The following is a 100,011-nucleotide window of genomic DNA, read 5'->3' as shown; positions in this document are numbered from 1 at the left end:
CCGCAAACGCCACGGCTACCGCACCCCCGCCCAAGTCCTCGACCAGCTACTGTCGAACCCCGACAACCCTGTTGCATCGACCCCTTGAACCTGCCCGAGTGAACGCGCCACTATGTCCCGTTGATCATGGGCTCGGCACTGGTGCCGGGGTGACTTGCTGCGGGCGGCCTATTCGACGTTGCGCGCACCACCGTCGGGGTCGGCCGGGTCGAGGTGCCAGCTGCGGATGCGGCGGGGGTGGATGCGGATGATGTCGTTGGAGAACCATTCCGGTGCGACCGGCGGGACGTCCACCGTCAGGGTCTCCACTACGCCGCGGATCTCGACACCGCGTCCCCAGCCCGGCTTGACGGCGCCGGGCTCGTCAGGCGTCATGTCGTCGATCAGCAGGCTGACCAGCGGGTTGGCCAGGATGTTGCGGTAGCGCTGTGACGCAGCGTGATTCGGTCCACCGATATCGATGGTGTCGTCGTCGTTGAGCCGGAAGCCGAGCGGGACGAGCTGCGGGGCCCCCTCGGGTGAGACGGTAGCGAGGCGGGCCAATCTCTGGCCGGCGAGGTAGGCGCGTTCCACGTCGGTAAAACTCATAGCCCGACCTTAGAACCTCAACCGCAGTTCAGATCAACTCCTGCGCGCCCGCAAATCGAAGCCACCTGATCCGGGCGATCTAGACTCTTACCGATGAGTAAGTTCTTCGGCTCCGTCGACGAGGTGACCAGGCGGCTCACCGATGCCGGGTATCTCCCGTCCATCGACATCGCCACCGCCGTCTTCCTCGCCGACCACCTCGGCAAGCCCCTCCTGATCGAGGGGCCCGCGGGCGTGGGCAAAACGGAGTTGGCCAAGGCCGTCGCCGCCGCGTCGACCGCCGACCTCATCCGCCTGCAGTGCTACGAGGGCATCGACGAAGCCCGCGCCCTCTACGAGTGGAACCACGCCAAGCAGTTACTCCGCATCACCTCGGAGCGCGAGGCCTGGGACAGCACCCGCGACCACGTCTTCACCGAAGAATTCCTACTCGCCCGCCCGCTACTCGCCGCCATCCGCAACCCGAGCTCCACCGTCCTGCTCATCGATGAACTCGACAAGGCCGACGTCGAACTCGAAGGCCTGCTGCTCGAGGTACTCGGCGACTACCAGGTGAGCATCCCCGAACTCGGCACCATCACCGCCGTCCGCAAGCCCTTCGTCATTGTCACCTCCAATGCCAACCGCGACCTCTCCGAAGCCCTGAAACGCCGCTGTCTCTACCTCCACATCGACTACCCCACAGCCGAATTGGAACGAGCCATCGTCCGCATGAAGGTCCCCGAACTGGACGAGGCCCTTGGTGAGCCGGTGGCCCGCGTCGTCGGCGCGTTACGCGAACTCTCCCTACGCAAACCGCCCTCCATCGCCGAAACCATCGACTGGGCAAGAACTCTCGTAACCCTCGGCACCCGCTCCCTGACCGGCGGAGTCGTCCGCTCCACACTCGGCGTGTTGCTGAAATACCAAGCAGACCACCGCATTGCGTCCGAACGCCTGTCGCTGGACTCAGATGAGGAGACGGAGCGGTGAGTGGTCACTCAGTAGTCGCAGAGCTTGATTCTTGCGAAATTGACACTCGAGGCAGGACGGTGGGCGTTGCATCGAATGCGGGCGCTTCACCTGACGCTGAGCCCGTACTTCGCCCATTTAGTCGATACTCCACACATCTGGCAGTCGTCCGAAGCGCGTGTGGGGGATCAGGAACCTTTGTGAAGCCGGCCGTGAATCCCCACGGAGACAGCATGACTGCGCCGCGACGCTGTGGCAGTGGGGAGGCCCCGCGTGGCCGAGCGGGAGGCAGCATGACTGCGCCCCGACGCTGTGGCAGTGCGGAGGACGTCGGTCACCGCGTGGCCGAGCGGTTGACGTCGTCCACGCCACCCTTCGTGGTCCGAGCGGAGTCAGCGGCATGACGTCAGCACGCCGCGAGCCAACTGCTCCACAAGAGCCCACCGACACGATCACCGATCGCCTCGTCGAATTCGTCGGACTACTCCGCGACTACGGAATCACCGCGGGCCCCAGCGAAACCATCGACGCCGCAGAAGCAATGCTCGCCCTCGGACTGTCGGACCGAAACCGACTCCGCTCGGGTATGGCGGCCTGCCTGCTCCGCCGCAACGGCCAACGCGCCGTCTTCGACCAACTCTTCGATCTCTATTTCCTGACCGCAGAGCAGCCGCAGGCGACCGCCCCCGCAACACCGGAATCCATTGATTCACTGCGAGATCGACTAGCAGCCGCGCTAATCGAGGACGACCCGTCCGCCGCCACCGACCTCGCTCGCCAAGCACTTACCCAACTCGGCGCCTACGGGGGAGCAGGCACCGGCCAGTCCGACACTCCCGTCACCACCGCCTCCGGCGCAGGCTGGTCCTCCTACCTGACCATGCGAGCCCTGAACCCAGAAGACCTCATCGCCCGCATAGTCACAAACACAAGCGGCGCAACCGAACTCGACGCCGCCGTCCGCACCATCGAAGCCAACCGCCGCCTCACCCAATTCCGCACCGCCGTCCAAACCGAGGCCCGCCTACGCTCCGCCCAACTCCGCGGCACCGAATACATCGCCCGCCGCGGCGTCGATTCCACCCCCGACCAAATCGATTTCCTAGGCGCCCGCGAACAAGACCTAGCCGAAATGCGCCGCCTAGTAACCCCTTTGGCCCGCAAACTAGCCACCCGCCTAGCCGCCCGCCGCCGCAAATCCACTCACGGCCACATCGACATGCGCCGCACCCTCCGCCGCTCCATGTCCACCGGCGGCGTCCCCATCGACCTCGTCCTCCGCTCCCGCAAACACGCCCGCCCCGACCTAGTAGTCCTAGCCGACCTCTCCGGCTCAGTAACCGGCTTCGCCGAATTCACCCTCCACTTGATCCAAGCCCTCCAAGACCAGTTCACCAAGGTCCGTAGCTTCGGCTTCATAGACACCTGCGACGAAATAACCGCCCACTTCACCCCCGGCGAACCCCCCACCCCCGGCACCGCCGCCCGAATAGTCCGCGACTCCAACGTAGCCCGCTACGGCAGCAGCAACTACGGCGAAGCCCTCCAAGGCTTCGTCGACAACTACCTAGACGCCCTCGGCCCCCGAACCTCCCTACTAATCCTCGGCGACGCCCGAACCAACCGCACCGACCCCAACCTCCCCGCCCTCCAAACCATGTGCGACAGAGCCAAACACACCTACTGGCTAAACCCAGAACCCTCCCGCTCCTGGTCCACCGGCGACTCCGCCGCCCACCTCTACACCACCCACATCACCATGCACGAATGCCGCAACGTCAAACAGCTCGCCGAAGTGGTCGGCCGCCTCCTGCCGACACGATGAGGGTCCGAATGTCGCCGCTCATCGCATCTCACGATCCCATCAGATGAGAGTCAATCCATCGGATCAGCAGCGCTGTGCTGCCGCATCCTCTATAGGCCATAGATCGAACTGGCCTTGGGGCGAGTTCTCAGGAATAGGCGCGCTTTTCACCTGACGCTTCTGGCGCGTGGGTCCCGAAGATTTTCTATTGCGGCGGTGCTCTTGGATGTCGACCGGTTCGCTAATGCTCTGGTCACGTTCTCGCGCTGCTTTCAGAACGTTGATAATTGACTTTCCCACCGCCTTGGCCACAGGTGGCGGGAACGCATTTCCTACCTGGCGATACTGTGCTGTCTTTCCGCCTGAGAAGTCCCATTCGAGCGGGAAACCTTGAATGATGGCGGCCTGCCGAACCGTGAGCATCGGGCCATCAGAGCCGAAAAGGTCTCGGTTCTCGGTCTGTTTCTCTGCGCAGGTTTTGATGTCGTTGGCAACACCCATGCCTGAGATGCCCAACTGCTTCCAAGCGCTTTTCGCTCGACTTGGTCCGAGATCAGCACCACCGTGCTTCTTCGACCCGCCAACGAGCGTGGGGGCGACAGCTCCACCTTTTCCTTTGAGCTCAGCGTCACGGGCCTTCGCCTTGTCGTACCACCGCGCGAAAGCCTCGTGAGCTTCCTCTGAACGATCGCCGTCGAAGTAGGGTTCAAAGCGTTCACGCATCGATGGCTCAAGGCTTTTCAGGACACTGACTGGTTCTTTGTGCGTTCCTGTAGGCAATTCGTACTTGAGATCGATCAGGATGTCTTTGCGAAACGCGACCAGGATGGCGCGAGGTCGAAGTTGTGGTACGCCAAAGTTAGCGGCTTCAAGTACGCCCCATGCGGGTTCGCTATAGCCGAGGCTTTTCAGCTTGCGCTTGATCCGGTCGCGATACTCTTCGAATTTCGGATCCATGAGCCCGCGGACATTCTCGATCATTACTGCTCGCGGTTTAAGAATCTTGACCAGTTCTAGCATTCGGGGAAAAAGGTCTCGCTCGTCGTGTTCGCCCAATTGCTTTCCTGCGTGCGAGAACGGCGGGCACGGTACCCCACCGGCGAGAAGATCTAGCCCGCGCTGCTTGAGCAGATCAAAGCTCTTTTTCATGACCTTGGGATTATAGGGATCGAACTCGTTGACATCGGTTCCGAGGATGTCGCAGTTCTCCCTCTCCCAAGCCCACAACCGGTGGTCCTCGATGTTCAGTTCGAGGGTCTTGGCCGCATACTGATCTATCTCGACGAGCGCTAAATGGCCGAAGCCTGCCTGGTGCAGGCCGACAGCCTGCCCGCCCGCGCCGGCGCAGATTTCGATCGAGGTGAACTCAGGCACCTTTGATGCCACGGTGTTGCGCTTCGATACATCTCGAGTCATGTCCTGGTCCCGTCACCGCAAGTCAACACGCTCGCCACGCGAACCACGATCATTCCGCCCCCGGAGCGATGTTTGCTGGCGCAACTGTCTGCAACGCGAAGAACGGTCACGCTGATACCTTTCGATGTGGGGCCGGGGGCGGGTAGCGGTCTGTGCGGGAGTATCTTTCCGTACTACATTCGGGTGCCTCGAACTGGGACAGATGTGGCTGAAGGACGATCGGAAAGTGCCAGGAGGAAGGCCCACGAACGTGGCCTGTACCCGGCTCCGCTCAACGAGGGCCGTTCCCGCAACATGCGAGCCAACCGCCGAACCGGCACGAAACCGGAGATTGCGCTGCGCAGTGCACTGCATCGGCTGGGGTATCGGTACCGTAAGGACTTCAGGCTCGACCTCGGATCGATGAAGGTCCGACCTGACATCGTCTTCACGGCTCGCAAGGTCGCCGTCTTCGTCGACGGCTGCTTCTGGCATGTCTGTCCGGAGCACGGCCGACAGCCGACGACGAACGAATGGTATTGGGCGCCAAAGCTTCGCCGGAACATCGAGCGCGACCGCGCCGCAGATGCTGCCCTGGCAGAGGCAGGTTGGCAGGTGGTTCGTCTGTGGGAGCACGAGACTCTGGAGAACAGTGTGACAGCAGTCACCAGCGTCTTGGATGGCGGCCCCGAACATGTGAGCGATCATATGGGATCACTGGGAAGTTGATCGACGGACGCTCCGGACAGGCTAGATTTGCCAGCTGTCAGCGCCTCGTTCAGGACAGAGTTGCTGGGCTGGAAGCCGAGCAAGAAGTACAAGCTCGACCGGGTGTGGGTTCCCAACTCTGCTGACGTCGACAACTCGACGAGCTTGCGGCTCGCGGCGCATATCCTCGAGCAGCTTGGCGATCCGAACCCGAACTTGCGAGACGGCACCGGATGTGCCGCCGGCGAATCCAGGACAAAGCATCCATGGCTGCACGCCGCGATCGCGTGTAAGTGGACGACTCGGTCCGACCGAGTTCAGAACATCCGCCACGAGAACAGCAACATGATCGGGCACAGACGCGGACGTTGCCACACTTGGTGACTATGACAGCCGAACCGTAGCCGGTACGGCTTGCCTCGATCGCACGGGAAGAGCGAGGTCGATGCGACGTCCCACATCGCCTACGACGAGCAGGCCGATGCCGTTGCTGCATACGGCAGTTCGGAACAGCAGGCAGCGTGGGATGAGGTAACCAAGCAGGGCGATTGCTCGACTGCCGGCCAAGTCATCGGTGGACTGGTAATCGCTCCTTGTTGTCACGCCGCCGCTGGAGGTGTCTAGTAAGCCGTTAGCTGGCGCGGGGAAGGGGGTCGTTCATTCTCGTGCGGACGAGCACTCGGTCAAGCAAAGCGTCGGCATCAGCATGCCTGCCCTGTTGTTTGAGCGAGTGCAGGATGTGCAGTACATCGAGTTCAGACCGGGTTTCCGCATAGCTTGAGATGCCTTCAGCCGCGTCGTGCAGCCCCAGAATTCGACAGGAGGCGATCGCACTCGCCGTCTCTGCAGGCGCGGCTTCGGTGCCTACATGGCGGATGAGGCTGTTGGCACGCTCGAGTTTGCCGGTAGAGATGTAGACACCCAGGTCTTTGGCAGGCAGCCATGCCACATCCACGGTCAGGTTGTTGCGCCGGTCCCCTTCCGTACTGGGGACCGGCCCAACAACCGCAGCGACGGCGGTAGTGGTTTCAGCCGGCTTAGCCCCCGCGTTCTTCCGGAGCCGTTCGAGTTCTTCCCAGATAATGACCTGCTCGTCGGGGCCAGCGTTGGCCAGTGCGAGGCAGTGCAGCTCTCTGAGCGGTGCCTTCTTCGGTGAGCGCTTTCGATTGCCGTTGGCCAGGTCAGCTAGAACGGACTTGGACAGGTACCCCTTCTTGAGCTCGGCCCAGTCCTGCCGTCCTTCATCCCGCGCATCGGCCAGCTTCTTCTTGATGGCATCCTCGATTGCCTTGCACGAGAGGCCGGTCTGACGGATCAGGACACGTATCGCCTCGGCGAGCTCCGGCCACCCACGGGACAGCCTGTCTCTGTTGAGGTCCTCGAACTTCCAAAGTTGTGGCAATGACTCGCCTCCATCGCAGTTGTCTGTACGAGCCTTGACATTGTCCTTCCTGGAACGTTCCCGGCAAATAGGTTTCACATGCTTTCGCTGTCCTGGTTTCCGGACAGCAGAACTTGGGACAGGGCCGGTACGGCCATCGGTCGTTATTTGCCTCGGCTGTCCTGCTTTCGTTCTGGGACACCGTCACACTCCCGATTCAGGGGCTGATGCTGTTCAGTAGTTGGGGGACGCCGACATCGGTGAGCAGGGCCTAGCTGGCGACGCTTGCACGGAGTCCGGCCCGTCATCGACTTGAAAGGTGGTTTCACATGTCTGTGCCGTCGTGGGAAGATTCCCAGCTCGGCGCCATGAAGCGTGTGGCGCTGTGGCTGGTGCAGAACATCGGTGTCGGCGAGATGTTCACGAAGTCACAGCTTCGCGAGGCATTCCCCGGGACATCACAGATCGATCGTCGTATGCGTGACCTGCGTGACTTTGGCTGGCGAATCGACACCAACCGCGAAGACCCAGCTTTGGGCTCACACGAGCAACGGTTCGTCAAACAGGGGGATCCCGTGTGGGAGCCGGGCAAGGCGACGAGGAAGGTCGGCGTCACAGTCACTGCTGCTGAACGCCACGCCCTGATGATGCGTGACGGCCACAAGTGTCGTTCCTGTGGAATCGGCCCTGGCGAGCAGTACGCCGGCACGTATGTCGCATCGCAGCTCGATGTTGCTCGCCGTCGGGTCCGAATGGCCACCGGTGAGGTCAGTGTGCAGCTGGTTATCGAGTGCAACCGCTGCCGAGTTGGGGGGCGGGATTTGACTGCGGACTTGGGCGACGTGCTAGCACGCATCGACCAATTGCCTGTCTATGAGCAGAAGATGCTCACAGGTTGGGTTGAGCAAGATGCCCGCAGCTTCAGCGATGCGGAAGCCCTGTGGGCGGACTACCGGACGTTGCCGGCGGACTCCAGAGAGAAGGTTCGAGAGGTGTTAGGGCGCACAAGGAGTAGTTCTGTGTAGGAACGATCATCGCCGCCGCGCCGGTCCGCTACGGGTTCCTGCACCTCCAACCTTAGTTTCTACATTTGAGGAGAATCGAGATATGTTCACGGACTTCGGAGTTCCGCCGAGCGCCGCCACTACCCGCTCGCTGGTCGAGCAGAGGCTGAAGGAACAGCGTGAGAACGTCGGGGTCGCCGAGACTCTGACGGTTGAGTGGCGTGGTCGGCCTCGACACGTAGCGGTCATCGACATTCCGCTGGATTCTCTGTCCTACAACCCCAGCACGCATCGCATCCGTGCACAGCGCAGTCTTGACCCAGATCGCGATGCTGTCCTGGCAACGGATCCTTGGCGTCCGGAGAGTCAGGACTATTTGCAGCATCTGCTGACGGTCCGCCCCTCGGAGCCCGATCACCGCGATCCAGCCTTCGATGATCTGAAGAAAAGCCTCGAGGAACACAAACAGAACGAACCCGGGTTGATCACGCGTGACGGGATTCTCGTCAATGGCAATACTCGCTGCGCGGCGCTCCGGGAACTCAAGACCACCACTAGCATGCGTGTAGGCGTTCTGCCGGAGTCCTGCACATGGGAGGACATCAATGATGTCGAGCTGTCTTTGCAGTTGCGCCCCGACAAGCGACGCGAATACTCCTACATCAACCGGCTGCTTGCCATCGACGAGCAGAGAGTCCAGCTCAATCGCGACCTGTCGCTGATCGCTAAAGCGTTCCACACCACCACGAAGTCCTGCGACCGCGATCTCTGGGTCCTGGCACAGCTGCGGGATGTAATCCAGCGCAGCATCACAACGGGTGGGGCATCGCTACGGCTCATGGACCTCGAAGGGGCACAGGGAAAACTCGAAGAGCTCCACCGTGCGTACATCGAGGAACACAAAAGAAGCAAGGAAAGGGCCGACCTGCTAAAGGAAGCGCGATTGGCAGCGATTGTGCTCGAACTCGCCAAGACCGACGTCCGATATATCGAGGCAGATTTTCATAGCCGCTACCTGGAGAAAACACTGCCCGACGAGTTCAAGGTAGCTGAGTCTGTTGTGCCCGCAGCCGTGACAATTCCCGGGCTGAACCGGACAGTCAAAACGGGGGGAGCGAATGTTGCCGCCGCGCGGGCGGTCACCGACACCCTGCTCCAGGCAAAGGCGGTCGAGGCGGCTGGCAACGCAGCAACACCCGCCGATCGGTCTGCTGCTGTGGCGATCATTGAGTCATACAAGGATGCGTTTAACGATGCCATCGACACTGCGGGTCGGGATGCCCGGCTGCGGAAGAAGCGTCTCGCCGCCCCGGACAGGATCAACGATGCTTGCAAAGACTTGGAACAGTCCATTACGGACCTGGTGCTGTCCCGGGGTAATGCCAGCCTCGACGAGGGAGCGTTCGATGACGCGCTCGATCAGCTCCGCATTGTCATGAGCAAGCTTGGGATTGAGGCGCAGCGCAGCATAGATCTGCCAGGGAATGGCTTGGCGTGGCTGATCGAGGCGGTGTCCGTGAAGCAGCCGCAGCCGTGAGCAGTCAGGAAGGAACGCCCTCGTTGCGGTTGGGCTTCGACGTAACACGCACGCGTGTAGAACTGCGTAGCCTGCCCGCTTTCCAGGCTGACTTCGCTCGGCTGACCGCGCGGATTACCACAAGCGGTCACCGCGGGCTTTTGTCTGCAGAGGTCGACCTCGATGATTTCTTGGTCAACCTCAGCGAGCTGTCCACCTGGACCCATCCCGGTGTCGACTGGGATACGGATCTCATGGCGCTCATCAATGGTGTGCTCGATGATTCTGAAACGGTGGAGCGCAGCCTTGATGGTGGGCTTGCGCAAGGCGCTACTGACGCCATACAGCCGGATGATGTCGCCGGGTTGCTGGGCGCGGAATGGACCGCCAACCTCACTGCGTTCCAACAACGGGACATCGCCCGGCTGCTCTCGTTGCGTCACGGTGCCAACTTCAGTGTCCCTGGCGCTGGTAAGACCCGGGTGGCCCTCGCGATCTACGCCGCGATGCGCGAGCGCGGAGAAGCGCAGCGGCTATTGGTTGTTGGACCGAAGTCGGCTTATGAGTCGTGGGAGTTCGAGAGCTCGGCCTGCTTCAAAGATGCGTTGCGAACCGCGGTGACGGGGCATTCGGATGACCCACTCGCCGAACTACGCATCGTGAACTACGAGCGGCTGGATCGCTCGTTGAGCAGTCTCGCCGCCTGGCTGCGCGCGGTGCCCTCGATGGTCGTGCTGGACGAGGCTCATCGAATGAAGCTCGGGGCCAGCGGCACTTACGGTGCAGCGTGCCTGGCACTTGGCCCGCTGGCGGCCAGGCGATTGATACTCACCGGCACGCCGGCCCCCAACGGAGCGAAGGACCTGGAGAACCTTCTGTCGTTTGTATGGCCGGGCCACGGTAAACGTGTGGTGACCGAGGCAGTAGGTGGCGGCGACCTCGCATATGCGAGCTCGGTGCTACGTCCGTTGTTCGCTCGTACGACCAAGGATGAGCTCGGTCTGCCACCGTTCGAACCGAAGGTCCGTTACCTCGATATGCCAACGGTTCATGCCGAGGTCTATGAGGCTCTCAAGGGCAATTTCTCGGCTCGCGCAGAAGGTTCGCGCGGCAGCATCGAGGCGCTGGGCCGGGCGATGCTGCGGCTGCTGATGGCGGCGATCAGTCCTGCGTTGCTTCTGGAGGGGGCGAGCCAATACGAACCGCTGGAATACCAGCTCCCTCCATTGGATCCACACCCTGGCGATTCTCTCTTTGAGCTTCTGCAGAAGCTCCCGCGCCTCGAGTTCTCACCGAAGTACCAGGAGACTCTGAAGATCGTCGCGGACAACACTGCGGCCGGTCGCAAGACCCTAGTCTGGACAACGTTCGTACGAAGCCTTACCACCCTCGAGAAACTGCTGGAGGGGTACAACCCGGCTGTCGTCTACGGTGGCACGATCGACCGTGCTGAGCAACTACGCCGTTTCCGCGAGGAGCCCGACTGCCATGTTCTGATCTCCAACCCTGCCACTCTCGGTGAGGGCATCAGCCTCCATCAGGTGTGCCACGACGCCGTCTACGTCGACCGTGACTTCATGGCCGGGCGGTTCCTGCAGAGCCTGGACCGCATCCATCGTCTTGGCCTTGCCCCCGGCACCGAGACGAGGGTGACTATCCTCGCGACCCGCGGCACGGTCGATGAGGTGGTGAAGCTGCGGTTGGACGAGAAGCTGGAGTTCATGGGCCGCATCCTCGACGATCCTGGTGTCCAGCAGCTCGCCGACCTGCAAGAGGAGCCGGCGGCTGGTGTCGGAATGGACGCAGCGGATGTGCGTGCGCTCCTGAGGCATCTCGACGCGGCAGCCGGTCGGGCGTCCACTACTGCGAGCCCCTGAACGGTTCTCATCGAAATCGCGCGACGATCGCGACCTAAAGGATTCGGCGGTGCCCACCGCCAACAACATTCGAGCATCACGGTCTTGTTGCCTGGCTCAGTAGCGGTCACAACGAATGGTGCTGCTCCCACCCGGGCTAGGGGTGGGAGCAGCTGTGGAAACCCCGGCCTACCTCCATAGACGAACTAGAACGGAGCTCACATGAACAGCGTAACCATCTCGGTTGGTGAGGCGCGCGCCGCGCAGCCGACGAGCGCAACCGAGGCCAAAGTAGCGGACGACGGACCTGTTCTGGTGCTGTCCCTCTGCCTCGTTTTCGCCGTGGCTATCGTCGTCGGATTGGTGACGGGGATTCTGAGCCGGATTGACGCCGCCACACTTGCCAAGGCTGTGATGTGCGGTGGCGCCGCCTTCGGTACGACGCTATTGATCGGAATTGCGCTGATCGCAGTTCTTTAGCACCGCAGCCTCGGGTAGCGACGACACCCTCCTGGGGTCTGCTACGGGGGCTATGCTTCGACTACACATCCGGATGTCTGGGGAGTCATACGATGTCAAGCAGTCAGCTACCGCTCGGGTTCACAGACGAAGAGCATGATGAGGAGCTCGACGCAGTTCAGTTCGAGCTGTATCGACTTGATCCGACCGGTGCGCGGGTCGCCAGGGTTCTTCGTGACACGCTGGATCAGCTGTACGACGGGCAGCGAACGGGGCGATGGAACTTCTCGCAGCTGTTCAAGACCGAGAAGACTCACATGGGAACCCTCGTCGAGATCAACCTGCAGCGTGAATTCGAATTCGAAGATGGCGACGCAACGGATTATAGAATTGCTGGAATTGAAGTAGACTGCAAATACTCCATGCGGTACGGCGGTTGGACCTTGCCGCCAGAAGTGGTTGGTCACATCGCGTTACTCGTCACTGCGGATGACGATCATGCTACGTGGAACGCCGGATTGATCAGGGTTAAAGAATCTTATCTCAATCTAGGGCGTAATAGAGATGCGAAGACGACGCTGTCTTTGAACGGTCGAGCAAGAGTGCGTGAGTTGTGGCCGGACGTCAGATTTCTCGCACCCAATATATACATCCAGCTAGATAAGGTCACTCGAGACCGCATATTCTCGGCAAAGTCGCGAGTAGGCAACAGGCACGGTCAAGCGCGGACCAATGAGCTATTTCGATCAGTTCACGGGAGGATAATCAGGAGGGCAGAGGTTGCGACGGTGGCGCAGCAGGATGACTTCATGAAACGTGTCCGAACGAATGGTGGATCGCGGACGGTTTTGCAACGAGATGGAATCATCATACTCGGGCATCAGGAACGGGAAGTGGCTGCCCAGCTCGGTTTGCCGGTGCCGAACAAGGGCGAGTTCGTTGCGGCTCGTGTAGTACCGGCCCGTATCGATAGAAACGATCCTGTAGCTGAGATTGCTGGTTCGATGTGGTCGGTCGCTCGGCCTGGTGATCCCGAAGTGGTCGCGCCCGTTATCTAGCCCTGTCTAACTTATTTAGTGATTCTCGGCTAGAGACAACGACTCGGGCTTGTCGGTGCCGTGCCGTAGCTTGGACGCTACAAACGGATGATCTGAGCGGGCCAAGAGCTCGAGGTGGTTGACATGACAGTGGAAGTTAGCGGCAATGACGTCGTGCGAGTCTTCGGTTCGACAGGAAAGGCTCGCAGCAGACTCCGGTGGTGGAAAACAATCCCGGGCTGCGAGTATGTCGCTGAGGAGGTTCTCGGGCATATCAGCTCCGCCATCTTCGACATCGAACCGGAAACGATCCAGCAGCTCGAAACCGAGCATCCGCTCGGTCAATTGCGTGAAGACTTCGACAGCACAGTGCACCTCATCAGAGACTGGCGCCCAGACTTCGCATTCGCTCACCTGTTTCACTTCTGCCTGGAAGACCTGGGAAGAGTCTTCAGCTGGCAAGAGTTCCGCGACGACTGGAGCGCAAGGCCCGCCAAGCGCCCGTGGCTGTGGGATCCCGCCAAGGCGATGCAACGTCGGGCAGCCGATCACCTCATGGAACGAAATGATTTTACCGAGGGCCGGGCGCTGGCTGCCGCGCACGACGCGTTGCAGTGGCGAGTCGGCACCTACTACTACTCATTCCTGCGTGAGGCCTACGCATTGAGCTGGCTCCGCAGGCAGGGCCTGCCCGCGCTCTCCCATCCGCTGGCCGATGCGCTCTTTCGCGCCGACCTGTGGTGTGGCAGTGCCGTTGTCGGTATCTACATTGAGAACTCCAATTATCGAAGCGGCACTGAAGGGCGCAAACACCCGGCGCAGTACTATCTCGACGATCAGCGTCACTTCAGCTTCGTTGACCTGAGAATGGCCAAACCTGCGGAGTTCGGTACGGTCGCGTTGCCTACCGACGAAGAGATGCAGATCTGCGCGCACGCCCTGCGGTCGATGCTTCCTTCTTAGCAGAGAAACCGCTGAGCCATGTGTAGCGCCGACAATCGGTCATGGGGATGTTCGTGGCCGGTTGTCGAAGCACTGGGATCAGCGGCGGACTTCAGCGATCTGGACTGGACGTCCTTCTCGGCGGGAGAGTTCGCAGGCTTCGGCGACGTAGAAGGCCTCGAGGGCATCTGTTGGGGGGCAGGGGTTTTCGATGTTGCCGTTGATTACGGAGACGAAGGCTATTAGTTCGTCGGTGTAGGCGTTGCGGAAGCGGTCCATGAAGCCGGGGTAGGCGGGGTAGGGGGAGGCGGGGTAGTCGGGTTCGACTGAGGTTAGGGGGGAGCGGTCGTCTAGGCCGACTATGGCGTTGCCTTTGGAGCCGAGGGCTTCGAGGCGGACGTCGTAGCCTGCTCCGTTGTAGCGGGTCAGGGAGATGGTGGCGAGGGTGTTGTTGGCTAGGTGTAACAGGACTGCGGCGGTGTCTACGTCGCCTGATTCGGTGAAGATGGGGTCGCCCTGGTTGGTGCCGGTGGCGTAGACCTCGACTATTTCTTGGCCGGTTAGCCAGCGGATTATGTCGAAGTCGTGGACGCCGCAGTCGCGGAAGATGCCGCCGGAGTGGGGGATGTAGTCGGCGGGGGGTGGGGTGGGGTCGAGGGTGGTGGCGCGGAGGGTGTGGAGCCAGCCGAGGGAGCCGGAGTGGATGGCTTTGCGGGCGGCTCGGTAGCCGGCGTCGAAGCGGCGTTGGAAGCCGATTTGTACTGGGACTGTGGTGTTTTGGAGGTGGTCGAGGACGGCCAGGGTGCCTTCGATGTTGGCGGCTACTGGCTTTTCGCAGAAGACGGGGATGCCTGTGTCTACCGCTCTGGTGATCAGCTCGGGGTGGGAGGCGGTGGCGGTGGTGATGATCATGCCGTCGAGGTCGGCGGCGAAGAGAGCGTCGAGGTCGGGGGCGAACTCCAGGCCGAGTTTGGTGGCGGTGGTGCGGGCTCGGTCGGGGTCGGCGTCGGCGACGATGACGTTGGCTACGTTGGGGAGGTTTTTGAGGGTTTCGGCGTGGGAGGTGCCGATGCGGCCGGTGCCTGCGAGGCCGAGGGTGACGGCTTTGTGGGATGTCATCGACTATTTCCTCCTGGTGAAATCTCGACGTGCGGTGGGGAAACTGCCTGGGGCAGGGAGAGTTTCAGTTGATGGGGGTGCTGGTCGTCGCGCGGACGACGAGGGAAGGCTGGAGGCGGCGACGGACCGGGTCGGTGCGGCCGGCGCGTAGGCGTTCGACGAGGGCTTCGACGGCGAGGCGGCCCATTTGGACGCGCGGCTGGTCGATGGTGGTCAGGGAGACGTGGCGCAGGGCGGCCAGGGAGGTGTTGTCGTAGCCGACGATGGAGACGTCGTCGGGGACGCGTAGACCGGCCTCTTCCAGCGCGGACATGGCGCCGACGGCGTTGAAGTCGTTGCCGCAGACCAAGGCGGTGGGGAAGTTGTCGCGGGAGAAGAGGTTCAGCAGCTTCTGGACGGCGGCTATGCCTGCGGAGTCGGTGTGTTCGCTCGGGATGACCATCGGCTCGAGGCCGTGGCGTTCCATTGCGGTGCGGTAACCCTTGCGTCGGGGAGCCGCGGTGAACGCGGTGCCGCCGTCGAGGTGCACGATGCGCCGATGGCCAAGGGAGGCAAGGTGATCCACGGCCAAACCGGCACCGACCTCGCCGTCGTCGTTGACGGTGTCGACGTCGGCGATGGTGGAGCTGCGGGACACCAGGACCAGCGGAGCCTGTTGTGCCGCATCGCGAATGGCGGCGGCGGGCAGGATGGGGGAGAGCAGGATGATGCCGCCGGGTCGGAAGGCGAGCAGGCTCTCCAGGGCGGTGTGTTCGCGAGCGGCACTGCGGCGGCCGGTGTTGAGGATGAGCTCGAGGCCGGATTCCTGTGCGGCGCTGTCCATTCCCTCGACTACGTCGGCGAAGAAGGCGTTGCGCAGGTCGGAGACCATGACTCCGACGATGTTCGAGGTTCGGCTGGCCAGCGAGCGGGCCATGATGTGCGGCTGGTAGCCGAGGTCTTTGGCGGCCTCGAGTACGGCTCGGCGGCGATGATCGCTCACCTTCGGTGAGTTGCGCATGACGAGCGAGACGAGGGCGCGGGAGACGCCGGCGCGTTCGGCGACGTCTTCCATGGTCGGTCGCGCCATGCCGCCTCCGTTCCGCGTTCGATGATCCGTGCAGTGTCGGACGTTACAAGGTTGTCGCGCGCTAATCAATAGAGCGCTCTAATCCGACTTTCTTCTCATCGGAGTTCCCGGCGTTTCCGCTGGAAATCCAGATATTACCTGGTAGTAGCGATATTCTGGCCAACGGTGCGCCTCTTGACACACTATGACCCACGTTACATAGTTGGAGCGCTCCAACCGTGTGGAGCGCTCCAACTCGACATCGAAGGTCGGAGAAGTCCTGATGACCGAACCGCTCTACCCGCTGCGCATCGCGGCCGCCCCCATCTCCTGGGGAGTGTGCGAAGTGCCCGGCTGGGGTCACGTGCTCGACGCGCACACCGTGCTCTCGGAAATGGCCGCGCTCGGCCTGTCCGCGACCGAACTCGGCCCGCCCGGCTATCTCCCGCGTGACCCGGACGAATTGCGCTCGCTGCTCGCGACATTCGGCATCCGCGCGGTCGGTGGGTTCCTGGCGCTGGTGCTGCACGAGGAGCCGGAGAGCGCGCTCGCGGAAGCGAAGGAGAACGCCGCGCTGTTCGCCGCGACGGGCGCCGACGTGCTCGTGCTCGCCGCCGCGACCGGGCTCGGCGGATACGACGCCCGCCCGCAGCTCAGCGCGGACGAATGGCGCACGCTCATCGGCACTTCCGCCGCCATCCGCGACCTCGCGGCCGAGCAGGGCCTGCGCACGGTGCTGCATCCGCACGTCGGCACACACGTGGAGACCGAACTCGAAGTCGAACGCTTCCTGGCCGATTCGGACCTCGACATCTGTCTCGACACCGGCCACCTGCTGATCGGCGGCACCGACCCGGTGCTGCTGGCACAGCGACACGCCGGCCGAATCGGGCACATTCACCTGAAGGACGTCCGCAGCGCGATCGCCGACGAAGTACGCGGCGGCGCACTGGAATACAGCGAGGCCGTGCGCCGCGGGCTGTATGCCCCGCTGGGCGACGGTGACGTCGACGTCACCGCTCTGGTACACAGCATGCAGGCCGCCGGATACGACGGCTGGTACGTGATGGAGCAGGACACGGCCCTGCGGCCCACCGACTCGGCGGAGCTGCCGAGCCGAGACACCGAACGCAGCCTGCGCCACCTGGCGGCGCTCGCGACTTCCGCCGCACGAATCTAGTTGGGAAGTGATGACAACGATGTCTCTTCGAGTACGCCGCGGGTGGCAGCGATCGCGCCGCCTGGTGCCGTGGCTGGCCGCCGCCGCGGTGCTCGCCGCGTGTAGCGGGCCGGGCGCCGACGTGCCCGCGCCGACCAATTCCCCTGTCGCAGCGGGCAAATTGCACTCCGTCGCGGTGGTCACACACGGCAGCCCCGGCGACGCGTTCTGGAACGTCGTCAAGAACGGCGCGGAGGCGGCGGGCAAAGACCTCGGCGTCCGGGTCGAATACAACTCGGCGGGTGATCCGGGCCAGCAGGCGAAGCTCATCGACAACGCGGTCGCGCAGGGTGTCGACGGGCTCGTCGTCTCGATGGCCAACCCCGATGCGCTGCGGCCCTCGATCGAAAAGGCCAGGGCTGCGGGCATTCCGGTGGTGACGATCAACTCGGGTGAGAGCGAGAGCGCCAAATACGGCGCCATCGGCCATGTGGGACAAAGCGAGTCGCTGGCGGGACAGGCGGCGGGCAAGCGCCTCGCCGACGCGAAGAAGACCACGCTGCTCTGCGTGATCCACGAGGCGGGCAATATCGGCGCCAACCAGCGTTGCGAGGGCGCGACCAAGGCCTTCGGCAACGGCACGACGCTGCAGGTGGATATCAACAACCCGACCGACGCGCAGTCCCGCATCAAGGGCGCGCTGGAGGCGGACAAGTCCATCGACGCTGTGCTGACGCTGAATTCGCAGGTCGCCGCCCGCGCAGTGGACGGGGTGAAGGAGGCGCAGTCCGGCGCGACGGTCGCGACGTTCGACCTCAATCCCGATGTGGTCGAGGCCATCCGGGCGGGCAAGCTGCTGTTCGCCGTCGACCAGCAGCAGTACGAGCAGGGCTATCTGCCCGTGGTGCTGTTGCAGGCCTACCGGACGAACCTGAACACGGTCGGTGGTGGCACACCGGTACAGACGGGTCCGGCCTTCGTCGACAAGAACAATGTCGATGCCGTCGCCGCGCTCGTGGCACAGGGTACGCGCTGAGGAGTATGAAATGACTGTTGCCACAAAGACATCCGAAGCCAGTCCGGCCGCCGAACCGAAGGGCCCGACGCTGACGCAGCGGCTGGTCGTCCGGCCGGAGATCGGTGCCGCCCTCGGCGCGCTACTCGTGTTCGTGTTCTTCTCGATCATCACCGATCGTTTCCTGAGTCCGCTCGGCGTCGCGACCTGGCTGGACGACTCGTCCACGCTCGGCATCATGGCGGTTGCGGTGGCGCTGTTGATGATCGGCGGCGAGTTCGACCTGTCGGCCGGTGTGATGACGGCGTCGACCGCGCTGGTCACCGCACTGCTCGCGGTGCACGCGGGCTGGAACGTCTGGTTCGCGCTGCTGGCCTCGCTGGTGCTCGCACTGCTCGTCGGCGCGTTCAACGGATGGCTGGTGATGCGTACGGGATTGCCGAGTTTCATCGTCACGCTGGGCACTTTTCTTGCACTGCAGGGCCTGAACCTCGGCGTGACCCGAATGGTCACCGGAACCGTTCAGGTGTCGGGGATTCGGAGCGCGGACGGCTACAACTCGGCGGGCTGGGTGTTCGCCTCGACGCTCAACATCGGTGACGCCCGCATCCAAGCGTCGGTCATCTGGTGGATCGTGCTGACCGTGCTCGCCTCGATCGTGTTGGTGCGCACTAGGTTCGGCAACTGGATCTTCGCGGTCGGCGGCGCGCTGCAGAATGCGCGAGCTGTCGGCGTTCCGGCGAATCGGACGAAGATCGTGCTCTTCATGACCACGGCGTTCGCCGGTTGGGTCGTCGGCTCCTGCAGCATCCTGCGCTTCGCCAGTGTGCAGGCGAATCAGGGTGTGGGGCTGGAACTGCACTACATCATCGCCGCGGTCGTCGGCGGCTGCCTGTTGACCGGTGGTTTCGGCTCGGCGATCGGTGCCGCGATCGGCGCCCTCATCTTCGGCATGGCCCGTCAGGGAATTGTGTTCGCGCGCTGGGACAGTGACTGGTTCATGCTGTTCCTCGGCGCGCTGCTGCTGGCGGCGGTGCTGGTCAACAACAGATTCCAGAAGCGAGCCGAGAGGGTACGCCGATGAGCACAGCATCGCCAAGCGAGGGCCGGGAGCCGGGTGGGTCGATTCCGCTGATCGAGGCTGTCGGTATCGGTAAGAGTTACGGCGGCGTCGTCGCGCTGGAGGACGTGTCCACCGTGGTGAACGCGGGGCAGGTCACCTGCATCCTCGGCGACAACGGCGCGGGCAAGTCGACGCTCATCAAGATCCTGGCGGGCGTGCACCAGCACGACCGCGGCGAGTTGCGGATCGACGGGCAGCCGGTTCGATTGTCTTCGCCGCGTGCGGCTTTGGATCACGGTATCGCGACCGTCTATCAGGATCTGGCGGTGGTGCCGCTGATGAGCGTCTGGCGCAACTTCGTGCTCGGCTCGGAGCCGACCACCGGCCCGTTCCGACTGCTCGACCGCCGCAAGGGGCGCGAGATCGCCCGACAAGGGTTGGCGGACATGGGCATCGAGATCCGCGATATGGAGCAGCCGGTGGGCACCCTGTCCGGCGGTCAGCGGCAATGTGTCGCCATCGCGCGGGCCGTGCACTACGGCGCCAAGGTGCTGATCCTGGACGAGCCGACCGCCGCGCTCGGCGTGAAGCAGGCCGGGGTGGTGCTGAAATACGTTGTCCAGGCGCGTGATCGCGGGCTCGGCGTCATCCTCATCACGCACAACCCGCACCATGCGTTCCCGGTCGGCGACCGGTTCCTGTTGCTCAAACGCGGCACGGTGCTCGGCTCGTACGAGAAGGACGAGATCGATCTGCCGGAGCTCACGCGGCAGATGGCGGGCGGCGCCGAGCTCGACGCGCTGCAGCACGAATTACAGCGGGTCGTGTCGTGAGTCGCGGGCCGCAGCGGAAGGTGTCGTCGTGACCGGTCTGGAAGCGTTGACGATCGGACGCGTCGGCGTCGATCTCTACCCGCAGCAGAGCGGTGTCGGCCTCGCCGAGGTCGAGTCCTTCGCGAAGTTCTTGGGCGGCACCGCGACCAACGTCGCGGTCGCCGCCGCGCGACTCGGTCGTCGCAGTGCGGTGCTCACGAAGGTGGGGCCGGATGGCTTCGGTGACTATGTGCGAACGGCGTTGGCGGACTTCGGCGTGTCGGCCGACTACGTCGGTACCGCGCCGGATCTCCTGACGCCGGTGGTCTTTTGCGAACTGAAGCCGCCCGCGGATCCGCCGCTGCTGTTCTACCGCGCGCCCCTCGCGCCGGATCTCACCATCGCCGAGGACGAGGTGCCGTGGGACGTGGTGGATTCGATTCCGCTGCTGTGGGTTACCGGCACCGGGGTCAGCGCCGAGCCCGGTCGCAGCACGCAGCGCCGGATCCTGGAACGGCGCGACCGGCGCGGGCACACCGTGCTCGACCTCGACTACCGGCCGATGTTCTGGCCGGATATCGACACCGCCCGCGCCGAGATCGGCTGGATGGTCGACCACGTCAACGTCGTCGTCGGCAACCGCACCGAGGTCCAAGTCGCCGTGGGGACAGCGGATCCCGACGAGGCCGCCGACCGGCTGCTGGCGCGCGGCGTCCGGCTCGCGGTGATCAAGCGCGGGGCCGAGGGCGTGCTGGTCGCCACCGAATACGAACGCTGGACGGTGCCGCCGTGCCGCGTCGAGGTGGTCTGCGGGCTCGGCGCGGGCGATGGCTTCGGCGGCGCGCTGATCCACGGCCTGCTCTCGGACTGGGACCCACATCGCATCGCGACCTACGCGAATGCCGCTGGGGCCCTTGTCGCGTCGCGGTTGGCGTGCGCGGATGCCATGCCGACGAACTCGGAGATCGAGGAACTGCTGTGCCGCTGACGTGGCCGGCCATCACTGAACTGGAGGAACTACGGTGCATTTGACCGACGAACGCTGGCGTGAGCTGCTGCGCGTCCGCGCGACGGACCCGGCGGCGGTCGAGCGGGCATATGCGAAGCGGGTCCGGCGGCCGAACCTGTTGGCGGACAAGGACACCCTGTTCCTGATCGCCGCGGACCACCCGGCTCGCGGCGCCCTCGGCGTCGGCTCGGACCTGACCGCCATGGCGGACCGGCGCACGCTGCTGGAACGGCTGCTGATCGCGCTGGCCCACCCGGACGTCGACGGCGTGCTCGGCTCCCCGGACGTGGTCGAGGAACTGCTGCTGTTGGACGCCCTGGACGACAAGGTCGTCATCGGCTCCATGAACCGCGGCGGACTGGCCGGCGCGGAGTGGGAGATCGATGATCGCTTCACCGGATACGACGCCGACTCGCTCGCCAGATTCCGCCTCGACGGCGGCAAAATGCTGCTCCGCCTTGTCGATTCGGACGCAGGCACGGTGCCGACGCTGCAGGCTTGCGCGCAGGCCGTCTCCGAACTCGCGGCCAACGGCCTCATGGCGATGGTCGAGCCCCTGCCATACCATCGCAACGAATCCGGCGCCCTGGTCATGAGCAAGGACGCGGCAGCACTGGCCCGCGCCATCACGGTAGCCTCCGGCCTCGGCGTCACCTCCGCCTACACCTGGCTGAAGATCCCTGCCCCGGAAGATATCTCGGTCCTTGATGCCACCACCCTGCCGGTCGTCGTCCTCGGCGGTGCCCCCTCCGGCGACCAGGTCGCCGACATCGCCTACTGGGACGGCGCCCTCGGCCACGACGTAGTCCGTGGCTTGGTCGTCGGCCGAACCCTCCTCTACCCACCCGACGGCGACGTCGGCACCGCAGTCGATGCCGCCGCCAAGATGCTGAGGGAGGCCCGATGAATCGCGTCCACCTCCCACCCCCTGTCCCCGGGCGCGACTACACGTCGTTCCTGCTGACCGCCGCGCACAGATCATCGTCGCGCGCACGAAGTCGCCAGCGATTCCATGCGCGGCGCACGATGATGTGCGCGCCGAGTACCCCCGTCGGCGTGCGGCACGTCGAGCGCCGAGGCCGACCAACTGTCGCCGCGCGGCGTGGACGACGGCTGCGTGCGAATCATCTTGGCGCGCCAGGAATTGCTGGCGGTTTCGTGCGCACGGCGCGATTTCGTGGGCTGCGGTCGGCCGCTACGGGCGCGGTGGCCGCCAAGGCGCTGACGGAGGTCCGATGAGTCGCAGCCAGCTAGTGCACGTCGGTGGTGGCCGCCCGCGCACGAATCGTCAAAGCGCGCATGGAATTGCTGGCAGTTGTGTGCGCGTGGTGCGAATTCGTGCGCTGCAGCTGGCCGGCGCAGGTGTGGTGGCCAAGATTCGGAAAGAGCCCCGGTGAGTTACATCCGCCTGTCAATAGTCGACTGCGCGCTGTTCCTCGCCAGCGATGCGCTCGGATTGTCGTCGCGCGCATGTCGTCGCCAGCTAATCCGTGCGCGGCGCAACATCATGCGCGCGCCACGTCCCCGCGGCGAACGGCCACGCGCACCGCGGGTGAGCCGACCCGTCACCGTGCGGCGTGGTGGGCGACTGCTGCGCGCGAATCATCTTGGCGCGCACGGAATTGTTAGCAATTGTGTACGCGAGGTGCGAATTCGTGCGCTGCGGCGGGTCGGTGCGCGATCGGTGCTCAGCATGCGGACGGTTGCCACCACTGGAGACTGGGGATTGCGATGAAACTGCATCGGCCGGCTGGCTTGCTGAGTGAGGGGCGCGATTCGATCTACCTGACTCCGGAGGATGCTGGGTGGACCTATACGGGCTTGCGGGTGCTGAACCTGCGCGCAGGTGAAGCCCGGCAGCTCGAGACCGGTGAGTTCGAGGCGTTCGTTCTTCCCCTGGCTGGGGCCTGCACTGTGCGCGTCGATGGCATGACGTTCGAATTGTCCGGTCGGGACTCGGTTTTCACCCGGGTGACGGACTTCGCCTACGTTCCGCGTGACGCTCAGGTCGAGGTGCTAGCCGAAGGTGATCTCGAGCTCGCGCTGCCGATGGCGCGTTGCATGAACCGCCTGGAACCGAAATATGGCCCGGCCGAACAGGTTCCGGTCGATATTCGCGGCGCGGGACAGGCCACCCGTCAGGTCACCAACTTCGGTGTCCCCGGCATCTGGGACCACGCCGACAAGCTCAACGCCTGCGAGCTGATCACGCCGGACGGCAACTGGTCCTCCTACCCACCGCACAAGCATGATGAAGCGACCGACTGCGAGGTCGTCAACGAGGAGATCTACTACTTCCGCATCGCAGGTCGGGACGGGATTACTCCGTCACGTGACGGATTCGGAATGCATCGGACCTACACCGCGGACGGCACCCTCGACGAAAACGTCGCCGTGCGGGACGGCGATGTTTTCCTGGTCCCGCACGGCTATCACGGACCGTGCATCGCCGCACCGGGCTACCCGATGTACTACCTCAATGTGCTCGCGGGTCCCGCCCCGCAGCGCTCGATGGCCTTCTGCGATGACCCGGCACACACCTGGGTGCGCGGCAGTTGGGATGACGAACCTGTCGATCCGCGCTGCCCGGTCACCAACCACAAAGGACGGCTCGGATGAAACTGACTGCGGCACAGGCGCTGGTGGCGTGGCTGGTCGCCCAGCGCTCGGAGACCCTCGACGGCCGCGAAGTGCCCTTGTTCCCCGCCGTTTTCGGCATCTTCGGACACGGCAACGTGCTCGGCCTGGGCACCGCCCTGCAGGAGCGGCGGGACGAGATCCCGGTCTGGCGCGGGCACACCGAGCAAGGCATGGCCCTGGCCGCCGTCGGCTACGCCAAGGCGACCCATCGACGGCAGATCGGCGTGGCGACCTCATCGATCGGCCCCGGTGCGCTGAACATGGTGACCGCCACGGGCGTCGCGCACGCGAATCGTCTTCCGCTGCTGCTGCTTCCGGGCGACACCTTCACCACCCGCGCACCCGATCCGGTGCTGCAACAGGTCGAGCACTTCGGCGACGCGACCGCCACCGTCAACGACGCCTTCCGCGCGGTGAGCCGCTACTTCGATCGAATCACCCGCCCCGAGCAGCTGATTTCCACGCTGCCCCAGGCGGTCCGGGTGCTCACGGACCCCGCCGAGGCCGGCCCGGTCACCCTCGCCCTGCCGCAAGACGTCCAGGCCGAGACCTACGACTTCCCCGACGCCCTGTTCGCCCCGGTCGTCCATCGCATCCTGCGCCCCCGCGCCGACGAGCGTTCGCTGACCGACGCCGCCGCGGCACTGCGCAACTCGGCGCGCCCGCTGCTGGTGCTCGGCGGCGGTGTCCGCTACTCGGGCGCGGCCGCCACCGTCCTCGAATTCGCTGAGCGCCATGGCATTCCGATCGTCGAGACGACAGCGGGCCGCACCCTCGTGCCCCACGACCATCCGCTCTACGCCGGTCCGCTCGGCGTCACCGGGTCGACCTCGGCCAACGTCCTGGCCGGCGAAGCCGACCTGGTTCTCGCGGTCGGTACCCGGCTGCAGGACTTCACCACCGCCTCGTGGACCGTCTTCGCGCCGGCTGTCCGCTTCGTCACCATCAACGCCGCACGGTTCGACGCCGTCAAACACGGTGCCCTCGCAATAGTCGGCGACGCCGACGCATCGGTCCGTGACCTGGCAGAACGCACCCAGGAATATCACGTCGACCCCGAATGGACCGCACGCGCCGCCGCCCAGCGCGGCACTTGGGACGCCCATATCGACAAGCTGCGCGCCCACACCCCGGGCATCCCCAGTTACGCCCAAGTGGTCGGCATCGTCAACGAACTCAGCGAACCGAACGACTACGTCATGACCGCCTCGGGCGGCATGCCCGGCGAACTCGTCGGCGGTTGGCGCGCGTCCGGCGGCGCACCGACGATGGACGTCGAATACGGATTCTCTTGCATGGGTTACGAACTCGCCGGAGCCTGGGGCGCGGCGATGGCGCACACCGACGGCGTGGTCACCACCATGCTCGGCGACGGCTCCTACCTGATGCTGAACTCCGAACTGTTCTCCGCGGCCTTCGCGGGCCACCCGTTCGTCGCGGTCGTCTGCGACAACGACGGCTACGCGGTGATCGCCCGTCTTCAGGAGGGCCAAGGCGGCGCACCGTTCAACAACTTCTACGCCGACTGTCGCAGCGAACACGACGATCCGCCGCGAGTGGACTTCGCCGCACACGCCCGCGCGCTGGGCTGCGCCGCCTTCACCGCCGCTGACCTCGACGAATTCCGCGCCGCCTACGCCGAAGCGCGAGAATCCGCAGTTCGGGAGTCCCGCCCGGCCGTGCTGGTGATCCGCACCCAGCCATCGTCCTGGACCGAGGCCGGTGCCTGGTGGGAGGTCGGTGTCCCCGAGCATCTGCCCGGCCGCGCCGCCCACAACGCCGCGAAGCCACGCCAGGTGCGTTACCTGCGGCCGTAACCAGAAGACTCGATGTGGGGGCTGCACGACGCGACAGAAAGTCGTAGGATGACTTAGCGGCGCCTTAGTGCGCTGGTAGCGATGGCCTTTGCGGCACAAGATAACTGGGACGTGGCCGAGCATCGGCACCACTGGCGTCGAGAAGGGGAAGGCCTGTGCGGACCGAGGCGAGCAGAGCGGGCCGGTGACTCTCAACCGGGTCGACCATACGGAGCTCGCGCTGTGGGCGGCGGCGTGTGCCGAGCACGTGCTGCCGCTTTTCGAGCGCGCGCACCCCGATGATCCGCGACCGGCGGCGGCGATCGAGGCCGCCCGGGCGTGGGTGCGCGGCGACCTGACGATGCCCGAGGCGCGCAAGGCCGCGTTCGCCGCGCACGACGCCGCCCGCGAGACCGACGGCGCTGCCGGTTTCGTCGCGCGGTCGGCCGGGCACGCGGCGGCCACCGCTCATGTGGCGGGCCACGCGGTGCACGCGGCGAACTATGCGGTGCAGGCGGTACAGGCGGATTCGTCGGAGGGGGACGACGAACGAGCCTGGCAACAAGCTCAGGTACCTGAACGTCTCTTTCGGGTGGTTTTCCCGGATCGGGGCCTGTCAGAGCATGGGAGGTGACGGCAACAATCCCTCGTCAGCGTTGTTTTGCTCACAGTTGACCGAGGAAGATGTGGAGAAATTCGTCGGATCATGGCATCGTTGATCACGAGACCAGGCCATTCCATTTGGCAGAATCTGGCTCGTCTACAGAAAGTATGAAATGGCTCAGGGCATTGTGAAGTGGTTCAACAGCGAGAAGGGCTTCGGCTTCATCGCGCAAGACGGCGGAGGCCCCGACGTCTTCGTGCATTACTCGGCCGTTAGCGGCGCGGGTTTCCGGTCCCTCGATGAGGGGCAGCGCGTGGAGTTCGAGATCGGCCAGGGCCAGAAGGGCCCGCAGGCGCAGGACGTTCGCGTCCTCTGATCTGATCGCTCCTAAGCTTTTGAAAGGCCCCACACCGGCATGGTGCGGGGCCTTTCCCCGTTTCGGGGGAGTGCTTACGCCCTGGTGAACGTCACATGGGTGACCGCGGGCGAGCGGACCACCGAGCTGACCGCGTAACCGGGCAGTGCGCCGAGGTCGTCGTAGAGGCGTTCGCCGGCGCCGAGCAGGATCGGCACGACGGCCAGGTGCAGCTCGTCGACCAAACCGGCCTGCAGGAACTGGCGCACCACCGATGAGCCGCCACCCAAACGCACATCCTTGCCGTCCGCGGCCTTGAACGCCCGCCGCAGCACCTCGTCCGGGGTCTCGTCGACGAAGTGGAATGTGGTCCCGCCCGCCATTGGCAGCGACGGCCGCGGGTGATGCGTCAGCACGAACGTGTCGTGGTGGTACGGCGGGTTGTCACCCCACCAGCCCTTCCATTCCTCGTCCTGCCACGCGCCGCGAATCGGGCCGAACATGTTGCGGCCCATGATGGTTGCGCCGACGCCGACATCACCCGCCTTGACGAAGTCATCGTCGATACCGGTTTCGCCGCCCGCGCTGCCGGACCAGTCGTTCCCGGTTCGAGTGGCGAAGACCCACTCGTGCAGGCGCATGCCGCCTTCGCCGATCGGATTGTCGGGGCCTTGGTTCGGTCCGGCGACGTAGCCGTCCAACGAGATGGCCAGATTGCGTACCAGGAGCTTCGCCATTGTGCTGTCTTTCTCTCTACTGCTTGCAGTTTGCAATCGCTTTCGTAGAGGTTAAGACATTCTGGTTGTATATTGCAAGCAGAAGTTCGGATCGGTTTCGCGGCGAAGGAGCGGTGGATGCGCGAAGAGGGACGCTCGGGCTGCCCGATCAACGCGGCGATCGAGGTGATCGGCGATCGGTGGACCATGCTGGTGCTGCGCGACGTGATGTTCGGCAACCGGCGCTATTTCCGCGAGCTGCTCGCCCGATCGGACGAGGGCATCGCCTCGAACATCCTGTCCGATCGGCTGAAGCGGCTGGTCGCGGCGGGCCTGCTGAGTCGCGAGGACAGCAGGCCCGGTCAGAAGGCGGAGTACCGGCTGACCGAGCCCGCCATCGAGTTGGTGCCGGTGATGGCGCAGCTCGGTGCGTGGGGGCTGCGGCACCGGCCGACCACCAAGCAGTTGCGCGTGCGGGCCGAGCTGCTGGAGGAGGGCGGACCCGAACTGTGGGCGGAGTTCATGGACGAGCTGCGCGAGTCCCACCTCGGGATCCCTCGTCCGGACCCGGACCGGCCGACCGCGACACGTCGGCTGGAGCAGGCGTACCTGGCGGCCGTCGCCGAAGCGTAAGGGACACGCGCGGTTACGACCCCGCAGTGGCCTCGGCGCGGAAGAACTCCGCGGTGAGGGTTCGGGCCCGGTCGAGGTCCGGATCCACAGTTTTCGGGAAAGCCGCTGCGGCCAAGTCGAATTCGGACTCGATGAACGCGACGATCGGCACCGGTACTGTCCCGGTGCCCATTTCGCGGGTCCGCGACTTGAGCTCGGTCAACTCCGCCACTGCCGCAACAAGATCGGCGGGCAGGTCGCACTCGGCCAGCAGCGTCGGCAGGTGCATCGGCGCGACCGCCGCGCCGGGGTGCTCGCGCAGCCAGCGCAACGCCATGGCCGGGCGCAACGAATAGAACACCTTCTTCAGTGATCGGTTGCGGTCGAACAACTCCCACTGCTTGGCGCCGAGATGCAGGTAGTGCCTGGCCACCCGGTTGCGGTCGGCGACCTCGGCGGCCAAGGCGCGCAGGTCGTCGCGGAACCGGCTGTCGCCCCGGTACACGATCGGCGACATCAGCCATTCGATCAGCACGGCGTTGCCCGCGACCAGCAGTCGCAGCGCCTTGGCCAGGTCCCAGCCGTTCACGTCGAGCAGGCCGGACAGCGGCGTTTCGAGCACGTCGCGGGTGGGCCAGGGCGACAGGTAGGTATCCAGGTTCGCGACATAGACGAACCGGCAGTCGTAATCGGAATCCGGCGACGGGAAACCCCAGGCCCGGCTGCCGCTTTCGATGGCGAGCCGGATCGAGACGCGGTGCTCGCGCTCGACCCGTGCCAGCTCGACGTCGATGGACCCGACCACCGTCGGGTCCATCGAAGCGGGGATCGCGCGTAGGGCCATGCCGTTGATGCTAGGAGCCCGATGATCATCACCGCATCTCGTTTTCCGCTATCTCCGCAGCTCGGGGGCTTCCGGTGCGCGGCTTGCCGCGGCGATCGTCAGTGCGACGAGCACGAGCGCACCGCCGAGCCACATCGCTGAGCTGATGCCGAACGCGTCCGCGGCCCGCCCGCCGAGCAGTGCGCCGAGGGCGATGGCGGCGTTGAAGACGCCCGCGTTCAACGAGGACGCGGCCTCACGCGCGTCGGGTGCCGCGGCGAAGGCCCAGTTCTGTGTGGTGACCGACACGCCGCCGTAGGACAGCCCCCAGGCCACCATCAGCACCACCGCGAGCCACAGCGAACCACCGAGCGCCGGTATCAACAGCACGGTGACGGCCAGCGGGACGCTGATGGTGATCAGCGTGCGGCGCGGGCCGCGAACGCCGACCGTGCCCATGCTGAAATTGCCGATGACACCGGCGATTCCGTACACCAGCAGCACGGTGCCGATGGTGCTCGCGCCGATGCCGGTGACCTTCTCCAACAGCGGACGGATGTAGGTGTAGGCGGCGAAGTGGCCGGTCACCAGAAACGCGACAACCATTAGGGCGGTGCGCAATTGGGGCCTGCGGGTCATCCGCAGCACCTCGCGGAGCGGAACTACCTGCGCGACAGTCAGTCTCGGCAACAGCACGGCGATGGCAACGAGGACGACCAGCGCGAGACCGGCACTGACGAGGAAGGCCGCGCGCCACCCGGCGAGCGCGCCGAGGTAAGTCCCTGCGGGTACGCCGATCACCGAGGCCACCGCGACGCCGCTGTAAACCAGCGAGGTGGCCGGGCCGATCGACTGCTCCGGTACCAGCCGCGCCGCCATGCTCGCCGCGATGGCCCACACGCCGCCGATGCCGAGCCCGATCAGCACCCTGGCCCCGATCATGACGGCGAAGTTCGGCGACCAGGCCGCGCCGAGATTGCCGAGGGTCAGCACCGCGAGCAGCGCGCAGAGCACGAGCCTGCGGTCGGTGCGGCCGAGCGCGGCGGTGATCAGCGGCGCGGACAGCGCGGCGACCACGCCGGTGGCGGTCAGCGAGAGTCCCGCCGCGCCCTCGGTGATCCGCAAGGTGTCGCTGATGGGGGTGAGCAGGCCGACCGGGAGCATCTCCGAGGTGACGGCCGTGAAGGTGGCGCCGGTCACGGCGCCGACGCCGAGCCAGCCGCGCAGCGCCGAACCGCGTGCTGCCGGAGCCGGATTCGCGATTCCGCGAGTTTGTGTCATGCCTCCAGCCAACTGATCATCCCGGGCGGAAACAATGGCGAAGGTCTCATCGTTCTATGAGCAGAACTAATCGATGCTGGAGAGGACGCCAATGGCCGGCCTGGAGGTACGTGAGCTGGAGGCCTTCCTGGTGCTCGCCGAGGAGCTGCACTTCGGGCGCGCGGGGGAGCGGTTGTACGTCTCGCAGAGCCGGGTGAGTCAACTGCTGCGCGCATTGGAACAGCGGGTGGGCGCGCGACTGATCGAGCGCACCAGCCGCAAGGTCACACTCACGCCGCTCGGCGCGGACTTCCTGGCCGATCTGGAGCCCGCCTACGCGGCGCTGCGGGCGACGGTGGACAACGTCCGTGCGACGGCCCGGGGGACCGAAGGTGTACTGCGCATCGGCATCCAGGGTTCGGGTAGCGAAAACCTCACGGCGGCACTCGAACTGTTCCAGCACCGGTTTCCCGCCTGCGTCACCGAGGTGGTCGAGATTCCGCTGGCCGATCCGTTCGGTCCGGTGCAGCGCAGCGAGGTCGATATCGCGGTCGTGCTGCTGCCGATGGGGGAGAGCGACCTCGTTCTCGGACAGGTCTTTTCGGAGCAGCCGCAGATGTTGGCCGTGCCCAAGGGGCACCCGCTCGCGACGAGGGCCAGCTTGTCGCCGGAGGATCTCGCCGAGTTCTCGTTGATCGGCGTGCGTGGGCCCGCGCCGCAGTACTGGCGACGAGCGCAGTCGGTGGATGTGACCCCGGGCGGCCTGCCCGTTCCGGCCGGGCCCGGCGTCGGCACGTTGCGGGAGGGGATCGAGGTGGTGGCGGCGGGTGCGGGCGCGATGTTGCTGTGCCATCCGACCGCGGTGTTCCATGACCGGCCGGAGGTCAGCTTTGTGCCGGTGACCGGGTTGGCGCACTCGCGGCTGGGACTGGTCTGGCATCGCAATCGCGAAACCACGCGGGTGCGGGCCTTTTCCCGGGCCGTCGCCGCGGTGAGCTGAACGTCGATTGCGGGTCGGCGAAAGATAGTGCGCGGCACGTTTATCCGGTGCGGATATAGCTGATCTGAAGGTGCGCCGAATGTGTCGTCCGGTGATGCGCACACGACTGCTTCTACGAGGTGCAATCGGCGAATTCGTGCGCTTGTTACAGAGTTTCGGTTCGGTGTCGGAAATGTCCGGGTCTGTCGAGTGTGTATAGCCCTCTTATCGGGGTGCTATCGATTTCTTAGAGGATCTTTATGTTTACCGCCTGTTGGCCCGAGGCGGTGGACGGCTGGGCGCATACATCGTGGTCAAGCCCATGGTTCTCAGGGCGTGCACCCCTAATGGTCATCCGACCAGGTGTTCTTCGTGATCTGGCTGTAACCTGCATCACTAAATGCCCTAATTTCGTAACCGTCCTTGTTCGGGCACCGATGAGCCTTGTGTCAGCCAGTACGACTGGATTGTCTTTCAATGAAGAGGTATTTAAATGATCCCCGTTATCATCGACACCGGTAGCGCTGCCCTCGGCGGTTTCCTGGACACCTTCGGTGCCGCTTTCCACGGAATCCTCAACACCCTGTGGACGGGCTCCTTCGGCGGCCGCTGATTTGACGTAATGGTCGATTGATCGACCGGGTCTCGCGCCCACTGAGCGCGATTCCGGAGAGGGCCCCGCACCCGAGTGGTGCGGGGCCCTCCGCGTTTCGTCAGCGGGCGTGCACCGTCTGGGCGCCGACCCGGGCGATCTCGGCCGCGACCTGTGCGGGGTGGGTCAGCTGCGGGTAGTGCCCGGTGCCCTCGATGACGGCCAGTTCCTGCGGCACGGTCATCGTGAGCGGGTCCTGCGTGCCCGCCACGATCCGTACCGGCACGGTTACCCGCGCGAGCAGCTCGGCCAGCTCGTTTCGCCGTGCGGGTGCGCTCGCGTGCCGCAGCGCGGCGACCGTGCGGGTTGCCACCCCGGGCCTGCGCAAGTTGTCCGCCGCACTGTCGACCGCGGGTCCGGCGGGTATGCCGAGCTGTGTTGCCAAGGCGTCGGCCGATATTCGCCGCAATGCCAACGCCGCCAGCGGCGAACGGAGGATCCGGCCGGCCCGCCGCTGCAGAAATGCGGGCGATACCAGCACGACACCCGAGATCCGATCCGGGTGTGCGGCGGCATATCTCAGCACCGGAGCACAGCCGAGCGAATGACCCACCAGTACTGGGCGACTGCGTACGGAGCTCATCAATCGCGGCAGTACGTCATCGATTTCGCCGGGCGCGGACCGCCCGAGTCCGGGCAGGTCGGCGACCAGGCTCGGTGCCACGAGCGCAGCCCGTACCTCGGCCCAGGATTCACTGTCGACGGGCAGGCCGTGCAGCAGGACATAGGCCGGATGCTCCCGCTCTCCGGAAATCCAAGTGCCGTCGATGAATCCGGCGGTCGGATCCGCCTCGACGGCACCGAACCGGCTCGACACCAGGTGATCGGCCCAGGTGCGCAGGACTGTCTCGGCGGACGGCATCGTGAGACCTGCGGTGCGCGCGACCGTATCCGCGGCGGACGTGTCGTACCGGTCGTCGGCGATGAACGGAAGCGTCTCGGGATCGGCGCCGGTCAGTGCCCTCGGCAGCTTCTCGATCACACTGACCGGAACCGAGAAGCGCGGCGCGCGCACGCCCAGATGTTCGGCGAGCACCCGAATCAGGTCCGGCAGCACCGGGGTTCGGGAATCGAGAACGGTGTAGGACCGCCCCGTCGTGTCGTCCTGTTCCGGCAGGCTGATCAGGAAGGTCGCGAAGTAGTCCAGATCGACTATCGGAACGAAGGTTTCGCGACCGCCGGGGATCGCCGCGAGCCTGCCGTGCCACAGATCGTCGACCATGCCGGCGAGCCCGACGTACTGGCCCGCGCCGAGCACGCTGCTCGGGTTGGCGATCGTGAGCGGAATGCCCCGCTCGGCCGCATGGCGGCGCAGCATCGGATCGGACTCGAACTTGGATGCGCCGTAAGCCCCTCTCTCGTAGTCCTGTTCGTTCGAGTCCTCGACGGTGATGCGATAGCCGGTGATGTGGACGACGCGCCGCAGCTCGGGCAGCGTCGCGGCCCAGTCGAGCACGTGCAGGGCGCCGGTCACGTTCACCGCGTAGGCCTCGTCCTTGCCGAGACCGAAAGCGAAGCGCGCCGCGCAGTTATAGATGTCACGGATGTCCGCGGTGTCGAGGTCGGCAGGTAGGCCGAGGTCCTTCGCGGTCACGTCGCAGGAAACGACCGTGAGCCCAGTCTGATCGATGGCGCGTGCTCGCAACCAGGTGGTGAGCCGGTCCTCGCTGCCGGGACGGACGGCGGCGGCGACGGAACCGCCCTGGTCGAGCAGCTGCGCCACCACTGCGCGGCCGATGAACCCGGCGGCGCCGAGCACGATGCTGTGGGACATGATTCTCCTTAATAGACCGGTCTACATATTCTGCACATCTGCGAAAACTGTTGGCATAGCTACTGATCCAGTCAGATCATGGCGCGAATGGTGCGCGCTACCCGCTCGAGCGGCGCGCGGCTGCGCTGAGCGCGGGCCAAGAGCAAGCCGCCCTCGATCATCGCGAGAATCGCCCCGGCCAAGTCCTCGGCGTCCGAGTGCCCGTCGGCCTGCAGGCGAATGCGCAGTGCCTCTTCCCATCCCGCGTAGGCGGCGGCGCATTCGGCCTGGATGGTGTCGTTGGCCGCCGAGACGTCGAGGGTGACGGTGGCGACCGGGCAGCCCTGCTGCCATGCGGAGGCTTCCAGCCGATCGCCGAACGCGGTGAGCAGGCTGGTCGCCGCCGCGGCGGTGTCGCCGGGCTCGACCGCATCGATCAACGCCGCGATCTCGCTGCCCGCCTGGGCGACCGCCTCGGCGACGAGCTGGTCCTTGCCGCCGGGGAAGTGGAAGTACAGCGAGCCGCGCGGTGCGCCGCTGGTCTCGATGATCTGGTTGAGGCCGGTGCCGAAGTATCCGTGCTTCTCCACCAGTCTGCGCGTGGCGCCGATCAGTTGGCAGCGCGTCTCGGTTCCCTTGGCACCCATGCGGTAACTGTAGACCGGTCTTCATATTTTGACCAATGCGGCATACTGACGACGGCCGCCTTACCAGGGGGTAGAACATGCCGAAACGACGCCCACTAAGCTGATCGGCGGTAATTGCCGAACCCTTTCCCCAGGAGTACTCCACAGTGAGCCAAGCAGGCCGTCCTGTTGTCCTGATCGCCGACAAGCTTGCCCAGTCGACCGTCGACGCGCTCGGTGACGGAGTCGAGGTTCGGTGGGTCGACGGCCCCGACCGCCCGGCTCTGCTCGCCGCTGTCCCCGAGGCCGACGCACTACTCGTGCGCTCCGCGACCACGGTGGACGCCGAGGTGCTCGCGGCAGGCAAGAACCTGAAGATCGTCGCCCGGGCCGGCGTCGGCCTCGACAATGTCGACGTGCCCGCGGCCACCGAACACGGCGTGATGGTCGTCAACGCGCCGACCTCGAACATCCACACCGCCGCCGAGCACGCCGTCACGCTGCTGCTCGCCGCCGCGCGCCAGATCCCGGCCGCCGATGCCACGCTGCGCGAGCACACCTGGCAGCGCAGCAAATTCAACGGTGTCGAGATCTTCGACAAGACCGTCGGCGTGGTCGGCCTCGGCCGCATCGGCCAGCTGTTCGCCGCCCGGCTCGCCGCCTTCGAGACCAAGATCGTCGCGTACGACCCCTACGTCTCGCCCGCCCGCGCCGCCCAGCTCGGCATCGAGCTGCTGAGCCTGGACGAGCTGCTCGAGCGCGCCGACCTGATCTCGGTGCACCTGCCGAAAACCCCGGAGACCAAGGGCATCATCGGCAAGGAAGCCATCGCCAAGACCAAGCCGGGCGTCATCATCGTCAACGCCGCGCGCGGTGGCCTGGTCGACGAGCAGGCGCTCGCCGACGCCATCAAGTCCGGTCACGTGCGGGCCGCCGGCCTGGACGTGTACGAGACCGAGCCGTGCACCGACAGCCCGCTGTTCGAGTTGCCGCAGGTCGTGGTGACGCCGCACCTGGGCGCGTCCACCTCCGAAGCGCAGGACCGGGCGGGCACCGATGTCGCCAAGTCCGTATTGCTCGCGCTCGCCGGTGAATTCGTGCCCGGCGCGGTGAACGTCACCGGCGGCAGCGTCGACGAAGACGTCGCGCCGTGGCTGGACATCGTGCGCAAGCAGGGTGCCCTGCTCGGTGCGCTGTCCGACGAGCTTCCGGTGAGCGTCGAGGTGCAGGTGCGCGGCGAGCTCGCCGCGCATGACGTTGCGGTGCTGGAACTTTCGGCGCTGCGCGGCATCTTCTCCGCGCTGGTCGAAGATCACGTCACCTTCGTCAACGCGCCGACCCTGGCCAAGGAGCGCGGCATCACCGCACAGGTGAACACCGTGCCGGACAGCCCGAGCCACCGCAGCCTCGTCGACCTGCGCGCCGTGTTCGGCGACGGCCGCACCCTGAATGTGGCGGGCACGCTGACCGAGCCGCAGCAGGTGCAGAAGATCGTCAATATCAACGGCCGCAACTACGACATGCGCGCCGAGGGCATCAACATGGCCGTGCTGAACTACGAGGACAAGCCGGGCGCGCTCGGCAAGATCGGCACCAAGCTCGGCGAGGCGGGTATCGACATCCTGGCCGCGCAGCTGAGCCAGGACGTCGACAAGGAAGGCGCGACGGTGATCCTGCGGGTCAACCGCGAGGTGCCCGACGCGATCGAGGCGGCCATCGCCGAATCCGTCGGCGCCGCGAAGGTCGTCGTCGTCGACCTGTTCTGATCGTGTGCGGGGGCGCGCCCACGGCTGGGCGCGCCCTCGATTAACAACGGAGCGTTGCAATGAAGCTTGCTGTCATCCCCGGCGACGGCATCGGGCCCGAGGTCATCGCCGAGGCGCTCAAGGTGCTCGACGTGGTCCAGCCCGGCGTGGCGAAGACCGAGTACGACCTCGGCGCCAAGCGGTACCACGCGACCGGTGAGATCCTGCCGGACTCGGTGCTGCCGGAGTTGAAGCAGCACGACGCGATCCTGCTCGGCGCGATCGGCGACCCGTCGGTGCCGAGCGGGGTGCTCGAGCGCGGGCTGCTGCTGCGCACCCGGTTCGCGCTGGATCATCACGTGAATCTGCGGCCGTCCAAGCTCTTTCCGGGCGTGACCAGCCCGCTGGCCGGCACCCCCGACATCGACTTCGTGGTGGTCCGCGAGGGCACCGAGGGGCCGTACACCGGCACCGGCGGTGCGATTCGGGTCGAGACGCCGCACGAGGTGGCGACCGAGGTGAGCACCAACACCCGCTTCGGCATCGAGCGCGTGGTGCGCTACGCCTTCGCGAAGGCGCAGGCCCGCCGCAAGCACCTCACGCTGGTGCACAAGACCAACGTGCTCACCTTCGCCGGTTCGCTGTGGCAGCGCACCGTGGACGAGGTCGCGGCCGAATTCCCGGAGGTGGCAACGGCTTACCAGCACATCGACGCCGCGACCATTCACCTGGTGAACGATCCGGGCCGGTTCGATGTCATCGTCACCGACAACCTCTTCGGCGACATCATCACCGATCTCGCGGCCGCCGTCAGCGGTGGCATCGGGCTGGCCGCCAGCGGCAATATCGATGCCTCGGGCACCAACCCGAGCATGTTCGAGCCGGTGCACGGCAGCGCGCCCGACATCGCGGGGCAGTCCAAGGCCGATCCGACCGCGGCGATCCTTTCGGTGTCGTTGCTGCTCAACCATCTCGGCAATGCCGAGGCTGCCGCCCGCATCGAATCCGCCGTCGCCAAGGACCTCGCGTCGCGCGCCGGTGCGGCGTCGACGGTCGAGGTCGGCGATCGCATCGCCGCCATCGTCTGAGCGAAACCCGACGCGGTCCCGGATCGGAGCAATTCCGGTGCGGGACCTTCGGCCACGTGTGAAACGCGCGTGTGGTGGTAAGCCATGGACTGAGTCCATGACGTGTGCCACCGTTGGCCGCTCATCGACGGGCTTACCTGGTGAGACGGAGGTTCGGTGAGCACACAGCGCGGGAATCGGCGAGCGCAGGTCGGCCCGTATGCCGGGCTCGACCTCCGTGATGCCCCGGGTGGCGGCAAGGGTTTCGAGCTGGAGGACGGCTGGCTGGTCGAGGTGGCCTGCGGTGCCCGGCACAATCACGTGACGCAGCGGCTCGGCCGATTCATCGATGCCGGAGCCGTCGGAGCCGCCGTGCATCTCTGTGTCGGCAACGGCTGGGAGGTCAGCACGCGCAGCGGGGTCCGCAAACCCGACATCATCGTGATTCCGCGTGAGGTCGCCAGGGCTGCCGTCGTCGCGGAGGTGCCCAAGCGAGTTCCCGGCTCCGAGGTGCGGCTCGCGGTCGAGGTCGTCGCGCCGGGTAGCGGGACCGAGCGCACCGATCGGGTGCGGAAGGTGCGCGAGTACGCGGCGGTGGGCATTCCGCAGTATTGGATCGTCGAACATCAACCCGATGTCGTGATGCATCGGATGGTGTTGGGCGAGGGCGGCTATGGTGCCGATCCCGTTGTCTGTTCCGGCAGTGTCTTCGACGCGGTCGTCGACGCCGACATCCCGTTCCACGTCACGTTCGATCCCGCTGCGCTGCTTGCGGTTTGAGTCGAGCGGGCGTCAGCCCATGCCGTGGTGGCGGATCGGGCGATGATTGAGGCCGACCGCGCGGCGGACGAACGCGATTGTCTCCCTGGCGATCTCGTCGTGCGGGCGGCCCGCGTCGATGCGTTCGATGGCGCGGCCGAGCGCGCCGTCGATGAGATCGGCGGTCAGGTCGGGGTCCGGGTTGTCGAGGGCGGTGAGTGCCTTGCGCAGTGGCGCGGCCGAATCGTGGTGTGCGTCGGCGAGATCGCGCCGGGTCGCCTCGTCGCGCGGGAGGGCACTGCCGAGGACGGCGATGCGATGCGTGCCAGATGCCGCCAGTGCCAGGGTGGTTCGCACGTAGGCGTCGACTTGGCCCGCGGGAGTCTCGGCGCGTTCGACCGTGTCGCGCACGCGCGCGCCCCATTCCAGCAGCGCGTCCGACACGATGCGGAACAGGATTTCGTCGCCGGAGCTGAAGTACTTGTAGACACTGCTGCGGGCGAGCCCGGCGGCCGCGCCGACAGTGGCGGGCGTCACGGCCTGGGGTCCGTTCTGTAGCAACACCATGCGGGCGGCGTCGAGCAGCGCGCGTTCTTGGTTCGCCCGGTGTTCGGCGACGGTCGGTGCGTCGATCCGCGGCATTGCACTCCTGATGATAGCGACAGAATGTTTCTATCGTACCTGTTGGCGACAGAGTGTCGCTAAAAGCGACAGCTAGGCCCGCGGTAGGTGACTCAATCGTGCTTCAATCCGATCGCGGGCGGTGTAGTTCGGGATCGAAAGTTGTCCAGTGGACTGAATGGCGCTGGCGTACCAAAAGCGTTGTGGCCTAATCGTTCCCGACCGGTCAGAGTGATCGATGTCGCATCGGCCTGGGCGCGACCGCATGAGTCGCGTCCGATACATCCGACGATCTACGCCCGCTCCGGCATCCGGAGCGGGCGTCAATCCATCAGGGCTGGGCGGTTATTGGGCGCGGCGGCCGGTCGGGACCAAGGGGACGGCGGCTACCGCCAGCGCGGCCGCCAGCAGGTAGGCGGCGGCGAAACCGCTTGCGCTGATGAGCGCGCCGAACACCGGGGGCACCGCGGCCATCGCCAGATTCTGGCCGGTGTTCTGGATGCCGAGTCCGCGACCACTCCAATAGGGGCCCGCGATTTCGGCGACGGCGGTGAAGGCTAGTCCGTTGTCGGACACCGTGATCACCGAGGCGACGACCAGCAACGGGATTGCGGCCCACCACATGTGGGTCCAGGCCGCCAATGCCAGCGCGGCCATCGACAACACGGCGGCGATGGCGACCGTGCGCAACGGACCCAACCGGCTGCCGACCCGGTCGGACCAGGCGCCCACCCCGATTCGGCCTGCCGCGCCCAGGATTTGGGTGGCGGTGACCAGAATTCCGGCCGCGGCCAACGACCAGCCGACGTCGCGGTGCAGCCACAGCAGTGCGAAAGTCCACACCGTGCCCTGCGGTATGACGAGCAGCACAGAGACGGCATGGATGCGCCACAAAGTCGTATCGCCGCGATAAGGATTGGCGCGCAACGCCGCATCGCTCGCGGTGGCGCCCGCCGGACGCGGCGGATCGACGATGCCGATCAGCGCGCTCACCGCGGCGATACCCGCCATCGCCGCGGGAACCAGAATCGCCGCGGGCACACCGTATGTCGCGGCGACGGCGGGCACGGCCAGCGCGCCGATGCCGACGCCGAGCGGCTGGGCGGTCTGCCGGATCCCCATCGCCAGCCCGCGCCGCTGCGGCGGGAACCAGCCGACGATGAGGCGGCCGCTGGCCCCGTTGGTGCTCGCCGCGCCGACGCCACCCAGGAACAACAGTGCGCCCAAAGCGATGTCGTTCGTCGCCGCGGCCGCGGCACCGCCGGCGATCAGCATCAGCAGCGGCCCGCCGATCAGCACTTTGCGCTCGCCGATCCGATCGACCAGATACCCCCACGCGATCAGCGTGCAGACCAACCCGAAGGTGGGCATCGCCACCAGCAGTCCCGCTGTGGCCAACGGCATACCGCGATCGGTCAGCGCGGGCAGCAGGAAGGCGACGCCGTTGACGAAGACCGCGCTCGCGGCTTGCGCGAAGACGCCGAGACCGAGCATGGACCACCGTCGAGTCTCCTTGATCTGCGTCACGGTAGCCATCGGTCTCACCTCTGAATCTCATTATGTGGGAAGTGGTTCCCATTAGATGAACATTGAGGCTTACGTTACACCGCGCGGGCAAGTGGATTTCGGCAGTCGGATGTCGGACTGCTCACAGTCGGCCGGAATCGGCCGGACGCGGCGCCGCGTACCGCACGGTTGGGCGCGTTCGGGCAGGTGGAAGCCGGTCGATAGACTGCCCGGCATGCGTCTAGGTCGAGTAGCCAGTCCCGATGGGGTCGCGTTCGTCAGCATCGAGGGGGACGGAAGCGACACCATCGCGAAGGAAATCGCGGAACACCCGTTCGGTACGCCGACGTTCACCGGGCGGAGCTGGCCGCTGGCCGATGTCCGCCTGCTCGCGCCGATCCTGGCGAGCAAGGTGGTCTGTATCGGCAAGAACTACGCGGCCCACGCGGCTGAAATGGGCGGGCCCGCACCGGAAGACCCGGTGATCTTCCTCAAGCCGAACACCGCGATCACCGGGCCGAACGCCCCGATCATCCTGCCGCCCAGCTCCTCTCAGGTCGACTACGAGGGCGAACTCGCCGTCGTCATCGGCCGCCCGTGCAAGGACGTGCCCGCCGCCCGCGCGCTGGACGTGGTGCTCGGTTACACCGTCGCCAACGACGTGACCGCGCGCGACCAGCAGCGCCACGACGGACAGTGGACCAGGGGCAAGGGGTACGACACCTTCTGCCCGCTCGGCCCGTGGATCGAAACCTCCTTGGATCCTTCGGATCTGGAGATCGTCACCGAGCTCGACGGCGAAGTCCGCCAGCGCAGCCGCACATCGCTTCTACTGCACGACATTCCGAAGCTCATCGAGTGGATCAGCGCCGTGATGACGCTGCTGCCCGGCGATGTCATCCTCACCGGAACGCCGGAGGGGGTCGGACCCGTGCAGGCCGGACAACAAGTGTCCGTGACCATCGAGGGCATCGGAACCCTGATCAATCCTGTTGCCGCCAAGCCTCGCTAGTCGAAAGAGAGCCATGACTGAAGTACGGGTCCGCTTCTGCCCGTCGCCCACCGGGACACCGCACGTCGGCCTGATCCGGACGGCGCTGTTCAACTGGGCCTACGCCCGACACCACGGTGGAAAATTCGTCTTCCGCATCGAAGACACCGATGCGGCACGGGATTCCGAGGACTCCTACCGCGCGCTGCTCGACGCGCTGCGCTGGCTCGGCCTCACCTGGGACGAGGGTCCGGAGGTCGGCGGCCCCTACGAGCCATACCGCCAGTCGCTGCGCAAGGATCTGCACCGCGACGCCGTCCAGCGTTTGCTGGCGGCCGGCGAAGCCTACGAATCCTTCTCCACGCCTGAGGAAGTCGAGGCCCGCCACCGCGCCGCCGGACGCGACCCGAAGCTCGGCTACGACAACTACGATCGCGACCTCACCGCCCAGCAGATCGAGGCGTATCGAGATGCCGGGCGCCCCGCGGTGATTCGGCTCCGGATGCCCGCGGCGGACATCACCTGGCACGATCTGGTGCGCGGCGAAACCACCTTCAAGGCGGGCAGCGTGCCGGACTTCGCGCTCACCCGCGGCACCGGTGACCCGCTGTACACGCTGGTCAACCCGCTCGACGACGCGTTGATGAAGATCACCCACGTCTTGCGCGGCGAAGACCTGCTCTCCTCGACCCCGCGCCAGATCGCGCTCTACGGCGCCCTGCGCCGCATCGGCATCGCCGACTTCACCCCGGAGTTCGGCCACCTGCCGTTCGTCATGGGACAGGGCAACAAGAAGTTGTCCAAGCGCGATCCCGAGTCGAATCTGTTCGTCCATCGCGATCGTGGATTCATCCCCGAAGGTTTGCTGAATTACCTGGCACTACTCGGGTGGAGCATCGCCGACGACCACGACGTGTTCACCATGGCGGAGATGGTTGCCGCGTTCGACATATCGAAAGTGAATTCGAATCCGGCCCGATTCGATCAGAAGAAGGCGGACGCGCTCAACGCCGAGCACATCCGATTGCTGGAACCGGGTGATTTCAGCAACCGACTGCGCGAGTACCTGACCCAGCACGGTCATATCGGCGCCGAAATCGATGAGAAGATGTTCGCCGCTGCGGCCGAACTGGTGCAGACCCGGATCGTGGTCTTGTCGGACGCTTGGGAACTGTTGCGTTTTCTGTTGGCGCCCGCCGAACAATTTGCGATCGACCCCACAGCGGGAGCCAAGAATCTCGGTACCGAAGCAAATCAGGTATTGCAATCCGCTATTGCCGCGCTGGAGCCACTGACACAGTGGTCCACCGCCGCCATCGAAGACGCGCTGAAAACCGCGCTGATCGATGATCTGGGGCTCAAACCACGCAAAGCATTCGCGCCCGTGCGCGTCGCGGTGACCGGATCACACATCAGCCCACCGCTCTACGAGTCGCTCGAACTGCTCGGCCGCGACACCAGCCTGGCTCGGCTGCGCTCCGCGCAAGAGTGGTCGGCCACCGCCTGAAACTCCGGAAAGAGCCAAAAACATGGCTTTGACCAGGCGATTTGTAGTTAACCCATAGCCGTTTGGTAGTCTTCTTCTCGGCTCGGAACAAGGCCTCGCAGTCATCCAGACGCGAGGCTGAAACGCCTGGTCATTGGGGTATGGTGTAATTGGCAACACAGCTGATTCTGGTTCAGCCATTCTAGGTTCGAGTCCTGGTACCCCAGCGGAGAGATTGCTGTAGAGATCGGTGCGCGGCCGAAATCAGTACAGCAGCTGGCGATTTGGTCGCCACGCTCCGGCCAGCTAAGCTAGCCGAGCCTCCTGATCGAAAGATCAACCAAAGGTGCTCCTCGTGCAAACGAGAAGCAGTCCTGGCCCCGTCGTCTAGCGGCCTAGGACGCCGCCCTCTCAAGGCGGTAGCGCGGGTTCGAATCCCGTCGGGGCTACATCAGATACAAGGCTCATGCCCATGGGGCATGGGCCTTTTCTGATTCCGCGTTTCTTTTGGGGGTGCAACCCCCAAACCCCGCCCGGCGGGCTTCGCCCCCGGACCCCCGGCCAGGAGGCTTCGCCCCTGGCGGTGATGTGGGCCAGTAGGCGGGGAAGGTCTTGGTTCCCACGGTTTGCAAACTCGGGCTCTCGGCCAGGCAAAACGAAGGCCCCCAGGTCGGTGACCAGGGGGCCTTTCTCGTCTCTTGAACTATCCGCTCTTGCGGCGGAATTCGCGCTTGGTGCTGGCGTTGCCGTGGGTGGCGTTGGCGCCCTTGGAGCGGCCGTCCAGGTGGTCGGCGGTGCGGGCGTTGTGCTGGTTTTTGCGGTCGAGGGCCTCTTTGAACTTGCGCTTTACGTCTTCGGCGCTGGTGGCCTCGGGGGTGCCTGAGCCGGGGGAACTATCAGATTCCGTCATCGCCGTCGTCTCCTCGTGGTGGCGGTCGGGGTGCCGCGCCCTAGCGGGGCTGCGGTGGCCGGCCGATTCGTGTCGAACGGTTTGACGTTAGTCGGGGGAGGGGGGTGATGTCAGTTCGATATCGGGTGCGTCGGGGGCTGTGTCGCAACGCATAGGCAGGTCAGTCGAGGGGGTGGGCGGTGGTGCCGCCCAGGGGGAGTTGGGGGAGGCCTAGTTTGCGGTGGTCCCAGCTGCGGGTGCGGTCGGGGATTACGCGGATGGCGGAGCGTTTGTGGAGCATGGTTTCGACCATGGGGCGGACGTCCTCGCTGTAGGGGCCGGTGTAGCGCTCCCAGACGCTGACGCCGACGGCGTAGAGCTTTTCGGGGTCATCGATGACTTCCGCGTGGCCCTCGATGGCTACGCCGCGCAGTTGGTCGTAGGTCTGGCCTGCCTCGACCATGCAGGTGATGCGGGGGTCGCGGCGCAGGTTGACGGCTTTTTGGGACTTTGTCTTCGTCTCGAACCAGAGTTCGCCGTCGATGAGGGCGTACCACATGGCGGTCAGGTGTGGTCTGCCGTCGGGGCCGATGGTGGCCAGGGTGGCTACTCGGCTGCGCTCCAAGAAATCGCTGATCTCGGTGTCGGACATGATGATCTGTGCCCGTTGGTTGACTCCCATGGGCCTACTCTAGAACGTGATTTCTAGAACGTGTTATAGGCGCTTGTGTAGGGCTTCGGCGGCGGCGACCAGGTCGGCGGCCCAGCGGGCGCCGGGGCGGCGGCCCATTCGATCGATGGGGCCGGATACCGAGACGGCGGCGATGACGGTGCCGCCCGCGTCGCGCACGGGGGCGGACACGCTTGCCACGCCGGAGGCGCGTTCGGCGGCGCTCTGGGCCCAGCCGCGCTTGCGGACCTCGGTCAGCGCGCGTTCGCCGTAGACGGCGTCGGCGAGGATGGTGCGCTGCAGGTCGGCGTCGGCCCAGGCGACGAGCACCTTGGCGGCGGAACCTGCGGTCAGCGGCAATCGCGCTCCGACGGGCACGGTGTCGCGCAATCCGACGGGCGGTTCCAGCGCGGCGACACAGATACGCGCATTGCCGTCCAGGCGATACAGCTGGACGCTTTCGCCGGTGATCTCGCGTAATCGGGGCAGCACGGCCGATGCGGCCTCCAGCAGCGGATCGGTGGCCCCGGCAGCCAGCTCGGCGAGCGCGGGGCCGGGCCGCCACATTCCGGTGTTGTCGCGGGCCAACAGGCGATGCACTTCCAGGCCGACGGCCAGGCGATGTGCGGTGGCGCGGGGCAGGCCGGTGCGGGCGCACAGCTCGTTGAGACCGCAGGGGTGCTCGGCGACGGCGTACAACACCGCCACTGCTTTGTCGAGGACGCCGATGCCGCTATGCTGTCTCATAGAACGATACTAGCGTCTCGGATGTTGGGAAATCCACTTCGGCGTCTGCGCGCCGCGGAATCTCCTACGAGGCATCCGACCTCGCACATACCCGAAAACTCGTGCAACCGCCGCCGCGCGCCCAGCCCGGACCGCGACCGGATGCTTGTCGAAAGGTGATCGAGAAATGGCACAGCCACGCACCATGGCCGAAAAGGTGTGGGAGCAGCACGTCGTAACCCACGGTTCGGGTGAGGGCGCCGGGCGCGAACCCGACCTGATCTACATCGACCTGCATCTGGTGCACGAGGTGACCAGCCCGCAGGCGTTCGACGGCCTGCGCGCGGCGGGCCGGCCGGTACGGCGGCCCGACCTGACCATCGCGACCGAGGACCACAACGTCCCGACCGCCGACATCGATAAGCCCATCGCGGACCCGATTTCGCGCACCCAGGTGGACACCCTGCGCCGTAACTGTGCGGAATTCGGTGTGCGCCTGCATCCGATGGGCGATCTGGACCAGGGCATCGTGCACGTGGTCGGCCCGCAACTCGGCCTCACCCAGCCGGGCATGACGGTGGTGTGCGGCGACAGCCACACCTCGACGCACGGCGCGTTCGGCGCGCTGGCGATGGGTATCGGCACCTCCGAGGTCGAGCATGTCCTTGCCACCCAGACACTCTCGCTGCGCCCGTTCAAGACGATGGCGATCACCGTGGACGGCACGCTGGCGCCCGGCGTGACGAGCAAGGACCTGATTCTGGCCGTCATCGCGAAAATCGGCACCGGCGGCGGCCAGGGCTATGTGCTGGAGTACCGCGGCGAGGCGATTCGCGCCATGTCGATGGAGGCGCGAATGACCATCTGCAACATGTCCATCGAGGCGGGCGCCAGGGCGGGCATGATCGCTCCGGACGAAACGACCTATGAATTCCTCGAAGGACGCCCGCACGCCCCGCAGGGAGCCGACTGGACGGCAGCAGTGGCCGCCTGGGAGTCGCTGAAGACCGACGACGGCGCGGCGTTCGACGCCGAGGTGCACATCGACGCCGCCGAGCTGACCCCGTTCGTCACCTGGGGCACCAACCCGGGACAGGGCGCGCCCCTTGGCGAATCGGTGCCGGACCCCGCCCAGATCGCGGACGAGACGGCGCGCGAGTCGGCGGCGAAAGCGCTGCGGTACATGGATTTGGAGCCGGGTACTCCGCTTCGGGATGTGGCGGTCGACACGGTATTCGTCGGTTCGTGCACCAACGGGCGCATCGAAGATTTGCGTGCTGTCGCCGAGGTTTTAAAAGGACGCAAGGTCGCTGACTCGGTGCGAATGTTGGTTGTACCGGGCTCTATGCGGGTTCGTGCGCAGGCCGAATTAGAAGGACTGGGCGAGATTTTCACCACGGCGGGCGCCGAATGGCGGCAGGCGGGCTGCTCAATGTGCCTGGGAATGAATCCGGATCAGCTCGAGCCCGGTCAGCGCTGCGCATCGACGTCGAACCGGAACTTCGAGGGCCGGCAGGGCAAAGGTGGCCGCACGCACCTGGTTTCGCCGCTCGTGGCCGCCGCGACCGCGGTGCGCGGAACCCTGTCCTCACCTGCGGATCTGGACTGACCGGACGCGATACCCCTACCGACTCAGGAGAATCAATGGAAGCCTTCACCGTGCACAAGGGGATCGGCGTGCCGTTCCGCCGTTCCAATGTCGATACCGATCAGATCATCCCGGCTGTGTACCTGAAGCGGGTGACCCGCACGGGATTCGAGGACGGGCTCTTCGCCGCGTGGCGTAACGATCCGGACTTCATTCTGAACAACGAGCCGTACAACCGGGGCAGTGTGCTGGTAGCGGGTCCCGATTTCGGCACGGGATCCTCTCGTGAGCACGCCGTTTGGGCGCTGTCGGACTACGGCTTTCGGGTGGTGATCTCGTCTCGCTTCGCCGACATCTTCCGCGGCAATGCCGGTAAGGGCGGGCTGTTGGCCGCTCAGATGTCACAGAACGATGTCGAAATGCTCTGGAAGTTGCTCGAGGAACAGCCCGGACTCGAATTGGTTGTGGACCTCGAGGCGCGCACGGTGACTGCCGGAACCGCCGTGTTGCCGTTCGATATTGATGACTACACGCGGTGGCGTCTGCTCGAAGGATTGGACGACATCGGGCTCACGCTGCGCCGCAGCGACACCATCGCCGAGTTCGAAAACGCAAGGCCAGCATGGAAACCCACTACCCTGCCGGCACGTATTTCGCAGTCCTAAACACCCTTGGGAGTTAGCTGGATGGCACCGGGGCCGATAGCTGGACGTGTGCTAAACCACATGAATTTTGGCGTGGCACATAGACTCTTGCCCATTCTGGGTTTACCGTGGTACCTAGTCGGTCCGACGACGGGCCATTAGTCTGCGGAGGATTCAATGAACAAGGCGGAACTGATCGACGTTCTGACCGAAAAGTTGGGTACTGATAGGCGCACGGCCACCGCGGCAGTCGAGCATGTGGTCGACACCATCGTGCGCGCGGTGCACAAGGGTCAGAGCGTCACAATCACCGGATTCGGTGTGTTCGAACAGCGCAAGCGTGCGGCTCGAGTCGCCAGGAACCCGCGCACCGGCGAAACCGTCAAGGTGAAGCCCACTTCGGTGCCTGCGTTCCGTCCGGGTGCTCAGTTCAAGGCCGTGATCGCGGGCAAGCAGAAGCTCGCCCAGAGCGGTCCCGCCGTCAAGCGCGGCGTGAATGCCCCGGTGGCAGCCAAGAAGGCGGCCGCCAAGAAGACGGCGGCGAAGAAGACCGCCGCCAAGAAGGCCACCCCCACAAAGGGCCCGGCCAAGACCACGGCCAAGAAGGCTGCGAAGAAGGCGCCCGCAAAGACCGCTGCTCGCAAGACGACTGCGGCCAAGGCGCCTGCCAAGAAGACGGTCGCCAAGAAGACCGCGGTGAAGAAGGCTCCGGCCAAGAAGGTCACCGCCGCCAAGAAGACGGTCGCCAAGAAGACCGCCGCCAAGAAGACGGTCGCCAAGAAGGCTCCGGCCAAGAAGTCGGCTGCCAAGAAGGCTCCCGCTCGCGGTCGCCGCTAGATACTGCGCCAGTACGGTATTGGCGCCGGATGACCGGCCGTAAGGCCGAATCATTCGCTGTACCGATCGAACACGGCCCCGGAACCAAGGTTCCGGGGCCGTTTCGGTTGTCCAGGGGCATCTTTCAGAGCAGTAGAGTCCGGTTTTCTACTCCGATGGTCGAGACTTCACGAAGTCGGAGTTCAGCGACCGGTCCAGATGGTCGGCGGCGACCAGCCTGCCGTCGACGAAAGACAGCACCCACACACTGCCCTTGCGGTTGCGCGCGGACGGCAGCGTGATGCCGTCGCGCTCCGCCCACCACCGCAGCAGATCGGGAATTACCTTGCCCTGACTGCAAACAACGGGCACCTCGGTATCGGGGATCAGCGCGAGGATCCGTTGCCGCGTCTCGTCCTGCGCTGCGGCATAACCGATTTCGGAAAGCAGCGGCTCGAGGATGATCTCGGTGTCGAGCTTCTCGGCCAGCGGCGTCACCGTCTGCACGCAGCGCACCGGATCGGCGGAGTGGATCTCAGATGCCCCGAACGCCAGCAGATTCGACACCAGGGCGCGCGCTTGGGCCTGTCCGGACCGATCCAGTGGGCGCAGCGGATCCGGACCGGAGAAGCGGTCTCGCCGACCAGCTTTCGCGTGCCGCACCAACAGCATGGTGCGGGTGTTCGCGGGCAGCCGGGTGAACGCGCGCAGCACCTGCCGATCCATCGGATAGGACAGCTGCTCCATCACCCGGTCCAGCGAGTACCAATTCAGCACGTCCACTTCGTCATTCGAGGTGAACTCGCCGCCGGCCACCTCGGCCGCCCAGTAGTCGACCCGCTTCAGCTTGCGGTGTCCCGGAACGGGATAGGTGACATGACCGAGGTAGCGGCCGAGCTTGCAGTCCAGACCGGTCTCCTCGCGCACCTCGCGGACCGCGGCGAGCACCGGCGTCTCACCGGGATCGAGCTTGCCCTTGGGCAGCGACCAATCCTGATACTTCGGCCGGTGCACGACGGCGATCTCCAGCGCGCCGTTCGTCGCCCGCCGCCACACCACCGCGCCAGCGGCGTGAATGTTGGCGGTAATACGGGGATCCCAGAAGGGGCCCCCTTCCATTTCGTACCCCGTAGCACCACTCACTGCTGTTCGGGCCTCCGCAGGCGCATCAAGAACTCTTGGTGGTCACGCACTTTGACGTCGTCGTCGCCCGCGTGCTCGGGCCGGGCCAGCCAATTGCCCTCCGGGGTGAGTACCCAGCAGCGGGTGTCGGGATGCAACGCGGAGTCGAAAACCTGACCGAGCTGCTCGGTCAGCCGCGGATCCTTCACCTGCGCCATCACTTCCACCCGCCGGTCGAGGTTGCGGTGCATCATGTCGGCGCTGCCGATCCAATACTGTTCTTGCGCCTGAAAGTGCATTACGCGTGAGTGCTCGAGGAAGCGGCCCAGGATCGAGCGCACTTCGATGTTCTCGCTCATACCCGGCACGCCGGGCCGCAGTCCGCAGATGCCACGCACCACGATCTGCACCGGAACGCCGGCCAGCGAGGCCCGATACAGCGCGTCGATGATCTCCTCGTCGACGATCGCATTGGCCTTCAACCGGATTCGGGCGTCCTTGCCCTGCGCGGCCAGTTCGGTCTCGCGCTGGATCCGCTCGATGATGCCTGCGCGCACACCGTGCGGCGCGACAAGCAGGTTGCGGTAGTTCTCTTTTCGCGAGTAACCGGTCAGCGAATTGAACAGGTCGGTCAGGTCCGCGCCGATTTCCGGTGCGGCGGTGAGCAATCCGACATCCTCGTAGAGCCGCGCGGTCTTCGGGTTGTAGTTGCCGGTGCCGATGTGGCAGTAGCGGCGGATGGTCGCGCCCTCGCGGCGCACCACAAGGCAGGTCTTGCAGTGCGTCTTGAGGCCGATGAGGCCGTAGACCACGTGCACGCCTGCCTGTTCCAGCGCGCGGGCCCATTTGATGTTGGCCTGCTCGTCGAACCGCGCCTTGATCTCGACCAGCGCGACGACCTGCTTGCCCGCCTCGGCCGCGTCGATGAGCGCGTTGACGATCGGTGAGTCGCCGGAGGTGCGGTAGAGCGTCTGCTTGATCGCGAGCACCTGCGGGTCGGCGGCGGCCTGTTCGATGAACCGCTGCACGCTGGTGGAGAACGAGTCGTAGGGGTGATGCACCAGCACGTCGCCCTCGCGCAGCGCCGCGAACACGTTGCGCGGGGTCTCCCGCTCGCCGAACGCGGGCGGGGTGGCGGGCACGTAGGGCGCGTCTTTGAGGTTGGGCCGGTCCACCCCGTACACCTGCCACAGGCAGGACAGGTCGAGCAGGCCGGGCACCTGGATCACGTCGCCGGGATCGACATCGAGTTCGCGCAACAACAATTCGAGCATGTGCTCGGTCATGTCGTCGGAAACCTCCAGGCGCACCGGCGATCCGAAGCGGCGGCGCGCGAGTTCGCGTTCCAGCGCCTGCAACAGATCCTCGTCGCGGTCCTCGTCGACCTCGAAGTCGGCGTTGCGGGTGATCCGGAACGAGTGCTGCTCAACCACTTCCATGCCGGGGAACAGCAGATCGAGGTGCGCCGCGATCAGCTCCTCCATCGGCAGGAAGGCGGCGATGGTCGAACCGGCGTCGGTGCGGCGCACCCGGACGAACCGATCGACGTTGTCCGGCACCTTGACTCGCGCGAAGTGCTCGCCGCCGGTAGCGGAATCCTTCACCGTCACCGCGAGATTCAGGCTCAGGCCGCTGATGTAGGGGAACGGATGCGCCGGATCCACCGCGAGCGGGGTGAGCACCGGGAAGACCTGATCCTGGAAGTGGCCCGAGAGACGTTGGCGCTCATCGTCGTTCAGGTCGGTCCAGTCGATGATCGCGATGCCCTCGGCGGTGAGTGCGGGCAGCACGTCGTCGAGGAAGACCCGCGCGTGCCGCACGGCGATCTCCTGCGCGCGGGCGGCGATCAGTTCCAGCTGCTCACCGGGCGAGCGTCCGTCCGCGGAACGGACCAGCAGGCCGGTCTCGGCGCGGCGCTTCAAACCCGCGACCCGGACCATGTAGAACTCGTCGAGGTTCGACGCGAAGATGGCCAGGAATTTGGCGCGCTCCAGCAGGGACAGCGACGCGTCCTCCGCGAGCGCGAGCACCCGGGCGTTGAAATCGAGCCAGCTCAACTCACGGTTGAGGTAGCGATCACGTGGCAACTGTTCGACGGTCGCATCGGTCTGTACCGGCGTCGCCGCGGGTGGCGGCGTCGGAAGCAACTGCGTCTTGACGGTCTCGGTATCGCTCATGCCGTTACCTCGCTGGGGCTGGGCACCGACACGCGCGATGCGCGCTGGCAGTTGGATAGCTCGCTTCGCTCACTCACGCCAACGATCATCCCTTACCAACGGGGTGCTGTGGACCCCGACACTATGATTGCCGTGAGCATCACCACACGCTGGCGATCTCCTAGCACACTCGCCGAACCGGCTGATGAACACGATCTGGCCAGCCGATGTCGTGCAGCGCGACGCTGGTCGCATTGCCCGCGCCGAGCTCAATGGCCAGGTCCAGGTCCTCGGCCGTGTCGACATCCAGCCGTAAACCGGGCCAATCGCCCGTCAGGTCGATCGCACCGGCGGCGATGTGTTTGCCCGCCGAACCGGGGCCGAACCGGGGTTCGAGGTCGGCGACGGGATCGCGGACAAGTAGCGCGGCCGTGCCGGTGCCCGCGTGATCGACCACGATCGAGCGCATGCCGCGCGGCGCGAGCGTCAGCACGTCGGCCAGTTCCGCCGCGCGCAGCGCGGGCAGGTCGGCCTGCAACGCGAGGAGATCGACCGGACCGTGCCGGTGCCGCAGCCCGGCCGCGGCGTCAGCCAGCGCGCTGTTCAGTCCGTCCAGTCCGGCGGAGCGTGGCTCGGGATGCACCGCGGCGCCCATCGACTGTGCCAGGTCGGCCACGACCGGATCGGGCGTGACCACGACGATCGAGGCGATCTCCGGAACGGCCGCGGCGGCGGACAAGGTGTCGGCGAGCATGGCGAGGACCAGCCGGGCCCGGTGTTCCGGGCGCAGCCGGTCGGCCAGTCGGCTCTTGGCCTGATCGAGGCTCTTCACCGCGATCACGGCATGCACAGCGTGCGGGCGCATGCGTCCAATCCTTCCATGGCATATTGGGCAGATGACGAGGGCGGCAGTTATGGGCGCGGGATCTTGGGGGACCGCGTTCGCGAAGGTGTTGGCGGACGCGGGAACCGAGGTCACCATCTGGGCGCGACGACCCGAAGTCGCCGAAATACTGCACACCCAACATCGCAATCCCTCTTACCTCACCGATATTCCGCTGCCCCCGCTGGCGGCCACCCACGACCCGGCTGTCGCGCTCGACGGCGCCGACATCGTGGTGCTCGCGGTGCCGTCCCAATCGCTGCGCGCGAATCTCGAACAGTGGAAGGGGCTGATCGCACCGGACGCGTCACTGCTCAGCTTGGCCAAGGGCATCGAGAACGGCACGCTGCTGCGGATGAGTCAGGTGATCGGCGAGGTCACCGGGGCCGACGAGAGCCGCGTCGCGGTGCTGTCCGGCCCGAATCTGGCGCACGAGATCGCCGTCGGTCAGCCCGCCGCCACCGTGATCGCCTGTACCGATGCCGATCGTGCCGTGGCATTGCAGCACGCGAGCGCCACCGGATACTTCCGCCCCTACACCAACATCGATGTGATCGGCTGCGAGGTCGGCGGTGCGAGCAAGAACGTGATCGCCCTCGCCTGCGGCATCGCGTCCGGAATGGGCTTGGGGGACAACACCGTCGCCAGCATTATCACCCGCGGCCTCGCCGAGATCATCCGGCTCGGCGTGGCCCTCGGTGCCGAACCGGCCACCCTCTCCGGCCTGGCCGGCGTCGGCGACTTGGTCGCCACCTGCACCTCACCGCTGTCGCGCAACCGCTCCTTCGGCCATGCCCTCGGCGCGGGCGGCTCGATGGAAACCGCCCAGGAAGCAACGCACGGCCAGGTAGCCGAGGGCGTCAAGTCCTGCACCTCGATTCGCGCCCTCGCCGTGAAACACGACGTCGACATGCCCCTCACCACCGCCGTGAACCAGGTCTGCCACGAGGGCATGGCGGTCCGCGAAGCCGTCGGCAATCTGCTCGGCCGGCGGATCAAGCCGGAGTAGTCGCAGCACGGACACGCGCCGCAGTTACGCCAATGGGTAGCGGTGGGGACTACGCGCCGCGACGGGTACGGTTCGGGGCATGACGAAGCGGATCCGGGTGGCTGTGGTTTTCGGCGGGCGGAGCAATGAGCACGCCGTCTCCTGCGTGTCGGCGGGCAGCGTGCTGCCGAACCTGGACCCGGAGAAGTACGACGTCGTGCCGATCGGCATCAGCACCGAAGGCACCTGGGTGCTGGCCGATTCGAACGTCGCGGCGCTGGGGTTTCACGATCGCGCGCTGCCGTCGGTCGACGCCACCGGTACGGCGTTGACCTTGGCGTCCGGTCCGAGTAACTCGGGTGCGCTTGTCGCACTCGACGATCCGGGCGCCACCCTCGGTTCGGTGGACGTGGTGTTCCCGCTGTTGCACGGACCGTTCGGCGAGGACGGCACGCTGCAGGGCATGCTGGAGCTCGCCGGTGTGCCGTACGTCGGTGCGGGCGTGCTGGCCAGCGCGGCGGGTATGGACAAGGAGTTCACCAAGAAACTCCTTGCGGCAGAGGGCTTGCCGGTCGGCATTCAGGTGGTGTTGCGGCCGGGTACCGAGACGGTGAGCGAGGCGGACCGGGCCCGGCTCGGGCTGCCGGTGTTCGTGAAGCCCGCGCGCGGAGGTTCGTCGATCGGCATCACGAAGGTCGACGACTGGACCGAGTTGGCCGCGGCCATCGCCACGGCCCGGACGCACGACCCGAAGGTGATCGTCGAGGCGGGCATCGTCGGCCGCGAAGTCGAGTGCGGCGTACTGGAATTCCCGGACGGCCGGGTGGAAGCCAGTGTGCTGTCGGAGATCCGGATGCCGGAGGAAGGCGCCGCCGCGAATCCCGAGTTCTACGACTTCGAGACCAAATACCTCGACGACGTCTGTGAATTCGACGTACCGGCGAAGCTGGACGACGACGTTTCCGACAGCGTCCGGGAACTCGCGGTGCGGGCGTTCCGCGCACTGGACTGTCAGGGCCTGGCCCGCGTCGACTTCTTCGTCACCGCCGATGGACCGGTGATCAACGAGATCAACACCATGCCCGGCTTCACGCCGATCTCCCAGTACCCGCGGATGTGGGAGGCCACCGGCATCGACTACCAGGACCTGGTGTCGATCCTGGTCGAGACGGCACTCGCGCGCGGTACCGGGCTTCGCTGACCCCTCAGTTGGGGAGGGGGCCCGGATCGAGTGGGGTGGCGGGGAGGTTGGCGGTGATGGTGTCGGAGACTGCTTGTAGGGGGGTGGGGCCGGAGCCGTCGGGGACGGTCAGGGCGATGTAGGTTTCGCGGTCGACGGCGAACCAGGTGCTGGCCTTGGCGGCTTGGTCGCGGGCCTCGAACCACTGGACGCCGTTCACGATCTGCAGGGCTGAGGCGCGGTTGAATTCGAGGGGGCGGTCGAGGCCGCAGCGCAGGACGATCGGGTCGCCGCCGTCGGTGTGCTGCCAGGCGCGGGTGGCCGGCGGGGAAGGTTCGACGAGGGTGGATTTGGTGTAGTCGCCGAGTTCGGTCGGCAGGGCGGGGAGCAGGTTGGTGCAGGCGGGGCCGGTCGCGGCGGGGGCGGGGACCGGGCCGAGGACCAGCGGTTCGCGTTCGACGGGGGCGTTGCGGGCGAAGATCGCGATCACCAGCACGACGACGACCAGGGCGACCGGTAATGCGACGGCGGTGGCGATGAGTGCCGGGGAGTGCTGGCGGGTGCTCGCGGTCGAGGCGGTGCCGTTCGCCGAGGTGTCCGCGGATTCGGTGTCCGACGGACCGTCCGCGGGCGAGGTGCTCTCGGCGACCTGTCCGGCCGTGTCCTTCGCCGAATCGTGGTCCGACGATTCCGCCGCCATGCTCACCGATCCTTCCTGTTGCGCTGACCGGGCGGTCGGCGGCCGCGAAGCCGCGGCGGTGCCGTGACCGGCCCGGTGGCAGTCGATTGCCCTGAAAAGGGTACCTTCGGGTCGATTCCAGCCGTCAGGGCGTCTGAAAGGACCGGTCATCAGCGAGCACACGGGACCAAGGACGGTGCGTGAACTGGGCGAGTTCGCGTTGATCGAGCGGATCAACCGCGGCCGGGTCCAAGCGCCGAGCGTGCTGCTCGGGCCCGGTGACGACGCCGCCCTGGTCGCCGCGCCGGACGGCCGGTTCGTGGTCACCACCGACATGCTCGTGCAGGACCGGCATTTCCGCCTCGACTGGTCGAGCCCCGAGGACATCGGCCGCAAGGCAATCGCGCAGAACGCGGCCGATGTGGTGGCGATGGGCGCGTGGCCGAGCGCGTTCGTGGTGGCGCTCGGCTGTCCGGCCGACACCGGGCTGGATGTGATCGATGGCCTGACCGACGGAATGTGGGCCGAGGCGACTCGCGCGGGCGCCTCTATCGCGGGCGGCGATCTGGTTCGCAGCCGCGAGCTCGTCATCTCGGTGACCGCGTTCGGCGATCTGCGTGGCCGCGCGCCCATCACGAGAGCCGGTGCGCGCGTGGGGGACACGGTCGCCGTCGCGGGCCGCCTCGGCTGGTCGGCCGCTGGTCTGGCGATCCTGACCGCGGGCATCGAATCTGCCGACTTCACCGAAGCGCTTGCCGCGCACCGTGTCCCGCAGCCGCCATATTCGGCAGTGCTGAATGCGCACACCGAGACAGGGCTGAACGCACTGACGGATGTATCCGACGGCCTACTGGCGGATCTCGGCCATATCGCCGAATTATCCGGTGTCGCTATTGATCTGGATTCGTCCGCATTGCAAGACCACTCACTCGCCGATATTGCCGCCCGCATGGATGCCGATGCGGCGCAATGGATTCTGACCGGCGGCGAGGATCACGCATTCGTCGGCACCTGGTCGGCCGCGGGTGACCTGCCCGCCGGATGGGTGCCGATCGGCCGCGTGTGCGCCGGTCACGGCGTCACGGTCGACGGCGCGGCGCGGCCGGGCAGCACCGGCTGGGAATCATTCGGTGGGGCGGACTCGGCGGTCGCGAACGAACCACGATAAGTTGTGCGGTCATGGGCGCGAAACCACTGTCGGAAATTGTGGATCCGGGATGGGCGAAGGCACTCGAGTCGGTGGCGGAACGCATTTCCGCCATGGGCGAGTTCCTGCGCGAAGAGAACGCGGCGGGCCGCGGTTATCTACCGGCCGGTGAGAACGTGCTACGCGCCTTCCAGCGCCCCTTCGACGCGGTCCGCGTGCTGGTCGTCGGCCAGGATCCGTATCCGACGCCCGGCCATGCGATGGGCCTGAGTTTCTCTGTCGCGCCGGATGTTTCACCGGTCCCGCGCAGCCTGGCGAACATCTTCGCCGAATACACCAAGGATCTCGGCCACCCGACGCCGTCCTGCGGCGACCTGAGCCCCTGGTCCGATCAGGGCGTGCTGATGCTGAACAGGGTGCTCACCGTGGCGCCCGGCCAGCCCGCCTCGCATCGCGGCAAGGGCTGGGAGGCGGTGACCGAGCAGGCCATTCGCGCGCTGGTCGCGCGGGACGAGCCGCTGGTCGCGATCCTCTGGGGCCGTGACGCGGCGACCCTCAAGCCGACCCTGGTCGAGGCCGAGATCCCCTACATCGAGTCCGCGCATCCGTCGCCGCTGTCGGCGTCGCGCGGCTTCTTCGGTTCGCGCCCGTTCTCCCGAGTGAACGAACTGCTCGATGAACTCGGTGCCGAACCCGTTGACTGGCGCCTGCCCTGAGCCGGCGTCTGTGTGTGAGTTACCTAGATTGATTGTCGAGTGAGGAGCTTTTCCATGCCCAACACCACCGTTCGCGGCGTTCTGCGCGGCACCACCGCCACCCTGGCCCTCTGTGCCGCCCTCGCGGGCGGCGCCGCGACCGCGAATGCCTCGGGGCTGCCGCTGGAGCCTGCCACGGAGACCACCTCGGCACCGGCCGCCGATACCTCGTCGACGCAGATCGGCGAGGAATTCACCTCCAACGGCTCCTCCACCATTTCCTCCTCGGTCAACGCCAAGGTGGCCTGCCTGCTGCAGCGCACCCTCAGCGCCTCCGGCAAGTGGGACTGCTGAACCAACCGTTCGGGAGGCTCGCCGCGAACCGTAACCGGTTCTATGCGATGCTCGGTTCGTGAGTAATGCGAACAATCTTCTCGAGCCCGCGCCCTTCCGGCTGCGCGGCTCGGGTGGGCTGGAGCTGGCCGCCGACCAGTTCGGCCCGGCCGACGGTCCGCTCGTCGTCTTCCTGCACGGCGGCGGGCAGACCAGGCACTCGTGGAAACAGACCGGCGCCAAACTCGGCGCCGCGGGCATGCGCGTGGTCACGCTGGACGCGCGCGGACACGGCGACAGCGCGTGGTCCGCAGACGGCGACTACCGCCGCGACACCATGGTGCGCGACCTGCTACTCGCGCTCGAACAGCTCGGTGCGCCCGCCGTCGTGGTCGGGGCGAGCATGGGCGGCATCACCGGCCTGCTCGCCACCGCCACGCCCGGCGGCGAGGCGATCAGCGCGCTGGTGCTCGTCGACATCGTGACCAGGCCCGAGAAGGCCGGTGTCGCGCGGGTGATCGAATTCCTCGGCAAGCACCGCGACGGCTTCGACAGCCTCGAGCAGGTGGCCGATGCCGTCGCCGAATACCTGCCGCATCGGCCGCGCCCGAAGAATACCGACGGATTGCTGCGCAACCTGCGCGAGCGCGACGGCCGCTGGTACTGGCACTGGGACCCGGACATGCTGTCCGGCCGGGTCGAGGACGCGTCGGAGATGACCGACCAGCTGGAAGCCGCCGCGCGCAAGCTGACGATTCCGGTGATGCTGGTGCGCGGCCTGCAGTCGGACGTGGTGAGTGCCGAAGGCGCCGCGGCGTTTCAGGAGTTGGTGCCGCAGCTGCAGCTGGTCGAGATCGGCGGCGCGGCGCACACCGCGGCCGGTGACGACAACGATGCGTTCACCGACGCGGTCGCGAAGTTCGTCCTGCAGACCAATCAGTGAGTTACCGGTAGTTCGGCTTGCGCTTCTCGACGAACGCGTCGACGCCCTCGCGGCCGGTCGCGTTGTTGGCCGCCGCGGCGATCGCATCGCGTTCGCGATCCAGCTGATCGCCGAGCAGCGACGAAGAAGACTGTGCGAGAAGGGTTTTGATGCTCGCGTAGGTGGAACGTGGTCCGGCCGCGAGGGTTCGGGCCAGGTTCAGCGCCTCGGCCTGCACCTCGTCGTCGGCGACCAGCCTGCTGAGGATGCCGAGCCGGACCGCCTCGTCGGCGTCCAAAACCGCGTCGGTGAGCAGGATTTCGCGGGCTCGGCCGAGTCCGACGATGCGCGGCAGCGTCCAGGACATGCCGCCGTCGGGGCTGAGGCCGATGCCGGGGTAGGCCGGGCGCAGCTTGGTGCTCGGCCCGCCGAGTGCGATGTCGGCGGCACAGACCAGGCTCATTCCGGCGCCCGCCGCCCAGCCCTGAACGCCGGCGACCACCGGGATGGTGGTCGCGTCGAGTGCGCGCACGAAGTGGTGCAGATCCGTTGCCAGGCCGTAGATGTGGGCCGCCCGATCGGCCGCTGCCGCGAAGCCGCGGACATTGCCGCCCACGCAGAAGTTCGAGCCGGTGCCAGTCAGCAGCACCGCGCCGACCTCGGAGCCGAGCGAGCGCAGCGCGGCCGTGCCCGCGACGATCCCGCCGAAGTCCATGGACGTGCCGTTGGCGGCGGTCGCGATGGTGATCTGCAGAACGCCGTCGACGGAAGTCACGTACCCGGCTTGCTCGGTGGAGGTCATGATCAGCACCCTAGGGCCCACGGAATTTGCTGATCCAGTCGAGTCCACCATCTCGGTGCTTGTCGCTTCCGTTGCGGTGGGTTCTTCGTTCTCAGCAAGAGCCCTCCCGGGCAGGCCGGCCTGGCCCAGGTGTACCGGGGCTCGGATGTCCCTGGAATTCGCCCGGCGCGCGCACCATCTTGACCTCGATCGACGGTGAGAAGGCCTCTACTCTGCTGGTGCCGTCCAGTGCGAAACCGTGTTTGCGGTAGAAGGCCAGTGCGCGTGGATTCTGTTCGAAGACCCACAGCGAGTACGGCTTCGACGGGTCCAGCGCGGCTCGCAGCAGATCTTGCGCGACGCCGGTGCCGTACCACGGCGAACGAACGTACAGCGCATACAACTGGTGTGCGGGCTCCGGCGGATCGTCGCGGGTCTCGCCCGCGCTGGCGAAGCCGATCACTTGCGCATCGACCAGCGCGACCCAGGTGTGCCCGGGGTACTTGACCCGGTTGCGCTCCCATTGCTCGGCGCGCCGGTCGACGTCGAAAGCGTCCAGCACGTGCGCGGGCACCAGATCGCGGTAGGCCTCCCGCCAGCAGGCGATGTGGCATTCGGCGAGCGGGTAGGCGTGCTCGGCGGCGAGCGGGGTGATGCGCCAGTCGGGCTCGGTCATACCTGCCTATCGATGACGAAGCCCCGGACCACCTGTGAGGGTGCCGGGGCGTGCGTCGGTACTCGTACCAGGTCGGTCGTGGCAATCAGCCGCGGACGACCTTGCCCGCCTTGAGGCAGGAGGTGCACACGTTCATGCGACGGGTGTTACCCGGCGCAACCTGGGCGCGAACGGTCTGGATGTTCGGGTTCCAGCGACGGTTGGTGCGCCGGTGCGAGTGCGAGACCGACTTCCCGAAGCCGGGGCCCTTGGCGCAGACGTCGCAGACGGCAGCCATAGTCGCGAACTCCTTCATGTCATGTGGAGGACCGTCGCCCGCGGGCGGCATGTCCGGAAACAATGTATTGACGTACCCCTGCCGATGTACATCGGCCAGCGCAAACCGGCAACGGTCACGCGAAGGCAACCCTGCAAGGGTAGCGGGACCGCCCCGGATCCACCAAACCGGGTGGGCTGCGGACCTTGCTGGCATGCGCGGTGGGTGCCGACAGTATGTCGGTTGCGCCCGCTAACCTTGCGGGCGGTGCAGGTGGCGACGATTAAAGGGGTGACGGTGCCCGGAGTGCGGGATGTGATGGACGGCACGGCGTTGCTGCGCTGGGGCCGAGCCTGCCTCGACGGTTTGGAAAACCGGCGCGAGGAGATCAACGCACTCAATGTCTTCCCTATCCCGGACGCGGATACCGGCACCAACCTGCTCGCCACGATGCGCGCCGCGATGGACGCGGCGGCGGCGCGCGGTCCGGTGGACGCGTTGTCGGCGCACGACGTCGCCGCCGCGATGGCGCGCGGCGCGACCATCGGCGCGCGCGGCAACTCCGGCATCATCCTGTCGCAGGTCCTGCGCGGTATCGCCGAGGCTGTCCGGAGCGAACCGCTCACCGCCACCACGCTGCGCGATGCCCTGAACCGCGCCTCGGTCCTGGTCCGCGAGGCCTTGAGCGAGCCGATCGAAGGCACCATCCTTACTGTCCTGGACTGTGCGGCCGCGAGTGCGGCGTCGTGCCGGGACACCTCGCTCGCCGAGGTGGCGCTGGCGGCCGCCGACGGCGCCGCCAAGGCGCTCGGTGACACACCGTCCCAGCTCGGCGTGCTGCGCGCGGCCGGAGTGGTCGACGCGGGTGCGCGCGGGTTGGTGGTGCTGCTGGACAGCCTCGTCTCGATCACCTTCGGGGAGATCCCCGCTCGCCCGGAGTACACCCCGCGTGAGCCCGTCACCGTGCGATCCGCCGAGGACAACCGCGAAACCAGTTCGGCGGAACCGCAATACGAGGTGATGTATCTGCTCGCCGACACCGACCAGGACCAGGTGGCGCAGCTGCGCGCCCGCCTCGCCGAGCTCGGCGACTCCGTGGTGGTCGTCGGCGACGGCGACTCTTTCTGGTCTGCCCACGTGCACTGCGCGGATGCGGGTGCCGCGGTGGAAGCCGGTCTCGCCGCCGGAAAGCTCAGCGGTATCCGCATCGAGAGCTTCGGGCCGACCGGCCGCGAGACGCCGCACGACATGACCTCCGGCCACCTCGTCACCCACACCACCATGGACTCCGCGAAGGAAGTGGACGGACCCGCCGACCGCGGGATCCTGGCGGTAGCGGCCGGTGACGGTGCGGCCGAACTGTTCGAGGATGCCGGCGCGGTGGTACTCGCCGGTGACGGCGTGGTGACCGCCGCCGGCCTGCTCGCCGCGATCCGAGCCATGCCGAATCGTGAGGTGCTTGTCCTGCCCAACGGCGCGTTACCCGCGCACGACCTGGTCGCGGTCGGTGTCGCCGCTCGTGACGCGCACCGCGACGTGCTCCTGCTGCCGAGCGGGTCCATGGTGCAGGGCCTCGCGGCGCTGGCCGTGCACGATCGCGGCCGGATCGCCGTCGACGACGCCTTCGCCATGTCGGAGGCCGCCGCGACCACCCGGTGGGGGTCGCTGCGCGCCGCGCCGGAACGGGCGCTCACCATGGTCGGCACCTGCGAAGCGGGCGACGGGCTCGGCCTGGTCGGCCAGGATGTCGTAGTGATCGACCATGATGTGCGGGCGGCCGGACTGACGCTGCTGGACCGGATGCTCGCGTTCGGCGGCGAGCTGGTCACCCTGCTGATGGGTGCGGCGGCGCCGGACGGCCTGGCCGGCGAACTCGCGGCACACATCGGCGAAAGCTTTCCCGGCGTGGAGGTCACCGTGTACTCCGGTGGGCAGCACGGGGATCTGGTGCAGATCGGAGTGGAGTAGATGGCGACCCTGAGTGATCGGCTGGACCATATTCTCGGCGTGAAGGCGGCGGGTTCGCTGGTCGACGCGTTCGACATGCACACGGTGGAGGACCTGCTCCGGCACTATCCGCTGCGCTATGCGACGCAGGGGCAGCCGCTCACCGAGGAAGAGCCGGAAGACGGCACGCACATCACTGTGATCGGCCGGATCACCAAGGCCGAGCTGCGGCCGATGCGCAACCGGCGCGGTTCGCTGCTGAAGGTGGTGCTGGACACCGGTTCCGGCACCGGCCGCGGTGTCGACGTCACCTTCTTCAACGGCGACAAGGTGAAATATGTTGTCCGGGAGGGTCTTCGGGCGATGATGTCGGGCACCGTGAACTACTGGCGGCCCGGTCAGTGGAACCTGAACCATCCAGGCTATCTGATCCTGCCCGAGAACGACGAGGACGAGTCGGTCGGCGCGGTGAAAACCGTGCGCGGCGGCGGTGACCTGCGCGGGCTGGCGCAGAGCGCGAAAGGCGCTGAGGGCGTGGACACCTCGTTCATGGAGCGGGAGTTCATCCCGGTGTATCCGGCCACCGCGAAGGTGCAGAGCTGGGACGTGCTCGCCTGCGTGCGACAGGTGCTCGATCAGCTGGACCCGATCGACGATCCGCTGCCGGACGCGATCAGGGACGACCGCTCGCTGATGAAGATCTCCGACGCGCTGCGCCTGATCCACCTGCCCGAACACAAGGCCGACATCGAACAGGCGCAGCAGCGTTTGCGTTTCGATGAGGCGCTGGCACTGCAGCTGGTGCTCGCCGAACGCCGCCACGAGGTGTCCGGCCGGGCCGCGCGCCCGTGCCCGCCGCGACCGGACGGCATCGCCGCCGAGTTCGAGAAGCGGCTGCCGTTCGAGCTGACCGCGGGCCAGCGGCAGGTGATCTCGGAAATCTCCGCCGACATGTCGCGCAGCCATCCGATGCACCGCTTGCTGCAGGGCGAGGTCGGCTCGGGCAAGACGATCGTCGCGCTGCAGGCGATGCTGCAGATCGTCGACGCCGGTCAGCAGTGCGCGTTGCTCGCGCCGACGGAAGTTCTTGCCGCCCAGCACTATCGGTCGCTGCGCGGGATGCTGGGCGATCTCGGCAACGCCGGTGAACTCGGCGCGGGCGAGAACGCGACCAAGGTGGTGCTGGTCACCGGTTCGATGTCGACCGCGACCAAGAAGGCCGCGCTGCTGGCGGCGATGACGGGTGAGGCGGGCATCGTGATCGGCACGCACGCGCTGATCCAGGACAACGTCGAGTTCTTCGACCTCGGCATGGTGGTCGTCGACGAGCAGCACCGGTTCGGTGTCGAGCAGCGGGATGCGTTGCGCGCCAAAGCGAAAGCGGGCACCAGCCCGCATCTGCTGGTGATGACCGCCACGCCGATCCCGCGCACCATCGCGATGACCACCCTCGGCGACCTGGAGACCTCGACACTCACCGAGCTGCCCAGGGGGCGTTCGCCGATCACCTCCAAAGTTGTTCCGCGCAGGCAACATCCGAACTGGGTGGACCGCGCGTGGGAGCGCATCGTGGAGGAGGTCAAGGCCGGTCGGCAGGCCTACGTGGTGTGCTCACGCATCGGTGACGACGAGGAGGCCGCCGGCAAGTCCGCCAAAGGCAAGTCGAAGGCGGCCGAGCCCGAAAAGGAAGGCCCGACAACGCAGGCCGCGCTGGACGTCTTCGAGATGCTGAGCACCGGCCCGCTGGCCGAACTGCGCGTCGGCCTGCTGCACGGCCGACTGCCCGCGGACGAAAAAGACCAGGTGATGCGCGCTTTCAACGACGGCTCCGTCGACGCGCTCGTCTGTACGACCGTGGTCGAGGTCGGCGTGGACGTGCCGAACGCGACCGTCATGGTGATCGTCGACGCGGACCGCTTCGGCGTCAGCCAGCTGCATCAGCTACGCGGCCGCATCGGCCGCGGCAAGCATCCCGGCCTGTGTTTGCTGGTCACCGATTCCGCCCCCAACGGTTCGGCGATGGCCCGATTGGACGCGGTCGCCGCCACCACCGACGGCTTCGAACTCGCCGTGCTCGACCTGCGCACCCGCCGCGAGGGCGACGTGCTCGGCGCCGCTCAGTCCGGCACCGCCCGCTCGCTGAAGCTGCTGTCGCTGCTCGATGATCTCGAAGTCATCACCGCCGCACAGGAACTCGCTCGCGAGATGGTAGCGGCCGATCCGGGTTTGCGGAAGCATCCCGGCTTGGCGAGCATGATGCACGCTGCGGTCGACTCCGAACGCCTGGAGTATCTGGCCAAGTCGTAATCGGCTGACCGGGAACCGAATAGGGGCACGTCATCCGGTCGTGACGGCGGTGATATGGGTGAGCGAACACCGCCAGCCCTGCTCGGTCTCGACGAAGACGTCCGTCGTCCACTCGTCGGCGTCGAACCGCTTGCCTTGGAAGTGCGCGGTATTGGTGGCCCGCACGGTCAGCACCGCGACATTGCCCCGGTATTCGATCGTGGCGTCGCTCACCCGCTGCATCGCCGAATGGCTGAGCACACCGGACTTGACCAGCGCGAGAAACCGCGCGGCCGGCGTGATCCCGTTTTCGGAGACCATGATCCAGTCGTCGGTCAGGTAGTCGGCGATCCGGGCCGCGTCGTTGGTGACGATGGCCGCCATCCACTCGTCGAGCAGCGCTACGAGGCGATCCTTGATCGTGTTGTCCGTACCGGAGGGGTGTGTCGTTTCCATGTTTCGCACGGTAAACCGGACTTCAGGGCCGAGGCTTGGACGAATGGAATGCGTGCGCCGAGTACGGCCGCTGCTATGTCGATTACCTGTCAGGTAATCGACATGGCGCACCGTGCGCGGGACGATCGGCGTGTGATCGAGGTCGGAATTCTGTTGCCGAGCCGGGAAACCGCGATGACCGGACGGCACGACGCACCGAGTCTGGTGCGTCTTGCGCAGGTCGCCGAGGACGCCGGATTCGACTCGGTGTGGACCGGTGATTCGCCGTTGGCGCGCACCAGGGTTGATCCACTCACCCTGCTCGGCGCTGTCGCCGCCGCGACGTCGCGGATCAGACTGGGCACCGCGGCCTGGACCGCGACATTGCGGCATCCACTGCTCGGCGCGCACGCGGCGGCGACCGTCGACCAACTCGGTCCGGACCGGCTGATGCTCGGACTCGGCGCGGGGTTCCCATTGCCGGAGAGTCGAGCCGAGTTCGACGCGGTCGGTGTCCCGTTCGACGAGCGCGTCGGCCGCCTGGACGAGACGGTGCGAATCTGGCGCGCGGCCTGGACGGGTGCCGCCGATTTCGACGGAAAGTATTGGCAGATAGCTGATCTGACGCGAGCGCTGCCGACTTCGACGCCGGGTGGGCCACCGCTCTGGCTGGCGGGTAGTGACACACCGAAGGTGCTCGCCCGAGTCGCTCGCCACTACGACGGTTGGCTGCCCTACCTCCCGGACCCGACCGCGTATGCCCGCGCCTGGCAGACGATCCAGCGGCAAACGACCCGCGCGGTGACTCCCGCGATGTACGCGACGATCGTGCTGGACCCGGACCCGGCGCGTGCGCAGACCGAGCTGGAAGACTATGTGCGCCAGTACTACCGTCGATCGCTGGCGGAAATGTCCACCATTCAGGCTTATTTCGGCGGCACCGCCGAACACTGCGCCGACTGGCTTGGTCGTTACCTCGACGCGGGCGCCACCCACTTCATCCTGCGCCTCGGTTCCCTGAACGTGCACCGGCAACTCGACCTGGTCGCCGAGAAACTCCTGCCCGCGTTGCGATCTCGTGCAGTAACCGGCGCGGATCAGTGCCCGATGCGCGGATAAGGCAGGTCGGTGCTGGTGTTCTCGGTGACCGCGAGCGGGCTGCCGATGTGCGGGAAGGCGCGCTGCGGGCAGGACGGCCGCTCACAGACCTTGCAGCCCGCGCCGATCTGCACCGCCGTCGTCGGGTCGTCGAGCTGGAGTCCGGCCGAATACACCAGCCGGTCCGCGTATTCGATGTCGCAGCCGAGCCCGATCGCGAAATTCTTTGTCGCGGTGCCGAATCCGTGCGGTGCGGTCATCGCGGTGCGCGCGATCCACAGGTAGCGACGCCCGTCCGGCATCTCCGCGATCTGCGGCAGGATGCGGCCGGGATGCGCGAACGCCTCGTGCACCACCCACAGCGGGCAGCTGCCGCCGACCCGGGAGAAGTGAAAGGCGGTGGCGGACTGGCGTTTCGAGATATTGCCCGCGCGGTCGGTACGGACGAAGAAGAACGGCACCCCGCGCTGGCCTTGCCGCTGCAGCGTGCTCAGTCGGTGGCAGATGGTTTCGAAGCCGACCTCGAAGCGCAGGCCGAGCAGGTCGATGTCGTAGTGCAGTTCCTCGGCCGAGCGTAGGAAACGCCCGTACGGCAGCACCAGTGCGCCGGCGAAGTAGTTGGCCAGCCCGATCCGCGCGAGCGTGCGGGATTCGCCGGTGAGCGAGGGGGTTTCGGCGAGCACCCCGTCCAGCTCGGTCCCGTACAGCAGGAACGCCAGCGTGGTCGCGATCTGAAAGGCGCGCTGCCCCGGTCGAAGTCGTCTGGCCAGAGTGAGCGTGCGGCTGTCGGGATCGTATTGCCGCTTCGGGATGGCCGGATCCGCGCCGTCGCCGCGCACCAGCACGGTGACCCCGGCGCGTTCCTCGGCGACCCTGGCGAGCTGGCGATCCAGCGAGCCGATGGTCAGGCCGGACTGCTCGAACAGCTGCTCGGCGGCGATATCGAGCTGCGGGATGTGATTGTGGTGGTCGTAGAAGAAGTCCCGCACATCCTCGTAGGGCATGGGCATGCCCGGCGCGCCGGTCGGCGCGGACACCCGGGCGGCGAGCAGGTCGAGCTGGTCGGTGGCGGCGCGCAGGCGGCGATGCATCGCGACGACGATCCTGGCGACCTCGGGCTGCCTGGTCGCCAGCTCCTCCACCTCGGTCAGTGGCGCGGTGTGCCCGCCGGCGGCGTCGATCAGCACCTCGTGCAGGTCGGACACGAGGCGCGCGTCCGAGTCCGCGGCGAAGAACTGGACGTCGAGGTCGAAGGTGGAGTTGAGTTTCAGCAGCACCGGGATGGTGAGCGGCCGCTGATCACGTTCCAGCTGGTTGAGATAACTGGGTGACAGATCAAGCGACTTGGCCAGTGCCGCCTGGGTGAGTCTGCGTTCCTCGCGCAACCGCCGAAGGCGCGCGCCCGCATACATCTTCCGCACGGAAAGATCGTAGTCCCGGGTCTTCGCAATCATCGCATTTCCGGGCTACTTCTACCTGGAAATATGCTGCTGCAAGGTATTTTGCGCGATATCCCGGCTGCGTAGCGTGCGAAGGGCAGTCACTGCCCAGCTCGGGCGTGGCGAAGAAACACATCCTACGTGCCTGCTAATCGTCGTCCCGGATCACCGCCTGTGCCGCAATCACGTTGGTGCCGTTGAAGGTAACCGCGGGGGAGCCGTGCAGTCGGTAGCCCTGCGCGAGCAGCTCGCTGATCCGTTCGCAGAACGAGGCGTCGTCGACGCCGGTGATCAAGCGGTAACGCAGTGGTTGGTCGGTCATGCCGTCAGCCTAGGGCGCGGGGCGGACAGTGCCGGAAAGTCAAAAGCTTCCGAACCGAGCAATTGCTTGGTTCAATCGAGAGGGCGTTGCGCACAACGCGGTTCGCCCGTCCGGCAGCAGAAAGTGAGCCCGCCCATGCCGACTCCCGACGAACTCGTCCGCGATATGTGCCGCAGCTGGTCCGACCCGGATCCGGACCGAATCGCCGCCTTCTTCGCGGAAGATGCTGTATACCACAACATTCCGCTCGAACCGGTGGTCGGCCGCACCGCCATCCGCGACTTCATCGCCGGCTTCCTGACCACCTTCGAGGCCATCGACTTCGAGATTCACCACCAGATCACCTCCGGCAACCTGGTCATGAACGAACGCACCGACACCCTCCACAGTGCGGGCAAGCCGATTCCGCTTCCGGTCACCGGCGTCTTCGAAGTGGCCGACAACACCATCCTCGCCTGGCGCGACTACTTCGACATGGGCGTCATCAACCGCGCGTTCAACCTGGAAGGTTGACCGGCTTCGGCCCCGGGAAATTCGTGGCAACTGGTCGGAACCGAACCGCGAGCGCACGCGTCGAAGGTGGATAGGGGCGATTCATGGAGTGGTTTCACTAGGTGCAAGGAGGGGTTGGGATGGATCGTTGTCCCGGGTGTCATACGGCGTGGCGACGAGGGATGAGCTCCAGGTCGCGGCAGCAACCGGTCAAGCGGGCCGAAGAGCCGTGCGAGCGATACACGTCACGGCGGCGCCGGGTCTCCCGACCCGAGCCCGAGGCGGGCTGAGGGCGAAGATGATCGAGCTCGGCGCCGCCGCCTGGATCAGGCGGCGGCGCCGAGCGTCAGTGAACAGCCGAGACGGTCAGCGCACGGCGGTCGCGGCGGCGACCATGTTGCGCAGCGACGCCTCCACCTCGGCCTGGCCGCGGGTCTTCAGACCGCAGTCGGGGTTGACCCACAGTCGTTCGGCGGGAACGGCTTTCAGTGCCGCGCGTAAGGAGGTGGTGATCTCCTCGACGCTGGGCACCCGGGGCGAGTGGATGTCGTAGACCCCCGGCCCGACGCCGAGGTCGAAGCCCGCCGCGTTGAGGTCGTCGAGCACCTCCATTCGCGAGCGCGCCGCCTCGATCGAGGTCACGTCGGCGTCCAGGCCGGCGATCGCGTCGATCACCTCGCCGAACTCCGAGTAGCACAGGTGGGTGTGCACCTGGGTGGCGTCCGAGACACCGGAGGTGGCCAGGCGGAACGACTGCACCGACCAGTCGAGGTAGGCCTGCTGATCGGCCTTGCGCAACGGCAGCAGCTCGCGCAGCGCGGGCTCGTCGACTTGGATGACGCGGATGCCCGCGGCCTGCAGGTCCACCGTCTCGTCCCGGATCGCCAGCGCGACCTGCCGCGCCGAGTCGCCGAGCGGCTGGTCGTCGCGGACGAACGACCAGGCCAGGATGGTGACCGGCCCGGTGAGCATGCCCTTGACCGGCTTCGCGGTGAGCGACTGGGCGTAGCTGATCCAGTCGACGGTCATCGGCGTCGGCCGCTTGACGTCGCCGAACAGGATCGGCGGCCGCACGCAGCGGGAACCGTAGGACTGCACCCAGCCGAGCTCGGTGGCGGCGAAGCCGTCGAGCTGCTCGGCGAAGTACTGCACCATGTCGTTGCGCTCCGGCTCGCCGTGCACCAGCACGTCGAGGCCCAACTTCTCTTGCAGCGCAATGACATCGGCGACCTCGGCGCGCATCCGGCGGATGTATTCCGCCTCGTCGATCTCGCCTTTGTTGAACGCGGACCTGGCCAACCGGATGGCCGAGGTCTGCGGGTACGAGCCGATGGTGGTGGTCGGCAGCGGCGGCAGGTGCAACTGCTCCTGCTGCAGTACGCGGCGCTCCTCGGCGGGTGCGCGGCGGATCGTGTCCGGGCCCAGCTCGGCCAGCCGGGCCCGCACCTGCGGGTCATGCAGCCGGGTGTCGGCCTGCCGCGCCGCCAATGCCGCACGGGTGTCGGCCAATTCGGCGTCGATCGCCTCGGTGCCCGCGGTCAGCGCGGTCGCCAGCAGCCGAACCTCGGCCACCTTCTCGGTACCGAAGGCCAGCCACGACCGCAGCCGCTCGTCCAGCTTGGTCTCCGCGGCCAGCGTGTACGGCACGTGCAGCAGCGAGCAGGAGGTCGAAACCGCCACCGAGGCAGCCGAACCCAGCAGGGTGCCGAGGGTGGCGAGCACGGCGTCGAGATCGGCGCGCCAGACGTTGCGTCCGTCGACCACACCGGCCACCAGCAGCTTGCTCGCCAGCGCCGGAATACCGGCGACATCGGAAACACCGGTGCCGGAGGTGAAGTCGAGCGCGATGCCCTCGATGTCGGTGCTCGCCAGCGCGTTCAGCGCCGCGTCGGCGTGCCCGAAGTAGGTCGCCACCAGGATCGCCGGACGCTCGGCCGACGCGGTCAGCTCGGTGTAAGTGCTTCGCACCAGCTCGATTTCGGCCTCGGTGAGGTCGGTGACCAGCGCGGGCTCATCGATCTGCACCCAGCCGATGCCCGCCTCGGCCAGCAGCCGGAGCAGTTCGGAATACAGCGGGACGAGTTCGGCGAGCCGGTCCAGCGCCGCCCCGCCGGTGGCCTTGGCCAGCTTCAGGAAGGTGATCGGGCCGACCACCACCGGACGGGCGGGCGCGCCGAGCGCGAGTGCCTCGCGCACCTCGTCGAGCAGCTTCGCCGGGTTCAGCGAGAACGCCGTGTCCTGGTCGATTTCCGGCACCAGGTAGTGGTAGTTGGTGTCGAACCACTTGGTCATTTCCAGCGGTTCGATGCCGGCTTTTAGGTCGGACCCAGCGTTGCCGCGCGCGGCGGCGAAGTAGCGGTCCAGCGGATCGGCGATCCCGGCCACCCGCGGCGGCAGCGCGCCGAGCAGGACGGCGGTGTCGAGTACCTGGTCGTAGTACGAGAAGGTGCCCACCGGAATCGAATCCAGGCCTGCCGCTTGTAGTTCGGCGAGTTGGGCGTGCCGCAGGTCGCGGGCGACGGTGTGCAGCTGATCGGCGTCGATCTTGCCTGCCCAGTAGGCCTCGGTGGCCCGCTTGAGCTCACGCCGCGGTCCGACCCTAGGTAGCCCGAGAACCGTTGCGGTGAACGGTGTCTGATTTACAACAGTCACGTTGTCTCTCCAGTGCTGGTGTCGTGGGCCGTCGCCATGCGGGCTGCGCGGCTACCGGGTGACACGTCAGGAGATTCGACAACAGAGCCCGACACATCAAGTACTGGTAGACCGCGCGCCCAGATCCACGAGGCGGTGGCCGTCGGATACGGCGTATCCGACACGGCTGGCAGGTCTTCGGACTCACAGGCACCGGCCTGGTCGGCCGACCTACTGGCCGTCGCTTCCCGGGTGTGGTGCGCCCAGTGCTTGTAACGGCGTTCGTTCCTGCTTACCGCTGCGGGACAGTCCCGGATTCCCACCGGGTTCCCTCTCGCCCGTCCGCCCTTTCGGGGCGGCCGAACTCGGCTCCGCAACGCGACGACGGGGCTCCATCTCGTACGCGCGCGGTGAACCAGCTGCACCCTCCAGCATAGGGCGCGTGGCGGGAGCGCGGTGCGGCCGGGCGGTGCGGCGGTCGCTCTCGATCGGCTGGCCCGCGTCATCTGGTCGCCTGTCCAAGTCTGTGAGGAACCCCACGGAAATCGGGTGTAGCCCAGCTTTCCGGAATATGTCTAAAGTTGTCACCCTCTGGGGAGGGCTTCGGCGCGGGGGTCGATAGCAGGAGTGCTTGTGACGACTGAACGATCGGTATCGATCGTCATTCCGACATATGTGGAGACGGTCGCGGGCCGTGATCTGCTCGATATACAGCTGGACGCCTTGACGCGTCAAGATTATCCGGGGGAATTCGACGTTGTCATCGCCGACAACGGCTCACCGGTCGACGTGCGCGTCCATATCGAAAATCACCAGGTCCGGGATCGGCTGAAGCTCCGGTATGTTGATGCGTCGGGTGGGTGCGGTGCCGCATTTGCCCGAAATGTCGGGGCCGGTAGTGCCACGGGTGAGGTGTTACTGTTCTGTGATCACGACGACCGCGCGTACCCGAGCTGGGTCAGTCGCATGGTCGAGTTCCTGGACGAGGGCTACGACCTGACTTGTTCTGCGATCGAGGGTGATTCGCTCAACACGGACCACCCGCGCCTGGTCGCCAACATCCCGGCGCCGGACCAATTCCAGCCGCCCGGCGTTTATGCTCCTGTGATCATCGGCACCAGCATGGCGTGCCGCGCCGAGGTCTATCGGAAGCTCGGCGGACAGGACGCCAGCTATGCCGCCAACGAGGATCTCGAATTCGGCTGGCGCGCCCATCGAGCGGGATACCGCCTCGGCTATCTGGCCGAGGCGCTGATCGCCTATCGCTACCGTCGCGGTTTCCGGCCCGGCTATCGGCAGGGCCGTAGCAGAGGTCTCGGCCTTGCGCGACTGAACGGCGAATTCCCCAAGAATGGTTTACCCGAAATTCATCTTCCCGAAGTTTTGTTACGGATGATTCGGCTGCCCTTTACTCGCGGATTAGTCGCCGAAGAACGCGGACTGATGATCGGCCTCGCGGTAGGTCAGTTCCGGGGCGGGTTCCGGCATCGCACGATGCACTGGATCTGACGATGTGATGTCGCGGGGCACGGATCTTCGCAACAGTGCTAGCCCGGGTTGTGAAGATGCTTGCGAAGGCCCCTTCCGTGTCTGCGTGGGGGCGGAGTCCGGGTACCTTAGGCGGATGTTCACGAAAGTTCTGGTTGCCAACCGCGGCGAGATCGCCATCAGGGCCTTTCGCGCGGCCTACGAGCTCGGCGTGGGGACGGTAGCCGTCTTCCCGTACGAGGACCGCAATTCGGTCCATCGGATGAAGGCGGCCGAGTCGTACCAGATCGGTGAACAGGGACACCCGGTCCGGGCGTATCTGTCGATCGACGCGATCGTCGACGCGGCAAAGTCGGCAGGCGCCGACGCCGTCTACCCTGGCTACGGCTTCCTGTCCGAGAACCCGGACCTGGCCGCGGCCTGCGCCCGCGAGGGCATCACCTTCATCGGCCCGTCCGCCGACGTGCTCGAGCTCGCGGGCAACAAGGCCAGGGCCATCGCCGCGGCCAAGGCCGCAGGCCTGCCGGTGCTGCGCTCCAGCGCGCCGTCCGCGGACGTGGACGAGCTGCTCGCCGCGTCGCAAGAGCTGGACTACCCGATCTTCGTCAAGGCGGTGGCCGGCGGCGGCGGGCGCGGCATGCGCCGGGTCGCCGATGCCGAGCACCTGCGCGAGTCCATCGAGGCCGCGTCGCGCGAGGCCGAATCGGCGTTCGGCGATCCGACCGTTTTCCTCGAGCAGGCAGTGGTGAACCCGCGCCACATCGAGGTGCAGATCCTGGCCGACCAGCACGGCAACGTGATGCACCTGTTCGAGCGCGACTGCTCGGTGCAGCGCAGGCACCAGAAGGTGATCGAGCTCGCGCCCGCACCGAACCTTGATCCCGAACTGCGCGACCGCATCTGCGCCGACGCGGTGGCCTTCGCCAAGGAGATCGGTTACAGCTGCGCGGGCACCGTCGAGTTCCTGCTCGACGAGCGCGGCAAGCACGTCTTCATCGAGATGAACCCGCGCATCCAGGTCGAGCACACGGTGACCGAGGAGATCACCGATGTCGACCTGGTGCAGTCACAGATGCGGATCGCGGCGGGGGAGACCCTCGAACAGCTCGGGCTCAGTCAGGAAACGGTCAGCATCCGCGGTGCCGCGATGCAGTGCCGGATCACCACCGAGGACCCGAACAACGGCTTCCGCCCCGACACCGGCCGGATCACCGCCTACCGCACGCCGGGCGGCGCGGGCATCCGGCTCGACGGCGGCGCCAACCTCGGTGCCGAGATCGGCGCCTACTTCGACTCGATGCTGGTGAAGCTCACCTGCCGCGGCCGCGACTTCGGCGCGGCGGTGTCGCGGGCCCAGCGGGCGCTCGCCGAGTTCCGAATTCGTGGCGTTACCACCAACATTCCGTTCCTGCTCGCGGTGCTCGACGACCCGGACTTCAGGGCGGGGCGGGTCACCACGTCCTTCATCGATGAGCGTCCGGAGCTGCTCAACCAGCGGGGGTCGGCGGACCGCGGCACCAAGATCCTCACGTATCTGGCCGACGTCACGGTGAACAAGCCGCACGGCGAGCGGCCGACGACGGTGTATCCGCACGACAAGCTGCCCGCGATCGATCTGTCGGTGCCGCCGCCGGACGGCTCTCGGCAGCGGCTGTTGCAGCTCGGGCCAGAAGGTTTCGCGAAGGCGCTGCGCGCGCAGCAGGCGGTCGGCGTCACCGACACCACGTTCCGGGACGCGCACCAGTCGCTGCTGGCCACTCGCGTGCGCACCAACGGCCTGCTCGGTGTCGCGGGGCACGTGGCCCGGCTGACGCCCGAACTGCTGTCGATCGAGGCCTGGGGCGGCGCGACTTACGATGTGGCGCTGCGCTTCCTGTACGAGGACCCGTGGGAGCGGTTGGCCGCCTTGCGCGCGGCCGTGCCGAACATCTGTCTGCAGATGCTGCTGCGTGGCCGTAATACCGTGGGCTACACGCCGTATCCGGAGCAGGTGACGCGGGCGTTCGTGTCCGAGGCTACCGCGACCGGTATCGACATCTTCCGGATCTTCGACGCGCTCAACAACGTTGATCAGATGCGCCCGGCCATCGACGCGGTGCGCGAAACCGGTACCGCCATCGCCGAAGTCGCGATGAGCTACACCGGGGACCTGTCCAACCCGGACGAAACCCTGTACACCCTGGACTATTACCTCAAGCTCGCCGAGCAGATGGTCGACGCGGGCGCGCACATCCTGGCGATCAAGGACATGGCCGGACTGCTGCGCGCCCCCGCCGCCGCCACCCTGGTGACCGCGTTGCGCAGCAACTTCGACCTGCCGGTCCACGTGCACACCCACGACACCCCCGGCGGCCAGCTGGCGACGTATCTGGCCGCCTGGCAGGCCGGTGCCGACGCCGTCGACGGCGCGAGTGCCGCGATGGCCGGAACCACCAGCCAGCCTGCGCTTTCCGCGATCGTCGCCGCCGCGGCGCACAGCGAGCACGACACCGGGCTGAACCTGCAGAACGTTTGCGATCTCGAGCCGTACTGGGAAGCGCTGCGAAAGGTGTACAAGCCCTTCGAGTCCGGGCTGCCTGCCCCGACCGGACGCGTCTACACCCACGAGATCCCCGGCGGTCAGCTGTCGAACCTGCGCCAGCAGGCCATCGCGCTGGGCTTGGGGGATCGGTTCGAGGAGGTCGAAGCGAAATACGCTGCCGCAGACCGGCTCCTGGGCCGCCTGATCAAGGTGACGCCGTCCTCCAAGGTCGTCGGCGACCTCGCCCTCGCCCTGGTCGGCACCGGCGTCGACATCGAAGACTTCGCCGCCGACCCGGGCCGCTACGACATCCCCGATTCGGTAATCGGTTTCCTGCGTGGCGAACTCGGCACCCCGGCCGGTGGCTGGCCCGAACCCTTCCGTAGCCGCGCCCTGGCCGGACGTGGCGAGGCCAAGCCGGAGACCCCGCTCACCGCAGCCGACGAGGCCGGCCTGGCAGGCACCTCCGCCGAACGCCGCGCCACGCTGAACCGACTGCTGTTCCCCGCGCCCACCGCCGAATTCAACGCGCACCGCGAGAAGTACGGCGACACCATGGGCCTGTCGGCGAACCAGTTCTTCTACGGCCTGCGCCACGGCGAGGAACACCGCGTCCAACTCGAACCGGGCGTCGTCCTGCTCATCGGCCTCGAAGCCATCTCCGAGCCCGACGAGCGCGGCATGCGCACCGTCATGTGCATCCTCAACGGCCAGCTGCGCCCGGTCGCTGTCCGCGACCGCTCCATCGCCAGCGACATTCCCGCCGCGGAGAAGGCGGACAAGGGCAATGCCGGTCACATCGCCGCACCGTTCGCGGGCGTCGTGACCTTGGCTGTCGCCGAGGGCGATTCGATCGCGGCGGGCGACACCGTCGGCACCATCGAGGCGATGAAGATGGAGGCCGCGATCACCGCGCCGCGGGCGGGAACCGTGGGCCGGGTCGCGATCGGCCAGGTACAGCAGGTCGAGGGCGGCGACCTGTTGATCGAACTCGCCGTACGCGAGTCCGAATGACCCGGATCGTCGCCGGCACGGCGGGCGGGCGGAAGCTGCGGGTGCCGCCCGCCGGGACCCGCCCCACCTCGGACCGGGTGCGCGAGGCCGTGTTCAGCGCGCTCGACGCGCGGCTCGACTTCGACGGCATCCGGGTGCTCGACCTGTACGCGGGCTCGGGCGCGCTCGGCTTGGAGGCGCTGTCCCGCGGCGCCGCGCACGCACTGCTCGTCGAAGCCGATCGCAAGGCAGCCGAGGTCGTCCGCGGCAACATCGCCGATGTCGGGCTGCCCGGCGCGGAGCTGCGGGTCGCGACCGTGGCGAGCGTGCTGGCACTGGGCGGCGCAGGCGAATTCGACCTGGTGCTGTCCGACCCGCCCTACGCGGTCGAGATCGACGCGGTACTCGGCGACCTGCGGGCGCTGGCCGACGGCTGGTTGCGGCCCGACGCCCTCGTCGTCGTCGAGCGGGCGCGCCGATCGCCGGAAATCGAATGGCCTGCGGGTTATTCGGCGATGAAGCCGCGTAAGTACGGCGAAACACGCATCGAAATGGCGACTTTCGACTGACCGTGTGGTTTCGAGCACCCTCCGTGCCGCGTGACCCGCCCGCACGATAGCGTCTGACCATGGCAGGAGCACTGTGCCCCGGGTCCTTCGACCCGGTGACCAACGGACACATCGACGTCTTCGCGCGGGCAGCGGCTCAGTTCGACGAGGTCGTCGTCACCGTCTCGATCAACAAGAACAAGCAGGGCATGTTCAGCATCGACGAGCGCATCGAGATGCTGCGCGAGTCGACCGCCCACCTGCCCAACGTCCGAGTGGAGTCGTGGTACGGCCTGCTGGTGGACTTCGCCAAGGAGCAGGGCGTCACGGCCATCGTGAAGGGCCTGCGCGACGCGACCGACTTCGGCTACGAGCTGCAGATGGCCCAGATGAACAAGAAGCTCTCCGGCGTCGAGACCTTCTTCATCGCCTCCAACCCCGCCTTCAGCTTCCTGTCCAGCTCACTGGTCAAAGAGGTGGCGACCTTCGGCGGCGACGTCACCGACATGCTGCCCCCTTCGGTGCACAAGCGCCTGCTCGCCCGTCTCGCCGAGCGCCAGAGCTAGTCCGGAACGCAATCAGCCCCGATCCCAAAAGCTTTGGGACCGGGGCTGATTCCCCTCACTCGACGAGGTTCAGAAGACCAAACCGCGCAGGGCCAGGAAGCGCATGCCGCCGACAACCGCGGTGATGCCGAGGATGGCCGTGGCCTCCGCGGTGCCGCCGATGGTCGGGGCCCACACGTCCAGCGCCGCCAGGCCCGCGGTGGTGATGGCGAGGCCGACCAGTGCCAGGCCGCCGCCTTCCCACTGTGCGGTGAACCAGCCGACGCGGCCGCTGGCGTGGAAGGTGAGCTGGCGGTGCAGCTCGTTGGCGATCACGGTGCTGACGATCGAACCGACCACGTTGGCCATCAGCGGGCCGATGCCGTGCATGGCGAAGAACAGCAGCACGTAGGCGATGTTGCTGGACCCACCGACCAGCGCGAAGCGGATCAGCTGGGCGAAGGCGCGGTCGCCACGCAGGTAAGTCATCAACTGCTGGAACCGCGCGGCCACCGGTACCGGCTGGAGCAGCGGGTACGGGCCTACCCACGGCATGAAGTAGCTGGTGGTGCTAACTCCTGCCGATCTCTGTAGATCCAGAACAGTCATGGTGTTTCCGATCGAACTCAAGCCTTCGCTGGGGACAACAGCGACGGTGATCGCTTCCTTCCCGCCGACTCTTGACAGGTCCCGCTTGTTCAGTCGGACTCTGTCAACACTCGGCGGACCGGGTAGCCCTTCCCTCTGGCTTCCTCAATCCCGCAGTCCCGGTGGGGGCTGCGCTCGGGATGAAGACCTTGTCGATCTTCCTATTGACGATAACACGAAGCGGAGACAGATCCTCCACTTGATTTGTGTGGCGTACGAGACACTGCGACGACACACCGGAGGGTGACTCGGCACAGGCCGTGATGAGGGGCACACTGGGGCTCGGCGGACAGTTCGCCATTGAGTCGTAGGAGAGTGGGGTAGTCAGCATGTACCGCGTATTCGAAGCCCTCGACGAGCTGGTCGCCATCGTCGAGGAGGCGCGTGGCATCCCGCCGACCCGCAGCTGCATCGTGCCGCGCGGCGACGTGCTGGAATTGCTCGACGACGTGCGCGACGCACTGCCGGGCGAGCTCGACGACGCCCAGGACGTGCTCGACATCAGAGACAAGATCGTCTCGGATGCCCGCTCGGCCGCCGAGATCACGGTGAGCAGCGCCAACGAGCAGGCGAGTCACACCATCGGCTCGGCCCGCGAGGAGGCCGACCGCATCCTCGCCGACGCCAAGGCGCACGCCGACCGCATGGTCGCCGAGGCGAGCGCGCATGCCGACCACCTCGTCAACACCGCCCAGGCCGAGGCCGACCGCGTGGTCGCCGACGGCAACGCCGAATTCGAGGCCGTCACCGGCCGGGCCCGGCTGGAATCCGAGCGAATGATCGAAGCGGGCAAGGCTTCCTACGATCGATCGGTCGCCGAGGGCGAGGCCGAGCGGGACCGCCTGGTCGCACAGACCGAGGTGGTCCGCGCCGCGCACGCCGAATCCGCCCGGGTGATCGACGCCGCGCACGGTGAGTCCGATCGGATGCGCGAGGAGTGCGACGTCTACGTCGACTCCAAGCTCGCCGACTTCGAGGAGACCCTGAGCAACACCCTGCGCACCGTCGGCCGCGGCCGTCACCAACTCCGCTCCGGCGCGGGCGCCCCCGACTACGCCGCCGATTACCGCCGCTGACCCGACTGCTGCATTTGGGTGGATTCGAACCCTCGCGTATCGTGGTGTGGTTGCCCATCCCCCCGAAAGTGAAGTGAGTTCGTGATGTCCGCCGGTTCCGGTTCCGCCCCGCGTCAGAGCTCGGCCACGCGCCGAGAGCCCGACGCGGCCTTCGTGCTGGACGTCCGCAGTCTCGGCCGCCGGGCCGGGACGATGCGCGAGCTCCAGCGCACGATCACCACCGTCGACCGCATCGGCCTCGACCTGGTCGGCGTGCCGGTCGGCGCCGAGATCGAGCTCGACCTGCGGCTGCAGGCGGTGTCCGAGGGTGTGCTGGTCACCGGAACGGTGGCCGCGCCGATCGAGGGCGAGTGCTCGCGCTGCCTCGAGCCGTTCACCGACGAGGTGAATCTGCACCTCACCGAGCTGTTCGCCTACCCGGACAGCACCACCGAGCAGACCACCGACGACGACGATGCCTACCGCATGATCGACGACACGATCGACCTCGAACCGGTGGTCATCGACGCGATCGGCATCGAGCTCCCGCTGCAGCCGCTGTGCTCGCCCGACTGCGCCGGACTGTGCGCGGAATGTGGCGTCCGGATGGCGATTGCGGGATCCGAGCACTCGCATGAGATACTTGACCCTCGCTGGGCCGGGCTGGCGAAATTTGCCACTGCATCGCCCGGCAACGGCAGCCCCGACCAGGGTGCGGCCACAGCAGCAGACCAGTCAGCCGAAATGGCAAGCAATATGACAGAGGAGAAGTAGTCGTGGCCGTTCCCAAGCGCCGGATGTCCCGTTCCAACACCAGGTCGCGGCGCAGCCAGTGGAAGGCCACCGCGCCGACCCTGATCACCTGCCCGAACCGCGCCTGCGGCGAGAAGACCCTGCCGCACATCGCGTGCCCCTCCTGCGGCACGTACAAGGGCCGTCAGGTCACAGCAGCTGTCTAACAGTTCAACCTGTCGTATAGACGTGACCGAACCTGACTCGTCCATCGGACACGCGAGCCTGCTCGCGGCGCTCGGCGTCGAGCTGCAGCCGGATCTGCTGCGGCTCGCGCTGACGCACCGGTCGTACGCATATGAGAACGGTGGCCTGCCGACCAACGAGCGCCTGGAATTTCTGGGCGATTCCGTGCTGGGTCTGAGCATCACCGAGCGGCTTTACCACGAGCACCCGGACAAGTCCGAGGGCGAACTGGCCAAGCTGCGCGCGAGCGTGGTGAACATGCACGCGCTCGCCGAGGTGGCGCGTCAGCTCGGCGAGGGCGGTCTCGGCGTGCACCTGCTGCTCGGCAAGGGCGAAGAGCTCACCGGCGGCCGGGACAAGCCGAGCATCCTTGCCGACGGCATGGAGTCGCTGCTCGGTGCGGTGCATCTGGAGCACGGCATCGACGTCGCGCGTGAGGTGGTGCTGCGGCTGTTCGCCGACCTGCTCGAGCGCGGACCCCGGATGGGGGCCGGCCTCGACTGGAAGACCAGCCTGCAGGAACTCACCGCCGAACGCGGTCTCGGTGTGCCCAGCTACGAGATCACCTCGACCGGTCCCGATCACGACAAGGAATTCACGGCGACCACCGTGGTCGGCGGCCGGGCTTACGGGCAGGGCGTCGGTCGCTCCAAGAAGGAAGCCGAGCAGAAGGCCGCGGGCACCGCCTACCAGGCGCTGACCGCCGAATCCTGATCGTGCCAGAACTTCCCGAGGTAGAGGTCGTCCGGCGTGGCGTCGCCGAGCACGTGGTCGGCCGGGTCATCGAGTCGGTCGCGGTCACCCATCCGCGCTCGGTGCGCCGCCACCTCGAGGGTGCCGCCGATCTCGCCGCGCGGTTGACCGGCCTGAAGGTCGAGTCCGCCGAGCGGCGCGGCAAATATCTCTGGCTCACCTTCGACGAGCCCGATACCGCGCTCGTCGTGCATCTCGGCATGAGCGGGCAGATGCTCGTGCAACCGGCCGACGCACCGCTGGAGAAGCACGCACACATTCGCGCGACTCTCGGCGACGGCAGGCAACTGCGTTTCATCGACCAACGCACCTTCGGCGGCTGGGCGCTCGCCCCGCTGGTCGAGGTGAACGGCACCCGGGTGCCCGAACCCGTCGCGCATATCGCCCGTGACCCACTAGATCCCCTCTTCGACGCGGAATCCGTGGTCGCCGCGGTGCGGGCCAAGCAGACCGAGATCAAACGCGTGCTGCTCGATCAGAGCGTCGTCTCCGGTATCGGCAACATCTACGCCGACGAATCCCTGTGGCGCGCAAAGCTGCACGGCACCCGCGTCGCCGCCAGCCTGTCCCGTCCCGCTGTCCGCGGACTGCTCACCGATGTCGGCGCGGTCATGGGGGAGGCGCTCACGGCCGGCGGCACCTCGTTCGACGCGCTGTACGTCAACGTCAACGGCGAATCCGGTTACTTCGAACGCTCGCTCGCCGTCTACGGCCGCGAGGACGAGCCGTGCCGCCGCTGCGGCGCCCCGATCCAGCGGGAAAAATTCATGAATCGTTCCTCGTATTCTTGCCCGCGGTGCCAGCCGAAGCCTCGCACTCGTTAGCGGACGCGAGCTACCTTTCTAGTAGGCGGTTCGGGAAGTCGGTCCGGCCGTGGAGGAAGGACACATGCGCAAGCTCACGTATTACGTAGCGTCGACCATCGACGGATACATCGCCACCGAGGACGGATCGGTCGATTTCTTCCCGGTCGGTGGCGACCATGGGCCTGCGATCACCGCGCAATATCCGGAGACGCTGCCGACGAAGGTGCGCGAGTCGATCGGCATCGACAAGCGCAACCGCTACTTCGACACCGTGCTGATGGGCCGCAAGACGCACGACTTCGGCGTGCGCACCGGCACATCGAGCCCGTACGCGCATCTGAAGCAGTACGTGGTGTCCACCACGCTGCCGGAGAACCCCGACCCCGACGTCGAGCTGATCGCCGCCGACCCGCTGGCGAAGGTGCGAGAACTCAAGCGCGACAACGGTCTCGGGATCTGGCTCTGCGGCGGCGGCGAACTGGCGCAGGAATTGCTGCCGGAGATCGATCAGATTTTCCTCAAGCTGTACCCGGTGCTGCTCGGCCGCGGGAAGTCGCTGTTCGGCTCGGGGCCGCGGCTGCCCGATGCGGCCAAGTTCCGGGTGATCACCAGCCGGGTATTCGAGGACGGAGTGGCCTTCATGAAGTACAGCAGGATTCGTTAACCGCTGTGGCGGAAGACGATTCGATCGCCGCGGACCCGGCGAGCACGCCGGGTCCGGTGGAGGTGCTTCGCGAGATCGGCTTCTGGCTGGAACGCTCGCGGGCCGAAACGTATCGGGTCAAGGCGTACCGGCGAGCCGCCGATATCGTCGCGGAGCTGTCGGACGAGGAGCGCGCGGCGCACCGGGCCGCGCGCAGCTGGCGCGATATCGCCGGGATCGGGCCGAAGACCGCGGGCGTGATCGAACAGTCCTATTCCGGAGTGGTGCCGCAACAGCTGCTCGACCTGCGCAACGCGGCGAAGCCCATCGGTGTGCCGGGTAAGCCGCTGCGTGCGCAGCTGCGCGGCGACCTGCACACGCACTCGGACTGGTCCGACGGTGGCAGCCCGATCGCGGAGATGATGGGTGTCGCGGCGGCCCTCGGGCACGAATACTGTGCGCTCACCGATCACTCGCCGCGCCTGACGGTCGCCAACGGGCTGTCCGCAGGCCGGCTGCGCAAGCAACTCGACGTGATCGCCGAGCTCAACGACCGCCTGGCACCGTTCCGCATCCTCACCGGCATCGAGGTCGACATCCTCGACGACGGCACCCTCGACCAGCAGGCCGACCTGCTCGCCGAACTCGACATCGTGGTGGCCAGCGTGCACTCGCACCTGCGCGCGGACAGCGCGACGATGACCAAACGGATGGTCTACGCGGTGGCCGACCCCAACGTCGACGTGCTCGGCCACTGCACGGGACGGCTCGTCGAGGGCGGCCGTGGCACCCGACCCGAGTCGGCGTTCGACGCGGAGATGGTGTTCGAGGCGTGTCGCACCTACGGCACCGCCGTCGAGATCAACAGCAGACCGGAACGCCGCGACCCGCCCTCCCGGCTGATCCGGCTCGCGGTCGAGATGGACTGCCACTTCTCCATCGACACCGACGCGCACGCGCCCGGCCAATTGGACTGGCAGGGCTACGGTTGCGAACGCGCTATGGCGAATGGTGTTGCGGCCGAACGGGTCATCAACACCTGGCCGCTGGCCGACCTGCTGGCCTGGACCGAGTCGCCCGGCGCCTGATGGCCGTCGGGTTAAATGTTGCCGAATAGTTCTGCTGTTCCGGGGATCATGGTCGATCGCGACTGAAAATGGTTGCCAGACAGACCTTGTGGGGGTGGATTAACCGTTGGGCGACTTTCCCATCGAAATCGTGCTGGCGGTCATCGGCATCGTGGTGCCGATCGGTGCGTTCCTGTACGAATTCGTCATCGTCGGGCGCAAGCGCCTCGGCTACCGCGTGCAGATGGACACGCCCGTCACCGGCGAGGTCGAATCTGTGTTCCCCGGTGTGCTGCCGCAGCTGCGGCCCGCGCTGGACGGGGCGAGCCCGGACCTGAAGGATCTCTCGATTGTCTTGGTGCGCATCGAGAACAGCGGTGCGACGCCCATCGACACGCACGACTACAAGGCGCCCGATCCGGCGCGGATCGGCCTGCACCTGCGGTTCCCGCAGCGCCTGGTGATCGGCATGGCGGTGACCGAGCTCAGCGATCCCGGCCTGGCGGACAGCCTGGACGGTGACTCCGGCATCGCGGTGCGCGAGGACATGGCCGGGCGCATCGGCGTCATCGATCTGCCCAAGGTGCCGTTGAATCGTAGTGAGCACTACAAGATCCTGGCCATCCTGCAGCGCTCCGAGGGCTCGGGGGAGTATCCCGTGCCGGTGTTGACCGGCGGCATCAAGGGCGGGCGCGTCCAGGAGACCAGGAGCCAGACCGGCATTCCTCGAATGATGTTGGGGCTGACCATCTTTCTGGTGCTGGTGATCGCCGTTCAGCTCATCGTCGCCGCGGTCGAGCCCGCGCCGGCCCCGTTGGAATGCGCCTCGGGCAAGCTCACCGTCGTCGGGTCGTCGGCCTTCGCGCCTGTCGTGCGGGAGGCCGCCGACTTCTATGAGAAGCGCTGCACCGGAACGCAATTCGCGTTCAACTTCGAGGGCACCGAGCGCGGGCTCGACCGGCTGGCCGAGGAGGGCAAGGACAATCCTGCGCTGCTGGCCATCAGCGACGGTCCGAAGGGCAGCGGGTATCCCACGCTGGTGTACCGCCCGCTCGCGTTGTCGCTGTTCACCGTGATCGTCAACAAGGACGTCGGTGTGCAGAGCCTCACCGAAACCCAGATCAGGGATCTGTACCAGGGCCGGGTCGCTAACTGGCGCGACGTGGGCGGCCCCGATCTGCCGGTCGTGCTGGTGAATCGGATCCCCGGTTCCGGCACCCGAAATACGTTCGAGCGCAGGCTGCTCGGCGCGGGCCAGCCCGATCGTCCGCACGTGAGCTGTACTGCGATCAAGGGCACCGCGACCTCCGCCGGGGCGCACTGCGATGTCCAGGTGACCACGGACATGCAGAAGGCGGTCGGCGAAATCCCCGGCGCCATCGGCTATTCCGAGTTCTCCGAGGCGGTGGACGCCGGGCTGCCGACCGTCGCGATCAACGGTGTCACCGCGAACCGCGACGCCGCGATCAATCGCACCTACCCGTTCTGGGGCGTGGAATACGGCTACAGCTACGGCGAGCTGCCCGGTGACTCGCTGGCCGCGGCCTTCCTGCACTTCCTGGTCGATCAGACCGGCAAGGATGTGCTGCGCGCGCACGGCAACGCGCCGTGCGCCGAGCTGCCCGACCCGGGCCGGTGCCTGCCGGATTCGTGATCGCGCGTCACACTTTTCCGGCCTGTCTCGTCCAACTGGTGTAGGCGAAACATCGAGGAAGGACGACAACGTGTCACGGATGAAGCTGGCGAAGGTAGCACCGGAGCTGTACCAGGCGTGGTTCGCGGCCGAGGGCGCCATCCGCCGCGGCCCGCTGGACCCGGTGGTTCGGGAACTGGTCAAGATCCGCGCCTCGCAGATCAACGGCTGCGTGTACTGCATCGATCTGCACACCACCGATGCCAGGCTGGCCGGGGAAACCGAAAAGCGCATCTTCCAACTCAGTGCCTGGCGCGAGTCACTGCTCTACTCCGACGCCGAACGAGCGGCCCTCGCCTATGCCGAGGCGGTGACGAAACTAGGCGACCACGGCGTGAGCGACGAGATATGGTCCGACGTCGAACAGCATTTCGACGAGGGCGCCGCCGCCGGCCTGGTCGCAGTGACCGCAATGATCAACCTGTGGAACCGAATCGGCGTCCCGCTGCGCATGCAGCCCGACGTGGACTGACCCACGCCCATCCGACCGAAGGCCGTCCTTCATCCCGCCAGACAGGCCGAAGGGCCCCTTCGGTCGGATGCCGTCCGGGTCGGTATGCCGAATGAAGGTGACCGTCGGGTGGTCATGACGACCGAAGGGCCCCTTCGGTCGGTAAGGCGGGTGTTAGTCCGTGGGCGGCAGCATCGGGCGGGTGAAGTAGTCCTCGACGGGTAGCGGGCCGGTGTAGCGGCGGCAGGGGCAGCGCACCCACTCCCACGTCGCGGGGGCGATGGAGCGTCGCTCCTCGGCGTGGCATTCACCGGCCTGTGCGTCGTGGATGGCCAGGTCGTGCCCGCATCCGCATTTCGCGACGCTCTGGATGGCCTTACCGCCGACGCGCCCGCGCCGGCCGTAGCGTCCGACGGCCCAGCCGACGCCGAGGATTCCCGCTCCGACAGCCAGGGTGATGGGATCGAACATACGACCATTGTACGTATACGTATGCGGGTTCACTGGCGAAGGGCCCCGTTCTGTCGGTGGTATCGGCGAAGATGGCAGGCATGACGGAACTATCGCTGCGTGAGCTGAACCGAACCCTGCTGGTGCGTCAGATGCTGGCGCAGCGGGTCGCGATGACACCGTTGGAACTGGTGCGGCATCTGGTCGCGGTGCAGGGGCAGGAACCCAACTGGCCCTACGTCGGGTTGTGGACTCGGCTGACCGATTTCGCGCACGACGACCTGGCGGCGCTGCTGCGGGAGCGAAAGCTGGTGCGCTCGGCCATGATCCGCCGCACCGTTCATCTGGCCGACGCGCAGGACTTCCGCTGGCTGCGCCCGACGGTGCGCCCGGTCGTGCAGCAGGCGCTGCAAGCGCCGTACTACCGCGACGAGATCGAGGGCGTCGATCTGGACGAGCTCGCCGCCGCGGGCCGCGACGTGCTGTCCGGGCGGATCATGTCCCGCGCCGATCTCGGAACGCTACTCGGCGAGCGCTTTCCGGGTCGGCACACCCGCAGGCTCGCCGAGTCGGCGGAGCTGCTGGTCCCCATGGTGCACAGCCCGGTGACCGGGGCCTGGGGCAAATGGCGCAACCGCTCGGTGACCGTCGCGCTCGCCGACGAATGGATCGGCGAGCCGATGGAAACGGCGCCGCACGCGGAGACGCTGATCCTGCGCTACCTGGCCGCGTTCGGTCCGGCCACCGTCGCCGACATGCAGGCGTGGGCGGGCGTCACCCGGCTCGCCGAGGTGGTCGACGAGATGCGTACCCGCCTACGTGTTTTCACCGACGATCAACACCGGGTGTTGTTCGATCTGCCGGAGGCCCCGCTGGCAGATCCGAATCTGCCGGTGCCGGTGCGCTTCCTGCCCGCCTTCGACAACGCGCTGCTCGGCCACAAGGACCGGCGCCGGATCATCAGCGACGAGGATCGCCAGCGGATCGCCAAGGAGGCGTCGGGGGGTGTGCCGATGTACCTGGTCGACGGTTTCGTGCACGGTCGGTGGTCCTTGGACGACACCACGATTCGGGTTACCCCGTGGCATCCGTTGTCCGCGGCCGATGCGGAAGAGCTGCGCGCCGAGGCCGAGCGGATGCTGACGTTCGTCGTGCCCGGTCAGGACGGAAAGATCGTGATCGAAGGCTGAGCCGATATCCAGTCCCGTAAACAGATTCGATTGAAACTCGCAAAGGCCGCTCCCACCTGGCGATCTCGGCTATCGATCAGCAACGTATCCGACTGCATGGTTTGAGAAAGCTCCGGTGAGGTACATCACTGGCGGCCCCCCTGATCGTGCGGCAACGCGACCAGGCCAACCAAGCCTTACGGACCGGCGGTGCAGCAAAGCTCCACCTCCGCCGTGGCGGCCACCGGCTCGGCGCCCTGCGCTTTCCGAGTGCTGGGCGTGTGCGCGAATTGCTAGCGGTTGTGCCCAAGCAAATGGTTGTGTCCCTGCACGGTGTGCCCCTTTGGAAGGAGGGTCATGAGCGAGTTGCCCATGTCGCGTTCGGGTCAAGCTTCTACTTCGGACTTGCTGTCGATCGATCACAGCGGTTCTCGATTCCGCATCGCGATGGTTGTTCCGCCGTACTTCGATGTGCCGCCCAAGGCGTACGGAGGTGTCGAGGCCGTCGTCGCCGATCTGGTCGACTCGCTGGTGGCCAGAGGCCACGACGTCACCCTGCTCGGCGCGGGCGAGCCGGGCACCAAGGCGACCGAGTTCATTCCGTTGTGGGACAACATTTGCCCCGAGCGCCTCGGCGAGCCGTTCCCCGAGGTGTTGCACGCACTGCGGGCGCGCCGGGCGATCGAAAAGCTCGCCGCCGCTGGCCGCATCGACCTCGTGCACGAGCACACCTTCGCAGGCCCGCTGAACGCGCCGGCGTATAGGGGACTTGGCTTGCCGACCGTGGTGACGGTGCACGGACCGGTCGAGGGCGAATGCTATGAGTACTACCGGGAAATGGGCGATGAGGTCTCACTCGTCGCGATCAGCGACCGGCAGCGGGAACTGGCCCCGGATTTGAATTGGGCTGGGCGCGTGCATAATGCTCTGCATCCCGAGGAGTGGCCGTTTCGCGCCGACAAGGACGACTACGCGCTGTTCCTCGGCCGCTTCAACGAGTGCAAGGCGCCGCATCTGGCGCTGGAGGCCGCGCACGCCGCGGGCATCCCGCTCGTGCTTGCCGGCAAGTGCAGCGAGCCGCCCGAGATCAAATACTTCGAGGAGCAGGTACGCCCGTTGTTGACCGACCAGGATCACGTATTCGGCCTCGCCGACGCCACCGAGAAGCGAAAGCTGTTGGTGGGAGCGAAGTGTCTGCTGTTCCCGATTCGTTGGGAAGAGCCGTTCGGCATGGTGATGATCGAGTCCATGGTGTGCGGCACCCCGGTCGTCGCATTGCGCGGCGGCGCGGTGTCCGAGGTGATCGTCGACGGGGTGACCGGCCGCGTGTGTGACGATCCGGCCGAACTCACCGCCGCCATCGCCGAGGTGCAGACCATGGATCCGGCGGCCTGCCGCGCGCACGTCGAGGCGAACTTCGGCGCCGACACGCTGGGTCGCGGCTACGAGCAGGTCTACCGCAAGCTGATGCGGGCGGCGCGCAAGCGGACCGGATTCCGTTGGTACCAGGATCAGGCCGTGCCGATGCAGGCAGCGGCGAGCGGACTCGCGTGACGGCGGATCCCACCGCCGCGCTCAGCCCCGCCCCACTGAACTCCGGTGAGCCGACGGGTTTCGGTGGGGCGGGCTCGGTGACGCTGGTGGAGGGCGGCACCTTCTGCCTGTCGAACCGGCTCGGCGATGTCGAGCCGGGCCGCCCGCACGGCCTCTTCTTCCGGGACGCGCGGGTGGTGTCCCGGTGGGAGTTGCTGGTGGACGGCCAACTGCCCGAACCACTTTCGGTGCTCAGCCCGGAGGCGTTCGCGGCCAGATTCGTGCTCCGAAGACCGCCGACGGCCGGGCTGGCCGACAGCACGCTGCTCGTGCTGCGCGAGCGGATCGTCGCCGACGGCATGCACGAGGTGCTCACGCTGGAGAACATGGGCCGCGAGCCGACGGCGGTCACCCTCGAGCTGCATGTCGACGCCGACTTCGTGGACCTGTTCGCGGTCAAGGAGGGGCGGGGCGGACACGGCCGGTCCGAGGTGACGGTGGCCGAGGGCGAGCTGCTTTTCCATGATCGGACCGATCGGATGCGCGGGCTCTCGGTGTCGGCGACCGTCGAACCCACGGTATTGCCAGGCAGTTTGCTGTGGCGGGTGGTGGTGCCGGTCGGCGAGAGCTGGCAGACCGAGATCACCGCCCAGCCCACCCTCGGTAACCAGCGGTTCCAGGCGCCGCTGGCGCCGGGCGAGCACTACGGGGTCAGTGCGCCCGGCCGCAAGATCGCCGCCTGGCGGCACACCGCCACCGACGTCTCCGCGTCGCATCCGGAACTCAGTCAGGTGTTGCGGCGCAGCGAAAGTGACTTGGGCGCCTTGCAGATTCACGACGACACCGGCCAGAACCGGCCGTTCGTCGCGGCGGGCGCGCCCTGGTTCATGACCCTGTTCGGTCGCGACAGCCTGCTGACCGCTTGGATGGCGCTGCCGCTCGAGGTCGATCTCGCCCTCGGCACGCTGCAACAGCTGGCCGAATTGCAAGGGCAGACGGTGAATCCGCTCACCGAGGAGGAGCCGGGCCGGATCATGCACGAGATGCGCCGCGGCCCGGCGGGCGGGCTGGTGCTCGGCGGCAACATCTATTACGGAACCGTCGACGCCACACCGCTTTTCGTGATGCTGCTGGCGGAATGTCATCGCTGGGGCGCGGATTCGGCCTCGATCAGAGAGCTGCTGCCCGCCGCCGACGCGGCGCTGGACTGGATCGGCGATTACGGTGACCGCGACGGCGACGGGTTCGTCGAATACTGCCGGGCCACCGACCGCGGCCTGGTCAACCAGGGCTGGAAGGACAGCTGGGACGGCGTAAACGACCTGGACGGTCACGTCACCGAGGCGCCGATCGCGCTGTGTGAGGTGCAGGGGTACGTGCACGCCGCGCTGCTGGCCCGCGCCGAACTCGCCGAGGCCTTCGACGACCCGCATCGGGCGGGGGATCTGCGTGATCAGGCGGCTCAATTGCGCGGCAAGTTCGGTGAAGCGTTCTGGCTGCCCGAGCGCGGCTGGTACGCCATCGCGCTCGACAAGGGCAAGCGTCGCATCGACGCGTTGACAAGCAATGCGGCACACTGCCTTTGGTCCGGCATCGCCAGCGACGCGCACGCCGCCGAACTGGTGCAACGACTCTCGGGACCGGAGATGGACAGCGGTTTCGGATTGCGCACGCTCGCTTCGACAATGGGCGCCTACAACCCGATGAGCTACCACTGTGGCTCGGTGTGGCCGCACGACACCGCCATCGCGGTGGCCGGCCTGCTCCGCTACCGGCACGTGCCGGGCGCCGTCGAGCTGGCGACCCGGCTGGCCACCGGATTGCTCGACGCCGCAACGGCTTTCGACGGCAGACTACCCGAGCTGTACTGCGGCTTCCCGCGCTCGCGGTTCCCGACCCCGGTGCCGTACCCGACCTCCTGCTCACCCCAGGCATGGGCGAGCGCGGCCCCGCTGCTGCTGGTGCGGGCGTTCCTCGGTCTCGACCCCGACGTGCCCAACCGCACCATCACGGTGCGCCCGCTGGTGCCGCCGGAATGGGGCCGGATCACGTTGTCCGCGTTGCGACTCGGCCCGATCACCGTCGACCTGGAGGTGGAAGGCGCCCAGGTCACCGCCGCCCGCCTACCCGACGATTGGCAGCTGATCACGCGATGATCCGGTATGAACGGCCCGGCATCGGGTACCCCTCGGAGGTAAGCATTCAGGTCATGCTTTTCAGGCTGATAGACGACGCAGGCTGGAGGCACATCATGCAGACATCGCTGGATATGCGGGACCTGTGGAGTACACAGCACCGCGACTGCACCATCGAACCCCTCGACCTGGACATGGACCTCGCCCGGTTCGTCCGCAGCACCCACGCGGGCCACGGCCCCGAATGCTGCCAATACCTGGCCGCCTCGGCCTATTACTTCGACCACGCCGCGGTGGGCTGAGCACCACGATTCCGGGTAGGACGACAGTGCCCCGGCTCCGTGTGGTGGTAGCCGGGGCACTGTCGAATCGATGTGTGTTACTGGCGAGCAGCTGGGGTGGCGCCGCCGAGGCCGCCGGACAGACTGGACAGGGTCTTGGAGAAGGTGGTCGCGGACCCGGTCACGGGGTCGTCGACCGATTGAGCGCTGGGGGCGGTCTCCAGGAGCAGGCCGGATTCGGCGGTCGCCTGGGCGGCGCCGAGCAATGAGCCGAGTCCGAGTGCGCCGAGTAGCAGGCTGTTCGCCACTGTCCGCTTCATGAATTCGTTCCCTCCGTGGGCGACACGGCGTTGCCGTGTGCGGGCTGGCCGATGACGTTTCGGTAAGCATTCGTTGCCGGGCCTGTTCCGGATGGTCGGCAGGTCGGCGGGAGCCATCGCCCGCCGGATGCGCTCGCGCGATCCACCCATCCGCTAGCGCATTGCTGACGAATACTGTCCGGCACCACAACCACTCCACGCCCGAACGGTGGTCGGCTTACCGAGACGGCATGACCGGAAGGATCATTATCTTGGCGCGCATACGCTTCGTCTCGATGTTCGCTGCGGCCTGTGTGAGTTTGGCTGTCGCGGTTCCGGCGCTGGCGAGTCCTGGGCCCAACGAACAGTTGGATGTGCTCGGCGGCCGGACTCTCGGGGAGATACGAGACGACTTGAAGAGCAATCTGTACCTGAACGGATGGCTGACCGTGCTAGGGGCCGCGAATGCGGATGGGCTGTGCGAGAAAAGGGATTTCGACAATCCGACTCTCGTAGCCCTCGGCAAAATTCAGGATCGGTATCCGGTAGAAGGAATCGAGAGCCCCAGCAAAACCGCCAGGTACATGATCTCGCATGGGACGAAGTGGGGATTCTCCGAGGTCACCGGCGACTACACCAACGAGTTTCGGCATAAGTTCTGTGCCAGCCAAGAGATCAAAAACGAGTACGAAAATCAAAAGAAGACGGCCGCCGAGAACGGCGGAAAGGTGATGTTCGAGACCGACGAAGACATTCTGAAGGTGTACTACGCACAGGCGATCGACTACTACAAGGTGCTGGTCGCCGCCGGTGTGGACGTCGACGCCTACTTCAAGAAGGAGAAGGAGAAGGACAACGCGAATAAATTGGTGAACAGCGGAAAAAATATGGGCGAGACGATCAAGTTGAAAGAATGCTATCTGGCGACCTGGACGACATCACCTGAGGAAATCGGCACGATGGACGAAGAAGAGGATAAGGCTGCTTGTAAGGATAAGAAGAAAGACGACGAGTAGCTGGACTCCGGCCCGCGCGATCTCGTGCGCGGGCCGCTGGTGGCTCAGTTGTACTGGAGTCAGGCGTGCGCCGTTCATGACGAAATTCTGACGGTGCGGCGCGGATGGCCGCTGATGCCGGTCGGACCAGGCACGATCTGTTCATGACATCAGTTCTCGCAGGGACGTTCGTGCTCGACGCCCGGGTCGTGCGGCCGCCGAAGAGGCAGGGGTGAGTGGCGTGCGGGTGTTGCTGACCGGTGCCGCCGGGTTCATCGGGTCGCATATCCGGCGCGGGTTGGTCGACGCGGGGCATGAGGTGGTTTCGCTCGATCTGATGGTGTCCGCGGCGCATGGTCCGTCGGCTACCACCCCTGAAGGCGTTGAGCGGGTGGATGTCCGTGACGGTGCGGCGCTCGACGCGGTGCTGCGCGGAATCGATGTGGTCTGCCATCAGGCCGCGGTGGTCGGCAATGGGGTGAGTGCGCAGGACGCGCCTGCCTATGCGAGTCATAACGACTTCGGGACCGCGGTCTTGCTGGCGGCGATGGATCGGGCGGGGTGCGGTCGGCTGGTGCTCGCGTCCTCGATGGTCGTGTACGGCGAAGGTCGCTATCGCGGCGAGCGTTGCGGCCCAGTCGAAGTCGGTGTCCGCCGAATCGAGGATCTGGATGCCGGGATGTTCGAGTACCGCTGCCCGGACAGCGGCGAGGTACTCACCTGGGATTCCGTACATGAGGATGCGCCGTTGCGCCCGCGCAGCTTGTATGCGGCGAGCAAACTCGCACAGGAGAATTACGCTTCGGCCTGGGCAGCGGTGACCGGATCGTCGGTGACCGCGCTGCGCTATCACAACGTCTACGGCGACGATATGCCCAGGGACACACCCTATTCCGGGGTCGCGGCGATCTTCCGGTCCGCGCTGGAGGCGGGGCAACCGCCGCAGGTTTATGAAGATGGCGGGCAGACAAGGGATTTCGTGCACGTCACCGATATCGCCGCGGCGAATGTCGCCGCGGTCGAGCAGCCGCTGCCCGGCTTCGTCCCGCTCAATGTCTCCTCCGGACGCCCCATCACCATCCGGGAGGTCGCGGTCACGCTGGCGGCGGCGCGCGGCGGGCCGGACCCGGTGGTGACCGGGCGTTATCGCCCGGGTGACGTGCGACACGTGGTCGCGGATCCGGACAAGGCCAGGCGCGCACTGGGTTTCGCCGCGCGAGTGGATCCCGTCGCCGGCCTCACCGAGTTCGCGTTCGCGCCGCTGCGCAGTAGTGCGGGGGTTTGCGTGCCGACCCTGTGATGGTCAGTTGCCGGACAGTGGTAACCGAACCTCGAAACGGCTACCCGTAGGCCGGTTCTCGGCGGTGATGTCGCCGCGATGCGCCTCGACCAGACCGGCGGCGATGGCCAATCCCATGCCGCTGCCGGTGGGTACGCCGTCGGCGGCGACCGGCGATCGGGCCGCGGTGCCGCGGTAGGCGACCTCGAAGATCCGCGGCAGGTCCGCCTCGGCGATGCCGGGCCCGGTGTCGTCGACCCTGGCCCACGCCTGGCCGTCGGCGGCGCCCGCCGAGATGGCGACCTCGCCGCCGGGCGGCGTGTGTGCGATGGCGTTGGACACCAGGTTGGTCAGCACCCGGCCGAGCGCCTGATCGTTGGCCGCCACCACGATTCGGGCGTCCGGTTGTTCCGCGCGCAGCTTGACCTGCGCACGTTCGGCGGTCGGCCGGTTCGCGGCGAGCACCTCGTCGATCAGCTCGCGCAGATCCACCGGTTCCAGCTCGAGTCGGAGCGCTCCCGCGTTGATCTTGGACATCTCGAACAGGTCGTCGACCATGCGGGACAGCCGGTTGGTCTCGATGCCGATCTGCTCGGCGTAGGACGCGACGTCGGCCTGTCCGCTGACCACACCGTCCGAGAGTGCCTCGGCCATCGCGCGAATGCCCGCCAACGGGGTGCGCAGGTCGTGACTCACCCAGGCGACCAGCTCCCGTCGAGACTTCTCCGATGCCCGTTCCTGTTCACGGATCTGCTTCTCCCATACCATCTTTCGTGCTTGCTCCCGGCCGAGCCAGACCGCGGCGGGCACGGTGACCGCCGCGACGATGCCGAGCACCACCGCGGTGCGCTGGAACTGCTCGGTGAACATCAGGCCGCTGACGCCGATGATGCCCGCGAGGGTGGACAGCGTCGGAATCAGCACCAGCACAGCCATACTCGTGGTCACCGAGCGATTACTGGTGGCGCGCAGGATCAGCGCGCCGATCAGCACCACCGGCACCGAGCAGGCCAGCGAGTAGAGGATCAGCTGGGTGGTGTCCTCAGGCATCGATGGCTCCATTTCCCGGTTCGGTTCGCGCCCACGCGTATCCGCGACCCCACACCGTTTCGATGCGGTGGCGGGTGCCGAGTTTCGCGCGTAATCGCTTGATATGGACGGTAACCGTGGACAGGTCGCCGAAGTCCCAGCCCCACACCTGGGCGAGCAATTGTTCGCGGCTGAACACCTGCTGCGGATGCTGGAGCAGGAAGACCAGCAGATCGAACTCCCGTGGCGTGAGGTCCACCGGGACGCCGTCGACCAGCGCCAGCCGGAAGGCGGGCCGCACCTCGATCGCGCCGTCGCGCAGCGTCGGCGGGGCATCGTCGCGCACCACCTGTGCGCGGCGGAGCACCGACGCGACCCGCAGCGCGAGCTCGCGCGGACTGAACGGCTTGGTGACATAGTCGTCGGCGCCCGCCTCCAGCCCGAGCACCCGGTCGTCCTCGTCGCCGAGCGCGGTGAGCAGGATGACCGGCGTCTGCGGGCGCGGCCCCGAGCGGATCGCGCGGCAGATCTCGATGCCGTCCGGCGCGGGCATCATCACGTCGAGCACGGCCAGGTCGATCTGGTCGCCGGTGTCCGCGAGCGCCGCCAAAGTGGCCGGGCCGTCGGCGGTTTCGCGGACGGTCAGGCCGTCGCGCTCGAGGTAGCGCCGGACCACGTCCCGGACAACGGGATCGTCGTCGGCGATCAGGATAGACATCGTTTCACCAATTCGTCAGGATCGAGTGGACCAGCACGAGCGTGCCGATGCCCTGCACCGCGAGCCAGCCGCGGGCGGTGGACCGGGGCAGGAACGCGGTCGCGGCGAGCAACCACATATCGAACGGTAACCAGATGCGTTCGGTTTCCGCCTTACTCAGCCCGCTGATGTCCGCGGCCAGGATCGCGCACAGGGCGGCGGCCACCAGCAGCGCCGCCGGATCGAGGGCGCGCAGCACGCGCGGGGACAACGCGCGGTGCAGCGCCGCCGCCGTCGCGAGGCCGACCGCGCAGACCGTCGCGGCCAGATTGCCCCACCACCAGTACGCGTAGGACCGATTCTTGGCGACGCCCTGGTAGTAGCGCTCTACCACCAGGTGATAACCGTCGACCCACCAGAATCCGGACAGCGTGAAGGCGGCGACGACCACCAGCGCACCGGCCACCGCCGGCAGCAGCGGCCGGATGGTGCGGCCCGCCAGCAGGACGGCTACGGCGGGTATCGCCATCAACGTCAACCCGTAACTGAGGTAGATGCCGAAGGCGAACAGCATGCCCGCCGCGACCGCCGCGACGTGACTGCCCGCGGGCCGCGCGGCGACCGCGAGCAACGCGACCGCCCACGCGGTGACACCGGCGAACATCGCGTCGGCGGAGACGGCGATCCAGACCGCGGCGGGCGCCAGCGTCAGAAACGGCAGCGCGGCCCGTGCGCGATCCTCGGCGCCGAGCGCGCGCAGCGCGACCGCGACCGCGACCACCGCGCTGGTGCCGATCAGCATGCAGGCCAACGCCGCCCAGGTGCTGCCGCCGAGGCCGAGACGATCCAGCACCACGAAGAACAGCAGCGCGCCCGGCGGATGCCCGGACACATGGGTGGTCCACGAGTCCGGTTGGAAATCGAGGATGCGACCGGAGAAACCGCGCAGCATCGCGCCGATATCGGTGACGCCGCCGACCTCGTGCAGGTATTCGTTGGGGTCGTTGAACCGGTTGGTGAAGCCGCGGTGCCAGCCATCGACCATGGCCAGCGCGAACGTCCACGCGATCGCGGTGAGCCACGACAGCGCCAGCAGCCGTCGCCACGGCAACCGTTGGGCCAGCGCCGGACCTCGCACGGCAACGAGGGCCGCGATGACGATCGCGGGGCCGGTGCCCCAACCGATGTGCGGTAACCAGGAGCCGAAGATCGGCGCGCTGGCCGCGTAGAGTTTGCTAACCCATTGCGGGTTGGCGATTCTCGGGATGATGAACGCTGTCGCTACCAGTGCGGCGGCGATGCCCGCACTGATCAGGTCGCCGCGGATCTGGACACGCGGCTGGGCTGCGACCTCGGAGACGTCATGCACGGTTATCACGATAGGTCGGCCAACGGCCCGTTATCGCTGTTCCGGACGCATATTTTGACGATGTCACTGTTTCGTCACAGGTTTTTCGGCCATGCGGCGGGTCCGACGGCTTAGCGTCGGTGCCGTGACTCGAACCCAGGTTGATCCGGCCGGAGTGACTGTGGTGATTCCGTGCCGAGACGAAGCTGATGCGTTGCCGGATGTCCTAGCAGCCATTCCCGCCGGGTATCACGCCCTGGTCGTGGACAACGGCTCCACCGACGAGACGGCGGCCGTGGCCCGCGCCCGTGGCGCCACGGTGGTGCACGAGGGCAGACCCGGCTACGGCGCGGCGGTCCAAGCGGGCATCGCGGCGGCGCGCACCGAGCTGGTCGCGGTGCTCGACGGCGACGGCTCGATGGATCCGGCCGAACTGCCCGGCCTGGTCGAATTGATCCGTGGCGGAGCCGATCTCGCGGTCGGCCGCCGGCGACCGACCCGCGCCGGGGTCTGGCCGTGGCACGCGCGGCTCGGCAATCTGCTCATCGCCCGCAGGCTGCGGCGCAAATACGGTCTGCCCGTGCACGATATCGGCGCGATGCGGGTGGCGCGGCGGGCCAGGATGCTGTCGCTCGGGCCGCTGCACCTGCGCTCCGGGTATCCGCTCGAACTGCTCGTCGGCGCGGCGGGCGCGGGCTGGCAGGTAGTCGAGCGGGACATCGCCTATCGGCCACGAGCCGGGGGAGTATCGAAGGTCTCCGGCTCCTGGCTCGGCACGGCGCGCGCTACCAAGGACTTCCTGGCGGTGCTGCGATGAGCCCCTGTGCCGCAACACTGTTGGTGATCGCGAAGGCGCCGATCGCCGGTTTCGCCAAGACGCGATTGACACCACCGCTCACGCCGCAGGAGGCCGCGCGCGTGGCCGCCGCGGCTCTGCTCGACACCCTCGACGCGGTGCTGCAGAGCGACGTCTCCCATCGAGTCGTCGCGTTCACCGGCGACCTGGCCGCCGCCGAATGCGGCCACGAATTGGCCACCGCCCTCGGTGAATTCGAGGTCATACCGCAGCGCGGCGACGGTTTCGGCGCGCGCCTCGCCAACGCCCACGCCGACGCCGCCCGCCTCGGCGCACCGGTCCTGCAGATCGGTATGGACACGCCACAGATCGGTCCAGAGGTGCTGACGGCGGCGGCAAACGAACTCGCGGCGGGTGACACCGCGCTGCTCGGCTTCGCCGACGACGGTGGTTGGTGGGCGCTCGGATTGCCGTCCGCACAGCCCGCTCGGGTGCTTGCGGACGTTCCGATGTCCACCGATCAGACGGGCGAGCTCACCCGGCAGGCTCTGCAGGACTGCGGATATCGAGTGGATCTGTTACCGCAGTTCAGCGATGTCGACACCTTCGCGGATGCGGTCCGGGTGGCGGCAGAATCCGGCGGCCGCTTCGCCGAGACGTTCCTCGAACTACGCGACCGCGGGTTGGTGCTGCGATGAATGCCACGGGCACAACAGGTTTCGCTGCTCTGGGCGAGTGTGGGGTGATGGCGCGATGATCGGCGCGGACTTCGACATCTTCGATCGTGCGTTGGCGGGTGAAAGATGTTGGATGCGTGCGGCGGATGGCACTCGGCACCGGTTGCCGACCGGGCGTTGGCTCGGACTGGCCGGTGGCGATCGTGGTGCTGATCGTGCGCTCACTGGCTGCTGTGACGGGCCGACGCTGGATCTCGGTTGCGGGCCAGGACGATTGGTCGCCGCGCTGTTGCAGCGCGGGGTGCTCGCGCTCGGCGTCGATATCTCGCCGACGGCGGTCGCCATCACCAGGTTTCGCGGAGCACCCGCGTTACGCCGGGATCTGTTCGGGCCGTTGCCCGGAGCCGGCCGCTGGTCCTACGCGCTGCTGGCCGACGGCAATATCGGCATCGGTGGCGACCCGCAGCGCATCCTCGCGCGCACCGCGGAACTGCTCGCGCCGGACGGTCTGGCGATCGTCGAATTCGGCCGTCCCGGTAGTGGTTCGGTGACCCGGCAGATCCGGCTGGAGTCCCGGTCCCATGTCGGGTCCTGGTTCCCATGGGCCTCGGTGGGCATCGATCACGCGGAACAACTCGCGCACACCGCCGGATTCCGGATGGTCGACACCGTCGAGGTCGGCGGCAGGCACATCGCGTGGCTCCGCCGTCATCGCGCCACGTCGGGCGGTGCCCGATGAGCGTGCGCGAAACCATTGAGCGCAGAGCCACCTCCGTGACCCGGTGGTTCCGCGTCTCCGACGCCCGCGGCCCGGAGGTCGCCAGCCGAGTCGGTCTCGCACTCGGCACCGCAATCCTGGTCTGCTTCATCACCGGCCTGCTCAGCCACTGGATCCAACACCCACCCACCTGGTTCTGGTGGCCCGCCCACCCGGTATGGCTGTACCGGCTGACCCAAGGGCTACACGTCATTTCGGGCGTAGCCGCCATTCCACTGCTGCTGGTGAAGCTTTGGGCGGTCTACCCAAGGTTGTTCCAACGCCCCATAATCGGCTCCCCCCTCCGCATGCTGGAGCGCGGCTCGATCGCCCTACTGGTCGGCGCAATCCTCTTCGAACTATCCACCGGCCTCCTGAACATCGCCCAGTACTACCCCTGGAAATTCTTCTTTCCCCCCGCCCACTACGCAGTCGCCTTCGTTGCCATCGGCGCACTGGCAGTACACCTAGCGGTCAAGCTGCCGGTCATCCGAGAAGCACTGAGTCGCCCAGTCGACTCGGACCCGCCCTCGACTGCGTCCGTGCACCAGGTGGAGGTTGTGCAAGAGGGACCCGATCTCGTTGGACCGCGCCATGTTTCGCGACGGACAGTGGTGACCGCGGCGTGGGTTTCCGCAGGCGTGGCCGCGTTGGCGGTGGCCGGTCAAACTGTTCCCGGTCTGCGGTGGGCCGCGGTGCTGGCGCCGCGCAGTGGGGAAGGGCCGCAGGGGGTTCCGGTCAACAGGTCGGCGACGGCGGCGGGGGTCGTCGAGTTGGCGCGGGCGGCGGACTATCGGCTGACGGTGCTGGTCGGCGATCGGCGGCGCAGCTTCACCAGGGATGAATTGCTGGCCATGCCGCAGGTGCAGGCTCGGCTGCCGATCGCCTGTGTCGAAGGGTGGAGTGCGTCCGCCGATTGGTCGGGTGTTCGGCTGCGTGATCTGCTCGCGGCGGTGGGCGCCTATCCGGGTGGCGACGTGCACTTCCGGTCGTTGGAGACCAGTGGCATCTACGCGAATTCGGTCCTGCCGCATCGGCATGTCGTCGATGCGGACACGTTGGTGGCGCTCTCCCTGAACGGGGCGACGCTCGATGTCGATCACGGCTACCCCTGTCGCCTCATCGCGCCGAGTCGCCCTGGTGTGCTGCAAACGAAATGGCTTTCGATGATCGAGGCACGCTCATGACTGCGATCCGAATCCTGTTGGTACTGGCCGGGCTGTGGCTCGGCTGGTACGGAATCTCCCTGTTGCTCGACTTTCCCCGAGCCGATCTGCTGTCGGTCGCTTTGTGGTTCGCCGGTGGCATCCTCTTGCACGACGCGGTATTCGCCCCGCTCTGCGCCGCTGTCGGTGCCACCGCCCGCCACGTCCTGCCCGGCACCTGGTGGGGTCCGGCCGCGTGCGGGGCGGTCTGCACGGTGGCGTTGTTCGCGATCGCCGTCCCCGTGCTCGATCGCGGACACGCCATGCCGGACAACCCAACCGTCCTCGACCGGAACTACCCACTCGGCCTCGCCGTGGCGCTCATCGTGATCTGGGCCCTGGTAGTCGCCGCAGCGGCGGTAAGACGTGCCGACGATCACCGATCCCGTAGCCCCGAAACCCCAAGGAGCGCACCATGACCAGCTACGACGACTTGCGGGCAGTCTTCATCAACTGCACCCTCAAGCGCTCGCCGGAGGTGAGCAACACCCAGGGCCTCATCGACATCAGCGCCCACATCATGGCGAAGAACGGCGTCCAGGTCTCGCATATTCGCGCGGTCGACCACGACATCGCGTTCGGCGTCTGGCCGGACATGACCGAACACGGCTGGCCCACCGACGCATGGCCCGCGCTGCAACGCCAGGTCATGGACGCCGACATCCTGGTGGTCGCGGGCCCGATCTGGTTGGGCGACAACAGCTCTGTCACCAAGCAGGTGATCGAACGCCTTTACGCGAACTCCTCGATCCTCAACGACCGCGGCCAATACGCCTACTACGGTCGTGTCGGCGGCTGCCTCATCACCGGCAACGAAGACGGCGTCAAACACTGCGCCATGAACATCCTCTACAGCCTCCAGCACCTCGGCTACACCATCCCGCCGCAGGCCGACGCAGGCTGGATCGGCGAAGTAGGCCCCGGCCCTTCCTACCTGGATCCCGACTCCGGCGGCCCCGCCAACGACTTCACGAACCGCAACACCACCTTCATGACCTGGAACCTGCTGCACCTGGCCCGAATGCTCAAGGACGCCAACGGAATCCCCGCCCACGGCAACCAGCGCTCCGAATGGGACGCGGGCTGCCGCTTCGACTTCCAAAACCCCGAATACCGCTGACCCACCCGCGCGGCGGCCCTCCGCAGCGCCCGTACGATCGAGGCGTGGCTATCGCTCAGTTGAGTCTGATCACTTTGAACTGTGCCGACAAGGAGGAGCTGGCGGCGTTCTGGGCCGCGTTGCTCGGAGGGGAGATCGTTTATCGCGCCGATGATTTGGCCGTCGTGCACACCGAACGCGGGTCGCTATGTGCGCTGACTGTGCCGGACTATCGACCGCCGACCTGGCCCGGGGGTAACACCCCGAACAACATCCATTTCGAGCTCAAGGTCGACGACCTGGACGACGCCCAGGCAGCGGCCATCGAACTGGGTGCCCGCCTCGCCGAGGTCCAACCGGACCCGAACGCCTGGCGAGTCCTGCTCGACCCCGCCGGACACCCGTTCTGCCTCGT

98 protein-coding genes, 2 tRNA genes and 1 riboswitch (1 of these 101 running past the window's edge) are annotated in these 100,011 nt (G+C 66.7%); of the genes, 68 read left to right on the top strand and 32 right to left on the bottom strand.

Annotated features, from left to right (window positions below; all coding sequences use genetic code 11):
- Positions 1-168: 168 nt before the first annotated feature.
- Positions 169-588, bottom strand: a complete 420-nt coding sequence (locus tag ACFWF1_RS10290) for a PPOX class F420-dependent oxidoreductase (protein WP_379284852.1) — start codon at positions 586-588, stop codon at positions 169-171.
- A 93-nt stretch (positions 589-681) separates the two neighbouring features.
- Here ACFWF1_RS10290 and ACFWF1_RS10285 point away from each other — a divergent pair, with 93 nt between their 5' ends.
- Positions 682-1,560 (top strand): AAA family ATPase, encoded by an 879-nt coding sequence (locus ACFWF1_RS10285; RefSeq protein ID WP_379284851.1) that lies wholly within the window; start codon positions 682-684, stop codon positions 1,558-1,560.
- Positions 1,561-1,939: 379 nt separating this feature from the next.
- On the top strand, positions 1,940-3,364 hold the full coding sequence (locus tag ACFWF1_RS10280; RefSeq protein WP_379284850.1) for a VWA domain-containing protein: 1,425 nt from the start codon (positions 1,940-1,942) through the stop codon (positions 3,362-3,364).
- A 63-nt stretch (positions 3,365-3,427) separates the two neighbouring features.
- Here the strand turns inward: ACFWF1_RS10280 and ACFWF1_RS10275 are convergent, their stop codons facing one another.
- Positions 3,428-4,759 carry a DNA cytosine methyltransferase gene (locus ACFWF1_RS10275; protein ID WP_379284849.1) on the bottom strand — a complete coding sequence of 444 codons (1,332 nt, stop codon included), beginning with the start codon at positions 4,757-4,759 and terminating at the stop codon, positions 3,428-3,430.
- 204 nt (positions 4,760-4,963) lie between these two features.
- Between ACFWF1_RS10275 and ACFWF1_RS10270 the strand changes: the two genes are divergently transcribed.
- Positions 4,964-5,467, top strand: coding sequence for a very short patch repair endonuclease (locus ACFWF1_RS10270; RefSeq protein ID WP_379284848.1), 504 nt, complete (start codon positions 4,964-4,966; stop codon positions 5,465-5,467).
- A 102-nt stretch (positions 5,468-5,569) separates the two neighbouring features.
- Positions 5,570-5,830, top strand: coding sequence for an NgoMIV family type II restriction endonuclease (locus ACFWF1_RS10265; protein WP_379284878.1), 261 nt, complete (start codon positions 5,570-5,572; stop codon positions 5,828-5,830).
- Positions 5,831-6,077: 247 nt separating this feature from the next.
- Here ACFWF1_RS10265 and ACFWF1_RS10260 read toward each other — a convergent pair whose 3' ends face one another.
- Entirely contained in the window at positions 6,078-6,848 is a 771-nt protein-coding gene (locus ACFWF1_RS10260) for a hypothetical protein (protein ID WP_379284847.1), read from the bottom strand.
- A gap of 308 nt (positions 6,849-7,156) precedes the next feature.
- Here ACFWF1_RS10260 and ACFWF1_RS10255 point away from each other — a divergent pair, with 308 nt between their 5' ends.
- The 6 genes from ACFWF1_RS10255 (at position 7,157) to ACFWF1_RS10230 (ending at position 13,662) form a co-directional block, all read left to right on the top strand.
- The gene (locus tag ACFWF1_RS10255) at positions 7,157-7,852 is read left to right on the top strand and encodes a hypothetical protein (RefSeq protein ID WP_379284846.1); all 696 of its coding nucleotides are present in this window, start codon (positions 7,157-7,159) and stop codon (positions 7,850-7,852) included.
- Between the two features lie 82 nt (positions 7,853-7,934).
- Positions 7,935-9,368 carry a transcriptional regulator gene (locus tag ACFWF1_RS10250; protein ID WP_379284845.1) on the top strand — a complete coding sequence of 478 codons (1,434 nt, stop codon included), beginning with the start codon at positions 7,935-7,937 and terminating at the stop codon, positions 9,366-9,368.
- Positions 9,365-11,224, top strand: a complete 1,860-nt coding sequence (locus tag ACFWF1_RS10245) for a DEAD/DEAH box helicase (RefSeq protein WP_379284844.1) — start codon at positions 9,365-9,367, stop codon at positions 11,222-11,224. The genes ACFWF1_RS10250 and ACFWF1_RS10245 overlap by 4 nt, the downstream gene beginning before the upstream one ends.
- A gap of 201 nt (positions 11,225-11,425) precedes the next feature.
- Complete coding sequence (locus ACFWF1_RS10240; protein WP_379284843.1) at positions 11,426-11,683, top strand: hypothetical protein; 258 nt, start codon at positions 11,426-11,428, stop codon at positions 11,681-11,683.
- Positions 11,684-11,775: 92 nt separating this feature from the next.
- Positions 11,776-12,720, top strand: coding sequence for a NaeI family type II restriction endonuclease (locus tag ACFWF1_RS10235; protein ID WP_379284842.1), 945 nt, complete (start codon positions 11,776-11,778; stop codon positions 12,718-12,720).
- 123 nt (positions 12,721-12,843) lie between these two features.
- The gene (locus ACFWF1_RS10230) at positions 12,844-13,662 is read left to right on the top strand and encodes a hypothetical protein (RefSeq protein WP_379284841.1); all 819 of its coding nucleotides are present in this window, start codon (positions 12,844-12,846) and stop codon (positions 13,660-13,662) included.
- Between the two features lie 78 nt (positions 13,663-13,740).
- On the opposite strand, the gene ACFWF1_RS10225 is transcribed toward ACFWF1_RS10230, so the two are convergent.
- On the bottom strand, positions 13,741-14,760 hold the full coding sequence (locus ACFWF1_RS10225) for a Gfo/Idh/MocA family oxidoreductase (protein ID WP_379284840.1): 1,020 nt from the start codon (positions 14,758-14,760) through the stop codon (positions 13,741-13,743).
- A gap of 64 nt (positions 14,761-14,824) precedes the next feature.
- On the bottom strand, positions 14,825-15,829 hold the full coding sequence (locus ACFWF1_RS10220) for a LacI family DNA-binding transcriptional regulator (RefSeq protein ID WP_379284839.1): 1,005 nt from the start codon (positions 15,827-15,829) through the stop codon (positions 14,825-14,827).
- 262 nt (positions 15,830-16,091) lie between these two features.
- Between ACFWF1_RS10220 and ACFWF1_RS10215 the strand changes: the two genes are divergently transcribed.
- The 10 genes from ACFWF1_RS10215 to ACFWF1_RS10170 all read left to right on the top strand — a co-directional run bounded on the left by ACFWF1_RS10215 (position 16,092) and on the right by ACFWF1_RS10170 (position 26,282).
- The gene (locus ACFWF1_RS10215) at positions 16,092-16,988 is read left to right on the top strand and encodes a TIM barrel protein (protein ID WP_379284838.1); all 897 of its coding nucleotides are present in this window, start codon (positions 16,092-16,094) and stop codon (positions 16,986-16,988) included.
- 19 nt (positions 16,989-17,007) lie between these two features.
- Positions 17,008-18,003 carry a sugar ABC transporter substrate-binding protein gene (locus tag ACFWF1_RS10210; protein ID WP_379284837.1) on the top strand — a complete coding sequence of 332 codons (996 nt, stop codon included), beginning with the start codon at positions 17,008-17,010 and terminating at the stop codon, positions 18,001-18,003.
- 10 nt (positions 18,004-18,013) lie between these two features.
- Positions 18,014-19,066, top strand: coding sequence for an ABC transporter permease (locus ACFWF1_RS10205; RefSeq protein WP_379284836.1), 1,053 nt, complete (start codon positions 18,014-18,016; stop codon positions 19,064-19,066).
- Entirely contained in the window at positions 19,063-19,878 is an 816-nt protein-coding gene (locus ACFWF1_RS10200) for an ATP-binding cassette domain-containing protein (RefSeq protein ID WP_379284835.1), read from the top strand. The genes ACFWF1_RS10205 and ACFWF1_RS10200 overlap by 4 nt, the downstream gene beginning before the upstream one ends.
- A gap of 28 nt (positions 19,879-19,906) precedes the next feature.
- Positions 19,907-20,845: a 5-dehydro-2-deoxygluconokinase gene (gene iolC / locus ACFWF1_RS10195; RefSeq protein WP_379284834.1), complete on the top strand. Its 939-nt coding sequence runs from the start codon at positions 19,907-19,909 to the stop codon at positions 20,843-20,845.
- Positions 20,846-20,879: 34 nt separating this feature from the next.
- Positions 20,880-21,773: an aldolase gene (locus ACFWF1_RS10190; protein WP_379284833.1), complete on the top strand. Its 894-nt coding sequence runs from the start codon at positions 20,880-20,882 to the stop codon at positions 21,771-21,773.
- 824 nt (positions 21,774-22,597) lie between these two features.
- A complete protein-coding gene (iolB, locus tag ACFWF1_RS10185) occupies positions 22,598-23,485 on the top strand; it encodes a 5-deoxy-glucuronate isomerase (RefSeq protein WP_379284832.1) in 888 nt (295 codons plus the stop codon).
- Positions 23,482-25,323 carry a 3D-(3,5/4)-trihydroxycyclohexane-1,2-dione acylhydrolase (decyclizing) gene (gene iolD / locus ACFWF1_RS10180; protein WP_379284831.1) on the top strand — a complete coding sequence of 614 codons (1,842 nt, stop codon included), beginning with the start codon at positions 23,482-23,484 and terminating at the stop codon, positions 25,321-25,323. The genes iolB and iolD overlap by 4 nt, the downstream gene beginning before the upstream one ends.
- Before the next feature lie 184 nt (positions 25,324-25,507).
- On the top strand, positions 25,508-25,936 hold the full coding sequence (locus ACFWF1_RS10175) for a putative immunity protein (RefSeq protein ID WP_379284830.1): 429 nt from the start codon (positions 25,508-25,510) through the stop codon (positions 25,934-25,936).
- Positions 25,937-26,078: 142 nt separating this feature from the next.
- Positions 26,079-26,282: a cold-shock protein gene (locus ACFWF1_RS10170; protein ID WP_054814460.1), complete on the top strand. Its 204-nt coding sequence runs from the start codon at positions 26,079-26,081 to the stop codon at positions 26,280-26,282.
- Between the two features lie 74 nt (positions 26,283-26,356).
- On the opposite strand, the gene ACFWF1_RS10165 is transcribed toward ACFWF1_RS10170, so the two are convergent.
- On the bottom strand, positions 26,357-26,998 hold the full coding sequence (locus ACFWF1_RS10165; protein WP_379284829.1) for a dihydrofolate reductase family protein: 642 nt from the start codon (positions 26,996-26,998) through the stop codon (positions 26,357-26,359).
- Positions 26,999-27,115: 117 nt separating this feature from the next.
- On the opposite strand from ACFWF1_RS10165, the gene ACFWF1_RS10160 reads away from it, so the two are divergent.
- A complete protein-coding gene (locus ACFWF1_RS10160) occupies positions 27,116-27,610 on the top strand; it encodes a winged helix-turn-helix transcriptional regulator (protein ID WP_379284828.1) in 495 nt (164 codons plus the stop codon).
- Positions 27,611-27,623: 13 nt separating this feature from the next.
- Here ACFWF1_RS10160 and ACFWF1_RS10155 read toward each other — a convergent pair whose 3' ends face one another.
- Positions 27,624-28,433, bottom strand: coding sequence for a DNA polymerase beta superfamily protein (locus ACFWF1_RS10155; RefSeq protein ID WP_379284827.1), 810 nt, complete (start codon positions 28,431-28,433; stop codon positions 27,624-27,626).
- 48 nt (positions 28,434-28,481) lie between these two features.
- Positions 28,482-29,693, bottom strand: a complete 1,212-nt coding sequence (locus ACFWF1_RS10150) for an MFS transporter (RefSeq protein WP_379284826.1) — start codon at positions 29,691-29,693, stop codon at positions 28,482-28,484.
- A gap of 91 nt (positions 29,694-29,784) precedes the next feature.
- On the opposite strand from ACFWF1_RS10150, the gene ACFWF1_RS10145 reads away from it, so the two are divergent.
- Entirely contained in the window at positions 29,785-30,672 is an 888-nt protein-coding gene (locus ACFWF1_RS10145; protein WP_379284825.1) for a LysR family transcriptional regulator, read from the top strand.
- 692 nt (positions 30,673-31,364) lie between these two features.
- Here ACFWF1_RS10145 and ACFWF1_RS10140 read toward each other — a convergent pair.
- Together ACFWF1_RS10140 and ACFWF1_RS10135 are read right to left on the bottom strand one after the other, a co-directional pair.
- Positions 31,365-33,077: an alpha/beta fold hydrolase gene (locus tag ACFWF1_RS10140; RefSeq protein WP_379284824.1), complete on the bottom strand. Its 1,713-nt coding sequence runs from the start codon at positions 33,075-33,077 to the stop codon at positions 31,365-31,367.
- A 71-nt stretch (positions 33,078-33,148) separates the two neighbouring features.
- Entirely contained in the window at positions 33,149-33,703 is a 555-nt protein-coding gene (locus tag ACFWF1_RS10135) for a TetR/AcrR family transcriptional regulator (protein ID WP_379284823.1), read from the bottom strand.
- Between the two features lie 146 nt (positions 33,704-33,849).
- Between ACFWF1_RS10135 and serA the strand changes: the two genes are divergently transcribed.
- From serA to ACFWF1_RS10120, 3 genes are all read left to right on the top strand, one after another.
- Positions 33,850-35,448 carry a phosphoglycerate dehydrogenase gene (gene serA, locus ACFWF1_RS10130; RefSeq protein ID WP_379284822.1) on the top strand — a complete coding sequence of 533 codons (1,599 nt, stop codon included), beginning with the start codon at positions 33,850-33,852 and terminating at the stop codon, positions 35,446-35,448.
- A gap of 59 nt (positions 35,449-35,507) precedes the next feature.
- The gene (locus tag ACFWF1_RS10125; RefSeq protein ID WP_379284821.1) at positions 35,508-36,515 is read left to right on the top strand and encodes a 3-isopropylmalate dehydrogenase; all 1,008 of its coding nucleotides are present in this window, start codon (positions 35,508-35,510) and stop codon (positions 36,513-36,515) included.
- A 156-nt stretch (positions 36,516-36,671) separates the two neighbouring features.
- On the top strand, positions 36,672-37,274 hold the full coding sequence (locus ACFWF1_RS10120) for a Uma2 family endonuclease (RefSeq protein ID WP_379284820.1): 603 nt from the start codon (positions 36,672-36,674) through the stop codon (positions 37,272-37,274).
- Positions 37,275-37,286: 12 nt separating this feature from the next.
- Here ACFWF1_RS10120 and ACFWF1_RS10115 read toward each other — a convergent pair whose 3' ends face one another.
- A complete protein-coding gene (locus ACFWF1_RS10115; protein ID WP_379284819.1) occupies positions 37,287-37,895 on the bottom strand; it encodes a TetR/AcrR family transcriptional regulator in 609 nt (202 codons plus the stop codon).
- A gap of 324 nt (positions 37,896-38,219) precedes the next feature.
- On the bottom strand, positions 38,220-39,410 hold the full coding sequence (locus ACFWF1_RS10110; RefSeq protein WP_379284818.1) for an MFS transporter: 1,191 nt from the start codon (positions 39,408-39,410) through the stop codon (positions 38,220-38,222).
- A gap of 205 nt (positions 39,411-39,615) precedes the next feature.
- Between ACFWF1_RS10110 and ACFWF1_RS10105 the strand changes: the two genes are divergently transcribed.
- The 4 genes from ACFWF1_RS10105 to ACFWF1_RS10090 all read left to right on the top strand — a co-directional run bounded on the left by ACFWF1_RS10105 (position 39,616) and on the right by ACFWF1_RS10090 (position 42,306).
- Complete coding sequence (locus ACFWF1_RS10105) at positions 39,616-40,392, top strand: fumarylacetoacetate hydrolase family protein (RefSeq protein ID WP_379284817.1); 777 nt, start codon at positions 39,616-39,618, stop codon at positions 40,390-40,392.
- Between the two features lie 13 nt (positions 40,393-40,405).
- Positions 40,406-41,878 carry a glutamate--tRNA ligase gene (gene gltX / locus ACFWF1_RS10100; RefSeq protein ID WP_379284816.1) on the top strand — a complete coding sequence of 491 codons (1,473 nt, stop codon included), beginning with the start codon at positions 40,406-40,408 and terminating at the stop codon, positions 41,876-41,878.
- A 134-nt stretch (positions 41,879-42,012) separates the two neighbouring features.
- Positions 42,013-42,084, top strand: a tRNA-Gln gene (locus ACFWF1_RS10095).
- Between the two features lie 149 nt (positions 42,085-42,233).
- Positions 42,234-42,306, top strand: a tRNA-Glu gene (locus ACFWF1_RS10090).
- Positions 42,307-42,560: 254 nt separating this feature from the next.
- On the opposite strand, the gene ACFWF1_RS10085 is transcribed toward ACFWF1_RS10090, so the two are convergent.
- The 3 genes from ACFWF1_RS10085 to ACFWF1_RS10075 form a co-directional block, all read right to left on the bottom strand.
- A complete protein-coding gene (locus tag ACFWF1_RS10085; protein WP_379284815.1) occupies positions 42,561-42,767 on the bottom strand; it encodes a DUF5302 domain-containing protein in 207 nt (68 codons plus the stop codon).
- Between the two features lie 160 nt (positions 42,768-42,927).
- Positions 42,928-43,428: a PPOX class F420-dependent oxidoreductase gene (locus tag ACFWF1_RS10080; RefSeq protein ID WP_379284814.1), complete on the bottom strand. Its 501-nt coding sequence runs from the start codon at positions 43,426-43,428 to the stop codon at positions 42,928-42,930.
- Between the two features lie 33 nt (positions 43,429-43,461).
- Positions 43,462-44,163, bottom strand: a complete 702-nt coding sequence (locus tag ACFWF1_RS10075) for an IclR family transcriptional regulator (protein WP_379284813.1) — start codon at positions 44,161-44,163, stop codon at positions 43,462-43,464.
- A 166-nt stretch (positions 44,164-44,329) separates the two neighbouring features.
- On the opposite strand from ACFWF1_RS10075, the gene leuC reads away from it, so the two are divergent.
- From leuC to ACFWF1_RS10060, 3 genes are all read left to right on the top strand, one after another.
- The gene (gene leuC, locus ACFWF1_RS10070; protein WP_379284812.1) at positions 44,330-45,751 is read left to right on the top strand and encodes a 3-isopropylmalate dehydratase large subunit; all 1,422 of its coding nucleotides are present in this window, start codon (positions 44,330-44,332) and stop codon (positions 45,749-45,751) included.
- Positions 45,752-45,786: 35 nt separating this feature from the next.
- Positions 45,787-46,395 carry a 3-isopropylmalate dehydratase small subunit gene (gene leuD, locus ACFWF1_RS10065; RefSeq protein WP_135232543.1) on the top strand — a complete coding sequence of 203 codons (609 nt, stop codon included), beginning with the start codon at positions 45,787-45,789 and terminating at the stop codon, positions 46,393-46,395.
- Between the two features lie 156 nt (positions 46,396-46,551).
- Positions 46,552-47,211: an HU family DNA-binding protein gene (locus ACFWF1_RS10060; RefSeq protein WP_357378180.1), complete on the top strand. Its 660-nt coding sequence runs from the start codon at positions 46,552-46,554 to the stop codon at positions 47,209-47,211.
- Between the two features lie 147 nt (positions 47,212-47,358).
- On the opposite strand, the gene ACFWF1_RS10055 is transcribed toward ACFWF1_RS10060, so the two are convergent.
- The 3 genes from ACFWF1_RS10055 to cofC all read right to left on the bottom strand — a co-directional run bounded on the left by ACFWF1_RS10055 (position 47,359) and on the right by cofC (position 51,333).
- The gene (locus ACFWF1_RS10055; protein ID WP_379284811.1) at positions 47,359-48,309 is read right to left on the bottom strand and encodes an NUDIX domain-containing protein; all 951 of its coding nucleotides are present in this window, start codon (positions 48,307-48,309) and stop codon (positions 47,359-47,361) included.
- Positions 48,310-48,329: 20 nt separating this feature from the next.
- A complete protein-coding gene (locus tag ACFWF1_RS10050; RefSeq protein WP_379284810.1) occupies positions 48,330-50,489 on the bottom strand; it encodes an RNA degradosome polyphosphate kinase in 2,160 nt (719 codons plus the stop codon).
- Between the two features lie 160 nt (positions 50,490-50,649).
- The gene (cofC, locus tag ACFWF1_RS10045) at positions 50,650-51,333 is read right to left on the bottom strand and encodes a 2-phospho-L-lactate guanylyltransferase (RefSeq protein WP_379284809.1); all 684 of its coding nucleotides are present in this window, start codon (positions 51,331-51,333) and stop codon (positions 50,650-50,652) included.
- A 31-nt stretch (positions 51,334-51,364) separates the two neighbouring features.
- Between cofC and ACFWF1_RS10040 the strand changes: the two genes are divergently transcribed.
- Entirely contained in the window at positions 51,365-52,360 is a 996-nt protein-coding gene (locus tag ACFWF1_RS10040) for an NAD(P)H-dependent glycerol-3-phosphate dehydrogenase (protein WP_379284808.1), read from the top strand.
- Positions 52,361-52,439: 79 nt separating this feature from the next.
- Positions 52,440-53,540 (top strand): D-alanine--D-alanine ligase family protein, encoded by a 1,101-nt coding sequence (locus ACFWF1_RS10035; RefSeq protein ID WP_379284807.1) that lies wholly within the window; start codon positions 52,440-52,442, stop codon positions 53,538-53,540.
- Positions 53,541-53,544: 4 nt separating this feature from the next.
- Here ACFWF1_RS10035 and ACFWF1_RS10030 read toward each other — a convergent pair whose 3' ends face one another.
- Positions 53,545-54,219, bottom strand: coding sequence for a DUF3515 domain-containing protein (locus ACFWF1_RS10030; RefSeq protein WP_379284806.1), 675 nt, complete (start codon positions 54,217-54,219; stop codon positions 53,545-53,547).
- A 175-nt stretch (positions 54,220-54,394) separates the two neighbouring features.
- Between ACFWF1_RS10030 and ACFWF1_RS10025 the strand changes: the two genes are divergently transcribed.
- The 4 genes from ACFWF1_RS10025 to ACFWF1_RS10010 are packed head-to-tail and all read left to right on the top strand — an operon-like array spanning position 54,395 to position 57,316.
- On the top strand, positions 54,395-55,366 hold the full coding sequence (locus ACFWF1_RS10025; RefSeq protein WP_379284805.1) for a thiamine-phosphate kinase: 972 nt from the start codon (positions 54,395-54,397) through the stop codon (positions 55,364-55,366).
- An 11-nt stretch (positions 55,367-55,377) separates the two neighbouring features.
- Positions 55,378-56,061 carry a uracil-DNA glycosylase gene (locus tag ACFWF1_RS10020; RefSeq protein WP_357378196.1) on the top strand — a complete coding sequence of 228 codons (684 nt, stop codon included), beginning with the start codon at positions 55,378-55,380 and terminating at the stop codon, positions 56,059-56,061.
- A gap of 54 nt (positions 56,062-56,115) precedes the next feature.
- On the top strand, positions 56,116-56,394 hold the full coding sequence (locus ACFWF1_RS10015) for a hypothetical protein (protein ID WP_357378197.1): 279 nt from the start codon (positions 56,116-56,118) through the stop codon (positions 56,392-56,394).
- Positions 56,395-56,452: 58 nt separating this feature from the next.
- Positions 56,453-57,316 carry an alpha/beta fold hydrolase gene (locus tag ACFWF1_RS10010; RefSeq protein WP_379284804.1) on the top strand — a complete coding sequence of 288 codons (864 nt, stop codon included), beginning with the start codon at positions 56,453-56,455 and terminating at the stop codon, positions 57,314-57,316.
- A gap of 1 nt (position 57,317) precedes the next feature.
- Here ACFWF1_RS10010 and ACFWF1_RS10005 read toward each other — a convergent pair whose 3' ends face one another.
- From ACFWF1_RS10005 to rpmB, 3 genes are all read right to left on the bottom strand, one after another.
- On the bottom strand, positions 57,318-58,097 hold the full coding sequence (locus ACFWF1_RS10005) for an enoyl-CoA hydratase/isomerase family protein (RefSeq protein ID WP_379284803.1): 780 nt from the start codon (positions 58,095-58,097) through the stop codon (positions 57,318-57,320).
- A gap of 91 nt (positions 58,098-58,188) precedes the next feature.
- Positions 58,189-58,752: a GNAT family N-acetyltransferase gene (locus ACFWF1_RS10000; protein WP_379284802.1), complete on the bottom strand. Its 564-nt coding sequence runs from the start codon at positions 58,750-58,752 to the stop codon at positions 58,189-58,191.
- A gap of 85 nt (positions 58,753-58,837) precedes the next feature.
- Positions 58,838-59,029 (bottom strand): 50S ribosomal protein L28, encoded by a 192-nt coding sequence (rpmB, locus tag ACFWF1_RS09995; protein ID WP_011210730.1) that lies wholly within the window; start codon positions 59,027-59,029, stop codon positions 58,838-58,840.
- Between the two features lie 297 nt (positions 59,030-59,326).
- Here rpmB and ACFWF1_RS09990 point away from each other — a divergent pair, with 297 nt between their 5' ends.
- Positions 59,327-60,976 carry a DAK2 domain-containing protein gene (locus ACFWF1_RS09990; RefSeq protein WP_379284877.1) on the top strand — a complete coding sequence of 550 codons (1,650 nt, stop codon included), beginning with the start codon at positions 59,327-59,329 and terminating at the stop codon, positions 60,974-60,976.
- Positions 60,977-63,262, top strand: coding sequence for an ATP-dependent DNA helicase RecG (gene recG / locus ACFWF1_RS09985; RefSeq protein WP_379284801.1), 2,286 nt, complete (start codon positions 60,977-60,979; stop codon positions 63,260-63,262).
- 30 nt (positions 63,263-63,292) lie between these two features.
- Here the strand turns inward: recG and ACFWF1_RS09980 are convergent, their stop codons facing one another.
- Positions 63,293-63,697 (bottom strand): nuclear transport factor 2 family protein, encoded by a 405-nt coding sequence (locus ACFWF1_RS09980; RefSeq protein WP_379284800.1) that lies wholly within the window; start codon positions 63,695-63,697, stop codon positions 63,293-63,295.
- 132 nt (positions 63,698-63,829) lie between these two features.
- Between ACFWF1_RS09980 and ACFWF1_RS09975 the strand changes: the two genes are divergently transcribed.
- Positions 63,830-64,795 (top strand): LLM class flavin-dependent oxidoreductase, encoded by a 966-nt coding sequence (locus tag ACFWF1_RS09975; RefSeq protein WP_379284799.1) that lies wholly within the window; start codon positions 63,830-63,832, stop codon positions 64,793-64,795.
- Here the strand turns inward: ACFWF1_RS09975 and ACFWF1_RS09970 are convergent.
- A complete protein-coding gene (locus ACFWF1_RS09970; protein ID WP_379284798.1) occupies positions 64,774-66,195 on the bottom strand; it encodes a short-chain fatty acyl-CoA regulator family protein in 1,422 nt (473 codons plus the stop codon). The genes ACFWF1_RS09975 and ACFWF1_RS09970 overlap by 22 nt on opposite strands.
- 166 nt (positions 66,196-66,361) lie before the next feature.
- Positions 66,362-66,535: a DUF1737 domain-containing protein gene (locus ACFWF1_RS09965; RefSeq protein WP_379284797.1), complete on the bottom strand. Its 174-nt coding sequence runs from the start codon at positions 66,533-66,535 to the stop codon at positions 66,362-66,364.
- Positions 66,536-66,670: 135 nt separating this feature from the next.
- On the opposite strand from ACFWF1_RS09965, the gene ACFWF1_RS09960 reads away from it, so the two are divergent.
- Entirely contained in the window at positions 66,671-67,048 is a 378-nt protein-coding gene (locus tag ACFWF1_RS09960) for a nuclear transport factor 2 family protein (protein WP_379284796.1), read from the top strand.
- 345 nt (positions 67,049-67,393) lie between these two features.
- Here ACFWF1_RS09960 and metE read toward each other — a convergent pair whose 3' ends face one another.
- Positions 67,394-69,679, bottom strand: coding sequence for a 5-methyltetrahydropteroyltriglutamate--homocysteine S-methyltransferase (gene metE, locus ACFWF1_RS09955; protein WP_379284795.1), 2,286 nt, complete (start codon positions 69,677-69,679; stop codon positions 67,394-67,396).
- Between the two features lie 171 nt (positions 69,680-69,850).
- Positions 69,851-69,993, bottom strand: a riboswitch (cobalamin riboswitch).
- A gap of 298 nt (positions 69,994-70,291) precedes the next feature.
- Between metE and ACFWF1_RS09950 the strand changes: the two genes are divergently transcribed.
- From ACFWF1_RS09950 to coaD, 4 genes are all read left to right on the top strand, one after another.
- Positions 70,292-71,167, top strand: a complete 876-nt coding sequence (locus tag ACFWF1_RS09950; protein WP_379284794.1) for a glycosyltransferase — start codon at positions 70,292-70,294, stop codon at positions 71,165-71,167.
- 115 nt (positions 71,168-71,282) lie between these two features.
- Positions 71,283-74,681 (top strand): pyruvate carboxylase, encoded by a 3,399-nt coding sequence (locus ACFWF1_RS09945; protein WP_379284793.1) that lies wholly within the window; start codon positions 71,283-71,285, stop codon positions 74,679-74,681.
- On the top strand, positions 74,678-75,229 hold the full coding sequence (gene rsmD / locus ACFWF1_RS09940; RefSeq protein WP_379284792.1) for a 16S rRNA (guanine(966)-N(2))-methyltransferase RsmD: 552 nt from the start codon (positions 74,678-74,680) through the stop codon (positions 75,227-75,229). Before ACFWF1_RS09945 ends, rsmD begins: the two co-directional genes overlap by 4 nt.
- A gap of 59 nt (positions 75,230-75,288) precedes the next feature.
- The gene (gene coaD, locus ACFWF1_RS09935) at positions 75,289-75,774 is read left to right on the top strand and encodes a pantetheine-phosphate adenylyltransferase (protein WP_357378228.1); all 486 of its coding nucleotides are present in this window, start codon (positions 75,289-75,291) and stop codon (positions 75,772-75,774) included.
- A 69-nt stretch (positions 75,775-75,843) separates the two neighbouring features.
- On the opposite strand, the gene ACFWF1_RS09930 is transcribed toward coaD, so the two are convergent.
- Positions 75,844-76,362 (bottom strand): GtrA family protein, encoded by a 519-nt coding sequence (locus tag ACFWF1_RS09930; protein ID WP_379284791.1) that lies wholly within the window; start codon positions 76,360-76,362, stop codon positions 75,844-75,846.
- 368 nt (positions 76,363-76,730) lie between these two features.
- Between ACFWF1_RS09930 and ACFWF1_RS09925 the strand changes: the two genes are divergently transcribed.
- The 9 genes from ACFWF1_RS09925 to ACFWF1_RS09885 all read left to right on the top strand — a co-directional run bounded on the left by ACFWF1_RS09925 (position 76,731) and on the right by ACFWF1_RS09885 (position 83,868).
- Entirely contained in the window at positions 76,731-77,477 is a 747-nt protein-coding gene (locus tag ACFWF1_RS09925) for a DivIVA domain-containing protein (RefSeq protein ID WP_379284790.1), read from the top strand.
- 84 nt (positions 77,478-77,561) lie between these two features.
- Positions 77,562-78,230, top strand: coding sequence for a YceD family protein (locus tag ACFWF1_RS09920; protein WP_379284789.1), 669 nt, complete (start codon positions 77,562-77,564; stop codon positions 78,228-78,230).
- Between the two features lie 2 nt (positions 78,231-78,232).
- Complete coding sequence (rpmF, locus tag ACFWF1_RS09915; protein WP_014987105.1) at positions 78,233-78,415, top strand: 50S ribosomal protein L32; 183 nt, start codon at positions 78,233-78,235, stop codon at positions 78,413-78,415.
- A gap of 22 nt (positions 78,416-78,437) precedes the next feature.
- A complete protein-coding gene (rnc, locus tag ACFWF1_RS09910) occupies positions 78,438-79,148 on the top strand; it encodes a ribonuclease III (protein WP_379284788.1) in 711 nt (236 codons plus the stop codon).
- A gap of 2 nt (positions 79,149-79,150) precedes the next feature.
- Positions 79,151-80,011: a bifunctional DNA-formamidopyrimidine glycosylase/DNA-(apurinic or apyrimidinic site) lyase gene (mutM, locus tag ACFWF1_RS09905; RefSeq protein ID WP_379284787.1), complete on the top strand. Its 861-nt coding sequence runs from the start codon at positions 79,151-79,153 to the stop codon at positions 80,009-80,011.
- A 64-nt stretch (positions 80,012-80,075) separates the two neighbouring features.
- A complete protein-coding gene (locus ACFWF1_RS09900; RefSeq protein ID WP_379284786.1) occupies positions 80,076-80,657 on the top strand; it encodes a dihydrofolate reductase family protein in 582 nt (193 codons plus the stop codon).
- Between the two features lie 5 nt (positions 80,658-80,662).
- Complete coding sequence (locus ACFWF1_RS09895; RefSeq protein WP_379284785.1) at positions 80,663-81,724, top strand: PHP domain-containing protein; 1,062 nt, start codon at positions 80,663-80,665, stop codon at positions 81,722-81,724.
- Positions 81,725-81,830: 106 nt separating this feature from the next.
- A complete protein-coding gene (locus tag ACFWF1_RS09890; RefSeq protein ID WP_379284784.1) occupies positions 81,831-83,357 on the top strand; it encodes a PstS family phosphate ABC transporter substrate-binding protein in 1,527 nt (508 codons plus the stop codon).
- Positions 83,358-83,436: 79 nt separating this feature from the next.
- A complete protein-coding gene (locus ACFWF1_RS09885; protein WP_379284783.1) occupies positions 83,437-83,868 on the top strand; it encodes a carboxymuconolactone decarboxylase family protein in 432 nt (143 codons plus the stop codon).
- 153 nt (positions 83,869-84,021) lie between these two features.
- On the opposite strand, the gene ACFWF1_RS09880 is transcribed toward ACFWF1_RS09885, so the two are convergent.
- Positions 84,022-84,318 carry a hypothetical protein gene (locus tag ACFWF1_RS09880; RefSeq protein ID WP_379284782.1) on the bottom strand — a complete coding sequence of 99 codons (297 nt, stop codon included), beginning with the start codon at positions 84,316-84,318 and terminating at the stop codon, positions 84,022-84,024.
- Between the two features lie 80 nt (positions 84,319-84,398).
- Here ACFWF1_RS09880 and ACFWF1_RS09875 point away from each other — a divergent pair, with 80 nt between their 5' ends.
- From ACFWF1_RS09875 to ACFWF1_RS09860, 4 genes are all read left to right on the top strand, one after another.
- On the top strand, positions 84,399-85,487 hold the full coding sequence (locus tag ACFWF1_RS09875; RefSeq protein WP_379284781.1) for a winged helix DNA-binding domain-containing protein: 1,089 nt from the start codon (positions 84,399-84,401) through the stop codon (positions 85,485-85,487).
- Positions 85,488-85,823: 336 nt separating this feature from the next.
- On the top strand, positions 85,824-87,020 hold the full coding sequence (locus tag ACFWF1_RS09870; protein ID WP_379284780.1) for a glycosyltransferase family 4 protein: 1,197 nt from the start codon (positions 85,824-85,826) through the stop codon (positions 87,018-87,020).
- A complete protein-coding gene (locus ACFWF1_RS09865) occupies positions 87,017-89,155 on the top strand; it encodes a glycogen debranching N-terminal domain-containing protein (protein ID WP_379284779.1) in 2,139 nt (712 codons plus the stop codon). The genes ACFWF1_RS09870 and ACFWF1_RS09865 overlap by 4 nt, the downstream gene beginning before the upstream one ends.
- A 95-nt stretch (positions 89,156-89,250) precedes the next feature.
- Positions 89,251-89,436, top strand: a complete 186-nt coding sequence (locus ACFWF1_RS09860; RefSeq protein WP_379284778.1) for a hypothetical protein — start codon at positions 89,251-89,253, stop codon at positions 89,434-89,436.
- Positions 89,437-89,513: 77 nt separating this feature from the next.
- On the opposite strand, the gene ACFWF1_RS09855 is transcribed toward ACFWF1_RS09860, so the two are convergent.
- Entirely contained in the window at positions 89,514-89,735 is a 222-nt protein-coding gene (locus tag ACFWF1_RS09855; RefSeq protein ID WP_379284777.1) for a hypothetical protein, read from the bottom strand.
- 230 nt (positions 89,736-89,965) lie between these two features.
- Between ACFWF1_RS09855 and ACFWF1_RS09850 the strand changes: the two genes are divergently transcribed.
- Both ACFWF1_RS09850 and ACFWF1_RS09845 read left to right on the top strand, forming a co-directional pair.
- Positions 89,966-90,730, top strand: coding sequence for a hypothetical protein (locus tag ACFWF1_RS09850; RefSeq protein WP_379284776.1), 765 nt, complete (start codon positions 89,966-89,968; stop codon positions 90,728-90,730).
- Positions 90,731-90,941: 211 nt separating this feature from the next.
- The gene (locus ACFWF1_RS09845; RefSeq protein ID WP_379284775.1) at positions 90,942-92,009 is read left to right on the top strand and encodes an NAD-dependent epimerase/dehydratase family protein; all 1,068 of its coding nucleotides are present in this window, start codon (positions 90,942-90,944) and stop codon (positions 92,007-92,009) included.
- Positions 92,010-92,012: 3 nt separating this feature from the next.
- Here ACFWF1_RS09845 and ACFWF1_RS09840 read toward each other — a convergent pair whose 3' ends face one another.
- Genes ACFWF1_RS09840 through ACFWF1_RS09830 form a run of 3 tightly spaced genes read right to left on the bottom strand, consistent with a single transcriptional unit; the run spans position 92,013 to position 95,083 of the window.
- Complete coding sequence (locus tag ACFWF1_RS09840; protein WP_379284774.1) at positions 92,013-93,038, bottom strand: sensor histidine kinase; 1,026 nt, start codon at positions 93,036-93,038, stop codon at positions 92,013-92,015.
- Positions 93,031-93,735: a response regulator transcription factor gene (locus ACFWF1_RS09835; RefSeq protein WP_379284773.1), complete on the bottom strand. Its 705-nt coding sequence runs from the start codon at positions 93,733-93,735 to the stop codon at positions 93,031-93,033. Before ACFWF1_RS09835 ends, ACFWF1_RS09840 begins: the two co-directional genes overlap by 8 nt.
- 4 nt (positions 93,736-93,739) lie before the next feature.
- A complete protein-coding gene (locus tag ACFWF1_RS09830) occupies positions 93,740-95,083 on the bottom strand; it encodes a hypothetical protein (RefSeq protein ID WP_379284772.1) in 1,344 nt (447 codons plus the stop codon).
- Between the two features lie 124 nt (positions 95,084-95,207).
- Here ACFWF1_RS09830 and ACFWF1_RS09825 point away from each other — a divergent pair, with 124 nt between their 5' ends.
- The 7 genes from ACFWF1_RS09825 to ACFWF1_RS09795 form a co-directional block, all read left to right on the top strand.
- Positions 95,208-95,879 (top strand): glycosyltransferase family 2 protein, encoded by a 672-nt coding sequence (locus ACFWF1_RS09825; protein ID WP_379284771.1) that lies wholly within the window; start codon positions 95,208-95,210, stop codon positions 95,877-95,879.
- Complete coding sequence (locus ACFWF1_RS09820) at positions 95,876-96,556, top strand: DUF2064 domain-containing protein (protein ID WP_379284770.1); 681 nt, start codon at positions 95,876-95,878, stop codon at positions 96,554-96,556. Before ACFWF1_RS09825 ends, ACFWF1_RS09820 begins: the two co-directional genes overlap by 4 nt.
- A 112-nt stretch (positions 96,557-96,668) precedes the next feature.
- Positions 96,669-97,274: a methyltransferase domain-containing protein gene (locus ACFWF1_RS09815; protein ID WP_379284769.1), complete on the top strand. Its 606-nt coding sequence runs from the start codon at positions 96,669-96,671 to the stop codon at positions 97,272-97,274.
- Positions 97,271-98,479, top strand: a complete 1,209-nt coding sequence (locus ACFWF1_RS09810; protein ID WP_379284768.1) for a molybdopterin-dependent oxidoreductase — start codon at positions 97,271-97,273, stop codon at positions 98,477-98,479. Before ACFWF1_RS09815 ends, ACFWF1_RS09810 begins: the two co-directional genes overlap by 4 nt.
- Positions 98,476-98,916: a hypothetical protein gene (locus tag ACFWF1_RS09805; protein WP_379284767.1), complete on the top strand. Its 441-nt coding sequence runs from the start codon at positions 98,476-98,478 to the stop codon at positions 98,914-98,916. The genes ACFWF1_RS09810 and ACFWF1_RS09805 overlap by 4 nt, the downstream gene beginning before the upstream one ends.
- Entirely contained in the window at positions 98,913-99,617 is a 705-nt protein-coding gene (locus tag ACFWF1_RS09800) for a flavodoxin family protein (RefSeq protein WP_379284766.1), read from the top strand. The genes ACFWF1_RS09805 and ACFWF1_RS09800 overlap by 4 nt, the downstream gene beginning before the upstream one ends.
- A 44-nt stretch (positions 99,618-99,661) precedes the next feature.
- A protein-coding gene (locus ACFWF1_RS09795; RefSeq protein ID WP_379284765.1) for a VOC family protein crosses the window boundary here: on the top strand, positions 99,662-100,011 show its 5' portion. 49 nt of this gene lie beyond the right edge of the window; only the first 350 of its 399 coding nucleotides appear in the window; it begins with the start codon at positions 99,662-99,664; its stop codon lies off the right edge, out of view.

The sequence above is a fragment of the Nocardia sp. NPDC060255 genome, assembly GCF_042727395.1.
In the GTDB taxonomy this organism is placed as follows: Bacteria; Actinomycetota; Actinomycetes; order Mycobacteriales; family Mycobacteriaceae; genus Nocardia.
This window is presented reverse-complemented; position numbering and strand designations above follow the sequence as displayed.

Bases quoted from the DNA above. Each gene is read 5' to 3' on its own strand.
- ACFWF1_RS10290 (WP_379284852.1), bottom strand. From the start codon at position 588: ATGAGTTTTACCGACGTGGAACGCGCCTACCTCGCCGGCCAGAGATTG.
- ACFWF1_RS10285 (WP_379284851.1), top strand. From the start codon at position 682: ATGAGTAAGTTCTTCGGCTCCGTCGACGAGGTGACCAGGCGGCTCACC.
- ACFWF1_RS10280 (WP_379284850.1), top strand. From the start codon at position 1,940: ATGACGTCAGCACGCCGCGAGCCAACTGCTCCACAAGAGCCCACCGAC.
- ACFWF1_RS10275 (WP_379284849.1), bottom strand. From the start codon at position 4,759: ATGACTCGAGATGTATCGAAGCGCAACACCGTGGCATCAAAGGTGCCT.
- ACFWF1_RS10255 (WP_379284846.1), top strand. From the start codon at position 7,157: ATGTCTGTGCCGTCGTGGGAAGATTCCCAGCTCGGCGCCATGAAGCGT.
- ACFWF1_RS10250 (WP_379284845.1), top strand. From the start codon at position 7,935: ATGTTCACGGACTTCGGAGTTCCGCCGAGCGCCGCCACTACCCGCTCG.
- ACFWF1_RS10240 (WP_379284843.1), top strand. From the start codon at position 11,426: ATGAACAGCGTAACCATCTCGGTTGGTGAGGCGCGCGCCGCGCAGCCG.
- ACFWF1_RS10235 (WP_379284842.1), top strand. From the start codon at position 11,776: ATGTCAAGCAGTCAGCTACCGCTCGGGTTCACAGACGAAGAGCATGAT.
- ACFWF1_RS10230 (WP_379284841.1), top strand. From the start codon at position 12,844: ATGACAGTGGAAGTTAGCGGCAATGACGTCGTGCGAGTCTTCGGTTCG.
- ACFWF1_RS10225 (WP_379284840.1), bottom strand. From the start codon at position 14,760: ATGACATCCCACAAAGCCGTCACCCTCGGCCTCGCAGGCACCGGCCGC.
- ACFWF1_RS10220 (WP_379284839.1), bottom strand. From the start codon at position 15,829: ATGGCGCGACCGACCATGGAAGACGTCGCCGAACGCGCCGGCGTCTCC.
- ACFWF1_RS10215 (WP_379284838.1), top strand. From the start codon at position 16,092: ATGACCGAACCGCTCTACCCGCTGCGCATCGCGGCCGCCCCCATCTCC.
- ACFWF1_RS10210 (WP_379284837.1), top strand. From the start codon at position 17,008: ATGTCTCTTCGAGTACGCCGCGGGTGGCAGCGATCGCGCCGCCTGGTG.
- ACFWF1_RS10205 (WP_379284836.1), top strand. From the start codon at position 18,014: ATGACTGTTGCCACAAAGACATCCGAAGCCAGTCCGGCCGCCGAACCG.
- ACFWF1_RS10200 (WP_379284835.1), top strand. From the start codon at position 19,063: ATGAGCACAGCATCGCCAAGCGAGGGCCGGGAGCCGGGTGGGTCGATT.
- iolB (WP_379284832.1), top strand. From the start codon at position 22,598: ATGAAACTGCATCGGCCGGCTGGCTTGCTGAGTGAGGGGCGCGATTCG.
- iolD (WP_379284831.1), top strand. From the start codon at position 23,482: ATGAAACTGACTGCGGCACAGGCGCTGGTGGCGTGGCTGGTCGCCCAG.
- ACFWF1_RS10170 (WP_054814460.1), top strand. From the start codon at position 26,079: ATGGCTCAGGGCATTGTGAAGTGGTTCAACAGCGAGAAGGGCTTCGGC.
- ACFWF1_RS10165 (WP_379284829.1), bottom strand. From the start codon at position 26,998: ATGGCGAAGCTCCTGGTACGCAATCTGGCCATCTCGTTGGACGGCTAC.
- ACFWF1_RS10160 (WP_379284828.1), top strand. From the start codon at position 27,116: ATGCGCGAAGAGGGACGCTCGGGCTGCCCGATCAACGCGGCGATCGAG.
- ACFWF1_RS10155 (WP_379284827.1), bottom strand. From the start codon at position 28,433: ATGGCCCTACGCGCGATCCCCGCTTCGATGGACCCGACGGTGGTCGGG.
- ACFWF1_RS10150 (WP_379284826.1), bottom strand. From the start codon at position 29,693: ATGACACAAACTCGCGGAATCGCGAATCCGGCTCCGGCAGCACGCGGT.
- ACFWF1_RS10145 (WP_379284825.1), top strand. From the start codon at position 29,785: ATGGCCGGCCTGGAGGTACGTGAGCTGGAGGCCTTCCTGGTGCTCGCC.
- ACFWF1_RS10140 (WP_379284824.1), bottom strand. From the start codon at position 33,077: ATGTCCCACAGCATCGTGCTCGGCGCCGCCGGGTTCATCGGCCGCGCA.
- ACFWF1_RS10135 (WP_379284823.1), bottom strand. From the start codon at position 33,703: ATGGGTGCCAAGGGAACCGAGACGCGCTGCCAACTGATCGGCGCCACG.
- ACFWF1_RS10125 (WP_379284821.1), top strand. From the start codon at position 35,508: ATGAAGCTTGCTGTCATCCCCGGCGACGGCATCGGGCCCGAGGTCATC.
- ACFWF1_RS10115 (WP_379284819.1), bottom strand. From the start codon at position 37,895: ATGCCGCGGATCGACGCACCGACCGTCGCCGAACACCGGGCGAACCAA.
- ACFWF1_RS10110 (WP_379284818.1), bottom strand. From the start codon at position 39,410: ATGGCTACCGTGACGCAGATCAAGGAGACTCGACGGTGGTCCATGCTC.
- ACFWF1_RS10105 (WP_379284817.1), top strand. From the start codon at position 39,616: ATGCGTCTAGGTCGAGTAGCCAGTCCCGATGGGGTCGCGTTCGTCAGC.
- gltX (WP_379284816.1), top strand. From the start codon at position 40,406: ATGACTGAAGTACGGGTCCGCTTCTGCCCGTCGCCCACCGGGACACCG.
- ACFWF1_RS10085 (WP_379284815.1), bottom strand. From the start codon at position 42,767: ATGACGGAATCTGATAGTTCCCCCGGCTCAGGCACCCCCGAGGCCACC.
- ACFWF1_RS10080 (WP_379284814.1), bottom strand. From the start codon at position 43,428: ATGGGAGTCAACCAACGGGCACAGATCATCATGTCCGACACCGAGATC.
- ACFWF1_RS10075 (WP_379284813.1), bottom strand. From the start codon at position 44,163: ATGAGACAGCATAGCGGCATCGGCGTCCTCGACAAAGCAGTGGCGGTG.
- leuC (WP_379284812.1), top strand. From the start codon at position 44,330: ATGGCACAGCCACGCACCATGGCCGAAAAGGTGTGGGAGCAGCACGTC.
- leuD (WP_135232543.1), top strand. From the start codon at position 45,787: ATGGAAGCCTTCACCGTGCACAAGGGGATCGGCGTGCCGTTCCGCCGT.
- ACFWF1_RS10060 (WP_357378180.1), top strand. From the start codon at position 46,552: ATGAACAAGGCGGAACTGATCGACGTTCTGACCGAAAAGTTGGGTACT.
- ACFWF1_RS10055 (WP_379284811.1), bottom strand. From the start codon at position 48,309: ATGGAAGGGGGCCCCTTCTGGGATCCCCGTATTACCGCCAACATTCAC.
- ACFWF1_RS10050 (WP_379284810.1), bottom strand. From the start codon at position 50,489: ATGAGCGATACCGAGACCGTCAAGACGCAGTTGCTTCCGACGCCGCCA.
- cofC (WP_379284809.1), bottom strand. From the start codon at position 51,333: ATGCGCCCGCACGCTGTGCATGCCGTGATCGCGGTGAAGAGCCTCGAT.
- ACFWF1_RS10040 (WP_379284808.1), top strand. From the start codon at position 51,365: ATGACGAGGGCGGCAGTTATGGGCGCGGGATCTTGGGGGACCGCGTTC.
- ACFWF1_RS10035 (WP_379284807.1), top strand. From the start codon at position 52,440: ATGACGAAGCGGATCCGGGTGGCTGTGGTTTTCGGCGGGCGGAGCAAT.
- ACFWF1_RS10030 (WP_379284806.1), bottom strand. From the start codon at position 54,219: ATGGCGGCGGAATCGTCGGACCACGATTCGGCGAAGGACACGGCCGGA.
- ACFWF1_RS10020 (WP_357378196.1), top strand. From the start codon at position 55,378: ATGGGCGCGAAACCACTGTCGGAAATTGTGGATCCGGGATGGGCGAAG.
- ACFWF1_RS10015 (WP_357378197.1), top strand. From the start codon at position 56,116: ATGCCCAACACCACCGTTCGCGGCGTTCTGCGCGGCACCACCGCCACC.
- ACFWF1_RS10005 (WP_379284803.1), bottom strand. From the start codon at position 58,097: ATGACCTCCACCGAGCAAGCCGGGTACGTGACTTCCGTCGACGGCGTT.
- ACFWF1_RS10000 (WP_379284802.1), bottom strand. From the start codon at position 58,752: ATGACCGAGCCCGACTGGCGCATCACCCCGCTCGCCGCCGAGCACGCC.
- rpmB (WP_011210730.1), bottom strand. From the start codon at position 59,029: ATGGCTGCCGTCTGCGACGTCTGCGCCAAGGGCCCCGGCTTCGGGAAG.
- ACFWF1_RS09990 (WP_379284877.1), top strand. From the start codon at position 59,327: ATGGACGGCACGGCGTTGCTGCGCTGGGGCCGAGCCTGCCTCGACGGT.
- recG (WP_379284801.1), top strand. From the start codon at position 60,977: ATGGCGACCCTGAGTGATCGGCTGGACCATATTCTCGGCGTGAAGGCG.
- ACFWF1_RS09980 (WP_379284800.1), bottom strand. From the start codon at position 63,697: ATGGAAACGACACACCCCTCCGGTACGGACAACACGATCAAGGATCGC.
- ACFWF1_RS09965 (WP_379284797.1), bottom strand. From the start codon at position 66,535: ATGACCGACCAACCACTGCGTTACCGCTTGATCACCGGCGTCGACGAC.
- ACFWF1_RS09960 (WP_379284796.1), top strand. From the start codon at position 66,671: ATGCCGACTCCCGACGAACTCGTCCGCGATATGTGCCGCAGCTGGTCC.
- ACFWF1_RS09945 (WP_379284793.1), top strand. From the start codon at position 71,283: ATGTTCACGAAAGTTCTGGTTGCCAACCGCGGCGAGATCGCCATCAGG.
- rsmD (WP_379284792.1), top strand. From the start codon at position 74,678: ATGACCCGGATCGTCGCCGGCACGGCGGGCGGGCGGAAGCTGCGGGTG.
- coaD (WP_357378228.1), top strand. From the start codon at position 75,289: ATGGCAGGAGCACTGTGCCCCGGGTCCTTCGACCCGGTGACCAACGGA.
- ACFWF1_RS09930 (WP_379284791.1), bottom strand. From the start codon at position 76,362: ATGACTGTTCTGGATCTACAGAGATCGGCAGGAGTTAGCACCACCAGC.
- ACFWF1_RS09925 (WP_379284790.1), top strand. From the start codon at position 76,731: ATGTACCGCGTATTCGAAGCCCTCGACGAGCTGGTCGCCATCGTCGAG.
- ACFWF1_RS09920 (WP_379284789.1), top strand. From the start codon at position 77,562: ATGTCCGCCGGTTCCGGTTCCGCCCCGCGTCAGAGCTCGGCCACGCGC.
- ACFWF1_RS09900 (WP_379284786.1), top strand. From the start codon at position 80,076: ATGCGCAAGCTCACGTATTACGTAGCGTCGACCATCGACGGATACATC.
- ACFWF1_RS09885 (WP_379284783.1), top strand. From the start codon at position 83,437: ATGAAGCTGGCGAAGGTAGCACCGGAGCTGTACCAGGCGTGGTTCGCG.
- ACFWF1_RS09880 (WP_379284782.1), bottom strand. From the start codon at position 84,318: ATGTTCGATCCCATCACCCTGGCTGTCGGAGCGGGAATCCTCGGCGTC.
- ACFWF1_RS09875 (WP_379284781.1), top strand. From the start codon at position 84,399: ATGACGGAACTATCGCTGCGTGAGCTGAACCGAACCCTGCTGGTGCGT.
- ACFWF1_RS09870 (WP_379284780.1), top strand. From the start codon at position 85,824: ATGAGCGAGTTGCCCATGTCGCGTTCGGGTCAAGCTTCTACTTCGGAC.
- ACFWF1_RS09860 (WP_379284778.1), top strand. From the start codon at position 89,251: ATGCAGACATCGCTGGATATGCGGGACCTGTGGAGTACACAGCACCGC.
- ACFWF1_RS09855 (WP_379284777.1), bottom strand. From the start codon at position 89,735: ATGAAGCGGACAGTGGCGAACAGCCTGCTACTCGGCGCACTCGGACTC.
- ACFWF1_RS09850 (WP_379284776.1), top strand. From the start codon at position 89,966: ATGACCGGAAGGATCATTATCTTGGCGCGCATACGCTTCGTCTCGATG.
- ACFWF1_RS09840 (WP_379284774.1), bottom strand. From the start codon at position 93,038: ATGCCTGAGGACACCACCCAGCTGATCCTCTACTCGCTGGCCTGCTCG.
- ACFWF1_RS09835 (WP_379284773.1), bottom strand. From the start codon at position 93,735: ATGTCTATCCTGATCGCCGACGACGATCCCGTTGTCCGGGACGTGGTC.
- ACFWF1_RS09820 (WP_379284770.1), top strand. From the start codon at position 95,876: ATGAGCCCCTGTGCCGCAACACTGTTGGTGATCGCGAAGGCGCCGATC.
- ACFWF1_RS09815 (WP_379284769.1), top strand. From the start codon at position 96,669: ATGCGTGCGGCGGATGGCACTCGGCACCGGTTGCCGACCGGGCGTTGG.
- ACFWF1_RS09810 (WP_379284768.1), top strand. From the start codon at position 97,271: ATGAGCGTGCGCGAAACCATTGAGCGCAGAGCCACCTCCGTGACCCGG.
- ACFWF1_RS09805 (WP_379284767.1), top strand. From the start codon at position 98,476: ATGACTGCGATCCGAATCCTGTTGGTACTGGCCGGGCTGTGGCTCGGC.
- ACFWF1_RS09800 (WP_379284766.1), top strand. From the start codon at position 98,913: ATGACCAGCTACGACGACTTGCGGGCAGTCTTCATCAACTGCACCCTC.